General features: G+C 40.3%; 98 protein-coding genes, 8 tRNA genes and 1 pseudogene (1 of these 107 only partly in view). 37 read left to right on the forward strand and 70 right to left on the reverse strand.

Annotated elements, in window-relative coordinates; translation table 11 throughout:
* Positions 1–182 precede the first annotated feature (182 nt).
* Positions 183–1,580, forward strand: a complete 1,398-nt coding sequence (locus tag FTT99_RS02535) for an APC family permease (protein ID WP_111885298.1) — start codon at positions 183–185, stop codon at positions 1,578–1,580.
* Between the two features lie 119 nt (positions 1,581–1,699).
* Here the strand turns inward: FTT99_RS02535 and FTT99_RS02540 are convergent, their stop codons facing one another.
* The 3 genes from FTT99_RS02540 to FTT99_RS02550 all read right to left on the reverse strand — a co-directional run bounded on the left by FTT99_RS02540 (position 1,700) and on the right by FTT99_RS02550 (position 4,402).
* Positions 1,700–2,344 (reverse strand): hypothetical protein, encoded by a 645-nt coding sequence (locus FTT99_RS02540; protein WP_180129214.1) that lies wholly within the window; start codon positions 2,342–2,344, stop codon positions 1,700–1,702.
* Positions 2,331–3,134, reverse strand: a complete 804-nt coding sequence (locus FTT99_RS02545) for a DUF6502 family protein (RefSeq protein WP_180129213.1) — start codon at positions 3,132–3,134, stop codon at positions 2,331–2,333. Before FTT99_RS02545 ends, FTT99_RS02540 begins: the two co-directional genes overlap by 14 nt.
* A 71-nt stretch (positions 3,135–3,205) precedes the next feature.
* The gene (locus FTT99_RS02550) at positions 3,206–4,402 is read right to left on the reverse strand and encodes a cupin-like domain-containing protein (RefSeq protein WP_180129211.1); all 1,197 of its coding nucleotides are present in this window, start codon (positions 4,400–4,402) and stop codon (positions 3,206–3,208) included.
* Positions 4,403–4,554: 152 nt separating this feature from the next.
* Between FTT99_RS02550 and FTT99_RS02555 the strand changes: the two genes are divergently transcribed.
* Positions 4,555–4,950, forward strand: coding sequence for a hypothetical protein (locus tag FTT99_RS02555; protein ID WP_180129210.1), 396 nt, complete (start codon positions 4,555–4,557; stop codon positions 4,948–4,950).
* A gap of 70 nt (positions 4,951–5,020) precedes the next feature.
* Positions 5,021–6,634, forward strand: coding sequence for a PT dipeptide repeat lipoprotein (locus tag FTT99_RS02560; protein WP_180161208.1), 1,614 nt, complete (start codon positions 5,021–5,023; stop codon positions 6,632–6,634).
* A 112-nt stretch (positions 6,635–6,746) separates the two neighbouring features.
* Here FTT99_RS02560 and FTT99_RS02565 read toward each other — a convergent pair whose 3' ends face one another.
* The 11 genes from FTT99_RS02565 to rplU all read right to left on the reverse strand — a co-directional run bounded on the left by FTT99_RS02565 (position 6,747) and on the right by rplU (position 15,479).
* Entirely contained in the window at positions 6,747–7,247 is a 501-nt protein-coding gene (locus tag FTT99_RS02565) for a hypothetical protein (protein WP_218954481.1), read from the reverse strand.
* A 168-nt stretch (positions 7,248–7,415) separates the two neighbouring features.
* Positions 7,416–7,895, reverse strand: a complete 480-nt coding sequence (locus FTT99_RS02570; protein ID WP_180129206.1) for a tRNA (cytidine(34)-2'-O)-methyltransferase — start codon at positions 7,893–7,895, stop codon at positions 7,416–7,418.
* A 38-nt stretch (positions 7,896–7,933) separates the two neighbouring features.
* Positions 7,934–8,638, reverse strand: coding sequence for a hypothetical protein (locus FTT99_RS02575; RefSeq protein WP_180023216.1), 705 nt, complete (start codon positions 8,636–8,638; stop codon positions 7,934–7,936).
* A 3-nt stretch (positions 8,639–8,641) separates the two neighbouring features.
* Positions 8,642–10,036 (reverse strand): siroheme synthase CysG, encoded by a 1,395-nt coding sequence (cysG, locus tag FTT99_RS02580; RefSeq protein WP_180161210.1) that lies wholly within the window; start codon positions 10,034–10,036, stop codon positions 8,642–8,644.
* Positions 10,037–10,109: 73 nt separating this feature from the next.
* The gene (gene serS / locus FTT99_RS02585; RefSeq protein WP_180007573.1) at positions 10,110–11,381 is read right to left on the reverse strand and encodes a serine--tRNA ligase; all 1,272 of its coding nucleotides are present in this window, start codon (positions 11,379–11,381) and stop codon (positions 10,110–10,112) included.
* Between the two features lie 117 nt (positions 11,382–11,498).
* Positions 11,499–12,290: an RsiV family protein gene (locus tag FTT99_RS02590; protein ID WP_180083732.1), complete on the reverse strand. Its 792-nt coding sequence runs from the start codon at positions 12,288–12,290 to the stop codon at positions 11,499–11,501.
* 160 nt (positions 12,291–12,450) lie between these two features.
* Positions 12,451–13,146, reverse strand: a complete 696-nt coding sequence (gene lolA / locus FTT99_RS02595) for an outer membrane lipoprotein chaperone LolA (protein ID WP_111885313.1) — start codon at positions 13,144–13,146, stop codon at positions 12,451–12,453.
* A gap of 232 nt (positions 13,147–13,378) precedes the next feature.
* Entirely contained in the window at positions 13,379–13,921 is a 543-nt protein-coding gene (locus FTT99_RS02600) for a YadA-like family protein (RefSeq protein WP_180129203.1), read from the reverse strand.
* 10 nt (positions 13,922–13,931) lie between these two features.
* Positions 13,932–14,711 carry a hypothetical protein gene (locus FTT99_RS02605; RefSeq protein WP_218954483.1) on the reverse strand — a complete coding sequence of 260 codons (780 nt, stop codon included), beginning with the start codon at positions 14,709–14,711 and terminating at the stop codon, positions 13,932–13,934.
* Between the two features lie 182 nt (positions 14,712–14,893).
* Positions 14,894–15,148 (reverse strand): 50S ribosomal protein L27, encoded by a 255-nt coding sequence (gene rpmA / locus FTT99_RS02610; protein ID WP_067764378.1) that lies wholly within the window; start codon positions 15,146–15,148, stop codon positions 14,894–14,896.
* 19 nt (positions 15,149–15,167) lie between these two features.
* Positions 15,168–15,479 carry a 50S ribosomal protein L21 gene (gene rplU / locus FTT99_RS02615; protein WP_078191390.1) on the reverse strand — a complete coding sequence of 104 codons (312 nt, stop codon included), beginning with the start codon at positions 15,477–15,479 and terminating at the stop codon, positions 15,168–15,170.
* 459 nt (positions 15,480–15,938) lie between these two features.
* Here rplU and sdsA point away from each other — a divergent pair, with 459 nt between their 5' ends.
* The 8 genes from sdsA (at position 15,939) to FTT99_RS02655 (ending at position 26,656) form a co-directional block, all read left to right on the forward strand.
* Positions 15,939–16,916: an All-trans-nonaprenyl-diphosphate synthase gene (sdsA, locus tag FTT99_RS02620; protein ID WP_180129200.1), complete on the forward strand. Its 978-nt coding sequence runs from the start codon at positions 15,939–15,941 to the stop codon at positions 16,914–16,916.
* 31 nt (positions 16,917–16,947) lie between these two features.
* On the forward strand, positions 16,948–18,999 hold the full coding sequence (locus tag FTT99_RS02625; RefSeq protein ID WP_180129199.1) for a site-specific recombinase: 2,052 nt from the start codon (positions 16,948–16,950) through the stop codon (positions 18,997–18,999).
* A 152-nt stretch (positions 19,000–19,151) separates the two neighbouring features.
* Positions 19,152–19,748, forward strand: coding sequence for a phosphatase PAP2 family protein (locus FTT99_RS02630; protein WP_180129197.1), 597 nt, complete (start codon positions 19,152–19,154; stop codon positions 19,746–19,748).
* 42 nt (positions 19,749–19,790) lie between these two features.
* Positions 19,791–21,056, forward strand: coding sequence for an efflux RND transporter periplasmic adaptor subunit (locus tag FTT99_RS02635; RefSeq protein ID WP_180129196.1), 1,266 nt, complete (start codon positions 19,791–19,793; stop codon positions 21,054–21,056).
* A gap of 12 nt (positions 21,057–21,068) precedes the next feature.
* Entirely contained in the window at positions 21,069–24,248 is a 3,180-nt protein-coding gene (locus FTT99_RS02640; RefSeq protein WP_111885287.1) for an efflux RND transporter permease subunit, read from the forward strand.
* Positions 24,248–25,702 (forward strand): multidrug efflux RND transporter AdeIJK outer membrane channel subunit AdeK, encoded by a 1,455-nt coding sequence (gene adeK / locus FTT99_RS02645; protein ID WP_180129241.1) that lies wholly within the window; start codon positions 24,248–24,250, stop codon positions 25,700–25,702. The genes FTT99_RS02640 and adeK overlap by 1 nt, the downstream gene beginning before the upstream one ends.
* A gap of 150 nt (positions 25,703–25,852) precedes the next feature.
* A complete protein-coding gene (locus FTT99_RS02650) occupies positions 25,853–26,209 on the forward strand; it encodes a YbjQ family protein (protein WP_180129194.1) in 357 nt (118 codons plus the stop codon).
* Between the two features lie 3 nt (positions 26,210–26,212).
* Positions 26,213–26,656, forward strand: a complete 444-nt coding sequence (locus tag FTT99_RS02655) for a YbjQ family protein (protein WP_180129192.1) — start codon at positions 26,213–26,215, stop codon at positions 26,654–26,656.
* A gap of 33 nt (positions 26,657–26,689) precedes the next feature.
* Here the strand turns inward: FTT99_RS02655 and FTT99_RS02660 are convergent, their stop codons facing one another.
* The 3 genes from FTT99_RS02660 to FTT99_RS02670 all read right to left on the reverse strand — a co-directional run bounded on the left by FTT99_RS02660 (position 26,690) and on the right by FTT99_RS02670 (position 29,303).
* The gene (locus FTT99_RS02660) at positions 26,690–27,706 is read right to left on the reverse strand and encodes a hypothetical protein (protein ID WP_180129190.1); all 1,017 of its coding nucleotides are present in this window, start codon (positions 27,704–27,706) and stop codon (positions 26,690–26,692) included.
* Between the two features lie 74 nt (positions 27,707–27,780).
* Positions 27,781–28,587 (reverse strand): SDR family oxidoreductase, encoded by an 807-nt coding sequence (locus FTT99_RS02665; RefSeq protein WP_078191399.1) that lies wholly within the window; start codon positions 28,585–28,587, stop codon positions 27,781–27,783.
* Between the two features lie 44 nt (positions 28,588–28,631).
* Entirely contained in the window at positions 28,632–29,303 is a 672-nt protein-coding gene (locus tag FTT99_RS02670) for a hypothetical protein (protein ID WP_180114793.1), read from the reverse strand.
* A 184-nt stretch (positions 29,304–29,487) separates the two neighbouring features.
* On the opposite strand from FTT99_RS02670, the gene FTT99_RS02675 reads away from it, so the two are divergent.
* The gene (locus FTT99_RS02675) at positions 29,488–32,382 is read left to right on the forward strand and encodes a valine--tRNA ligase (RefSeq protein ID WP_180129188.1); all 2,895 of its coding nucleotides are present in this window, start codon (positions 29,488–29,490) and stop codon (positions 32,380–32,382) included.
* 46 nt (positions 32,383–32,428) lie between these two features.
* Here the strand turns inward: FTT99_RS02675 and FTT99_RS02680 are convergent, their stop codons facing one another.
* From FTT99_RS02680 to def, 6 genes are all read right to left on the reverse strand, one after another.
* Positions 32,429–35,263 carry an ATP-binding protein gene (locus FTT99_RS02680; protein ID WP_180161212.1) on the reverse strand — a complete coding sequence of 945 codons (2,835 nt, stop codon included), beginning with the start codon at positions 35,261–35,263 and terminating at the stop codon, positions 32,429–32,431.
* 72 nt (positions 35,264–35,335) lie between these two features.
* Positions 35,336–36,373, reverse strand: a complete 1,038-nt coding sequence (locus FTT99_RS02685) for a molecular chaperone DnaJ (protein WP_180126273.1) — start codon at positions 36,371–36,373, stop codon at positions 35,336–35,338.
* 117 nt (positions 36,374–36,490) lie between these two features.
* The gene (locus tag FTT99_RS02690) at positions 36,491–37,765 is read right to left on the reverse strand and encodes a glutaminase (protein ID WP_180161214.1); all 1,275 of its coding nucleotides are present in this window, start codon (positions 37,763–37,765) and stop codon (positions 36,491–36,493) included.
* Between the two features lie 64 nt (positions 37,766–37,829).
* Positions 37,830–38,282, reverse strand: a complete 453-nt coding sequence (locus FTT99_RS02695; protein WP_180130129.1) for a hypothetical protein — start codon at positions 38,280–38,282, stop codon at positions 37,830–37,832.
* Positions 38,283–38,300: 18 nt separating this feature from the next.
* Complete coding sequence (locus FTT99_RS02700; RefSeq protein WP_180130127.1) at positions 38,301–39,512, reverse strand: GGDEF domain-containing protein; 1,212 nt, start codon at positions 39,510–39,512, stop codon at positions 38,301–38,303.
* 192 nt (positions 39,513–39,704) lie between these two features.
* Entirely contained in the window at positions 39,705–40,187 is a 483-nt protein-coding gene (gene def / locus FTT99_RS02705; protein WP_180130125.1) for a peptide deformylase, read from the reverse strand.
* 378 nt (positions 40,188–40,565) lie between these two features.
* Here def and FTT99_RS02710 point away from each other — a divergent pair, with 378 nt between their 5' ends.
* On the forward strand, positions 40,566–41,846 hold the full coding sequence (locus FTT99_RS02710) for an MFS transporter (protein ID WP_180130122.1): 1,281 nt from the start codon (positions 40,566–40,568) through the stop codon (positions 41,844–41,846).
* 51 nt (positions 41,847–41,897) lie between these two features.
* Here the strand turns inward: FTT99_RS02710 and FTT99_RS02715 are convergent, their stop codons facing one another.
* The 4 genes from FTT99_RS02715 to pnuC form a co-directional block, all read right to left on the reverse strand.
* Positions 41,898–42,395 carry a DUF2505 family protein gene (locus FTT99_RS02715; RefSeq protein ID WP_078192225.1) on the reverse strand — a complete coding sequence of 166 codons (498 nt, stop codon included), beginning with the start codon at positions 42,393–42,395 and terminating at the stop codon, positions 41,898–41,900.
* A gap of 166 nt (positions 42,396–42,561) precedes the next feature.
* The gene (locus tag FTT99_RS02720; protein WP_180093821.1) at positions 42,562–42,855 is read right to left on the reverse strand and encodes a hypothetical protein; all 294 of its coding nucleotides are present in this window, start codon (positions 42,853–42,855) and stop codon (positions 42,562–42,564) included.
* Between the two features lie 109 nt (positions 42,856–42,964).
* Complete coding sequence (locus FTT99_RS02725; protein WP_180130119.1) at positions 42,965–43,264, reverse strand: hypothetical protein; 300 nt, start codon at positions 43,262–43,264, stop codon at positions 42,965–42,967.
* 263 nt (positions 43,265–43,527) lie between these two features.
* Positions 43,528–44,118: a nicotinamide riboside transporter PnuC gene (gene pnuC, locus FTT99_RS02730; protein WP_180130117.1), complete on the reverse strand. Its 591-nt coding sequence runs from the start codon at positions 44,116–44,118 to the stop codon at positions 43,528–43,530.
* A gap of 222 nt (positions 44,119–44,340) precedes the next feature.
* On the opposite strand from pnuC, the gene FTT99_RS02735 reads away from it, so the two are divergent.
* The 3 genes from FTT99_RS02735 to FTT99_RS02745 are packed head-to-tail and all read left to right on the forward strand — an operon-like array spanning position 44,341 to position 46,686.
* The gene (locus FTT99_RS02735) at positions 44,341–45,126 is read left to right on the forward strand and encodes a crotonase/enoyl-CoA hydratase family protein (RefSeq protein ID WP_180034485.1); all 786 of its coding nucleotides are present in this window, start codon (positions 44,341–44,343) and stop codon (positions 45,124–45,126) included.
* Positions 45,127–45,181: 55 nt separating this feature from the next.
* Complete coding sequence (locus FTT99_RS02740; RefSeq protein WP_180130114.1) at positions 45,182–46,072, forward strand: alpha/beta fold hydrolase; 891 nt, start codon at positions 45,182–45,184, stop codon at positions 46,070–46,072.
* Positions 46,073–46,122: 50 nt separating this feature from the next.
* A complete protein-coding gene (locus FTT99_RS02745; RefSeq protein ID WP_180130112.1) occupies positions 46,123–46,686 on the forward strand; it encodes a TetR/AcrR family transcriptional regulator in 564 nt (187 codons plus the stop codon).
* Here the strand turns inward: FTT99_RS02745 and FTT99_RS02750 are convergent.
* Positions 46,668–47,156 (reverse strand): hypothetical protein, encoded by a 489-nt coding sequence (locus FTT99_RS02750; protein ID WP_180021233.1) that lies wholly within the window; start codon positions 47,154–47,156, stop codon positions 46,668–46,670. The genes FTT99_RS02745 and FTT99_RS02750 overlap by 19 nt on opposite strands.
* Before the next feature lie 435 nt (positions 47,157–47,591).
* Between FTT99_RS02750 and FTT99_RS02755 the strand changes: the two genes are divergently transcribed.
* Positions 47,592–48,038 (forward strand): GNAT family N-acetyltransferase, encoded by a 447-nt coding sequence (locus FTT99_RS02755; protein ID WP_180130109.1) that lies wholly within the window; start codon positions 47,592–47,594, stop codon positions 48,036–48,038.
* Between the two features lie 143 nt (positions 48,039–48,181).
* Here FTT99_RS02755 and FTT99_RS02760 read toward each other — a convergent pair whose 3' ends face one another.
* The 5 genes from FTT99_RS02760 to FTT99_RS02780 form a co-directional block, all read right to left on the reverse strand.
* Complete coding sequence (locus FTT99_RS02760) at positions 48,182–50,038, reverse strand: diguanylate cyclase domain-containing protein (RefSeq protein WP_373684795.1); 1,857 nt, start codon at positions 50,036–50,038, stop codon at positions 48,182–48,184.
* A 127-nt stretch (positions 50,039–50,165) separates the two neighbouring features.
* Positions 50,166–50,504: an FKBP-type peptidyl-prolyl cis-trans isomerase gene (locus FTT99_RS02765; protein ID WP_180005310.1), complete on the reverse strand. Its 339-nt coding sequence runs from the start codon at positions 50,502–50,504 to the stop codon at positions 50,166–50,168.
* An 80-nt stretch (positions 50,505–50,584) separates the two neighbouring features.
* On the reverse strand, positions 50,585–51,208 hold the full coding sequence (locus tag FTT99_RS02770; protein WP_180005309.1) for an MgtC/SapB family protein: 624 nt from the start codon (positions 51,206–51,208) through the stop codon (positions 50,585–50,587).
* Between the two features lie 114 nt (positions 51,209–51,322).
* Complete coding sequence (locus FTT99_RS02775; RefSeq protein ID WP_180055506.1) at positions 51,323–51,853, reverse strand: YaeQ family protein; 531 nt, start codon at positions 51,851–51,853, stop codon at positions 51,323–51,325.
* Between the two features lie 65 nt (positions 51,854–51,918).
* A complete protein-coding gene (locus FTT99_RS02780) occupies positions 51,919–52,932 on the reverse strand; it encodes a GTP-binding protein (protein ID WP_180055507.1) in 1,014 nt (337 codons plus the stop codon).
* A gap of 567 nt (positions 52,933–53,499) precedes the next feature.
* Between FTT99_RS02780 and FTT99_RS02785 the strand changes: the two genes are divergently transcribed.
* The 3 genes from FTT99_RS02785 to FTT99_RS02795 all read left to right on the forward strand — a co-directional run bounded on the left by FTT99_RS02785 (position 53,500) and on the right by FTT99_RS02795 (position 56,469).
* Positions 53,500–53,718, forward strand: a complete 219-nt coding sequence (locus FTT99_RS02785; RefSeq protein ID WP_180130103.1) for a hypothetical protein — start codon at positions 53,500–53,502, stop codon at positions 53,716–53,718.
* Positions 53,719–54,061: 343 nt separating this feature from the next.
* Entirely contained in the window at positions 54,062–55,666 is a 1,605-nt protein-coding gene (locus tag FTT99_RS02790; protein WP_180130101.1) for a bifunctional 3-(3-hydroxy-phenyl)propionate/3-hydroxycinnamic acid hydroxylase, read from the forward strand.
* Positions 55,667–55,965: 299 nt separating this feature from the next.
* Positions 55,966–56,469 carry a hypothetical protein gene (locus FTT99_RS02795; RefSeq protein ID WP_180130098.1) on the forward strand — a complete coding sequence of 168 codons (504 nt, stop codon included), beginning with the start codon at positions 55,966–55,968 and terminating at the stop codon, positions 56,467–56,469.
* Between the two features lie 175 nt (positions 56,470–56,644).
* Here FTT99_RS02795 and FTT99_RS02800 read toward each other — a convergent pair.
* A pseudogene (locus FTT99_RS02800) lies at positions 56,645–57,273 on the reverse strand (glutathione S-transferase family protein).
* 215 nt (positions 57,274–57,488) lie between these two features.
* On the opposite strand from FTT99_RS02800, the gene FTT99_RS02805 reads away from it, so the two are divergent.
* The gene (locus FTT99_RS02805) at positions 57,489–58,397 is read left to right on the forward strand and encodes a DUF4349 domain-containing protein (protein WP_180130095.1); all 909 of its coding nucleotides are present in this window, start codon (positions 57,489–57,491) and stop codon (positions 58,395–58,397) included.
* A 120-nt stretch (positions 58,398–58,517) separates the two neighbouring features.
* Here FTT99_RS02805 and FTT99_RS02810 read toward each other — a convergent pair whose 3' ends face one another.
* The 10 genes from FTT99_RS02810 to FTT99_RS02855 all read right to left on the reverse strand — a co-directional run bounded on the left by FTT99_RS02810 (position 58,518) and on the right by FTT99_RS02855 (position 70,523).
* Complete coding sequence (locus tag FTT99_RS02810) at positions 58,518–59,411, reverse strand: LysR substrate-binding domain-containing protein (RefSeq protein WP_078191428.1); 894 nt, start codon at positions 59,409–59,411, stop codon at positions 58,518–58,520.
* On the reverse strand, positions 59,411–60,616 hold the full coding sequence (locus FTT99_RS02815; RefSeq protein WP_180130092.1) for an MFS transporter: 1,206 nt from the start codon (positions 60,614–60,616) through the stop codon (positions 59,411–59,413). The genes FTT99_RS02810 and FTT99_RS02815 overlap by 1 nt, the downstream gene beginning before the upstream one ends.
* Positions 60,613–61,209 (reverse strand): TetR/AcrR family transcriptional regulator, encoded by a 597-nt coding sequence (locus FTT99_RS02820; RefSeq protein WP_180130089.1) that lies wholly within the window; start codon positions 61,207–61,209, stop codon positions 60,613–60,615. The genes FTT99_RS02815 and FTT99_RS02820 overlap by 4 nt, the downstream gene beginning before the upstream one ends.
* A 195-nt stretch (positions 61,210–61,404) precedes the next feature.
* Entirely contained in the window at positions 61,405–61,926 is a 522-nt protein-coding gene (locus tag FTT99_RS02825) for an acyl-CoA thioesterase (protein WP_078192241.1), read from the reverse strand.
* A 282-nt stretch (positions 61,927–62,208) separates the two neighbouring features.
* Positions 62,209–62,385, reverse strand: a complete 177-nt coding sequence (locus FTT99_RS02830) for a hypothetical protein (RefSeq protein ID WP_171263721.1) — start codon at positions 62,383–62,385, stop codon at positions 62,209–62,211.
* A 386-nt stretch (positions 62,386–62,771) separates the two neighbouring features.
* Positions 62,772–63,764: a patatin-like phospholipase family protein gene (locus FTT99_RS02835; RefSeq protein ID WP_180130087.1), complete on the reverse strand. Its 993-nt coding sequence runs from the start codon at positions 63,762–63,764 to the stop codon at positions 62,772–62,774.
* Positions 63,765–64,005: 241 nt separating this feature from the next.
* Entirely contained in the window at positions 64,006–65,481 is a 1,476-nt protein-coding gene (locus tag FTT99_RS02840; RefSeq protein WP_180130085.1) for a sodium:alanine symporter family protein, read from the reverse strand.
* Between the two features lie 63 nt (positions 65,482–65,544).
* On the reverse strand, positions 65,545–66,786 hold the full coding sequence (gene gltS, locus FTT99_RS02845; protein WP_180034498.1) for a sodium/glutamate symporter: 1,242 nt from the start codon (positions 66,784–66,786) through the stop codon (positions 65,545–65,547).
* Positions 66,787–67,412: 626 nt separating this feature from the next.
* Entirely contained in the window at positions 67,413–68,684 is a 1,272-nt protein-coding gene (locus FTT99_RS02850; RefSeq protein WP_180130082.1) for a DcaP family trimeric outer membrane transporter, read from the reverse strand.
* A gap of 636 nt (positions 68,685–69,320) precedes the next feature.
* On the reverse strand, positions 69,321–70,523 hold the full coding sequence (locus tag FTT99_RS02855) for a multidrug effflux MFS transporter (protein WP_180130080.1): 1,203 nt from the start codon (positions 70,521–70,523) through the stop codon (positions 69,321–69,323).
* A gap of 135 nt (positions 70,524–70,658) precedes the next feature.
* On the opposite strand from FTT99_RS02855, the gene yccS reads away from it, so the two are divergent.
* The 4 genes from yccS (at position 70,659) to FTT99_RS02875 (ending at position 77,239) form a co-directional block, all read left to right on the forward strand.
* Entirely contained in the window at positions 70,659–72,827 is a 2,169-nt protein-coding gene (yccS, locus tag FTT99_RS02860; RefSeq protein ID WP_180130078.1) for a YccS family putative transporter, read from the forward strand.
* Positions 72,828–72,912: 85 nt separating this feature from the next.
* Positions 72,913–73,473 (forward strand): YcxB family protein, encoded by a 561-nt coding sequence (locus tag FTT99_RS02865; protein ID WP_180004995.1) that lies wholly within the window; start codon positions 72,913–72,915, stop codon positions 73,471–73,473.
* Between the two features lie 188 nt (positions 73,474–73,661).
* Positions 73,662–76,364, forward strand: a complete 2,703-nt coding sequence (locus FTT99_RS02870) for a sulfite reductase flavoprotein subunit alpha (protein WP_180130075.1) — start codon at positions 73,662–73,664, stop codon at positions 76,362–76,364.
* Between the two features lie 104 nt (positions 76,365–76,468).
* The gene (locus FTT99_RS02875; protein ID WP_180130073.1) at positions 76,469–77,239 is read left to right on the forward strand and encodes a YdcF family protein; all 771 of its coding nucleotides are present in this window, start codon (positions 76,469–76,471) and stop codon (positions 77,237–77,239) included.
* Between the two features lie 54 nt (positions 77,240–77,293).
* On the opposite strand, the gene FTT99_RS02880 is transcribed toward FTT99_RS02875, so the two are convergent.
* The 11 genes from FTT99_RS02880 to FTT99_RS02930 all read right to left on the reverse strand — a co-directional run bounded on the left by FTT99_RS02880 (position 77,294) and on the right by FTT99_RS02930 (position 80,117).
* Positions 77,294–77,755, reverse strand: coding sequence for a DUF2750 domain-containing protein (locus FTT99_RS02880; RefSeq protein ID WP_180055520.1), 462 nt, complete (start codon positions 77,753–77,755; stop codon positions 77,294–77,296).
* Between the two features lie 97 nt (positions 77,756–77,852).
* A tRNA-Val gene (locus FTT99_RS02885) sits at positions 77,853–77,928 on the reverse strand.
* 98 nt (positions 77,929–78,026) lie between these two features.
* Positions 78,027–78,103 (reverse strand) — tRNA-Asp (locus FTT99_RS02890).
* A 44-nt stretch (positions 78,104–78,147) separates the two neighbouring features.
* Positions 78,148–78,223: transfer RNA gene (locus FTT99_RS02895), tRNA-Val, on the reverse strand.
* Positions 78,224–78,254: 31 nt separating this feature from the next.
* Positions 78,255–78,331, reverse strand: a tRNA-Asp gene (locus tag FTT99_RS02900).
* 13 nt (positions 78,332–78,344) lie between these two features.
* A tRNA-Val gene (locus tag FTT99_RS02905) sits at positions 78,345–78,420 on the reverse strand.
* Between the two features lie 21 nt (positions 78,421–78,441).
* Positions 78,442–78,518: transfer RNA gene (locus FTT99_RS02910), tRNA-Asp, on the reverse strand.
* 47 nt (positions 78,519–78,565) lie between these two features.
* A tRNA-Asp gene (locus FTT99_RS02915) sits at positions 78,566–78,642 on the reverse strand.
* Between the two features lie 29 nt (positions 78,643–78,671).
* Positions 78,672–78,747: transfer RNA gene (locus FTT99_RS02920), tRNA-Val, on the reverse strand.
* A 448-nt stretch (positions 78,748–79,195) separates the two neighbouring features.
* Positions 79,196–79,690, reverse strand: a complete 495-nt coding sequence (gene elsL / locus FTT99_RS02925; RefSeq protein WP_180130070.1) for a cell wall-recycling L,D-carboxypeptidase ElsL — start codon at positions 79,688–79,690, stop codon at positions 79,196–79,198.
* Positions 79,683–80,117 (reverse strand): YbaN family protein, encoded by a 435-nt coding sequence (locus FTT99_RS02930; protein ID WP_180130067.1) that lies wholly within the window; start codon positions 80,115–80,117, stop codon positions 79,683–79,685. The genes elsL and FTT99_RS02930 overlap by 8 nt, the downstream gene beginning before the upstream one ends.
* An 88-nt stretch (positions 80,118–80,205) precedes the next feature.
* On the opposite strand from FTT99_RS02930, the gene FTT99_RS02935 reads away from it, so the two are divergent.
* From FTT99_RS02935 to dapE, 3 genes are all read left to right on the forward strand, one after another.
* A complete protein-coding gene (locus tag FTT99_RS02935) occupies positions 80,206–81,069 on the forward strand; it encodes a DUF1853 family protein (protein ID WP_180130066.1) in 864 nt (287 codons plus the stop codon).
* 154 nt (positions 81,070–81,223) lie between these two features.
* Positions 81,224–81,373: an entericidin A/B family lipoprotein gene (locus FTT99_RS02940; RefSeq protein ID WP_078191053.1), complete on the forward strand. Its 150-nt coding sequence runs from the start codon at positions 81,224–81,226 to the stop codon at positions 81,371–81,373.
* A 121-nt stretch (positions 81,374–81,494) separates the two neighbouring features.
* The gene (gene dapE, locus FTT99_RS02945; protein WP_180025835.1) at positions 81,495–82,628 is read left to right on the forward strand and encodes a succinyl-diaminopimelate desuccinylase; all 1,134 of its coding nucleotides are present in this window, start codon (positions 81,495–81,497) and stop codon (positions 82,626–82,628) included.
* 69 nt (positions 82,629–82,697) lie between these two features.
* Here the strand turns inward: dapE and FTT99_RS02950 are convergent, their stop codons facing one another.
* The 6 genes from FTT99_RS02950 to pilG form a co-directional block, all read right to left on the reverse strand.
* Positions 82,698–83,165 carry a hypothetical protein gene (locus FTT99_RS02950; protein WP_180130064.1) on the reverse strand — a complete coding sequence of 156 codons (468 nt, stop codon included), beginning with the start codon at positions 83,163–83,165 and terminating at the stop codon, positions 82,698–82,700.
* A gap of 3 nt (positions 83,166–83,168) precedes the next feature.
* Positions 83,169–87,683, reverse strand: coding sequence for an Hpt domain-containing protein (locus FTT99_RS02955; RefSeq protein ID WP_180130061.1), 4,515 nt, complete (start codon positions 87,681–87,683; stop codon positions 83,169–83,171).
* 162 nt (positions 87,684–87,845) lie between these two features.
* Positions 87,846–89,921: a methyl-accepting chemotaxis protein gene (locus FTT99_RS02960; protein ID WP_180004985.1), complete on the reverse strand. Its 2,076-nt coding sequence runs from the start codon at positions 89,919–89,921 to the stop codon at positions 87,846–87,848.
* A 44-nt stretch (positions 89,922–89,965) separates the two neighbouring features.
* Complete coding sequence (locus FTT99_RS02965) at positions 89,966–90,502, reverse strand: chemotaxis protein CheW (protein WP_078191058.1); 537 nt, start codon at positions 90,500–90,502, stop codon at positions 89,966–89,968.
* A gap of 6 nt (positions 90,503–90,508) precedes the next feature.
* A complete protein-coding gene (locus FTT99_RS02970; protein ID WP_078191059.1) occupies positions 90,509–90,877 on the reverse strand; it encodes a response regulator in 369 nt (122 codons plus the stop codon).
* Positions 90,878–90,906: 29 nt separating this feature from the next.
* Entirely contained in the window at positions 90,907–91,290 is a 384-nt protein-coding gene (gene pilG / locus FTT99_RS02975; protein WP_078191060.1) for a twitching motility response regulator PilG, read from the reverse strand.
* 343 nt (positions 91,291–91,633) lie between these two features.
* Between pilG and FTT99_RS02980 the strand changes: the two genes are divergently transcribed.
* From FTT99_RS02980 to FTT99_RS02995, 4 genes are all read left to right on the forward strand, one after another.
* Positions 91,634–92,227: a hypothetical protein gene (locus FTT99_RS02980; RefSeq protein ID WP_373684563.1), complete on the forward strand. Its 594-nt coding sequence runs from the start codon at positions 91,634–91,636 to the stop codon at positions 92,225–92,227.
* 46 nt (positions 92,228–92,273) lie between these two features.
* Positions 92,274–93,377 (forward strand): efflux RND transporter periplasmic adaptor subunit, encoded by a 1,104-nt coding sequence (locus FTT99_RS02985; protein ID WP_180130056.1) that lies wholly within the window; start codon positions 92,274–92,276, stop codon positions 93,375–93,377.
* A 23-nt stretch (positions 93,378–93,400) separates the two neighbouring features.
* Positions 93,401–96,505, forward strand: a complete 3,105-nt coding sequence (locus FTT99_RS02990) for an efflux RND transporter permease subunit (RefSeq protein ID WP_180130053.1) — start codon at positions 93,401–93,403, stop codon at positions 96,503–96,505.
* Between the two features lie 96 nt (positions 96,506–96,601).
* Complete coding sequence (locus FTT99_RS02995) at positions 96,602–98,317, forward strand: proline--tRNA ligase (RefSeq protein ID WP_180130050.1); 1,716 nt, start codon at positions 96,602–96,604, stop codon at positions 98,315–98,317.
* A 62-nt stretch (positions 98,318–98,379) separates the two neighbouring features.
* Here the strand turns inward: FTT99_RS02995 and FTT99_RS03000 are convergent, their stop codons facing one another.
* The 6 genes from FTT99_RS03000 to FTT99_RS03025 all read right to left on the reverse strand — a co-directional run bounded on the left by FTT99_RS03000 (position 98,380) and on the right by FTT99_RS03025 (position 106,224).
* Positions 98,380–99,681, reverse strand: a complete 1,302-nt coding sequence (locus FTT99_RS03000) for a hypothetical protein (RefSeq protein ID WP_180130048.1) — start codon at positions 99,679–99,681, stop codon at positions 98,380–98,382.
* Between the two features lie 50 nt (positions 99,682–99,731).
* Positions 99,732–101,912, reverse strand: a complete 2,181-nt coding sequence (locus tag FTT99_RS03005) for a DUF6160 family protein (protein WP_180130045.1) — start codon at positions 101,910–101,912, stop codon at positions 99,732–99,734.
* Positions 101,913–101,942: 30 nt separating this feature from the next.
* Entirely contained in the window at positions 101,943–102,632 is a 690-nt protein-coding gene (locus tag FTT99_RS03010; RefSeq protein ID WP_111884916.1) for a hypothetical protein, read from the reverse strand.
* A gap of 10 nt (positions 102,633–102,642) precedes the next feature.
* A complete protein-coding gene (locus FTT99_RS03015; protein ID WP_180130042.1) occupies positions 102,643–104,703 on the reverse strand; it encodes a hypothetical protein in 2,061 nt (686 codons plus the stop codon).
* A gap of 245 nt (positions 104,704–104,948) precedes the next feature.
* On the reverse strand, positions 104,949–105,518 hold the full coding sequence (dcd, locus tag FTT99_RS03020) for a dCTP deaminase (protein WP_005008040.1): 570 nt from the start codon (positions 105,516–105,518) through the stop codon (positions 104,949–104,951).
* Positions 105,519–105,630: 112 nt separating this feature from the next.
* Positions 105,631–106,224, reverse strand: coding sequence for a LysE family translocator (locus tag FTT99_RS03025; RefSeq protein WP_078192265.1), 594 nt, complete (start codon positions 106,222–106,224; stop codon positions 105,631–105,633).
* 436 nt (positions 106,225–106,660) lie between these two features.
* Here FTT99_RS03025 and FTT99_RS03030 point away from each other — a divergent pair, with 436 nt between their 5' ends.
* From FTT99_RS03030 to FTT99_RS03040, 3 genes are read left to right on the forward strand one after another with little or no spacing between them, the layout of a single operon-like run.
* On the forward strand, positions 106,661–107,668 hold the full coding sequence (locus FTT99_RS03030) for a TAXI family TRAP transporter solute-binding subunit (RefSeq protein WP_180130038.1): 1,008 nt from the start codon (positions 106,661–106,663) through the stop codon (positions 107,666–107,668).
* A complete protein-coding gene (locus FTT99_RS03035) occupies positions 107,646–108,140 on the forward strand; it encodes a DUF1850 domain-containing protein (protein ID WP_257229265.1) in 495 nt (164 codons plus the stop codon). The genes FTT99_RS03030 and FTT99_RS03035 overlap by 23 nt, the downstream gene beginning before the upstream one ends.
* Positions 108,137–110,149 carry a TRAP transporter permease gene (locus FTT99_RS03040; RefSeq protein WP_067764590.1) on the forward strand — a complete coding sequence of 671 codons (2,013 nt, stop codon included), beginning with the start codon at positions 108,137–108,139 and terminating at the stop codon, positions 110,147–110,149. Before FTT99_RS03035 ends, FTT99_RS03040 begins: the two co-directional genes overlap by 4 nt.
* Before the next feature lie 501 nt (positions 110,150–110,650).
* On the opposite strand, the gene apbC is transcribed toward FTT99_RS03040, so the two are convergent.
* Positions 110,651–111,919 (reverse strand): iron-sulfur cluster carrier protein ApbC, encoded by a 1,269-nt coding sequence (gene apbC / locus FTT99_RS03045; RefSeq protein WP_180101819.1) that lies wholly within the window; start codon positions 111,917–111,919, stop codon positions 110,651–110,653.
* Positions 111,920–112,266: 347 nt separating this feature from the next.
* Here apbC and FTT99_RS03050 point away from each other — a divergent pair, with 347 nt between their 5' ends.
* Positions 112,267–112,605, forward strand: coding sequence for a hypothetical protein (locus FTT99_RS03050; protein WP_180025844.1), 339 nt, complete (start codon positions 112,267–112,269; stop codon positions 112,603–112,605).
* 50 nt (positions 112,606–112,655) lie between these two features.
* Here FTT99_RS03050 and FTT99_RS03055 read toward each other — a convergent pair whose 3' ends face one another.
* Both FTT99_RS03055 and FTT99_RS03060 read right to left on the reverse strand, forming a co-directional pair.
* Positions 112,656–113,054: a hypothetical protein gene (locus tag FTT99_RS03055; RefSeq protein WP_180130035.1), complete on the reverse strand. Its 399-nt coding sequence runs from the start codon at positions 113,052–113,054 to the stop codon at positions 112,656–112,658.
* Positions 113,055–113,332: 278 nt separating this feature from the next.
* Entirely contained in the window at positions 113,333–114,130 is a 798-nt protein-coding gene (locus FTT99_RS03060; protein WP_180130032.1) for a hypothetical protein, read from the reverse strand.
* A gap of 172 nt (positions 114,131–114,302) precedes the next feature.
* On the opposite strand from FTT99_RS03060, the gene metG reads away from it, so the two are divergent.
* Positions 114,303–115,343 carry the 5' portion of a methionine--tRNA ligase gene (metG, locus tag FTT99_RS03065; protein ID WP_180130029.1) on the forward strand. It continues 1,017 nt past the right edge of the window, so 1,041 of the gene's 2,058 nt are visible here — the first part of the coding sequence; the start codon lies at positions 114,303–114,305; its stop codon lies off the right edge, out of view.

A 115,343-nucleotide genomic window follows, 5' to 3' on the forward strand; every position in this document is an offset into this window, starting at 1 on the left:
TCAGTTATTTTTTAATCAAACTGGCATAATTTCTGCTAAAAATAATTTCAAAGTTACTGACAAAATGTACCAATTTGGAGTAGATTGGCGCACTTTTGTTTTAAAACGTAGGGGGGATCGTTCGTCTCAAACGATCCTTAGAATATGACTGATCCTTGATCAACGATAAGAGGATAACGCCGTTGACAAATATCTCTGGGACTCAATCGGCAGCTAAACTGCAAAAAACGCTTGGACTCTGGCACATTATTATTATTGGTTTGGCTTACATCCAACCAATGACTCTATTTGATACTTTTGGTTTAGTATCTGAAGAAAGTCATAGACACGTGCCGACTTCTTACATTATTGCCCTGATTGCAATTCTGTTTACCTCGATTAGTTATGGTCATATGATCCGTCGCTACCCTTCTTCGGGTTCTGCGTATACCTATGCCCAAAAATCTATTCACCCGAACGTAGGTTTCATGGTGGGTTGGTCTTCTTGGTTAGACTACCTATTATCTCCAATGGTGAATATTATTCTTGCAGTGATTTACCTTGAAGCACTATTTCCAACAGTAAACCACTGGGTATGGGTCATTGTGCTAACGGCATTCATGACTGGAATTAACTTACGCGGCGCGCGTTTTGTTGCTAACTTCAACAGCCTGATTGTACTTGTGCAGTTATTAGTAATTGGTATTTTCACGTGGATGGTCTACAGCAAGCTTCAAATGGGCTTCAATGCTGATGGCCCGATTTCTGCGGCAGAACGCTACCAATTATGGAGCCTTGAGCCATTTTGGAATGAGCTGACGTCTGTGGGTGCGCTGATTACAGGTGCAACATTACTGTGCTTCTCGTTCACTGGTTTTGACTCATTAAGTTCATTGGCAGAAGAAACCAAAGATACTGAGAAAACACTGCCGAAAGCGATTTTCTTAACTGCTTTAATCGCAGGGATTATCTTCATTATTAGTACCTACTTCATGCAGCTGTTCTTCCCTGCTGAGCCGGGTAACTATTTCAAGAATATTGCTGAAACACAGCCAGAGATACTCTTGCTCGTCGGCGGCTCACTGTTCCAATCCTATGTGTTAACTTTTGCGATTGTGACAGTAATGGCATCAGGTATTTCTGCACATGCTGGCGTATCACGTCTGATGTATGTAATGGGTCGTGATGGCGTCATTAACAAAAAGATTTTTGGTCATATTAGTCCGAAAAACTTCACACCATCGTACAACATCATGATCGTAGGTGCGGTTGCATTAACTGCGGGCTTTATGAATCTTGATATTGTCATTTCGATGATTAGTTTTGGTGCATTGACAGCCTTTACTTTCGTGAACTTATCTGTGATTTCACGTTATGCACTTCGTGATGGCCGCACAAAAACAGCCAAAGATATTTTTAGCTTCGTGGTTATCCCAATGCTTGGCTTTATCAGTATCTTTGCGATGTGGTTAGAAATTGAAGAAACTGCATTGAAATATGGTTTGTGGTGGGCAATGTTCGGTATTTTATACCTTGGTTATAAAACTAAAGGTTTTAAACACCCTGCACCGCAACATAACGAATTTGATGATAAATTCTAATCAAGTTTATCTCTAAACAAAAAAGGCGCTTAAAGCGCCTTTTTTTATGTTGTATTTTATTGATTCAGATGCAGCGGTTCAGCAGGCTGCACATACTTCCCTGCATGATTTGCACCTGATCATTTCAATGTCAGGCTTATCGGCAGCAGCAGCAGTTCACACTGTTCTGCTGGCTGTCCCGGCACACTCATTTTCAGCTTGCTGTGCACACTCCAATTGCCTTGCATAGCTGTATCCAGACTGTAATTCAGCCTAAAACTGCGTATTTCATCCGAAGCCAGCAGCTCTGTTTTCATTGCGCTGCATTCGCGCGCCGGAAAATACTGCACATCCGCAGCGGCATTCTGCAGCATTAGCGGCACATCGCAATGCGGATATTCAATTTCCACAGCGGACGCATTGGCGTTTTCCAAAGTCAGCTGCACTGTGACCGGCACAATGCCGTCTTTATCAAAGTTCACAGGGATCACTGAATTTTGAAATACCGCGGTATCGGATGCGGTATTGATGAACTGCAATTCACGAATCACTAAATTGCAGGAATCTACCGCTGATGCTCCCAATGACAGATTCAGCTTATAATCTGAATCCGCTACTTTATCTGTTTTATCCTCACCGGCATTTCCCATGCCCGGCACGGTCGGCTTGCCGTTGCCTGTCCCTTCTAAGCTGACGCCTCCTGCGCCAAATAAATCCCCGCATCCTGACATTGCTGCGAAAAGCATGCAAATACTGAACAGCTTGAGCGGTTTACTCACGGTCATGCTGATAAACTCCAAATCTGAAGGCTTGTGTCGCATCAGGCTTTCCTTCATCTATAGCGCATCTTTCCGATGCTATTTTTAATAAGCGCAATGAATATTCTTGCCATAATTTCAGGCTTTCATTATGTAAAATTTTAATTGATTCTTCAGTTAATTCATCTGCGCAAATTGCCTGTTCCAGATAAGTATCACCTGTATTTTGAAACAAATTATGTAAGCCTGAAGCCAAATGCGCGCTCAAATTAGCTGTCAAAATTTTCCGGGCTTCCTGCAATGAGGGGTCAGGAATAAACTGGCCTTTTTGCAGCGATACATTCTCTGCTTGCTCAGTGACGACCCCTAAACGGATCAGTTCATTCAAGACAGAACGCGGGTGGCGTTCTGTAGATACCCGTTTCACCAGATGTTCAAAACTGTTTTCGGTTTCGCTGTAAAACGGCAAAGTCTCTTTCCAGCCTTCAGCCAGCCATAGGCCAACAACTCTGGACGGCACGCTGATCGGTTCTGAGACCGGCGCTTCAGTCAGCGCCTTACCCGCCTGTACAGTCTGCTTATAAGCGGTGACATCTTTACGGTGCAGGCCAGACAGCAAACTGATCGCTGAAATTGTCGGTTTATGCTCAATGCGCGCCAGTTCCAGCTCTGCCTGTTCATAAAATATCGGCTTCAATGCAGCAGTAAACTCCGTATAGCCCACACCTGAACGAATGAGCCATTCACTTAAATAGCCCATTAAAAGCAGCACTTGCTGTAAATTGAATTGGGCATCGTCCAGCGGCAGTTTAGTCATGCAATTAGCCAACAAATAAAGAAATACTCTGTAGGTGAAATTTTCGCATTATTTGATCTTCTTCACAATTTTCATCTGATGAGATCTTGAGGATATTCAGTAAAAAAATGATTATTTACATTAAAATGCGTAAATGAAACACTGATCGATATATCTAAACTTTCAACACTATGCCACCAGCCAATTGGGATAAATAAGGTTTCTCCAGGTTGCAAAATGCACTCAAATGGCGTCACTTTTTCTAACAATGGATAGTCTGCTAGATCAGCCTTTGCGACGTCTGAAACCTGACTGAATACCCAATGATCGTTATACATATACGGCATTTGCCATGCAGGAATCAAAGTCACTTTTTTACGTCCATAGATTTGTGCCAACATATTATTGGTTAAGTCATAATGCAGTGGTGTAAATGTGCCTGCAGGGCCAAACCATAAAAAATGTCGATTTTTGATCTCTTTTTGACAATAAGCTTTGGCGAAGTCACCTAGATCTTCACTAATCTTTTGCATGAATTGCTTATTTTGAGCGGCGTTATTCGCAGTTAAATAAATGTCATTGCTGTGCTTAGTGGCTTTAATTTGTGCGACAAAATCTTGCATCAAAATAATACGTTTCAATTGTACCGATTTTTTTTCAAAATCTTGATGCTGCTCACGATGCATCTGGACTTCAACCAACTCATTTTCAAAATGCTGTGCAAAATAATCAGGACTCCATTTATGCAGTGCAGGCCAATGTTGTATCCCACCTTTTAAAATGACCGGTCGCATCTGGCTATAATACCGCTCTATAAATGTTTCAAAATCAGGTGTTTCTATGCAATCGATTGTGGATGGAATGTGGTCGTTCAATTGATTCAATTGACCCATCACCTGTAATAGCCAACGCTGTTTATTCTGCTGTTGCTGTACTTGCTTCAGTTTTTTAAAAATTACGTTATTGTTTACACGCTTTAGAAACTGAATGATCAAATGATTTGAAATATTTTTTTGCTTAATTTTTTCTAAAATTTCATCTGTCTCTAAGCCCTCAAGACTGTATTCCAAAAGTTCATTTTGCAGCTGTTCTGAAAGTTGGTCTGCATCAGAAAATAAGTATTGATCCACCCGTGGACTTAATCCATGCAATTGTAAAATCTCACTTATTTTCTGTACATCGCAACCATTTTCAATATTTTCATTCAACCAATTTTGCCATTCTGTCGGTAAGGACTTATACCAATTTTTACTTTGCTTTAGATGTTCACTCTGGCTTTCTACATTCATTTTCACCACTCCACCCTCTTTACAAGTGAAGTATAAATGATCTATTTTAAAAATGCTAAATTTTCGCATTTTATAATTATTTAAACACCGCGAATGTTATGAATCCGTCAGATATAAAGCGGAATGACATAACAAAGTAAAGGAGAAAGTTCATGAAAATTCGTCATTTAGTCATCGTTAGCAGTCTGTCTTTAGCTTCAATATCAGTATATGCAGGTTTTGCCGATACCATGCGTGATTTAAGAAATACACTGAATCAATTTAATGAAACATCCAAAGAAGTATCGAATACCGCAAAAGAATGGACAGGTAGTCGGGCCACGACGAACTCAAATTATGCTGCAAATGGTTTCAGCATGGGACAGCAACTCAGACCTAAAATTAACAATCTACCGCTTTATCAAACTGCCGATAAATCGAGCCAAGTCATTAATAAACTGTCAAAAAATGCAGATATTATTTTTGCGGGAAACATGACTAAAACAGGTTTGATCGAAGTCACTACAGAACATGGCAATGGCTGGATTGAATCACACCTTGTTCAATAAATCTTGATTTTAAATGTTTATACAACCGCATCAGCCGTACATAACAACTTTACTCTATTGAGCACTAGTCATGAATAATAATCACAAAATCAGCATTATCGCTGCTGTATTTACGACATTGGTGGGCTGTGGTGGATCAAGCTCCAATGATGGTGGCGCGACACCTACACCTACACCTACACCTACACCTACACCTACACCTACACCTACACCAACGCCAACGCCAACGCCAACGCCAACGCCAACGCCAACGCCAACGCCAACGCCAACGCCAACGCCAACGCCAACAACTGTAGCGGATAAATTCACAGGAGAATGGATTCAAGGGAATTCTGCCCTCGGTAACAATAATTGCGATTTACCACAAATTTCAATTCATAAAACCAGTGAAAACTCAGTCAGTGCAGTGAACGAAGAACTAAAATATGCGGTACACAATAGTTCAAGTAAAACTTGCAGCGGTGAATTTGTTTCCAAACGCTATCAATTACTTCATGACATGGTCATGAGTGAAATACAGCCGGCTGCAACACTAAATAACTTTGAATATCATTCGATTAAGTTTCAACCAGTCAGAGGTGACGCGACGAGCAACCGTGTCTTAACTTTTTTAAATAATAATTCTTTCTGCGTGATTAACGCGACGATTTCAAATCCAAGCTATATCATCATGCAACGAGGTCTAATTACCGACCCACTCAAGGACAGCCGCTGCTATACAAAAAATTCCAATGAATTCTTCACCAATTTAAAACCGAAAACCAAAATCACAACTGCAGATTTTAAGTCTGAGAGCTTTATTAATACGACCGACACAGTAAACTTCTTGGCTCAGCTCAATACAATGGGACAAAGCGGTTATAAGTTAATTGGCTATGATACTAAAACCCTGGACAATGGTAATGTTAATAGCTACATGAAACTTGCCAATGAAAATACGCGTTTCAATCATATTGTTGCAGACCGTACAGCACCCTCTATCGCTGACATATATTTTACATGGCGTAATCAGTTAAATGAAAAAGGTAAATCAGGCTATCAATACCTGCATAGCGTCAGACCAACCAATGCCCTGAATTTCAAAGATTATTTCATTAAAAAAGAAAACGATACCGCGACATATACTTACGACAGCGGCTATGTTTCCCCGCTCGTAGACCCAGTGCAACTGGAAACTATGCTCAATACACTGGGTGCCCAAGGCTGCCGTATTATTCAATTCAAAAGCTATTACACAGGTTTTCGTCCTGAAGTTCTGAACGGCAAACAAAATAGTCCTAAAGTTGCAACCTGTATAAATAGCAGCGCACACCATGGCACTTACAGCTATCGCTTTAAAACTTACCCAACCGGCAGCAATAGTGTAGAGCGCAGCTTAAAATTACAGGAGATGATCGATGAGCAAGCAAAAGACGGTTACCGCTTAGTCAGCCGTGCTTTAGATATGAGTTCAACCACCAAAAACGGCATGCTGTTTATGAAAGATAGTGAAAACACTAATGTCGGTGAGTTTAAAGTCTTTAGTGAAACTGTCTTTGCAACGTCGACATTTAACGACGTCTTACTGAAACGTCTTCAGCAGCAAGGTCAATTGGGTTGGTTATACACCAGTGGTCAACTGCTATTTGCAAATAATCCAAAACATCTACAAACAGAACTGAGTGACTTTAATTTAATTGATTAATTTACGAGGTAATTTGAGCTTTTAAAAGTCCTTGAACTTTTCCATATCCTTGATGTCTCGGCATCAAGGACATTAATTATTGAGATGAATCAAAAGGGTTTCAGCAAACCACTTATTTTAATCGGCAATTAAAACCCATCTTGGTGTCAACGATATTATTTTCATAACCTAAGCTTTGAATAAATTGGTTGCGGTCTGATATTTGTTTTTGATCCGCTTGACTCAATCTTGCTTTATTTTTTTGTGCCAACCCATAGGTTTCATTCACTAAACCCTGATAGATCCCGCAAACTTCCTGACGCTTGGACTTTTTCAATTGACGACCACCATACCATGAACGTTCAAAATCGTCGGCTTTTAGTGTTTTTCCCCATTCCTCAATACGCTGATTTTGTCTTTGCTGCATTTCCAGCATGCCCTGCTGGATTTCAGCCTTAGTAAAAGGCTTGATCACATCAACCTTCGGTACAACTGGAACATTTTCTGTAGTTGCAGTGACGGTCACTGATGTCTGTTCTGTTGTGTTCGATACGGTTGGATTAGCCCAACTCATTGATGAAATGAATCCGGTCGCAATCATGACACCAAAAGCTTTTAAATTTATAGATTTCAAGTTTTAAGTACCCGTTTTATTTCTTCACAGTGTTCTTATACACATTTTTATATTGATGCTGAAGTTTTTAAGCCCTTATTTTACAAAACTTCATTGCTGTAAACGGTTCACTGTGTTCACTCCCAATAAAAAACCGCTCGATAGAGCGGCTTTTTGAACAGATCACACTTAGACCAATTCTTTAAAGTCTTGCTGACGCCAAGCTTCATATAAAATCACAGCAGTAGCATTGGACAAGTTTAAACTGCGTGAATTTGGTGCCATCGGCAGGCGAATCCAATGTTCTTTCGGGAACATCATACGGACATCTTCCGGCAAACCACGTGTTTCTGGCCCCATCAACAGCGCCACAGGACGATTTAAATTAGAGGTATGCGGTGTTTCAAAACCTTTAGTAGTTAATGGATAAATGGCATCCATCTCAATACCTTGCACTTTTAAGCCCGCAAGGCATTCTTCAAAGTTTTCCCATACTTTCATGTGTGCCCATTCATGATAATCCAAACCGGCACGGCGGAGTTTTTTATCATCTAGTTCAAAGCCTAATGGCTTGACCAAATGCAACTGCGCTCCAGTATTGGCACATAAACGAATGATATTCCCTGTATTTGCAGGAATTTCTGGCTCGTATAAAACAACATGTATCACGTATTTTCTCTATATTAAATTGTTTGATAAATACATATTTACCAAGATTTGACCAACTTCACTTTTGCAATCCCCCATGGGACTGCTTCAAGTCCTGACGATTCATCATTTAGAAAATCTTCAATCTCAGACTGTCTTGAAGAATCATCAAATAAATTATTGTAATTAAGTTCTAAATTGAATTTCTCACAAAGCCTATCTGCAAGATGCTGACAATGAAAACTGTGAAAATCTCCACAAGGTTCTATGCCAATATAGTCATAGCCTAAAAGTAATTCATTTGTATCTTCAGGTTCAACAATTACCTTCTTCAAACATGCATAAAGGCCGACCTCTCCTATATTAGGAAAAGTAGGTTTATAAATTTCTAGAATATCCTGTCTATATTCTTCATCAATATACATTGATAATAAGTGAACATTTTGACAATGCTCAAAGAATTTATGCTTATATTCTAAAGCAGTTTCAATATCGTAAAAGAGGCTGATCCAACCAACCTGATCTTGCAAACTATGTTGATCAGCCCACTTCCGCAAGTTACTCAATTGCAAATTAGACAAATTAAACTGGCTTTGTACATCTTCTATTTTAAAATGAGCATTTTTAACGCATGAATAAGACCAATCGCTAATCAAATGATCATTAATGCAAGAACTGCAAGTACGAATAAATTGATTAGCCCTGTTCAATAATGCATGCTGTTTAAGCTGCAACAAATAATAGCCAGCAAAATAATAGGCCATCCATCAATCCAACCATTGAAGTTGTTCACGCAGACTCACCACATCACCAATAATCGTCAATGTAGGCGCCTGAATTTGGTATTCACTGACTTTAGATGCAATATCTGCCAATGTCCCAACCACGACTTTTTGCTCTGGGGTTGTGCCTTTCGATACCAATGCAACTGGCATATCCGGACGCTGCCCATGCGCGATGAGTTTCTCACAAATTTTTTCTAGACCGACCAAGCCCATATACAGCACGAGCGTTTGATTTTGATAAACCAACTCATTCCAAGGTAGCTCCGGTGAACCTTCTTTGAGATGTCCTGTCAAGAAGCGTACACTTTGCGCATAATCACGATGCGTTAAAGGAATCCCTGCATAAGCCGAACATCCAGAGGCAGCAGTAATTCCCGGAACGACTTGGAAGGCAACGCCTGCCGCAAAGAGTTCCTGAATTTCTTCACCGCCGCGGCCAAAGATGAACGGATCTCCGCCTTTTAAGCGGCAAACGCGTTTTCCTTCACTTGCATATTTTACCAGTAAGGCATTAATGCCTTCTTGCGGAACAGCATGATTGGATCGTGCCTTACCTACGTAGATTTTCTCTGCATCACGGCGGCAGAGGTCCATAATCGGCTGAGAGACCAAACGGTCATAGATCACCACATCCGCTTGCTGCATTAAACGCAGGGCTTTTAAGGTCAGCAGTTCAGGATCACCCGGCCCCGCCCCAACCAAATACACCTCACCTTTCGGCTGTTTCCATTCCAATAATGCCTGTTCAATCAAACGATTGGCTTCAGTCAAATTGTCATTGAATACCTGCTCTTTGAGCGGGCTTGCATACAAGTCTTCCCAAAAAATACGGCGTTCATCTGGATTGACGATTTTGGCTTTAACGGCTGCGCGCCATTGGCCTGAGAACTCAGCCAGTTTGCCCATGCCATGCGGAATCGAGCTTTCTAACTGGGTGCGTATTTGGCGCGAGAGTACTGGCGATGTGCCATTAGATGCAACGGAGATGACCAGTGGAGAACGGTCAATGATCGCAGGAACCATAAAACGGCAATGCGGCGGATCATCGACACTATTAACCAAGACATTTTCAGCTTCGCAGGTTTCAAAAACCGCCTGATTGACCGCTTTGTCATTGGTTGCTGCAATCACTAAACGAAACTGACGCAGCGCAATGGCATTTTCTCGATAAACCGATTCGTGATAAATCGAGTTGAGATATTGACCTTGGGTTTGATTAACCAAGGTCAATAAATCATCTTCAATTTCGGGTGAGCAAACTGTCAGCTGAGCGCCCGCTTTTGCAAGCAGCACAGCCTTTCGATATGCAATTCGACCACCACCAACAATCAGACAAGGTTGCTGCTGCAACTTCAAAGAGATTGGAAAGATATCCACACACGACCTCAATAGTTTAAATCTGATTGTCTTAAGCAATTTTTGTGCACAAATGTATGCACTTTATCGACTATTAATCGATAAATTCAGCACCGCCCATATATGGACGAAGTACTGCTGGAATTTCAATTGAACCGTCTGCACGTTGATAGTTTTCCATCACGGCAAGTAAAGTACGACCAACTGCCAAACCTGAACCATTCAGCGTGTGTACAAACTCAGTTTTCTTTTGGTCAGCACGGTAACGCGCTTTCATACGGCGTGCTTGGAAGTCACCCATGCATGAGCAAGATGAAATTTCACGGTAGGTATTTTGACTTGGCACCCAAACTTCTAAATCATAAGTTTTGATTGCACCAAAGCCCATGTCTCCGCCACACAGAACGACTTTACGGTATGGTAAGCCTAATGCTTGAAGAATACCTTCGGCATGACCCGTTAATTCTTCCAACGCATCCATCGAAGTTTCAGGTTTTACAATCTGAACCATTTCTACTTTGTCAAATTGGTGTTGACGGATCAAACCACGTGTATCACGGCCATACGAACCCGCTTCACTACGGAAACATGGCGTATGCGCTGCATATTTTAATGGCAAACGTTCTGGGTCAATGATTTCATCACGCACGAAGTTAGTTACAGGAACTTCTGCAGTCGGGATCAGGTAGTATTCTTTTTCGCCTTGAAGTTTGAATAAATCCTCTTCAAATTTAGGCAATTGGCCTGTACCACGTAAAGAATCTGCATTAACTAAATAAGGTACATACGCTTCTGTATAGCCATTTTCCAAGGTATGTGTATTTAACATAAATTGGGTAATTGCACGCTGTAAACGCGCCAATGGGCCTTTGAGTACGCTAAAACGAGTACCTGTCAATTTGGTTGCGGTTTCAAATTCTAAACCGCCCATCATTTCACCCAAGTCAGTATGGTCTTTGATCTCAAAATCAAACTGACGTGGTGTACCCCATTTTAAAACTTCAACATTGTCGTTTTCGTCTTTACCTTCTGGCACAGACTCATGAGGTAAATTCGGAATCGATAAAGATTTGGCTTCAAGTTCAGCCTGAAGCTCAGAAAGTGCAACTTCTGCGGCTTTAATTTCATCACCAATAGCAGACATACGTGCCATGATTTCAGATGCATCACCGCCAGCTTTTTTAATTTGACCAACTTGTTTTGCACCAGCATTACGTTCAGCTTGTAACGACTCAGTTTTAGACTGAATTTCCTTACGGCGCGCTTCAAGGTCTGCCCACTCTGCTACGTTAAGTTGAACACCACGTTTTGCTAAGGCTAAGTTTACAGCCTCAATATTATTTCTGAGTAATTTCGGGTCGATCATAGCCAATCTTAAGTAAAGAAAAAAACTGGCTATAGTGTAAGCTCTTAACACTCAAAAATACAGTGACCGAGCTTACAGCTGCCCCTTATTAGACCAATAATCTTGCTTCAAATTGTCTTATTTGGTGTCGTAATTTGGCAAACTTGGTAAATATTCAGGTTTAAATAGTCCTTTAGCCGTAAAATATGGAAGTTTTAGCTCAGGCATGCCCTCTGCATAACTCGCCAATTCATACAGTGGATAAGCAAATACAATCCCGTTCGCACCATAATAAAAATTATCGCTTAACTGAAGTTTTGAACGTTCAATATCATGACTATCTAACCACATATAGTTGGCATCAAAAAGTGCGCTAATCACTTTCGTATCTGCACCTTTGACCAATACATCTTGTAAAGCCAAACGTTTTTTGGCTTTTAAATCAAAATTGACATATTCAACATGGGACATACCATGAGCCGCATGCGCTGCGTAGGTATAGCTTTCGATTGCAAAAGTTGCGATATGTCCCCACTGACTAATATATCGAACAGAAGTGGTACTTTGACTTAGGCCTGCATCCGTCTTGTCTGATAAATCGATTTTTTGATTCGGCTCAGTTGAAAATGCAATCGGGTCTGCTTTTTTAATCCGATCAGTAAAATATTGATTAATCCAATCAACATTGGTTTCAACCGTTTGAATCGTATATTGGGTGCAGCCTTCCGCATCGCAAGCCTGTGCTTTTGGTAATTGCATCGCAACTGATTTAGATTGAATAAGTGGAATCGCATCAGCGACGACTGCTGGCTTCTGTTCCGTCGTTGCACCTTCAACAGGTTCATTTCGAGGATGGCAGGCCGTTAATGACCCGACTAAAACCACAGCTGAAACAGCCCAAGCTATATTATTCATATGATTTTTTTTCATCCCAAAATTCCCTATAGCAACAGTCAAAACCACAAGTCACTTCATTTAAGCAACCTGCGAATATCAGCATACTACTAAATTTCACTTAAATTCAGCTTGCTTACTTTACATTTCTCCATAAAAAAAGCAGACGGATGTCTGCTTTTTTCGATTATGAGAATTATTGATCAATAATGTCCGTACCTTTTGGAGGTACAAAATTAAAGGTTGATGCTGGAATAGACGCATTCACCTTCACATTATTGAAACGTACATGCGTTGTTTGACCTAATGAGTCTTGGAGAATCATTAAAGTCGGCGCATTTTTCGCACCAAAACTAATAGTTAAGCTTTGAAACACACCATCATCACTTTTTGGATATAAAGTGTAGTAAGTTTTGGTCTTATTCGGCTGTGTAATACGATAAGACTTCATGATTTGAGCCGTATTACCTGACAATAATAATGCAGGCGTATTCGCAACTTGGTCATCTAAGCTTTGGCGTACTGCTTGTTGTAGATCTGGGTCATAGATCCAAACTGTTTTACCTGTGGTCGCAATAGTTTGCTTAGATGGGCTGGTTGTTTCCCAATAGAATTTACCCGGACGCTGAACTTTCATAACCCCAGTAAAAGTTTGGTTCATATGCTGCGCACTTAAACCTTTCTTTTGAGTTGCTTTCGGGTTAGTCACTTTTGTAGTTTGCTGAAAGTTAGCAGTAAAACTTTTAATACCCGATAATTGTTTCACCAAATTGGCAGTTGCCTGCTGCTCCGACGCTGCAACTGGTGCCGCGAATACTGTCGTACTCATAACCGGTGCCAGTGTCGCTGCACCTAATGCCATAGCACAGATGGTTTTACGAAGCATTTTCATAGATTCACCTTTTATATTTGCATCAACGCAATTTGTTAGATGGCTCCATCTTAAACCACTTTCATTGACTAAATTTAGAGAAAATAAGAAGTTTTGTATGGTTATTAATGCAAATTGCTGTTTTTTATTCATCATGATGGAGAAATATAAAATAAAAAGGCACTTGATTTGATTCAAATGCCTTTCAAATAGTTAAACAACGATTTAGCAATTTTAATAATCCAATATTGAGTTATTTCCATTGCCAACCGAGCGATGCACCAGCGCCAAAGTCACCTTCAGAGTTCCCTGTTGCAGCCAATTTATACACATATTTATTGCTCTCAGTTACTCCACTAAAACCTACTGCATAGCCTTGTGAACCTTCCCAAGTCCCCATACCTACACTGAACATATTATATCCAGCATCTGTGGGTTGAGGTAAGGAGGCGATTGCAATACTTGAAGCAACAGCGCCGTAAACATTATCTTTAAATTTATTGAAATTATGGTTCAATTCATTCATACGTTGGTAGGTATAACTATTGGCTTGATTGAGTACATTTGCCCCATGCTGATCTGTATATGCTTTTGAACTATTTAACACTTCTAGATCTGCTTGACGCATTTGTTTCACGTTTACCGCATCGGTGTCTGCCGTACCAGCTGCCACATGGATAATTTGCCGCTCTGCACCAGCCGAGCCAACGGAAACCGTATTATTGCAGTCAGAGCTTGAACCATTGCCAAGTACAACAGCATTATTTGCAGAGGTGTTGATATTGTTACCAACCATATAGGTATTATTACCTGTGACTGTTTGAACCTACAGCACCAGATCCATCACCACTGACTGTATTGTTTACACCGAGGGCAATAGACTGATTACTATCAGCTTTATTACCTGCACCGACTGCAATCGCATCTTGTCCATTCGCAGTTGGTTTAGGTGCTGTATTGGCAACGTTTGATTGGATTTTAATGTACGGATCTATTCCTTTTAAGCTTAACAACCATTCAACTTCAGTACAGACAAATCCATTTTTTATCGCAAGTTCATATGCAATGAAACCATTTTCACCAGTTAGTCCTTGTGCGCCAACTGCACCACGTAGACTTTCTAACCATTGGTCTTCATTGCCTTCATAACCATTGCTCACCGCAACTTGATAAGCACTTGCACCATCTAGACCATTGCTGCCATTCAGACCGTTCAACCCATCCTTACCATCGATGCCGTCTCGGCCATTGAGTCCATCTTTACCAGTAGCACCTGTTGCTCCGGTATCACCTTTTTCACCAGCAGGACCTTGAGGACCCATTGGCCCTGCTGGACCAGGAATACCACTATTGCAACGATTACAAGTATGCCCATGATGTGATGAACCACTCCCACCGGCCCATGCAATTGAACCTAGAGAAAGTAAAATACTCACAGCAAGTAATTTTGGTACAGCTTTAATAGCGATTGAAGTTATTTCACCAAGTCCTAGTGTCTTTTCAAATGCAATTTGTTGGCTTTTATCAGGACAATTCCTTTTCTGATAGTCAGCATTGATAAAAACTGTATTCAATATTTTATTCATGTCCCTATCCTTTTTTTGTATTTGTACTCCTCTATTACGCTCTTTAATTTTTGTGATTTAAATCACTATTTATAGTGAATTTATTGATATATACAACGTTTGTAACAATCTAAAAAAATACATCACATTTTCTTCAGACGAAAAAAAACCCGCAAAAAATGCGGGTTTTTTTCTATTCAAGCTTACGCTTCAACAGATACGTAGCGACGACCGAATTGGCCTTTCACTTCGAATTTTACAACGCCGTCAGCAGTTGCAAATAAAGTATGGTCACGGCCCATACCTACATTTACACCAGCGTGGAATTCAGTACCACGTTGACGAACGATGATGTTACCAGCAGTCACAGATTGACCGCCGTAGATTTTAACACCCAACATTTTTGGGTTCGAGTCACGACCGTTTTTAGTCGAACCACCGGCTTTTTTAGTTGCCATGTCTACTTACTCCTCGTAATTAGCCTGAAATAGCTGTAATTTTCAACTCAGTGAACCATTGACGGTGACCTTGTTGTTTACGATAGTGTTTACGACGACGCATTTTGATGATGCGGATTTTGTCGTGACGACCATGGCTAACTACTTCAGCAGTTACTTTAGCGCCAGCTACTACTGGTGCACCAATTTGAATGCTGTCACCGTTAACAAGCATCAACACGTCATCAAAAGTAACAGTTGAGCCAGTTTCAGCTTTCAATAATTCTACTTTAAGGGTTTCACCCTCAACTACACGGTGTTGTTTACCACCGCTTTGGATTACTGCGTACATTTAAGTACTCCAAACATGCCCGTGTTGTCGTGCCGGTAAAGGGATATACCGATCTTAAAACGATCGTCACTGGGGTTTCGCAAAGGCAAAGATTTTAAGGGATAACCCGAAAAACAACAAGTCATTTCCGTAAAATATTAGATGAGTATGCGTTTATTATATAAACAGTGTCATTAAAAGTATTAAAATGAGTGATCTATTTCACTTATCATGCTTTTGGCAAGGTTTGACATAGATTTTTAGCAACAATTCGCTAATATACACTGGACTGACATCAACAACATGCTGTTCAAACAACATGCTAAAGATAAAAGTCTGTTAAAAAATAAGTACAATACTTCCGCTTGATGAAAAAAATCACTTAAGATTAAGTCAATTGAGTAAGTTCTTATCTGTTATTCATATAACAAATTGCTACACTACGTCTGTAATTCAAAAATTATTGAGGTTTCTCTTCATATGACCATCGACTTTAAGCAAGATATTCTCGCGCCTGTTGCTACTGACTTTGCTGCGATGGACAAATTTATTAATGAAGGGATCACGTCTAAAGTTGCCTTGGTCATGGCTGTCAGTAAACATGTGGTTGAAGCAGGCGGTAAACGCATGCGTCCCATTATGTGCTTACTTGCAGCAAAGGCATGTGGCGCAGAAGATTTAGAAAAACACCGTAAACTTGCAGCAATTATTGAAATGCTACATACCGCAACCTTGGTTCATGACGACGTAGTCGATGAATCGGGATTACGCCGTGGTCGCCCAACCGCAAATGCGACATGGAATAATCAAACTGCCGTACTAGTGGGTGATTTTTTGATTTCTCGCGCTTTTGATTTATTGGTGGATCTAGACAGCAAAGTATTACTCAAAGACTTTTCAACGGGTACCTGTGAAATTGCTGAAGGTGAAGTTTTACAACTTCAATCACAGCACCAACCTGAAACTACTGAACAAACCTATTTAGATATTATTCACGGTAAAACTTCGCGTTTATTTGAGCTCGCTACCGAAGGTGCAGCGATTCTGACTGGTACACCAGAGTACCGTGAACCGCTTAGAAAATTTGCCGGACACTTTGGAAATGCCTTTCAAATTATTGACGATATTTTAGATTACACCTCAGATTCTGAAACATTAGGTAAAAATATTGGCGATGATTTGATGGAAGGTAAACCAACTTTACCTTTAATCTCTGCCTTAAAGAATACCACTGGCGAAGAACATGACATTATTCGCCGCAGTATTGCCACAGGTGGTACGGCAGATTTAGAGCGTGTTATTCAGATTGTACAAAGCTCTGGGGCACTTGATTATTGTAGCCAACGAGCGACTGAAGAAACTGAGGCAGCACTAGCCGCTTTAGCAGCGCTACCAGATACTGAATATCGTCAAGCTTTAATCAACCTCGCAAACTTGGCATTACACCGAATTCAATAATTAACAATATTCCTCGTAATTCCCATTGCCTATGCATATAAAACTGAATGATATCTTTTTGACCATGCAGCAACAGCTCGATACCCCTCGGGCTGTGCTGGATGAAAACTTGCTGATCGAATTGGTCAACCGAATTCGACCAGAAGATACAAAAAATACTGACGAAATTAAGAAAAAATTTCAGGCTTTCATCCAAGCTTTACTCATCACGCCAGATGCAGCCTCTACCTTGCAAAGTTTTGTCCTAAAACTCATTAGCCGATATAAACAAACCAGTTTATATGCGGACACAGGTATTTTGTCTCTCGATGGTTTTTGGGGACAACTGTTCCAACGGCTTGGCGCACATTTTCTTCCTCTGATCAATGACGAAACTCAATTACAAGATTTAGTCCGTCGAGTTTTTTATCGTCATAGCGACAAATATTGGCTGGACAATATTGATGATCAGCAATGGATGCAGCTCTTTCGATTGTTTAACCAAGGCCATAGCAATCAGGAAGAAAAAAAGAAAATTCGCCGTGAGTTAATTAAAGCCATTACCGTTTTGTCCTATCGGGTAAGTGGTATTGGCTTATATCCTGAATTTATTAATGCACAGCCTGAACTGACCGAATATGAATCACCTTTTTTGGTGCAAAACCGTGAAATAAATGATTTTATTCAGCAGTATAAAAAGCTCCATCAAAGTGCTGAAGAAATGAGTGCTGTGCTACCGCCAGATGCTTCTCAAGCGTTGGTAATGCTGGAACAATGTCGTGATGTGGTGCTGAAGATTCGGCGTGCGACCAAACGAATTGGTGTAAGTGTCAGCCTGACTTACTTATTGTCGCTTTTAGAACAGTGTTTAGATCGCTTAGAAATCTTACTCAACCTGATTGTTGAAGAAGATGATGTCCGCTATGTGTCTATGGGTAGTTTACTCAGTGATGTGACGTCAGCGATTTATAGCGAGCGCAGTGTGCGCGATTTGCTCGCCACTAATAGTGAATTGGTTGCCCTACAAGTCACCGAAAACGCAAGTAAAACCGGCGAACACTATGTAAGTACGGACAAACAAGGCTTTATGAGCATGTACCGATCTGCGGCAGGTGCCGGTATGATCATTGCATGTATGGCAACTTTAAAAGTGCTGATGGCCCGTGTCAGCATGGCACCGCTCATGCAAGCCATTTCATATAGTCTGAACTACTCTTTCGGCTTTATGCTGATTCATGTCTTACATTTTACTGTTGCCACTAAACAGCCTGCGATGACAGCTGCCGCCCTTGCCTCGACGGTTCAGCATCGTAAAGGCTCGAAAATGGCGCAGATTGCCGAACTTGCCGCGCTAATTATTAACATCATTCGAACCCAGTTTATTGCAATCTTAGGCAACATCAGTATTGCGATTCCGGTCGCGGCATTGATCGCCTTAAGTTGGGACATGGCTTTACATGAGCCATTAATGAATCATGCAAAAGCAGCTAAAACCTTACACGACCTCAATCCATTTACCTCACTGGCTGTGCCACATGCTGCGATTGCTGGGGTATGTTTGTTTTTATCAGGTTTGCTTGCTGGATACTTTGACAACATGGCGATCTATCGCAAAGTTGGACCACGGATTCAAGCACATCCAAAGTTAAAACGCATCATGGGTCAAGAGAGACTGGATAAGCTTGCCGCTTACATTGAGCGAAACTTAGGTGCTTTGGCAGGTAACTTCTTATTCGGGATCATGCTCGGCAGTATGGGAACGATTGGATTTATTTTTGGTTTACCTTTAGATATTCGCCATATCGCCTTCGCCTCGGCCAACTTCATTCAAGGCCTCATCAATATTAATGGTTCACCAGACATTGGCTTAATCATTGTGTCATTCTTAGGGGTTATTCTGATCGGTCTGACTAACTTATTCGTCAGTTTCACGTTAACCATTATTGTGGCACTACGGGCACGTCGCGTAAGATTTGAACAATGGAAACCACTGGCTAAACTGGTGATGACTCATTTTCTAACGCGACCAAGTGATTTTTTCTGGCCACCGAAAACCCCACTTGAAGTTGAAGATGGCACACAAGCCAGCAAGAACAATCATTAGCAGATTTGTGTTTTATTTTAGTAAGATGTAAATGAACACAAAAAATAAAATCAGTATGATTTACACAGACTTGAAATAAAGTGTACTGATGAGTACACTTTAGTCCATTAATTAACCGAGCTCAAACCGGTTAAAATGACAAGGAATAAAATATGCCACGAACGCTACTGTTTGTTGGTTTTTTTGCATTAATTATCAGTGTGTTGTCGCTTTATTCTAGCTATTTAAATCTATTAGATTTAAATATCGTGGAATGGATGAGTCAGCACCGTATTGCTGTTTTTAATCAAATTGCCATCGGACTTTCGGCGCTAGGCGGCATGCCTTTTGTATTATTTTTCACCACGCTATGGTGTTTACACTTTGCGTGGTATAAAAAATATACAGAGATTGTTTTTATCAGTATAGGGATCTTTGGAAGTATCGGCCTTGCATGGTTGCTTAAATTTACGTTTACCAGACCGCGTCCCCCAGAAATGTACCATCTTGTAGCGTCTTACGGGAGTTCATTCCCAAGCGCACACAGTTGTTATGCTGCATCGCTTGCGTGTCTGATGATCTTGATTTACCGACAACATGCTCAACATCGCTTGATCACCATTTTGGCATTGTTATGGATGCTGTGTATGGGTGTTTCGCGAGTATATGTTGGGGTTCATTTTCCGACAGATGTCTTATCCGGTTGGAGCATAAGTTTTATTTGGATCGCGCTACTTTATTTGAGTTACATCAAAATCAGTAAAGCGTAAACAAATGAATAATTTAGATAAATATCTAATTGAGGTGGAACAATGATGTCTGCAAAGCTTTGGGCTCCTGCCCTGACTGCTTGCGCATTGGCAACAAGTATTGCACTTGTTGGTTGTAGCAAAGATCCTAAAGATGCACAGCAAGCTGCTGCTGCACAGCAAATGCCACCAACTGAAGTCGGTGTCATTGTTGCCCAACCGCAAAGCGTTGAACAATCTGTTGAACTTTCCGGCCGTACATCTGCCTATGAAATTTCAGAAGTACGTCCACAAACCAGTGGTGTAGTACTGAAACGTCTATTTGCAGAAGGCAGTTATGTTCGCGAAGGACAAGCCTTGTACGAGATAGACTCGCGTACAAACCGTGCTTCAGCTGACAGTGCTCGTGCTGCTTTAAGACGTCAACAAGCAAATTTAGGCGTGTTACGTGTTAAAGAAGGTCGCTACCGTCAGCTTGTTGGCTCAAATGCGATTTCAAAACAAGAATACGACGATATTGTTGCTCAAGTTAAACTGGCTGAAGCAGACGTTGCTGCATCTCAGGCAGAACTTAAAAATGCTGAAATTAACTTAGGTTATTCAACTGTACGTGCACCAATTTCAGGTCAAACAAACCGTTCAACTGTGACTGCTGGTGCATTAGTTACTGCATCTCAAGCTGATCCATTGGTAACAATTCAACGTCTTGATCCAATGTACGTTGACATTAACCAATCAAGTGCTGAACTTCTTCGTCTACGCCAACAGTTAAGCAAAGGCAACTTAGACAGCAGTAATAACACCAAAGTGAAATTACGTCTTGAAGATGGTAGCGAATACCCAATTGAAGGTCGTCTTGCATTTTCTGATGCAAGTGTGAACCCTGATACAGGTACGGTTACGCTTCGCGCTGTGTTCTCTAACCCGAACCATTTATTGCTTCCGGGTATGTTTGCCAATGCTCGCATTGTTCAAGGTGTGATTCCAAACGCTTACCTGATTCCACAAGCTGCTATTACACGTACTCCTACAGGTCAAGCAATGGCAATGATTGTGAATGCAAAAGGTGCTGTTGAATCTCGTCCTGTAACAACAGTCGGTACTCAAGGTGCAAACTGGATCGTGACTCAAGGCTTAAACACTGGCGATAAAGTGATTGTTGACGGTATTGCGAAAGTTAAGCCAGAGCAACAAGTTGTAGCCAAACCGTATCAACCTCAGGCTGCTGCACCTCAAGGTGCGCAACAACCTGCTGCAGCAAAGCCAAACGCTAAAGCCGCAGAACAAGCAGCGCCTAAAACTGAACAAAAAGCTACTTCAAACGCATAGGGAGTAGACTGAATGGCTCAATTCTTTATTCATCGCCCCATTTTTGCATGGGTGATTGCATTGGTGATTATGTTGGCGGGTGTACTCACGCTATCAAATATGCCAATTGCACAGTATCCGACCATTGCGCCGCCAACGGTTTCAATCTCTGCGACTTACCCTGGTGCATCTGCAGAAACAGTTGAAAACACCGTAACCCAAATCATTGAACAACAAATGAATGGTTTGGATGGCTTACGTTATATTTCGTCAAACAGTGCGGGTAACGGTCAGGCATCTATTACATTGAACTTTGAACAAGGGATCGATCCAGATATCGCCCAAGTTCAAGTCCAAAACAAACTCCAGTCTGCGACAGCGCTATTACCTGAAGATGTACAGCGTCAAGGTGTAAAAGTCACCAAATCTGGCGCAAGCTTCCTACAAGTTGTAGCATTCCACTCACCGTCGGGTAAGTTGACTGCGGACGACATTAAGGACTATGTAAACTCGAATATTTCTGAACCTCTCAGCCGTGTGGCAGGTGTAGGTGAAGTCCAAGTATTCGGTGGTTCTTATGCGATGCGTATTTGGCTAGATCCAGCCAAAATGGCAAACCTGAAAGTTACACCGAGTGATGTGGCTGCGGCTATCCGTACACAGAATGCTCAGGTTGCTGTTGGTCAGTTAGGTGGTGCGCCTGCAACTGAAGGTCAAGTACTGAACGCGACAGTTACAGCACAAAGTTTGTTGCAAACACCAGAGCAGTTTAAAAACATTTTCCTGCGTAACAGTAGTGATGGTGCTCAGGTACGTTTAGGTGATGTTGCACGTGTTGAATTAGGTGCTGACAACTATCAGTTCGACTCTAAGTTCAACAACAAACCTGCTGGTGGTGTAGCGATCAAACTAGCAACTGGTGCAAACGCATTAGATACAGCCGAAGCTGTTGAAGCACGTTTAAAAGAACTACGTCCAAACTACCCTGAAGGTTTAGAAGACACGCTTGCATTTGATACGACTCCATTCATTAAGTTATCGATTGAAAGTGTTGTACATACCCTTGTAGAAGCCGTGATTCTCGTATTCTTTGTGATGTTCTTGTTCTTACAGAACTGGCGCGCAACGATTATTCCGACATTGGCTGTACCTGTAGTGGTATTGGGTACTTTTGCTGTCATTAACATGTTTGGTTTCTCGATCAACACACTCACCATGTTCGCGATGGTACTGGCGATTGGTCTCCTCGTGGATGATGCTATTGTTGTCGTAGAGAACGTTGAACGTGTCATGGTTGAAGATCATCTTGACCCAGTGACTGCAACTGAAATCTCAATGAAACAGATCTCGGGTGCCTTAATCGGTATTACCTCTGTGTTAACCGCTGTATTCGTGCCGATGGCATTCTTCGGTGGTACGACAGGTGTAATTTATCGTCAGTTCTCAATCACGCTGGTAACAGCAATGATTCTGTCATTGATTGTAGCATTGACCTTTACCCCTGCCCTATGTGCGACCATGTTGAAACAACATGATCCAAACAAACCAGAAAGCAACAATATCTTTGCCCGTTTCTTCCGTTGGTTTAACAGCTCTTTTGATAAAGTTGCGCATAAATACCAAGGCGGCGTGAACTTCATGACACACCACAAGATTTTCTCTGGTGTGATTTATGCAGTTGTAATCGGCTTATTAGTGCTTTTATTCCAAAAATTACCATCATCATTCTTACCTGAAGAAGACCAAGGTGTTGTAATGACACTGGTACAGTTACCACCGAATGCCTCACTTGAGCGTACGGATAAAACTGTCACTGCAATGACCGATTACTTCCTGAAAAACGAAGAAAAATATGTCGATTCTGTATTCAGTGTTGCCGGTTTCTCGTTCACAGGTGTAGGTCAAAACGCAGGTCTTGCATTCATCAAGTTAAAAGATTGGGAAGACCGTACATCACCTGAATCTCAAGTGGGTGCGATTATTCAACGTGGTATGGCATTGAACATGATCGTGAAGGATGCTTCATACATCATGCCAATCCAATTACCAGCAATGCCTGAATTGGGTGTAACTGCCGGCTTCAACTTGCAGTTAAAAGCTTCTGCAGGTCAAACTCATCAACAACTTATCGATGCCCGTAATATGGTGCTCGGTATGGCTGCTCAAGATAAACGCCTCATGGGTGTTCGTCCTAATGGTCAAGAAGATACACCACAGTACAAAATCACGATTGACCAAGCTCAAGCTGGTGCAATGGGTGTGAGTATTTCTGAGATTAACACCACAATGGGTATGGCATGGGGTGGTTCTTACATCAATGACTTCGTTGACCGTGGTCGTGTGAAGAAAGTCTATGTACAAGGTGAAGCTGCGGCACGTATGATGCCTGAAGACCTGAGCCAGTGGTATGTCCGTAACAACCAAGGCACAATGGTTCCATTCTCGACCTTCGCTACTGGCGAATGGACTTATGGTTCACCACGTCTTGAACGTTATAACGGTATCGCATCTGTGAACATTCAAGGTTCACCGGGTGTGGGTGTAAGTTCGGGCGACGCGATGAAAGCGATGGAAGAAATTGTACAAAAACTTCCTTCGATGGGCGTTCAAGGCTTTGACTATGAATGGACTGGTTTATCTCTAGAAGAACGTGAGTCTGGCGCACAAGCACCATTCCTATACGCACTTTCATTGTTAATCGTCTTTCTATGTCTTGCTGCCTTGTATGAAAGCTGGTCTATTCCGTTCTCAGTATTACTGGTTGTACCATTGGGTGTATTGGGTGCGTTATTACTGACTTTCCTTGGAATGGTGTTCTTCAAAAATCCAAACTTGGCGAATAACATTTACTTCCAGGTGGCTATTATTGCCGTCATTGGTTTGTCTGCGAAGAATGCGATCTTGATCGTAGAATTCGCCAAAGAACTTCAAGAAAAAGGTGAAGATCTGTTTGACGCAACATTGCATGCCGCTAAAATGCGTCTACGTCCAATTATCATGACCACTTTAGCCTTTGGTTTTGGTGTACTTCCGCTTGCCCTTTCTTCGGGTGCAGGTGCAGGTAGTCAGCACTCCGTAGGTTATGGTGTATTGGGTGGCGTAATCAGTTCTACCCTACTTGGTATCTTCTTTATTCCTGTGTTCTATGTATGGATCCGAAGTATCTTTAAGTACAAACCAAAACAACAAAATAATCAGGAGCATTTATCGTGATGCAAAATGTATGGTCTATTGCAGGTCGTAGCATTGCGGTTTCTTCACTTGCGCTTGCTTTGGCTGCCTGCCAAAGCATGCGTGGTCCAGAGCCGGTTGTTCAGACCAATATCCCCGAAAGCTACACAGCAAGTGCTTCTGGTACTTCTGTTGCTGAACAAGGATATAAAGATTTCTTTGCTGACCAACGTCTGGTACAAGTTCTTGACTTAGCTTTAGCCAATAACCGTGACCTACGTACGGCTGCTTTAAATATTGAACGTGCACAGCAACAGTATCAAATCACTGCCAATGGTCAATTACCAACCATTGGTGCAAGTGGTAGTGTACTTCGTCAAGACACGTTGAATACACAAAAGCCTATCACCTCTTATAATGTCGGTTTAGGTGTCACTGCCTATGAACTTGATTTTTGGGGTCGTGTACGTAGCTTAAAAGACAATGCTTTGGACAGTTACCTTGCAACTGCAAGTGCCCGTGATGCAACACAAATTGCGTTGATCGGTCAAGTGGCTCAAGCATGGTTAAACTACGCGTATGCCAATTCGAACTTGAAGCTTGCGGATCAAACCTTAAAAGCTCAGCTTGAATCTTACAACCTCAACAAAAAGCGTTTTGATGTCGGTATTGACAGTGAAGTTCCTGTTCGTCAGGCTCAAATTTCTGTAGAAACTGCACGTAATGATGTTGCAAACTACAAGACTCAAATTGCTCAAGCGCAAAACTTATTGAACCTATTAGTGGGTCAACAAGTACCTGCGAACTTGCTGCCGAACCAACGTGTCAATCGAATTACTTCGACCAATACCATTGGTTCAGGTATTCCAAGTGACTTGTTGAACAACCGTCCAGATGTCCGTGCAGCTGAATATAAACTGTCTGCTGCCGGTGCGAACATTGGTGCAGCTAAAGCACGTCTGTTCCCTACGATTAGCCTGACAGGTTCTGCGGGTTATGCTTCAACGGACTTAGGTGATCTATTTAAATCAGGCAACTTTGTATGGTCTGCTGGCCCTAGCCTAGATATTCCAATCTTCGACTGGGGTACACGTCAGGCAAATATTAAAGTTTCTGAAACTGACCAGAAAATTGCATTGTCTGATTATGAAAAATCAGTTCAGTCAGCTTTCCGTGAAGTGAATGATGCGCTTGCAGTTCGCCAAAACATTGGTGACCGTATTGCAGCACAGCGCCGTTTAGTTGATGCAACCAATACAACGTACAAACTATCAAATGCCCGCTTCCGTGCTGGTATTGATAGCTACTTAACTGTACTTGATGCGCAGCGTGCATCTTATGCAGCTGAGCAAGGTTTGTTGTTGCTTGAACAAGCAAATCTCAACAACCAAGTTGAATTGTATAAAACACTTGGTGGTGGTATCAAAGCCAACTCTTCTGATGCTGTACAATACCAGCCTTCTACTGCTGAACGTAAAGCGGCATCAAAACAATAATTTGATTTAGCCTAGCCCGTAATATTTGAAAAGCTCACTTCGGTGGGCTTTTTCATTTTTAGATCGAAGCCTCAAAATAAAAATGAACATATTGCTTTTTGTTGAAGAGTTTCCTATCTTCAATTCATCTTTTTATATTGATAACTAAAAATGCTTTTAAGTAATCTTGAATCTGTTCCGGGTCATACCATTACACAACAACTTGATGTCGTTTATGGCAGTACTGTCCGCAGTAAACATGTTGGTCGTGACTTTATGGCTGGCCTAAAAAATATCGTGGGTGGTGAACTCAAAGGTTATACAGAACTACTCGAAGAATCCCGTCAAGAAGCCATGAGCCGTATGATTGATAAAGCACGTGCCTTAGGCGCGAATGCAGTCGTCGGCATCCGTTTTTCAACCTCAAATATTGCTCAAGGCGCCTCTGAATTATTTGTGTATGGCACGGCTGTTCGCGTAGAAGCCAACTCAGCAAAACTACTAGACCCATTTCCAACTCAGGACTAAGTCATGGATGCCTTTATTTTTAAAGTCCTGATCTTTGTGGTGCTCTTTTGTATTGGTTGGGGCTTCGGTCGCCATATCGAACAAAAGCATCTCAAAGAACTCGAAGCTCAAGAAAAGCGATTGGCGCATATTCAAATAGACAACAACCGCTTTAAAACTACTGAACATTTCGGACAACTGATTTCAAGTAATGTAGTGATTTCACATGATTATTTTAAATATGTGATTGCCAATATTCAGAACTTCTTTGGCGGACGTTTAACCAGTTATGAAAGCATCGTCGATCGGGCACGTCGTGAAGCCGTGGTGCGTTTAAAGCAAGAAGCTGAAAAGATGGGCGCAACGCAAATTATGGGCCTGCGTTTAAGCACCACTGAGTTGGGTATGCAAGGCGGCATGGTCGAAGTCTTTGCGTATGGAACAGCAATTCAAAAGAGAGAGATCTGATCTCTCTACTTCTCCCCAATTCATTTTTACTATTTAATTTACTTTACACAATGTGTTTTCAAACTCTTCATAACTCACATTTTCATTGCGACAAACTTTAAAACAAACTTCATTAAATTTCTTTTCATCAATATTTGGATCATGATAACTAAATGCAACATCTCCAGCATAAGCACGTGCCAGATCTTGCACCACAATGTCAGCTTTACATCCATATAAAGTTGGACATGCCTCTAATGTTCCTTCGTAATACTCTTTACACTGAGTCGGTTCGACATCCACCTTATTGGGTTTTTGCATCGACACATTTAAACCATTTTCATTCATTAGAAGAAAATATTGAAGTTTTCTAAATGGTTTTAAGTCAATCTCGAGTCCCGAATGATTGATACGAGCCAATTGATCTTTGTAAGAATTATGATCATCTGAGATTAACTCTGCATTACCAGCTTTGTCGATTTTGATAAAGCTATAGTTGACAGGCATATATGCGCCACTCCCCTTATGTGCAATCACTTCGATCAAATGATCTTTCGCAATAAATGCTCCCGTAAATACAGTCGATTCAACACTGGTCAGCAACTTACCTTTCACTAAAACACAATATCCAAAACATTGATCTTTGAATCTAGCCTGATCGCCTTTAAAATCATCAACAGGATGAAATTCAGCTCGCCATTTAAAATCACCAATTTTATTCGAACTATAAGGTAATTTATCAACATCTGAATCTTGAGGATTTTGACTGTAATACTCAGACTTCAATAATCCTTTTTCATCAAACAGTGCTTCGATCGGTAACCACCCCTCATTTGGTCCTCGCATAACAACTTCTGCACTCGCCGCTTCAACTTTAGGTTCAATCTCAACAGATTCAATAACGGGTTCTGATACAGTTCCTATTTCTTTTTCAGGCTTTTCGAGCGTTGACTTCTGCTCAATTTTTTGAGTTTTCTGTTTAAAATAAAAATATGCCATTGTACCGATTGCACCAATGATTGCGCACAAACTGATGGCTATTCCCCATTTGTTAAAATTATTCTTTTTCATTTCTTATAATCTCGTTACTCATTAAAAAAGTCACTGTTAAGAGTGACTTTTAAACTATTTAAACTTGATAAAATTTACTTCACTTTGGTTTTACGAATCATTTTATATAACGTTGTCGGTGATAATCGAGATACCCAAACACCGAGCTTTTCTTTAGAACCACCCACCACGATGTATTCTTCCCCACGTTGCAAAGATTGCACCACCGTTTCGGCAAACTCATTGGCTTCTAGACCATTTTCAATGGCTTCATCCTGATGCCCTTGTGGCTTGCCGGCACCATTGAGTGCATTAAATGAAACATTGGTTTTGACAAATCCGGGGAATATCACCGATACGCCCACCCCTTGATCCGCAACTTCCGCACGTAGACTGTTCGCCCACATATGAATGGCAGCTTTTGCAGCAGAATAGGTCGCGCGGTATTGTGTCCCTAATAAGCCTGCAACACTTGAAACAAAAGCAATTCGACCAGACTTTTGTGCTAAAAATGTCGGTAAAACGGTTTTGGTTAAATAGACTTGCGAAAAATAATCTACTTCCATGATGGCACGTTCAGTTTGCATAGTCGTATCCGTAATCAATGCACGCTGACTCAATCCCGCATTATTGATTAGCCAATCAATTCGGCCTTTATGCGCAAGGACTTGTTCATAAGCATGGCGAACTTGTTCTTCATTGGTAATATCTGCACACACTGAAAGATGCTGATCTGGATGTAATAATGAAACACGGACTTTTTCCAACTCTTCAAAACGACGTGCGGTCAAAATGACCTGCGCCCCTTGCAAAGCACATTCTTTTGCTAAAGCTTCACCCAAACCTGACGATGCCCCAGTAATCCACACCACTTTTCCGTTCAAATCATCACGTTTTGCCATTTTGACATCCTTTTAAATAACTAATTTATTCATTTATATGTATTTTATGCTTTACGTAGTACAGGCTCATTGTTCAAAAACACCATAAAATGATCAAAGTACTGACTCATCGATTGTGCATCATAAATTTTGCCGAGTTTATCGAAGCGTTTATATCCGAGTTGCGTGGTGAGATTGATGACACCGGTTAAAGTTTTATCCACCACCATATTAAATTTCAGCATTTTTTTTGGTTCTCGCACCAAATGCGTCACCCCGGCATCGACCACTTGTGTAAATGCCTTCAATGCGAGTGGGACATATTGATTCTGCCCTTCTTTCATTTGACTGACATAGGCAAGCAAGTCGGTGGCTAAAGAGGCATCGATCGGATAATGCATATAATGCTGACCATCTTCGCTGTAAAAACGTCCATATAAATAATTTACCATCGGTACAAGGCGGTCATTGCCAAAAAAAGACACCGACCACGGCATATATTTACGGGTCGTTTCACGTATTTGCTGAATAATTTTTTCGGATTCATTGTCTCCAGACTTATTCATGCGCGCCATTTGGCCAAAAACTTGATCTAAAATTTCACATGCAATATCCGCTAAATTATCCCCTAAGGCTTTGGACTGACTTTCTGTTTCACCTGCATTGAGTTTTTGATGAATCATCTCAAAACGTTGATATGTCGTAGGTTGAATCTTTAAAGAAATAGAATAAGTCATTTGATATTGCTCCTTTTATCTTAGTTTTGGGATCAATGGATACTTCTTATCTTAGGTCCTATCATACGGACTCTTTTATTTACTGCCAAATCCTAAAAGTTAACATTCGCCCAACATCCCTAATTCACCATTTTTTTTGCTACAATAGATCTAATTTTTTATCCACTTTTGATCTGTTTAGACTATGACTGATTCAGCGCAAAATATTGCTACGACCTACGATCCGACCGAGATCGAAAAAAAATGGTACAAGACTTGGGAAGAGAGAGGCTACTTCAAGCCATCTCAAAAAGGTGATTCATTCTGTATTATGATTCCGCCACCAAACGTCACTGGTAGCTTGCACATGGGTCATGGTTTCAACAATGCCATTATGGATGCGTTGACTCGTTATAACCGCATGTCTGGCAAAAATACCCTTTGGCAGCCGGGTACCGACCATGCAGGTATCGCAACGCAAATGGTTGTTGAACGTCAATTGGGTGCTGAAGGCATCAGCCGTCACGACCTAGGCCGTGAAAAGTTCATTGAAAAAGTGTGGGAATGGAAAGAACAATCTGGCGGGAACATTACCCGTCAAATTCGTCGTCTAGGCTCATCTGTAGACTGGTCACGTGAACGCTTCACCATGGACGAAGGTCTTTCTAACGCGGTTAAAGAAGTATTTGTTAAGCTACATGAAGAAGGCTTAATTTACCGTGGTAAACGCCTAGTCAACTGGGACCCTAAACTACAAACTGCCCTTTCTGACTTAGAAGTTGAGTCTGATAAAGAAGAAGCAGGTTCACTGTGGCACTTCAAATATTTCTTTGAAGACAAATCAATCCGCACCCATGACGGCAAAGATCACATTGTTGTGGCGACAACACGTCCTGAAACATTGCTTGGCGATACAGCTGTTGCGGTTGCGCTTGATGATGAACGCTATGCAGCGCTTGTTGGTAAAAACATTATCTTGCCAATTACAGGCCGTGCTGTTCCAATCGTTAAAGACGAATATGTAGACAAAGAATTTGGTACAGGCTGTGTAAAAATCACCCCTGCGCACGACTTCAATGACTATGAAGTGGGCAAACGCTGTGAACTTCCAATCATCAACATCTTCAACAAAAATGCTGAAGTTCTTGCTGAGTTTGAATACATCGCAAAAGCGGGCGAGCAAATTTCTAAAACCATTCCTGCACCTGCGGACTACATTGGTTTAGAACGTTTTGAAGCACGTAAAAAATTGGTTGCTCAAGCGGAAGCTGAAGGCTGGTTAGACCAAATTCAACCATATACCTTGAAGCCACCTCGTGGTGACCGTTCAGGCGTGATCGTAGAGCCGTTATTAACAGACCAATGGTATGTGAAAATTGCTCCACTTGCTGAGCCTGCAATTAAAGCGGTTAAAGATGGCGAAATTAAATTCGTTCCTGAGCAATACAGCAACATGTACATGGCTTGGATGAATAACATTCAAGACTGGTGTATTTCACGTCAATTGTGGTGGGGTCACCGTATCCCAGCTTGGTACGATGCTGAAGGTAACGTATTTGTAGGTCGTGATGAAGCTGAAGTTCGTGCGAAAAACGGCATTGCACCTGAAGTTGAATTGAAACAAGACGAAGACGTGCTTGATACATGGTTCTCTTCTGGTCTTTGGACATTCTCAACTTTAGGTTGGACTGGCGACGCTGCGAAAGATAAAGAAAACTATTTCTTAAATACTTTCCACCCGACTGATGTACTGGTAACAGGTTTCGACATTATCTTCTTCTGGGTTGCCCGCATGATCATGATGACCATGCACTTCATGAAAAATGAAGATGGCACACCGCAAGTTCCGTTCAAAACAGTGTACGTTCACGGTTTGGTACGTGATGGCGAAGGTCAGAAGATGTCTAAATCTAAGGGTAACGTACTTGACCCATTAGATTTGATTGACGGTGTTGACCTTGAAACTTTAGTACAGAAACGTACGACTGGTTTGATGAACCCGAAACAAGCATCGAAGATTGAGAAATCTACCCGTAAAGAATTCCCAGAAGGCATTCAATCTTACGGTACAGACGCGGTTCGTTTCACGTTCTGTGCGCTTGCCAACACAGGCCGTGACATTAAGTTCGACATGAAACGTGTTGAAGGTTACCGTAACTTTGCCAACAAGATCTGGAACGCTACCCGTTTCGTGATGATGAACTGCGAAGAGCAAGTGATTGGTATCGATGCTCGTCAAGACCTTTGGGAATTGCCTGAACAGTGGATCGTGAGCCGTCTACAAAAAGCGGAACAAGCGGTGCAAACAGCATTCGCGACTTACCGTTTAGACTTGGCTGCACAAGCAATTTACGAGTTCATTTGGAATGAATACTGTGACTGGTATGTTGAATTAACTAAGCCTGTTCTCAATGACGAAAACGTATCGGTTGAGCGTAAAGCTGAAGTACGTCGTGTGCTTCTTTCTGTAATGGAAGCGTCTTTACGTTTGGCTCACCCATTGATGCCTTACCTAACAGAAGAAATCTGGCAAACACTTGCGCCGAAACTTAACATTTCTGGCGAAACTATTATGCTCGCGCAGTACCCTGTTGCTGAGCAAGCACTTATTAACGACCAAGCTGAAGCTGATATGCAATGGCTGCAAGGTTTGATTGGTGCGGTACGTAACATCCGTGGTGAAATGGGTCTAGGTAATGCTCGCTTGTTGCCTGTTCTACTTCAGAACACCACTGAAGCTGAAAAAGCACAGATCACGCGTATTGAAGCTTTATTCACTGCGTTGGCAAAAGTTGAAAGCATTACCTTCCTAGCGGATGCTGAACAACCGCCATTGTCTTCTTCATCTGTAGTGGGTCACGTGTCTGTATTCGTTCCAATGAAGGGTTTAATTGACCCTAAAGCGGAATTGGGTCGTCTACAAAAAGACTTAGACAAGGTTCAAAAACAGCATGACCAAATTGCGACTAAACTTTCTAACGAAGGTTTTGTTGCGAAAGCACCTGCTGCTGTAGTTGAAGGTGAGAAAGTGAAACTTGCTGAATTTGCTGACCAGTTAGCGAAGATTAAAGCGAATATGGAGCAGATTGCGGCACTTTAATACTGTAGTTTGATTCAAAAAAATCCCCTCGAATGAGGGGATTTTTTTATGCATCCAAAATACTTTTTAAATGTGTGATCAATTTAGAATTAAGCTCTCGAATCTCTTCAATAGTTACTTTTTCATCTTTTCTATTTTCAAAAATCCATTGTATAAATTCTTCACTATGATCAAACCTATCATTTATCTCTATATCTTCATCAAATATATATGGTAAAACTAAAACATCATTACGACTATCTTGATAATGAAATCTATCAGGCCATTGAATTGTTGCACTAAAACCTAATTTTCTATATTCTCCCCACGCAGGAAATATTTTTCTACAACCGATCTCATAAAATCCTGACTTTATATCCAAATTTAATATTTTCTTTAAATAGCAATTTGAAACTGGTTGCATATCCTCTTTACTAAACAAATATTTTTTAACTGAGTTTTCTCTATAATCAACTTGATAATAAATATTACCTCTAGTCAAAATAAAAAGTATGATTTCTAAAAGCTCTTTATTTGCAGTATTTTTAAACAAATTATCAATAGAACCATTAGAACTATGACTATCAGATATTAATAACTCATTAATTTCATTACTCTTAACTTTTTCAATAAAATCAACTAGTTGAATTATATTATCTCCTATTAATAATTTTAATTTTTTTAAATCACTCAGCATTAAATCTGAAATTTTTTCATATTCACATAAGCCTACATAACAGGCAACTGCATATGGCTTTTCATCATCAGGAATAAACTCATATCTACTTCTAATATAGTTTTTTATTGCATCTTTTACTTTTTTTCCAATTTTACGCTTTACTTCTGCCAAAATTTTTTCACGATTAAATGTTAAAAATTCATCAGCACGCTCTCCATAAAAATCCAAATTTCCACTAAAAAAACTTAAGTAGTTATCAACATCAAAATCTTTAAAAAATTGCCCTCTAAAGTAGGTACTACTACGACTATAATGATAATCACCAAAATTAATTTGAGAAATCATTATTCCTGTTTCTTCATCATAAATATATTTACCATTATCAACCTTTTTGGTTAAAAAATTACTACCTATGGGGCTCTCAAAGAAAAATTTAGTTATACTATTTTTTATATTAATTATTTCATAATCTTTTAAATTAGAACCTGATTTAGTGAAATCATATTTTTTTAATTTATTAGATATTTCTTTTTCTCCAAATGGCAATGATATTCTTTCCGGAAAATCTTGAATTTTCAAATCAATAATAAATTTTGTACCGTAATCCATGGCAACTGACTTGTTAATTTTTTTTATTACTACATTTCCTTTATTTTTATTAAAACTGATTTTTAAAGTTTCATTGCTAATTATAGACTTAGAAACTATTGTAAATTTATTAGATAACAAATATGCACTTTGAATTCCGATTCCAAACATACCAGATGGTCTAAACCATTTTGGCATATCATTAATAGTTTTTATTTTTTTCTTATTTTTTCTTGAACCACCAACTTCAAGCATGAATTTCAAAGTGTCTCGATCGATACCAAGACCATGATCAGTAATCTCTAAAGTCCATATATCATCTTTTTTGTGTTCAAAATTTATTTCAATAGGATACTTAGCATATAAACTTTGAATTGATGAATCTAATGGGCTTTTTGCCTCATTAATAATTTTTGAATCTTCTAACCAAATTCTTTGCAATGTGGCATCAACAGCATTTTGTAAAATTTCTCGAATACTATCTACTTTTGATGTATATAATCCTGTACTACGTAATATTCCCAATACAGCATCTTGATTAATTTTAAAGTTGGGTTTTTTCCCCTTTTCTAAAATTAAGTATGGCTCTTCAATATCTACTTTTGGTGTTGTTAGAGTCGGTAATCTACCTAATTCTTTATTCGGTACAATTTCATTCCATCTTTGTGTTTGATTATGATATTCCTGCTGTAACCATGAAAACCAATCATGTGTCACCTCATAAGCATCAGGATTAGGACATACTGAATCTACTTCAATTCTTTCTGAATCTAAGCGTAAATGTCTAATTGAAAGATGTTTTTCATTATGAATATGACTTAAATGTGGCATATGACTCCCACACATATTCATCATTACAGGACAAAATCTATTATCATCTACATCTAATAAATCACCCATTCTAATCAAACAAGCTACATATCTAGGATGACAATCTTCCGAAGCCATTCCTGCTTCTGCATGAGGTAATTTCATTACATCATCAAAACTGTCGCCATGTGCACGACAAATATCTGCTACAACACGAAATAATCTATTAGGAAGTAACTCATTACGTGGCGAATCTAGACCTATTTCATGTAATGGATTTTGAACGATTTTAGCGGAGTTTTCAGGATGCTTTCTACGATACCATTCTGCAAGTAATTGAATATAATTATGAAAAAAAGAATGTGCTTTAGCTTGTTTAGGTAATACTGCTTTTTCTTTTAACCATCTTTTCGCAAAAGAATGTAATTCATGATCTTTATCATCTTTTAAACTTTTTACAAAATCATCAAACTCTTGAGAATTCATATCCTCAATTTGCTTTTGCGTGATCACCATTCCAATATCATGATTATAAGCTGACTCTAGGATTAACCATGTATCTGTCGCACTTAAATACTTAATCTTATCTCCTAACATTCGTTCAATATTCACAATAATTTGTTTCGAATGAGACGCATCATGACGGCTATAATGTGGAAAAATAGTATTTATATTTTGTAGTGCTTTGCTAATTAACTCTTGGTCAAATCTCCATTGAGATTCTAAAAGTTTTAAATGGGGATGCCGATTACAAGCCACTTCAAAATGTTTTTCTAAACTATAAAATTGATCATTTTCAATTGTTATATTTGAATATGTCCCCATTTCACCCTCTTAAATAAATTTAATATTTTTATCAACTTTATCATAATTTTAAAGAAATGAATCTAAAGGAAGCTATAGTACCCCATGCCCCAACAACATCTCCAACCCACTCTCTTTCCCCATAAAATTAAGTCTCTGCTTTTCCGCTTTAAGCTGTTGCTTCACCGCAGACACATCCGCATCAATCTGTTTATACAAATCCGTAATATTCAATTGCCCTTTTGATTTACTCACCGCAATTTTGGCTTTATTCGACCACACAAGTGAATCAATCAATTCCTGAATTTGTTTTTTTAAGGACTGACTTTGCGCTTCTAAAGCCTGTTGGTAAAACTTCACTTGCTCCGCAGTTAACCCTTTATTTGAACCGTTTTTACTTTGCTCAACTTCAAGTTGAAGTTTCAGTAAAAAGAACAAATCTTCCTGTTTATAAGCTTCATTGGCACGTTGTAAAAGCTCGGTCTTTTCAGCTTTTTTCGATTCATCAGGCTCACGGTCAGGGTGAATAATCGAGGCAATTTTTAAATACACTGTTTTCAGCGATTGATTCACCATCTTTTCAGCTTGTGCTTGTTTGTCTTGCTGACGTTTGAGTTTGGCTTGTTCACGTGCTTGTTGGTATTGGTCGCTATTCCAATCCTCATCAAAACTTTCTTCTTCAGCCTGAGTCTCGATATTTTCAGGCTCATCAAAGAATTCTACATTTTTCTTCTTGGATTTTTTCTTATCGTACTCGTTCGCCTGTACATAATAAGCATACATCTTCTCAACTTCATCCACCTGCTGTTGGTTCAGCATTCGAGAACCTCGCAGTAAACTCGCGAGCGCTTGGATTTTATCTTCAACAGTCGCTGTATCAGTTTTGCTTAAACGGTATAGATTCAAGCTATTCCACAAGGTCTGCATTTGTTCATACAGCGTGCTGTAAAGTTCACGATAAGCAGGCATGAGTGCCTTTTGGCTATAAGCTCGAATCTCGTCTTTGGCATTTTGCCATGCAACCAGCAATGCTTTTTGTTGTTCAATTTCATCAATTAAACGATTCAGCTTTTTATGCTGTGGCGAGACTTCAAGCACCGTCTGGTGCGTCGGTTTAAGTTCAAAAGACATACATAAAAACGTACAGCGAAAATATCATTATAGCTGAAAACACAATCTCCAAAGCAGTGCTACATAATGCGTGTCGTGTCGTTCATGCAGCATCGATTGGATAATTAAAAAAAACATTTAAGCAAAACGTTGTAAGTATTGTTCTAATTCCTCATGGCGTACAACATCATACCCTGCATGACTTCGACTTTGTTCCAAGAGATGTTCTGAGTCGATCACTACCACGCGATGACCATCCGCAATTAAACGATCTACACCTTCAAAGAGCATTCGGACACCAACATCGTGTATCAAAGAAATATTGGTCAGGTCTAAAACGATATGGTTAGTCGCAACAGGTTCATCCTCTAAGATCCGCAGCAACATTTCCGACTCAGTAAATTGCAATACGCCGCGCAGTTCATACACCACCACCAAATGATCACGGCCGCAGGTAAAGCGACTTTGGACGATCGTTTGCGCTGAAGGTGTTCCCTCCATGACATGCAGTCCCATGTCCTTAGACAGTCGTTCAAATATTTCGACGCCTCGAACACTATTACCATGTGTATCCAGTTTCGGACTAAAGACCGCCAGCCCAACCTGCCCTGGCAAAGCCCCCATGATGCCACCGGTCACACCACTTTTTGCAGGAATACCAACCGTTGTCAGCCAATCACCCGCAGCATCATACATGCCGCAAGTCATCATCACACTCAACACTTGGCGCACCACCGAACGTGACAGCAACCGTTTCCCTGTGGCAGCTTGCACACCACCATTGGCAAGCACACTGGCCATTTTTGCCAAATCTTTAACCGTCACTAATATTGCACACTGACGAATATAGCCGTTCACCACATCTTCAGGGTCTTCTTCAAGTACACCGACTGTGCGCAGCATGTAACCAATCGACAAATTTCGAAAAGCCGTCTTCACTTCAGACTGGTAAACCGCTTCATCAAAACTCAGCTCACGCCCTGCCAGTTCACTTAAAAATTCACGGAGTTTTTCAGCTCGGGTGCTGTGCTCGTCATGCGGTAATAGTGAATGTGTGGTGATTGCTCCCGAATTGATCATCGGGTTTTTCGGGGTATTGCTTTGTGGATCGAGTGCAATTTGATTAAACGCCTCTCCCGATGGCTCGACACCGACTTTTTGTAAAACGCTGTCTAAACCAAGATGACGAATCGCTAAGGCATAAGCAAAAGGTTTAGACATCGACTGAATGGTGAACTCGACTTCGTCATCACCCGTGGAATAAATCGTGCCATCTACGGTAGACAGTGCCAAAGCCAGTCTATTCGGATTGGCGTTAGCTAACTCAGGAATATAATCTGCCAAAGCTCCGTGTTGATTGGCATCGCAGGCATTGAGGACATGCTGTAAATAATCTGGAACAGGCGTTTTCATAAGGGCTATTTTTTGTTGTGTGCTTTTTTATTTATAACAAATTGAGCTGCCTCTGTATAAGTCCTTATGGTGAAGCCGTGTTCTGAGCTAAAACCTGTATGTGCTGTATATTCAAATGGTGCATCATTTCTCGAATAAAAACGAAATAACTGAGTTGAATGATTGCCTGTTCACCAAAGAGATTTTGATAATATTCAGTGTGTTCAATCATTTCATTAAAGCCATGTTCTAAGCTTTGTCGTTCAATGCGGGTCGCATGTTCAAAAAAGGTCTGCGCCAATATATGCAGCATCGCATCATTCGACTGAGCATAGCGCTGCGTCTGATAATCGAGCTGTAATCGTTCTAAAATTTCTTCAATTTCATAGATCAAATATTCAATTGCCAAAGCATCGAAGCGCTGATGTCGAACACATTTTTGCACCAAAGCGACTAAGCCATGATCAAAATGAATATTCTGTTGCTCGGTCTGAAAGTCGAGCTGCGCTAATCCGAGCTGAAATTGTAATTGCTGCATAACTATCGTTTAAATTATTTAATCTTCTGCAAAGTTTAACTCACGAAAGCTACGCACTTGGTTACGACCTTGTTGCTTTGCCATATACAGCGCTTGATCGGCCATACGCGTGACCACAGCAGACGGTGTCCCCTCAATCGCAGTTGCTACACCGAAACTTGCACTAATCTTCAACATTTGATGGTTGGCTATCATAGTTTCAGCTTCAGAAATGGCCAATCGACAGCGTTCAGCGACCTCTATCGCCTGCTCTAAACTCTGATTTTTTAAAATTAAAATAAATTCTTCACCGCCATAACGTCCAACCACATCTTGTACACGAGTATTGTCATTTAAAATTTGAGCAACACGTTGTAAAACGGCATCTCCTGCATCATGTCCATATTGGTCATTGATCAGTTTAAAATGGTCGAGATCAAGTAAAACCACTGCAAATTCAGGCTGTGTCTGTTTGCTGAGTGTATCAAGTTCATGACTAACATAACGTCGGTTAAACACATTGGTCAGCCCATCGACACGGCTGAGGACTTCCATCTTTTGTTCACGGTGTCGCCACTGTAAAAGCAAAATCTGAAAAAATACTGCACTGACGATCAATATAGGTAAATACAACTCCGCCATACTCATCAGCCAAAAGGCATTGTCGTAAAACTCACTCTGTTTTAAAGCTGGGCTGAAAATCGGTGCATATTCTAGATGGTCAATCGAAGTTTGATAGCAAATGTAGCCAATAAACAGTGTGATCGGAAATGTAATACTGAGCATAATTGCAGGACGATAAAAAACCAAACCGACCATCAGCAGATTGACCGTCCCCGCCATAGTGGCAGGACTATAGATCCCGATCATATAGCCACCATAGATCATGCCGATCCCAAATAGGACGGGCGCAAAATAGCTAAAAAACAGTCTAAAATTTAAATATTTTTTGAAATAAAGACTGAGTACTGCCAATACGCCATAACTGAGTAGGACTATACAAGCGACGATAATCCTGAACTTGAGTTCACTCGGATTAAACCAAATCCGATTGGTCGAATAATAAAAATTCATGATGCACCACTTCAACACGCTAACTTGACTCAGCATGCCAAAGATGAGAAGTAAACGCCCTTTATCGTAGTCAGACCAATTGATGATGAGATAGTCTGACTCAAACAAAAGATGCTTCAATTTACGCCATTGTACGCCCCATTTCGTACAGACAGCATTGCCCCAATTTTTCCCCATTAATCTTCTTTTTTATTTTATTATTTCGCTAGTTATACAAGGTTTTAACTTCAAAAAGAAAGCCTATTTTCACAGTTAAAAGTGCAACCTTTGAAGCCTTTAAACTTCACTTACACCACTATTCAAATTACTTTTCCGCTATTTTTTTTAGCTCAATTGGTCACTTTTATCTTTTTGAAATAGTACAGTTTATTATTCTAAACGCTCGGTGAATAAGATCCCGTTCAGATGATCGACCTCATGTTGTACGATCCGTGCAGGAAAGCCATTCAGGGTTTTCTCTTTGACTTCACCTTGAAGGGTCAAATATCGCACGTGAATTTGCTCGGCTCTCGGGACTTGTCCTCGTGCATTCGGCACACTTAAGCAGCCTTCTTCACCCAAAACCGTGGTCGTAGATCGAGATGTAATCACTGGATTGACCATCACGATCGCCTCCATTTCAGGCGCATCGGGATAGCGTAAATTTGCACGTGAAGCCACGATAATCACCCGCTTTGAAACATAAATTTGCGGCGCGGCAATGCCTACGCCTTGACGCTCAAGCATAGTGGCATACAGTGTTTCACTTAGTGCAATTAACCATGCAGAACCTATTTCAGATGCTTGCACCTCTGCGGCAGTGTGCGTCAAAATTGCCTCACCACGCTGTGCAACAGCAGCAACATTACTCATGTTTTTATCCTTTTTAAGTCTAGCGGGCTGAAATCACTTTAAAAAAACAACCATGCAATATGCATTATTATCGGTTCTGAGTATAAAACAACAGCGTGCTATGGCTTTGAATCTTTTGTGGTTTATATAGAGCACAAAGTAAAATAGTAGATCATACTACCCTATGCCATTGATATTTATCATTTATACATCAAGGTACGCCATTATCTATTACCAATCATTCTTTAAGTTAATGCGACTTTATCTATATTATTTTGTTCTTAATTAATAATATTTTCATAACTATAAGTTTTTAATGAGACAACAAAGTTTGATTATTCAATAAAAAATTGAATCACTAAAATCGTCAAATGCTATTTGCTGCTGGAAAATATTTGCATGGAAGCTCAGCCACGCCTGACTCGTCAAGATAAACGCACCCTCGGACTGTCATCCCTCGGTGGCGCACTTGAGTTTTATGACTTTGTCATTTATGTGTTCTACGCCAAAATTATTTCGGAACTGTTTTTCCCCACTGGACTCAGTCCATTTTGGGCGATGCTGAATACCTACGGTATTTTTGCAGCCGGATATTTTTTCCGCCCATTGGGTGGTGTCGTAATGGCGCATTTTGGCGATTTGATTGGTCGTAAGCGTTTATTTAGTTTGTCTATTTTACTCATGGCTTTGCCTACGCTGATGATCGGTGTAATGCCAACTTTTGAAAGTATTGGCTATGCAGCACCACTTTTGCTCCTACTGATGCGTGTGATTCAAGGCATCGCGATTGGTGGTGAAATCCCTGCTGCATGGACTTTTGTTTCAGAGCATGTGCCTGAGCAAAAAATTGGTATCGCCAATGGTCTACTCACTGCCGGCTTATCTTTGGGTATCCTATTGGGCGCACTGATGTCATTGTTTATTTCATTACAATTTACAGAGTCAGAAATCCATGATTGGGCATGGCGGATTCCATTCATTCTAGGCGGAATCTTTGGCTTTGTTGCGCTCTATCTCCGCAGTTATTTAAAAGAAACGCCTGTATTTAAAGCCATGCAAGAAAAGAAACAATTGGCTAAAGAGCTTCCTGTGAAACAAGTGCTGCAACAGCACAAAACAGGCGTTGTGATTGGTATGCTGTTTACATGGTTCTTAACTGGCTGCGTTGTTGTGCTGATTTTAGCGATGCCAAATTTACTCACGGGCGCCTTTGGTTTTGAACGTGCCGATGCCTTTAAAATGCAAAGTGCCGCTATTGTGATGCAAATGGTCGGTTGTATCTTGGCAGGTCTTTTGGCAGATCGCTTCGGTGCGGGTAAAGTGATGCTATTCGGTTCCCTCCTTGTTGCGATAATTGCGGGAGTGTTCTATAACAGCTTGGGCCATGTGGCAGCATCGACCGTGTTTGCGCTCTATATGCTGCTCGGTTTGGCATCAGGCACGGTTGGTATGGTGTCTTATAGTATGGTGAAAATGTTCCCTGCACAGATTCGTTTCTCGGGCATTTCATTTTCATACAATTTGGCTTATGCCATCGCGGGTGGTATCACTTTGCCATTGGTTCAATGGTTGACTTTATACAGCAACATTGGCGCCATGTATTATATTTGGACTGTCTGTTTGGTGACCTTCTTTACTGCGATGCTCTATCGTCAACGTTTTGAAAAAACTTCGCACTAAAAATAAAAAAGCGGTCAATGACCGCTTTTTTTAACTTGCTTTCAAATCAATTCAGGCTTTTAAATTTTTACGCAATTCATCTTCTACAATTTCAATCTCAAGCTGACTAAAACGACGAATTTCACCTTCTGCATGTTTTTCAAGTAATCCACCAATCAGTGGAACTTTGACTTTCACCGTCCAGTCCAAATTGAAACTCACTTGTGTTGCATCACCACTGACACTTCGTTTACAACTGGCTTCGAGCGGTAGGTTCGGATCTAGTTTGACGTCAGAGGTTAATGCCGCCAAATTACTAATATCCGTACGTTTCAGACGAAACGCATCTTTTAAAAACTTCTTGGCAATATCTGGAATATTTACATCCAAGTTATAGGCACGTTTTAAGGTATACATATCACCTGTTTTTTTTGATTCTAAAATTTCTAGATTTTCACCCGGTATGCGTTTGCACACCGCTTCATGCAAGCTGATATCTGCGGCTAGTCGTTTAAAATCTTCAAGTGAAACGCCATGAATTGTGGCATTGACGGTAAATTGATGTGCCATTCTCGTAATCCTTCAGGTCAATATTGGTTTTATTGTTTTATTTCGCCCAGTCTACAGTTGCTAAAACTGTGCTTTGGATTAAATCGGAAAGCGCTGTCGCTGTCATTGACCTGAAACCAAGCTAGAAAAACAGAATTGCCATACTGCAACTCAGAGGGACTCTGCCTTAAAGGCTTTTTTGAAATATTTGCCCATGCTGATTTTTCAACTCGAGCTGAAATTCCCAGCCCGCATCAATTTTTAAATACATCCCTGCATAGGACAACTTTGCGTACCAATGACCAAAGTCGAGGCTAAAAATATCAAAGCTGGCTTGTTCAGGAAGCTGTTGCATTGGTTTTGCATGTATTAAAGCGCTAGGTTCAAAAGACTTGCAGTGCGAGCCATAATGATGAAACAGTTCAAAACATAGCTGATTAAAAATTTCAAATGTTGAATCTTTGGGATCAAGTTGCGTCATTGCTTTAATAGCTTCCCATATCTTTTCATTTCTTCTTGCGCTTATTTTTATATTTCTATAACAAATCTTTGTGGTACTGCTTTTATAAATCTCAGTTTAATTTAAGTTGTTAATTTAACAGCATGCTATGCACTACACCATCCCGATCACGGTGTACCAATTTGATCGGTTGTGAATAATCGATCAAGATGCTTTGGTGTTTATAACTGATCTGGATGCCGTATTCATCTGCACCATCATCCAAACCGCTGATGCTACATTGCGTCCCTTGTGGAAATGCCTTGAGCCATTCAGCGTTATACACATCTGCTATTTGCTCAAACTGAAAAAAGCTCGCCTTTTGCTGCAGTAGAACCGTAGCTTGTCGGTCAAAACGCAGTTGCTGCCCAAGTTGAAAATCGATAATCATGACTCTGCACGCTCTTTACATATTCATCGGGATCGGATCATCGGCTATTAAAATCAAGCTTCGCAGACACCCAATTTTGCTTATAAATTCACAGAGGATTTTATGACATGTCTTAGACTCAAATGAACACAGCCACATTTCTTAAGGCATAAAAAAGGCACTTCTCATCGGGGTGAAGCCCGATTATGAAATGCCCTTTATGGTTACAAAGTAAATATATTTTTATAAATTGTCAAATTGGGAATGAAAAAAACATCTGTGGGCTAAGTGGATAAAGCTTTCATCGCCTGTTGCTGCTGTTTATTTTTGACTTGTGTCCATTGCCACCAACCAAATGCCGCCAAGCCCACAAAACCAGCATACAACGCCGCAGTGAGATACAGGTCTTTGTATATAAACATACCCACATAGATTATATCGACAAATACCCAAAGCACCCAAGTAGCAATATGTTTCCGGCTGGTCCAATACGTTGCGAGTAAGCTAAACGCGGCCAATTGTGCATCCAAAATTGGCACGGCTGCATCGGTAAAATAGTGCAAACTTAAACCAAAAATCAAACCGCCCACCGCTGCTAAGAGCATTTGAAAGATCACGAGTTTGGTCGCAATCGGTTCAATACGAATGTCGTGGTCTTGTTGTTTGCCCTTCAACCAATGATAAAAACCGTAGAAGTTCACCACCACAAAGAAAAACTGCAAAATGGTTTCGCCATAAAGTTTGTAGGTATAAAACAGGTAGGCATACAGCAAAAAAGCGGCAAAGTTAAACCACCAACACCACATATTTCGCTTAATGGTTAAAGTCACCCCTATTAAGCTAATAATGACTGCAAAAATTTCTAAGTTTGACATGGTTGATTGGGCCTTAAAAAAGCTGCAGCTATTATGGAAAAAATCAGCCCAAAGGCAAGCTATATCCTGCACTATTTCATATCAACTCTGTAATTTTTAAATAAAACCACTCATCCAACTTACTTTGATTTTGATGTTTTGAACGCATCAGTTTTGACAGTTTTCTAACAATCGTTTAAAAACTTAGATATGCCTAAAGAATAATCAGAAGGAATCATCCAAATGTCAGAACAACAAGGTCGTGTAAGTCGAGAAATTCGTGGTCATCTTTATTTAATCGGTTTGGACCGTGCAGATAAACGAAATGCGTTTGACAGTCATTTAATTCATGACCTTTCACTGGCGCTCACTGAATATGAAGATGATCCAAATTTACGCTGTGCGGTAATTTTTGCTCATGGCGATCATTTTACTGCGGGTCTAGATCTGGTCGAACTACAACCCAAACTTGGCAGCGGGCTGTTTAATTTTCCTGATCAGCAAATTAATCCGTGGGGAACCAACTCACGACAACGAAAAAAACCAGTTGTGGTCGCGGTACAAGGGTTCTGTTTTACAGCGGGTATTGAACTCATGCTGAATGCCGATATCGTGATCGCACAGCGTCACACGGAGTTTGCTCAAATGGAAGTGCAACGTGGCATTCTTCCCTTTGGTGGCGCAACAGTTCGCTTTGTGCAAGCAGCGGGTTGGAATAAAGCCATGCGCTATTTACTCACAGGTGAACGTTTCAATGCGCAAACGGCATATGACATGAACTTGGTGACTGAAATCACTGACCAAGCACCCTTATCTCGTGCCATTGAACTTGCGGAACAAATTGCGCAGGCCGCACCACTAGCGGTTCAGGCAACACTCGCTGCAGCACAGCAAGGTGTGCATTTGGGAGCCGATGCTGCATTTGCTCAATTAGATCAGCTTTTACAACTATTACTAAAAACACAAGATGTACAAGAAGGTGTGATGGCCATGCTACAACGTCGTGCAGCCAATTTTCAGGGCAAATAAGCCTATGGATAAATCGAATAAACCTTTAACGCCCTGCAACATCAAGAGAAAAATTATGCCAACGGATTTAGAACAAACAACGCAAGAAATACACAGTACACCCGTGAGTTTCCCAGCAACCGATGGTTATACACTTTCAGGTGTTGAATATCGGCCTAATTCTGCCGTTAAAGCCAATATTATTATTTCAAGTGCGACAGGTGTACCTCAACAATTTTACCGTCGTTTTGCCGAATACGCCGCTGGACTCGGTTATCAAGTATTAACTTTTGATTATCGTGGTATTGGACGTTCTGCTCCTCCAAAACTCAAAGGCTTTAAAATGTCCTACCTCGACTGGGGACGTTATGACCTTTCTGGTGCCATAGCTTATATGCAACAACACTGCTTGCAAACTTTTCTAGTGGGACACTCTTATGGCGGTCAAGCACTAGGCCTTACCTCAAATCATGATCAGATACGTGCCATGTATTGTTTTGGCACTGGCGCAGGTTGGCATGGCTATATGCCCTTTAAAGAAAAAATGAAGGTTCATGTGATGTGGAATATCGTTTTTCCACCGATGGTTGCTGTCAAAGGGTATTTGCCTTGGAGCAAACTCAATATGGGCGCTGACCTTCCTGTCGATGTCTATAAACAATGGCGTCGTTGGTGTAAAAACCCAACCTATTTCTTTGCCGACCCTGAGCTGAGTGAGCTGTCTCAACAATATGCTGCAGTTCAAACGCCGATCTATGCGGTCGCTGCACTTGATGATGATTGGGCATTACCCAATTCACGACATGCTTTTATGCAACATTATGCGCAAGCATCAATGCACTATATCAATATTGAAGCGCAAGATTATGGTCTAAAACAGATTGGTCATATGGGTTATTTCCGCAAAGGTGCTGAACTCTTATGGCAGGAAGTGATTGGACGGTTTAACGAGCTATTAGTCGCCTAGACCAATTTACTTCATACATAGCACATTGAATTATTCGGATAGAGAGATACATGCGTCCACGGAAAAACACCTCTGAACATCTATTGTTACAGTCAGCACACGCCTTTAAACGCTATGGCTATATGGGCTGCAGCATGGGGAAATTGGCTGAAGCCTGTGGACTCTCAAAAGCTGCGTTTTATTATGACTATCCGAATAAAGACGCTTTACTGATGGAAATTTTAAACCTGACACACGTGAAGTTAAAGCACAGTATTTTTCAGCAATTACAGCAATCCACTGCATCACCTCAACAAACTTACCCGCACATCCATCAACTGGCCATCCAGTTTTTTAGCCAAGGTGGATTAGGTTGTTTAGTCGGGATATTAAGTATGGAGCGGCAACATTTGCCAACTGAGATTTTTGCAAAATTACAATCCATCTTTCACGAGTGGCAACTCGCCTTTGAAGTGTTTTTTAAGCGATGCATGACCATCGAACACGCCACGCAACTTGCCAAAGTCAGCTTGGCGGATTATGAAGGCGCAATTTTAATGGCTCGAATGAGCGATGATTTGAGTTATCTCGATTTAGTCCGAGACCGCATTTTGCTTCAACTTGCAGAGTCTTGATAGCGATATTCAATTTTATGTTCTTCGCCAAAACGGTCGACATGTGTATAAAACTCGCCGTATCGGCCTAAATAATACTCGAGCGATTGATTGTAAAAACTCCAATAAATCGACCATTCATTCAAATCTAATTGGCGTATTTGAGTTTTACAATTGACTGGCATGCGACGTAAAAAAACTTCTTGTAACTGTTCGGCTGCCTGTAGCGAATCTAATTTGTATTGTTGTTGAAAGAAAATTTCCGCAATATCATCAAAAAGTTGCTGTTCATATTCATCAACTTCAATGACTTGATCGACTTGGCGTATAGCATCATCATTTGATGCTAGAGAGATACTGTTCGATTTTTTTGGTGCTTGGTAACGCATATATTTTTGACGATATTTTTCTGTTTTTATCATTTTTTTGACCACGATTCCTGCTGCAGACAACGCAATCAGAATACATATCACAATGAGAAAATTAACCATAATAACAACCTACTGCCGATGACGCGCATGCACATCTTGAATCATCGAATATTTTTATGGACTAATATAACGCACAATAACGTTTAAAATTCATACAAAATTATTTTAAAGCTGAAATCTTGCCTATTTTCTTTGCTAATTTATTTCAAACTATTACACCTGCTGAAATTATTAAGTGTGTATACATTTCTAAAATATCTATTATTACTTTAAAAACAGTATAGTTAGATGCATTTATGTGGTTATTTATCCGTATTTAACGATTAATTTATAAATATACATTTGTAAATTTTGCAACAATTTTGAAATAAAAACCCAACCCAACGGCGCAATGGCTGCAAAAAAACATAAAACGCAACAAGAAGCCTCTTTAAGCACAGGGCGATATCTTCTGAAATGGCAGGCTGTTGGAGTTTTTTATAAAAAGAAAAAATTATGATACGCGAAGCACAAATTCAGGATATACCCGAAATTATTCACGTGATTCACAACAGCATTCGTTCATGTATCCAGGACCATCAACGTAATGAAAGTGTGATTCAAACTTGGCTTGAGGAGGCAAATCAATCAAATATCTTAATGTGGATGCTTTACAACGATAGTTGGGTCTACGTCAGTGACAATCGAGTGGTCGGCTTTATTTTAGTCAGTGATCAGGGACAAATTCTACTGAACTATATCTGCCCTGAACGTCAGTACCAAGGCATTGGTAAGGCATTATTGTTAAACATGATGCACTGCGTCCGAAAAAAGAATATTACCGAGATCAGTCTAGAAAGTACTCATACAGCACTCGCCTTTTACCAAAAATATGGCTTTGTCGCACATCAGGATTTTGAGCCTGCCGATGTTCCGCTCAAATTGGTCAAACAGCTCTATTAGTAGAGAGGCAAACCTCATAAAAAGATAGATTTTCAAATAGGATGATTATGATAGGTGAGTTTAAAAAGAGATCAATCTAAATAAGTATTGGCAAAGGATACTAGCGATAGCACCGCAAAGTTTTCGCCGTTTACAACGGAGTATCAAGGCTTAAGTTGATCGCGTCCTGCCTGTTTAGCCATATATAAATAATGGTCTGCATGCTTCATTAAGGCTTCGATACTGTCGAAGTCATTTTGCTTATCCATCCATGCCATGCCCAAACTCAGTGTGACGTAATTTTTGTCATCCCCCCGATTAACATGTTCAAGTTGTTCATTACGCATGGCTTCGAGTACCAATTGCAATTGTTCTTGGGCAATCGCATACGGAACATCATGCATCAATATGGCAAACTCTTCTCCCCCATAGCGAGCCACATAGGCTGAACTTGGCAGGGTATTTTGCATGGTTTTCACGATCTGCTGTAACACCTCATCGCCTTTGAGATGTCCATAGTGGTCATTATAATTTTTAAAATAATCGACATCTAACATGGCAAAGACCAATGTTCGATGACTATGAAAACGGACTTCTGAATATAAACGTTGAATTTCTGCATTCAAAGCACGACGATTGAATGCCCCCGTTAAGGCATCAATACGAATTTGTAGCTCTAATTTTTTATTCAGCTCATGGAGCTGTAAGGTGCGCTCTTTGACTTTCTGATCGAGTGAACTGTTTAGCTCAAGCAGACTATTATTTAACTGCTCGGTATGCATCGACTGCTGTGCATAATGGTGCGATTGCTGAAACATGATCAACAAGGCATACAAACTGGTTGAAATGAACGATAAATTGACGGAATCAATCAAATTCATCATCAGCAAAAAGTCGTTTAAAAAAGTAATGCACAGGAAAATAACCGCGATTAAATTTAATTTTGAATACGGCTCTTTCTTTTTCAGTGTTAGGTAAAAACCATAAGCAAAATTACTTAGAACAACGATCACATAGGCAAAACTGTAAGTTGCCAAAGGTTGAAAAATTTCAGGCGTCGAAACAAAAGTCACTGAAATATTCAACGACAACAGCAACATCGCGATCTGATAATTTAAGGTAAATAAATAGCGACGACTGAGCAAGTGGATATAACTTAAAAAGAAAATCGATGCCAAATAGGTAAATAAGTATTCTAATCGCGTGCCCCACAACCAATTAATATCGGTAAAAGTTGTATAGGCATAAGGTGCTGAAAATAAATTATGGAGTGCTAAAAAGACAATAAATAAGCCAAACACCAAATTACTTCGGCTATTGCGACCGCGTAAACCTCGGAAAACAGAAAATAGGATCGTAAATAGTCCCACACCCAAAACGGCGCCCGACACCATTCCAATACTCATCATTTGTCGTTGGAACTGGCGGTTTACCGTCTTGGCAATACCAATGCGCATTGGGTTTTCAAAACCGCCATGCATACTGTTAAAACTCGAAGCTTGAATGGTTAAGGTGAAATATTCATCTTGAGCGACGAAATAGGCAATTCGCGGCGCATTTTCCGTTTTTTGTTCTGCTTCAGTTTGTCCCACTTCACCCAAACGGACGATCACATCACCATTTAAAAATACCCGATACGCACCGTACTGATTTGGAATCAATATTGCGATACGACGGCCAATAAATTGTTTGGGGATTTGGAAATGTCCAGTAAATGTCCCAAAACCCTTACTGTCCCCTGTGATGTCTTTAAATGAAGCAGGCAGATAGACCGTTTGACCGACCAGAACTGAACTTGGAGACGTTAAAAATTGATTTGGATAAAACAACCATTTGCCTTGCAATAGGCTACTGGTATCTTCTGTGAAGTAGATTTGGTTAACTTCGTTTTGATGCTTTAAATAAAATGATTTAGGCGCAGTTTCATACTGTGCTTGAACAGTCGATACAGTAAATGCCAGTGTAAAAATAATAAAGGTAAAAACCCAGAACAATCTGGTACAAGGCAACTGTAAATACAATGGCTTTGATTCCTGCGTTTATACTCGAGTAATTATTCTAATCTACGGTAAAAGACAAAAATAACAACATCTATTTTATCCAATTGATCAATAACGTCCATGTCATTGATCTAAAACTATTGATCTATTAATCGCGAGTTTTTACGTCATACAATTCAATCTCAAAAATAAGATTTGAATTGGCAGGAATTACATTACCCATTTTACGCTCACCATAAGCCAAATGTGATGGTACGATTAACTTACGTTTACCACCGACTTTCATCCCCATGATGCCCTGATCCCAACCTTTAATTACACGGCCTGTACCAATCACCGTTTCAAAATAATTACCACGATCCAATGATGAATCAAATTTAGTACCATCTTCTAACCAACCAGTATAGTGAGTTGTAATCAAAGCACCTTTAACCGCCTCTTTACCTTCGCCTACCACTAAGTCAATAATTTCTAATTCTTTGCTCATGCTCTCAACCTCAAATGCCGCAATCAAAATAAAACCCTATTATAAACAGGATTACTTTGGATGCCGTAGTAAATACGCTGTTAAAAATTGAGCTCCAGAATATCCTGATCATTCATTAGATCTTGAGTTAATTTTCTATGGTTTGTCGCAGAGCCAATTAAGATCCAACGCCCACTGATTTTATGTTCAGTTTTATGTCGCACACTACGAACCACTTGCATTTGATAGGTTTTAAACAGCTCTTCATAGTCATCCAGCGTTTGTTGTCGAAAGTGACAAACGATACGATAACTCCGTGCTTGGTTTTTCGCTTCAATCCACGCTTGAATATAAATCAAAACAATTAAAACGATCAGCACAATCACCGTACCAATCAAGCTCAGCATGACATAGCCCGCTCCCGCAGCCATGCCTAAGGCAGCGGTCATCCAAATGGTAGTTGCTGTGGTAATGCCTGAAATTCGATTTTCATCTTTAAAAATTACCCCCGCACCCAAAAAGCCGAGGCCAGTCAAAATATTGGCCGCAATTCGATCATGACTATCAACGCCGATACGTAACGATAAGATAGTAAATAAACATGAACTTAAACTGACCATAATCATGGTGCGCAGACCTGCCGACTTACTTCGGTACTCACGTTCCGCACCAATGACAGCGCCAATCATAAGCGCCACAAATAACAAATAAAAATCAGGGTACATCGGCTGCTCCCCATCTTTAAAATTTTCTCATTGTTTGTAGATATACCGAATTTTATAGTCAGGATGCAAGCCTGAACTCACATCCATCGTGATGAGTTAAATCACATCAAATGCTTATTGCAATTGTGTCCATTCAATCACCGCTTGAGCTTTATCACCAATCAAAGTCCATTCGCCATCCATCACATTTAATTGTAAAGACATGGTTCGTTCGCATAACTCTTGAATGGCAGCTGTACTCGCTTCAGATAATTGCCAAATTTCAACATTCTTCAGGGTTTTCAGTTTGCTGTTGCGTTTGTACCATTCGTCTACTGAAGAACCATAGCTAATCACAGCAACGTGTGGGCAACGTGCACTGGCTTTTTTGACTTTGTCTTCGTCAGGGCAACCGACTTCAATCCATTTCACCAATTGACCTGTTAAATCTTTTTCCCACAGCGCTGGTTCGTCTGTTTCGAAAAGATCTTTGGTAAATTCTAATGCTTCATCTGCATAGCGTGCATATGCCAAGACACGTACCATCAAACGTTCAATCGTTTCAGAAGGATGCAAAGCCATCGTCAATTGATAATCACCATATTGGTGTACATCCATATTGGCAATGTTCAAATCTGCTTTATAAATTGTAGCTTTTAGCGCCATGGTAAAGTCCTCAAATTTGGCGCCTAGCATATAAGATTTAGCAAGCTTTTGCTGCGCTGATTTACTTATTTCTCAGCTTTCTCGGCATCGATACGACACTGCATTAAGCGATCTTCAAATTCGAGCCATTCACGTTCAGTTTGGTAAATAATTTCGACACGATTATCGATACTTTCCTCGCTCGACTGATAATTAAACTGATCGGGATTAAAGTTAAAGGTTTTCCAACCTTGGTCTGTCTGAAAAATACCTTTGATCCGTAGCCAATCTTGCTGCTCACAGAGTAAATCTAACAACTCAAAAAAGTCGAAGGTCCATCGTTTTGGGAGTTTCCAACCTGCGACACTATAGCCCTGAGCGGATTCAACATAATGATAAGGCAACTGTTTAATTTCTGTGGGCACATCGACCAGCATTTGCTTTTGTATCGCCAATAAAGGCTGAATTTTACGTGGACTTCCCACATAGGCGAGATCAATATTTGCCAGTTTTAAATCACCTTTTACAACATTGATCCATTGCTGCTGATACGGTAAATATGCTTGTTTGAGTCGTTCCAAACCAGCTTGATCGGCATCACTCATACAATCGACATGAGACACCACAACGATTTGTGCCACTTTGAGTTGATCGGCATACAGGTTTTGTGACGTCCAATCTTGATCATGTAAGCGTGAGCCATCGACCACGGTCACCAATGCTCGCATGGCTAAATGCGGATGCCAATGTGGCTCGGTCAATTGCTCCAAAAGTTGTCCCGGATGCCCTAAACCTGTCGGCTCAATAAACAGTCGGTCGGGTTTCACCTCTGACAATAATCGTGACAACGCAATTTGCATCGGCAGTTGACTGCTACAACATAGACAACCACCCAATAATTCCTTGACCGCAAAGCCCTGATCTTGCGGCAACATCTGTTGATCGACCCCGATTTGTCCAAACTCGTTCATCAGTACGGCCCAAGTTTCGCCCGCTGGCTTTTGCTTCAATAACTGCTGTAAAACTGTGGTTTTACCCGCACCTAAAAAGCCAGAAATAATATGAACAGGAATCGCACCGTGGGTAGAAACTAATTTCAAAAGTGAGTCACTCAAATAAATAGCCAATGATTAATGGCCTTTACCATAATGATTTCAAAAAAATGCTGCAAGCTTAGTGTTCATTTCTCTGTCTTCATTTTTCTAAAGCATAGATCAGCCTAGTATCCGAGGCATTGAATGATGATCTGGCTGTTAAACAGCCTGTTATTCCATTTGCATGAATGCATGACATATCTGGTCACACTTTATTGGCAAAGTTAACCCTTATATTAAAAAAAATGGTCATATCGAAAAGAATCCTTACATTTGGATTTTATCGAAATTTCTGGATTCTGCTTATTTACGACATCGATGTAATCATCATGTAAACAATGAATGAATCATGAAGTCGATTTGGTCATTTTTTCTTGCAAAGTTAAATGAAGATTCCGATATTTTTTTACATTTAAAACACAGGATGGAAGGTTATGTATTCATCCAGTTAACCAGTCTGTTTCACTTTGTTGCTCGCATTGATCACTCGGTTTTCTCGATTTAGCATGAGTTCTCTCCTGATGGACGTGATGATCTTTTCAGGACTTACTAAAATATATAAGGATGCTCAAAATGAAATTAACTCAAATTTTACTTGCTTCTACTCTAGCTGCTGCAGCTGCAACAAGTTTTGCTGCAAGCAAAGATAAACAAGAAGCGCCTGAACAAGAAAAAGTAGTGGTTAGCACTCAAGAACAGCCAGCGACTGAAACAACTGCTGCTGAAGGTACTGCTGCTCAACCTGCTTCAGAAGCAAATGCTGAAGGTACTGCTGCTCAACCTGCTCAGTAATAGACGAATAGCGTACTCCACACGCTAAATTCATTTAGTCTGCTGCTCAACATTTATCCCTCACTAATAAAATGTTGTGCTAAATGAATTAAAGTCGCCGGATCATTGAAAAATGGTTCGGCTTTTTTATACTCAAAGCCACTGATTGATAGATTTTAATGATCGATAAATCATTCAAAATGATTGATGATTTTCATATAAATAAATATATATCATCCACTTAAAATAAAACCCTGCAAAAAACACGACAATTCGATTCATCGTTTCGACTTATGCCTAGCTTGTTGAAAGTCTCTGTTTAGAACTTAATAGTGGCATATGTGAAGTGATTGGATGTTTACGCATGAGCAATAAAGCAAATTACACAACGGAAGTTGCCATTCTGGGCGCAGGTCCTGTCGGCTTAACCATTGCAAACTACTTAAGTAAGCAAGGCGTCAATGTCACTGTGATTGAACAACTGGACAGCCTGATTGACTACCCACGTGCGATTGGTATTGATGATGAATCATTACGTACCATCCAATCATTAGGTTTAGTGGACCAAGTGTTACCGCATACGACACCGAACCACGCGATGCGTTTCTTAACCCCTAAAGGTCGTTGTTTCGCAGACATTCAACCGCTCACTCGTGAATTTGGTTTCTCACGTCGTAATGCCTTTATTCAACCGCAAGTCGATAATGTACTACTACAAGGTTTAAAACAGTACGAAACCACAAATGTTTTATTCTCTCGTCAATTGTCTGATTTTAGCCAAGATGCCAATGGTGTAACGCTCAATATTCAAAATAAAGACGGTGAAGCTGAAAAAATTCAAGCGCAGTATTTGATTGCTTGTGATGGTGGTAACTCAGTAGTACGTCGTACCCTCAACATTGGCTTCGATGGTAAAACTGCACCGAACCAATGGATCGTGATCGACATCAATAATGACCCACTTGCAACGCCACACATTTACCTATGCTGTGACCCTGTGCGTCCTTATGTATCTGCTGCACTTCCACACGGTATTCGTCGTTTCGAATTTATGGTGATGCCTGGTGAAACTCAAGAAGAATTAAGCAAACCTGAAAACATTGCCAAATTATTGTCGAAAGTACTTCCAACGACCGATGGTATTGAAGTGATTCGTCAGCGTGTTTATACCCACAATGCCCGTATTGCAGATAAATTCCGTGTAGACCGTATTTTACTTGCAGGCGATGCTGCGCACATCATGCCAGTATGGCAAGGTCAAGGGTATAACAGTGGTATGCGTGATGCATTCAACCTTGCGTGGAAAGTTGCTATGGTTGTACAAGGCAAAGCTGGCCCTGCGCTTTTAGATACATACCAAGTTGAACGTAAAGATCATGCCAAAGCGATGATTGATCTTTCTGTAATGGCGGGTCATGTCCTTGCGCCACCAAAAAAATGGCAAGGTTTTGTGCGTGATGGTATTGCCTATGCGCTCAATTACATCAAACCGATCAAACAATATCTATTGGAAATGCGCTTCAAGCCAATGCCGAAGTACAACGACGGTGCATTGATCAATAACGGTGTTAAAGATTCACCTGTGGGTAAAATGTTCATTCAACCACATGTTCAACTTGAATCTGGTGAGAAAGTCCTACTCGATGAAGTCATCGGTAACGACTTTGCAATCATTGCTTGGGGCGTCGATCCGAAATGGGGTCTGTCAGATGCGACCATAAAAAAATGGCAAAAATTGGGCGTTAAATTTATCCAAGTATTGCCTGCTGTTCAGCTTAGCAATGAAAATCGCACCAAGTACGACAATGTGATTACGATTGGTGATATTGGTACTGATATTCGTAGTTGGTTTGGTAAAACCACTGAATCTGTTACGATTCTTCGCCCAGACCGCTTTGTTGCAGCGATTGCAATTCCACAAAATTTAGATAGCGTGAGCCAACAATTGTTTGCAAAATTGCATGCTTAATAATCCAAATAGATCTGCAAGAATTAAAAATCACCATGCATAAAGCATGGTGATTTTTTTCTACAATCACTATAAACATCAGATGCTATAATCGTTCAATACATAATTATAAGCTTCGCAAAATGCAAAAAAGATTTCAGAAATTATTCATTTATAGTTTGTTAGGTTTTATTTTTATCTGTTCACTCATTTTCGTAGAGATACATCATTTTCATGCCAATAGTTGGTTACCTATTTTCGTTTTTTGCCTCTGTTTTCTTATTTCTTTGAATTGCTATTTATTACGCTTAGAAAAAGATGTGAACAAAAACGAAGAATCTAATTTTTTGTCCTTCTATTTATACATTTCATTTTTTTATTCAGTCATTGCCAGCTTTTTTCTCACCACAGTGATTCTTGCTTTATTTGCATTACAAACTCAATATTTTGGTCAAGATAAAAATATCATTCTAAAAGGCCAAGTCTATTCACCCACATTTACACTAGAAAAGAAGCCCTGCCGAGCTCGCCTTAAATTTCCCGAAAGTGGTTGGTCTACCTTCGCGTATCTCTGTCTAGATACCAAGAAACATAAATTTTCTGGTTATTACAAACTCCATTTGAAAACCAGTTTCGCAGGGGCTGCGGTTCAGCATTATGATTGGATTAATGATCAATTAACATATCAGCAGCATCGTGCCTTAGATATGGATCCACAACAAAAAAGACTACTCGAAATATATGCCAAACTTGAAAGAGATTTAGGCCCACCTCTATCTGATGATGAAGCCCATGATTTTTTAAATAGAACCAACAACGATTGAGTCTATTTAATTTAGCGCAATATATGCCATACATTATCTAGGCAATAATTAAAATCGCTTTAGCATCTTCGTGATTGATATTTAAAACTCTTTCTTTTTAGTTCTCAAAGAAAGAGTTATATGAATAGACATATAGCAATACCACGTTCAGTCATTAATCAAATAAGTATCCAAGTTAAACCGACTGAAACCAATGCACATCTTTTACCGATTCACGTTGCTGAATCTGCTGAATAAAAGGTTTAAATTCATCTAAATATAGCAATATTTTGAATGAAATTGCATACACCATCCAATAAGCCAAATATAAATCTGCTGCGCTAATTTTACCCCCCAACAGATATGGCTGGGCCTGCGCAAGCCCTGTTTTAATAAAATCTAAAAGTATTTTTTCATTACCAAAACTCAAACTGCCACGTTTCTCATCCATCAACTCAGTTCTAATGCCGACATTTTTCATGTCCATGTATTCAGTCAGCGGACCATGACAGAAAAACATCCATTTCAAATATTCACCACGTTTGGGATCATCCAAGGCGGGTGCCAAACCTTTGTCACTGAATTTATCGGCTAAATAACTAAAGATGGCTGCGGTCTCACTAATCACGACAATACCATCGACCAAGCAGGGAACTTTGCCCATGGGATTAATCTTGAGATATGCCGCTTGATACATCTCTTCATATGGCACTTCAATAATCTCAACTTCTGACTCGATATTTAATTCTTTCAATAGATATTTAATTCTTTCAATAAAGGCAGAATGGTATTACTGCGTGAGCGTGGATTGCTGTAGAGTTTCATTGTTGGGTTCATTGTAGATATCCTTATTTTCTTCCTTGTTGTTCTATCTATGACTATACGCGGCTCTATGTAGAATTATGTTGCGTTCATCCCTGCTTTAAACACTTTCCGATACAATACGCCCGACTAATAATTACGCTAAATTTGAATCTATATTTAAAGCAAAAAGTATTTACTCCGACTTTCTGATAATCAAACAATTGAGCTCTACATCTATGAAAAATAAATATTTAATTGCCATGTTAACGGTGATTTTAATTTCAGGCTGTTCAAAGAAAACCGAAGAAATGGCAACTGAAGCCAGCGCAGATGCACAACCTGCTCAAGTCAGTACACAGCAAGATCAAGCAGCGGAAAGCACTTCCAATGAGCCGTCTACCACGCCTGCAACAACACAAAAACCTGAAACTATTTTAAATGAGCAGGTCAACCCAGCCGAAGCCTCTCGTAAAATGGTTCGAGAAGCCAATGTCAGTTTTGAGTCGAAAGATGTCGTTAAAACGGCCTTAGAAATTGAAAAACTCACGCTAAGTTTAGGTGGCTTTATTGAACAGAAAAATATCGACTTTATGGTGCAAGAGAGTCAATCCTACCCGATTACTGACGGCAAAATTAAAATCTTTGAAAAAGTAAATCCGAACGCGGAAATGATCATTCGTGTGCCAAGTGAAAAAGCTGCACATTTCGTCAATCAACTGTTACCACTAATGCATTTTTTGAACCGTCAGCAATATTCGGCAAAACGCTATGAGCTAAAACTACTCGAAGAAAAAATGTCGCAAACAACGGTCGTGCCAGACCATGTAGCAGCAGCGCAAGTCAATGAAATCTCACGCCTGACCCGCTTAGAAGTTCAAGATCGTGTCCGCTATAGCACGATTGTGATTGGCTTTACTCAACCTGCCACTGTCCGTGAACATATCGATATTAACCTTGATGCTATTGCTCAATTAAATGGCGATAGTTTTTGGCAAAGAGCGTGGTACGGTATTCAAAAAGGTTGGCAATTTGTGTTGAGCCTGCTGGTTATTCTCATTACGATTTGGCCACTCTATCTGATTATTATTATCTGTTTGATTGCCTACCGTGTGATGAAACCCTATTTACAAAAATGGTTTAAATGAATGAGCTGAACAAGCTCCATTCTTCATTTAATCTATGATTAAAAATACGATAAATAAAAAATCCCGAAGCGCTTAATTCGGGATTTTTTTCATTTAAATCTTAGGGCAATATTTAAAGGCTTAGAAAAAGCCCATATAGAACTGCTCTTTTAATACTTTTAAAATCAACTCGATCGCATCATTTTTACGATCTTTTCGATAGCTCGCATACAAACCAATGGTCGGCAAAGGTTCAACGGTACTTTTAACCAATATTTTATCACCGAGCAATGGAATGACATAAGACGGCACCAAACTCCACCCCACGCCCATACCGACCAAATTGACATTTAACAAAATATTGGTCGAATGCTGTACCAAGTTCACATTCAGTTTATTTTGCTTAAAGAAATCTTGAATAATTCGGTATAGCTCAGGTGATGAGTGTTCATCACTAATAATAAAATCCTGATTATTCATGTTTTTAATGCTGATATGCCGCTGTTCTGCTACAGGCGAATTTTTCGGTACAATCAGCGCCAAAGGCTCAGTAAAAATCTGGACAGATTCTATATCAGGGCTCTCTTCGACATAACGGGTAAAGGCAATATCAATCTCCCCTTTACGCACTGCACTGATCTGATCGACATCCATTAAACTATGAAAATGAATTTTTAACTCAGGAAACTGAGCACGGATATTCGGCATGATATAAGGAAAGACCTTCATTTCAGCCACAGGAACAAAGCCGATATTCAGTTGTTCTTTACTGAGCTGCGCAATTTGACGCGCATCTATCATGGCTTTTTCAGCATGCTCTAAACTCAAACGCGCTTCTTTTAAAAAGGCCTGACCTTCTGCAGTCAGCTCAACTTTTCGGTTGGTTCGCATCAATAATTGCACCCCAACTTCCTGTTCTAGGTCTTTAATTTGCTGACTTAAAGAAGGTTGCACAGTACACATTCGCTGCGCAGCCTTGGTAAAATTTAGCTCTTCGGCAACCGCAACAAAATATCGTAGATGTCGTAATTCCATTATTCAGCTCCTAAAGCACTGCGTTTGAATTGGTTTGCCACGAATAGACGATACATCCACGTAGTGAACAGCACCATCACCGCACAAAATAAATAGGTTGCCTGAAATCCAAAGTATGCAATCAGCACACCCATAATGACCGAACCGACAGCAAGGCCAATATCAAACAAGGCAAAAAAGGTGGATATCGCATGTCCCATTCGGGCTTTTTCTACCGTTTGAATCGCGACCGTTTGCAGGCATGGGAACACTGAACCGTAGCCGATGCCCATAAAAACTGCCGATATCCAAAGCACCCATTGATTCGTGAGAAAACTCACAACCACCAAACCAATGGCAAAGCAAATAAAGGATGGATAGATGACTGCACTCGGGCCTTTACGATCATAGACTTTGCCAACCCAAGGACGGACGAGCAACATCGACACAGCAAAGACAATAAAAAAGATACTGGTATAAGCGAGTAAATGCTTCAACTCTGCATAAGCGGTGATAAAGCTCATCACACTCGAATATGCAAATGCAGTCAGCAATGCCACAAAACTGATGGCAAGTACCCGTGTTTCGATCACATCACACCATTGGATGGCTGCGGATTGGCTCGCTTGATCACTTGATTTATGCTGTACGTATTCTTGTATTTGAACTAACCACGTAAAAATATAGCCCACTGCAACCAATAAGGCTAATACTGCAAATAAGGTACTAAAACTGCTGAATTGAATCATACTCAGCGCTAAAAATGGCCCGATCACCACGCCTAAGTTGGTCGACATGACAAAGTAGCCCATGCCTTCGCCCTTTCGATGATCTGGGATGTAATCATTTACGATGGGAACATTGACCGTGGTTAATATACTGAACCAAAAACCATGTAAAAAACGAATGACCAACAACGACCACATGCTGTCAATCCACAAATAACTCAGCGCAAAAACGACAAAGATAAAGCCTGAAATACGCACAGAATTGGCTTTACCAAAACGCTCAATGATCATGCCGGAAAAGGGACGAATCGCAATGGATGACACCAAAAACAGCGTTAAAGCCATACCCGCTTGCTGAATCGAACCACCCAATTCTTTCATAATATAAATGGGCAATATTGTCAGCAGCGCAAAGTAATAGCTAAATAAAAACAAGTTATTACACAGACAAAAAACGAAAGACTTGTTCCATAGCGATGCCTGATGTTGAGTAGTCATGAGGTCATTGTCTCGCTGCTACGCGTGGCTTGGGACTGCGTAAAAATCGGGTTTAGCGCCAACTGCACCAGTCGCTTGATATAGTCTTCATCTGGCTGGGTATTAAAGAAAATGATCTGATAATGAATCGGGCCATACAACATATCCAACATGAGTTCGAAAGGATAATCTGCGCGAATTTCTCCTCGTTGAATGGCCAATTGGATCAGCTCACGTGTCGCTTCTCGTCGAGGTAATAAATACTGTTTAAAAAACTCACCCGCTGCTTCACGATGCTCCGCAAATACAACCAGCAATGCTCGACCCACGTGCTGATTTAAAGCCCGTGATAGTTTGAGCAATTGTTGATTTAGATTGAACTCTAAACTTTTTGATAAATCGAGTTCAAACACCGACGCGGTGTGCGCTTTAAAAGCATCGAAAACCAGATCGGACTTATGCTTCCACCAACGGTAAATCGTCGATTTTCCCACGCCTGCACGAGCCGCAATATCTTCAATGGTCATGCTTCGATAATCACTTTCCGCTAAAGCATCTGTGACTGCCTGTAAGATACATTGCTTACGCCGAGAAGTTTTTTCAGTTTCACTCATAATTTAAAAACGAAACGCTACGTATCGTTTTATATTAAACAGTATTGGACTGAATGACCATCTTTAACTGAGCTTCGAAGAATAAACTTTAGTCGCACACTCGGAACTCAAATCCCAACTGCACTCTCCAGACGAATTTCAGCATAAAAAAAGATCGCCTAAGCGATCTTTTCAAAAATTCAGCCACCAAAGCGATTAGCTTTGTGTCGACTTTTTATAAATACTGCAAGAAGGATGATGATTTTCCTGTAAACGTGCCACTTTACGCTGTTCCGCAGCTTCGAAACGACAACGTTTCCAGTCATTATCTAGATTCAATGCTGGAATTTGTTTCGGCTTACCTTGATCATCAACAGCGACCATTGTGAAATAGCAACTATTGGTATGACGTACTGTACGTTTTTGAATGTTCTGCGCTTCAACACGAATACCAATTTCCATAGAAGTACGACCAACATGGTTCACACTTGCAAGGAAAGTCACTAATTCACCCACGTGAATTGGTTCTTTAAAATTCACTTTATCAACTGATAGTGTCACCACGTAGCTACCAGAATAGCGACTTGCACAAGCATACGCGACTTGGTCTAACAATTTTAGAATCGTTCCACCATGCACATTACCCGAAAAATTCGCCATGTCAGGAGTCATTAAAACTGACATCGATAATTCTGACTGGTCGTCTAGTGCATTCGCAATTTGATCTAATGGGGACATCTTGTTTCTCTAGACTCGTGATATAACAATGATTAATGTGATTATTATATAGATTTTAATCAAAATTAAATGTTCAAATCGGCAAAAAAACCATCATTATTATTTATGGTGATCACACCATCATTCAGTAAAATATATATCGATAACGATATACACCCGATAAACAAGTAGTTATCGCGCTATCTATCAGTTTTTTTAATCCACGCTATGCTGTGTTTTATATTTAAAACATATTCATTAAAACGCGTTGTTCCATCGATTCAAAATAGCACGGCATTAAACTTAATCTTCTAAGACTTTTAACATCTCGAAAGATACGTTGTCATAGCTGGTTTTTTGTCCACCATCATTGGTACTTTCTAGCGTGTAAGAATTATCTACATGTACATGAGTGACAATAAATACGTTATCTTCCATCATCGCAAGCTTTACTTTTTGTCCTACATCAAGCGTTTTCATCTACAGCCACCTTTAAAATATTTATTGGTTTTAAGTATTAATAACCTGATGATATTCTAAATACTTCAACAGTATTGGTAAACGTAAGCACATGAATAAAAATGCTAATATAGGTATATACTCTTAAAATCTACGTAAAACCAATTAATATGATTTTCTTAATTAATTTCAAATAATTAACTGTATATTTTCTTATTATTACGATTTTTATATTTGGCAAATCTTTTGATTAAGACCTAAAACCAATCAACATCCAATATATTAATGATTACTAGATACTATTGAGCATGGGAAAAGCTGAGAGCAAAAATTAAAATGCTTTGCTGAAATAAAAATGCACCCTGCTAGGTGAACAGGATGCGTTTAAATTTGCGAATCGTATCAGCCTAGTCTTTGGCTGCTAAATAAGGAATATGATGTCCCTTGCTATATTGATGTTCAGCATAAACCCGAGAAATCTCTCCAAGTTTTTCCAAGGTTGCCTCTTCACCTGCAAGCATCGTCGCTTCACGCCCTTTCACATCAAATATATGTGCTTTTTCACGTAAATCGGGTTGAATCACAATGTCTGCTCGCTTGAGCTCTTCTTGAGCTAAACGATTTTGCATAATATTGATATTTTGGTTAAACAAGCCCCATACATTCGACGTTTCGGTATGAATCGGTCGTGCCAAAATATCCACCGCAATAATAATATCTGCCCCTAAATCGCGTGCAACGTCCACAGGAACAGGACTGACCAAGCCACCATCGACATATTCTGTATCTTCAATAATCGTTGGAATAAACATACTCGGAATCGACACCGAAGCACGAACGGCCTGCCCCGTATTGCCATAGTTGAACACGACTTTTTTGCCATCTTTTAACTCGGTTGCCACCACATACATTGGGGTTTTTAGCAACTCTAAAGGCACGTCATCAACTTGCTCATTAATATAATCTTCAACTTTTTTACCGTCAAAAAAGCCTTTTTTGTCCAAGCGTATTTCTCGAACATCATTGGCTTTCATATTTAAGGCAATATCTCTTAACTCATTGGCACTTTTACCTGAAGCATAGATTGAACCTACAATGCTACCCGCACTGGTTCCGACAATGAAATCAGGGTGTATTCCCTGCTGTTCAAGTATCTGAATGGCGCCAATGTGTGCATAACCACGTGCCCCACCACTTCCTAAAACCAAAGCAACAATCGGACGCTTTTCCTGCTTTTTCACTTTTTTAAAGTCAATGCGGTTATTCGCCACTTGAGCAGGTGCTGCTGTATAAGTTCGAATGTGTGATGTTGTTTCAGCGCTAACCGTTTTTGAGCCTACACTTTGACACCCCACAAGGCTGATTGCGAATGCAGTGATCAAAACAGTGATGCTTTTCATTGAGAGATATTCCAAATGCAAGTCGAGATTTAAAGAGAAAAGTAGTCTAATCAGTCCGCATTCACGTCACTGTTATTATTCGTTAATGCCGATGACCAATGCACATTATATTGAAATACAGACTAGGAAGTCATTGGCTTTCAAAGTTTCAATATCGAGCAGAATTTCCACATCAAGATCCAAAACATTGTCTAGCAAAAAAAGCCCCGATAACGGAGCTTTTTAAAGTTAATTTTTGACTTTACCAAATATCGGAATTAACGCGATCCTTATATTTTGGATGTTCATCCATTTTAAATACTGGCTCTTTTACACCCCGTTTTAACTGTGAGGTGTAGTCTTTCATCAGCATCAATAAGAATGGCGTCAGCAATAAAATCGCAAAGAGGTTAATACTCGCCATCACGCCCATGAAGAGATCCGCTAAGTTCCAAATCAGTGGCACACTCATGATTGAGCCAAAGTACACCATCATGAGGACGACTACGCGGAATATAAACATGACCTTAGGATTGTTATTGATAAACTGCACATTACCTTCAGCATAAGCATAGTTACCGATTACTGAAGAATAAGCGAATAAGAACAAGATTATGGCAAGGAAGTCATCTCCCCATGCGCCAATCTGGCTTTCAAGCGCCATTTGCGTCAAAGCAACACCCTCAAAGCCTGCATTTTCATACAAGCCAGATGCCAAAATAATGATCGCCGTACAGGTACACACCACAAATGTATCGACAAAGACACCGAGCATCTGAACTAGGCCTTGATTGACCGGGTGTTTAACATCTGATGCTGCCGCAGCATTCGGAGCAGAACCCATACCCGCTTCGTTTGAGAATAATCCACGCTTAATGCCTTGCATCATCGCCATAGAAACCATAGCACCGAAGAAACCACCAGCCGCAGCATCAAACTCAAATGCTTTGCTGAATATTAACTGGAAGATATCAGGCAAGATTGCAAAGTTAGCAAAAGCGATATAGAGCGCGACTGCCAAATAAAGTAATGCCATAAATGGAACAAAACGTTCTGCCACTTTTGCAATACGCTTAATACCACCAAAAATAATCAGCGCTGTTATAAAGACAAGGAATAACCCTACCCATGAAATTTCAAAACTAAAATTGCCCAAACTCAATACTAGATTGGCTTTATCCCAGCCCCACGCATGTGAGGTCGCACCTGTAATCGCATTAGCTTGAACCGCATTAAAGACAAAACCGTAGGTTGAAATCAGCGCAATAGCAAAAACCACACCCAACCACTTTTGCTTTAAGCCTTGCGTGATGTAATACGCTGGACCACCACGGAATTGCTGATTTTGCGTATCACGCACTTTAAAGAGCTGTGCAAGTGAAGACTCCACAAATGCAGAACTCATGCCTAAAAATGCGGTAAACCACATCCAGAACACTGCACCCGGCCCACCAATTGCAATCGCAATTGCAACACCTGCGACATTACCCACACCGACACGACTTGCCAGTCCAGTCACAAAGGCTTGGAATGGTGTAATCCCATGCTCATCATCGCCTTCTTTACGGCTAGATTTCATCACTTTAATACTATGAAAAAATAGACGAATCTGAACTGCACCAGTGATTAAGGTATAAAAAATACCAACCGCCACTAAAAATACGACTAAGAAATCCCAAAGCGGATCATTAAAAACTTTGACCCAGCTCATCAGGGTTTCGTTTAATTGTTCATTCATATTCAACCCTAGTTTTAAATGGTCAAAAGTATAAAAGGCTCTTTTTTGAAGAGCCTTTCTAAATTAAGCAAAGAATTTAAGAATTAATTGAATAACTGTTGCGTTAATCAAATCAACAAAAAATGCGCCACATAAAGGAACGATTAAGAAAGCCTTATGAGATGGACCATACATATTGGTAATGGCTTGCATATTTGCAACTGCGGTAGGTGTTGCCCCCATACCAAAACCACAATGACCCGCCGCTAAAACCGCAGCATCATAATTTTTGCCCATTACACGGAAAGTGATAAACGCAGCATATAGTGCCATTGTTAATGTTTGGGCTCCCAAAATCACAACTAATGGTCCTGCAAGATCTGATAGCTGCCATAGTTTCAACGATAATAGTGCCATTGCTAAGTACAGTGATAATGAAGCATTACCAAATACATCAATTGCACGATCAAATATTTGTACGCGGAAAATACCTTCTAATACATTACGTAAAATGACACCACCAGCTAAAGCCCATACAAATGTCGGTAATTCAAACATCGTACCTTTACTGAAAGCCGTCATAAAATCAGCAAATGCTAAACAGCCAGCAAATAAGCCCAAAGTCGTAATTGCATTATCTGCGGTAATTAAACGAACACGATGTGGATATTCAAAAGGTACATATTCTGTTGAATTAATATCAGCTAGTGGTGTGTTATCACTACGCTCAATTTGCTCATTCGTGCGCGGAGTTGCTAGGCGATAACGATTAATTAGCAACTTAGCTAATGGGCCACCAATAATACCACCAATGATTAAACCAAAAGTTGCACTTGCCATACCTAAAGCTAATGCACCTTGTATACCGTGTTCAACTTCAAGAATTTCACCCCATGCACCAGCTGTACCATGACCACCTGTCAACGTAATTGAACCTGCAATCAAACCAATCAGTGGATCAATACCCAATAAAGTGGCAAGACTGATACCAACGACATCCTGCACAACAATGAAAGAAGCAACGGCTACCAGAAAAATAACAAGACCAATTCCGCCTTCTTTCAATTTGGCAAAGTTTGCGCTTAAACCAATGGATGCGAAGAAAATCAGCATAAAACTGGTTTGTAATTCACTACTCGTAGTAATGCTATAACCCCAAATGCTATGTACAACCAATGAAATTATTGCAGCAACCAAACCGCCAGCTACGGGCTCAGGAATATTGTAACGCCTCAAAAAACTGATTTTATTTACCAGAAAACGTCCTAATAAAAGAACGATCACCGCCGCAATTAAGGTATAAAATGCGTTAAAGCTAAATTCCATAATAATTTGTCCAAAATGGTTAGAATATTTATTAGTCCAATTAATAGAAATTAGTAGCGTTTATTAATTAAAATACAATTCCAATTTGTAAATTTAACCAATAAATCAGGCTACCAGCTATTCATTGCCAATCATAAATATTCATCATCTGATTCAAATATGTATGCCTGAGTTAAAAAAGTGAAAACTCAATTCGACAAAACAAATCCATAAAAGCAGTTCATTCTAACTAAACCGATACTTACAACAGCATTCCCATCATAGATAAAATAAATAAATCGAATGCTGATTAGAAAAGTCGCACATTATGCGTGGAGTAAAATAAAATTTCAGCAATTTTTATTACAAAAAGTTAATTTTCCTATAATTTAAAGTTATATCTAATTGTTTTTATTTAAATGCATTCGCATTTTTTATCTATATAAAATATTAAAGATTTGAACATAATGCATTATAGGACGTGGTTCAACGCCTGCCTTAACCAGTACGACATCATGACTCAGGCGATTTAGTGAATCCATCTACTTAGTACTGTGAGTTCATTTGCGTTGATATATCCCCTTTTTAAACAAAAAAAGCCTGAACTGAGTCAGGCTTTTTTGATCGATTCTTTTCGATGATTGAGCTTAGAAGCTATATTTAGCCATTAAGCCAACGCGGTCATCGTTATAAGATTCACCCGCAAAGTTTTTGCGTTTACCGTTCACATATTCTAAGCCAAGTTCAACTGGTTTTACAGGTGCGTAAATAAAGTTAATCCAAGCTTGCTGTGCTTCTTCATTCGCATTTGAGTTAGATGCATCTTTCGCATACGCGCTGCCATCATCCGCAAATAGCGCGCCGTAAGCTAAAGTCGAACGTAGTTTTTCATTAAACTTATAAGTTGCACCCACTTGTACAGCAGTGAATTTGTTTTGCTCGATGTTGCCATCTACCACAGAGTAAGCCGAGTTAGAACCATATAAATAGTTGCTGTTGCCTTCTGTATACGAAACATCACCATTCAATTTCAATTGATCAGTCACTGCATAAGATGCACCCGCTGCTACACCCCAAGCTGTTTCTGTATCATCCGCAACTTTAGATTTGTAGTTTTCAACCAATGCACGAGCTGAAGCGGTACCTTTCCCTGCAGCAAAACCTTGAGTCACTTTGGCAGTTAAGTTTGGAAGGCGATACGTCGGATCTGCAGCAACAGTCCCTTTACTATCCCCTTCTTCCGCAGAAACAAATAATTGAGTATCTGGAGCTAACTTATAGTTATAACGAACTTGAGGAATACGTGTAGTACCACCACCCAAGTTTGTATTGAAATCAATCATTTCTGGTGCATGGTTAGACAAGAAGTTAGATGTCGTTTGACCAAATAACCAGTTGTTAAAGGTTAAATAACCATGACGTAGACGAATAGTTTCGCCACTTCCATTGAAATCGACCTCGATTTTACCGCCCACTTTATCATCACCACCGACGGGTGCTGTAAAATCTAAACCAAAACGTGTGGTTTTTGCAGTTGCGCGAAGTTTATCTCGTGCTTCTTCTTTAGACGTATGTACGTTGTTAAAGTCGTTATCCGCACCTTCAATAATGTAGTTCGCATCACCACGAACAAAACCGTAAAGACTTACATCTGCACCTGTTTTAGATTTTAAGCTTGCAGCTGGAGTAGCTGGTTGCGGTGGTGGTGCAACAGGACGCGCTTTAACTTGCTGAATCTCTGTTTGTTGCTGTTGTTGAACTTGCTGCTGCGCTTTAATCAAACTTTTCAGTTCTGCAACTTCTGCACGTAATTGTTCAATTTCAGAAGTATTGCTGCCTGCATGAGCCATTGAGACCGTTGCCAAACTCATGGCAACAACAAAGGTTTTCATTGGGTGGAATACAGTTTGAGTTTTCATCCTAAGCTCTCTATTGTCCTGTCATTGTTGTATGCCCTAACTCTGGGCGCTTTGTTATTCGCCTATTTGAGCGGACAAATTTAAAGCTGCATATCCGTGCTTTAGTCGCATTAAAGCCCCAACTTGTAGCCCCCAAAAACGAAATACTTGAAAGCAAAAAGCAAAAACGCTGAATCCATCACTGAAAATAGACTGAAATATTTAGTTAAAATTCGGACTTAGCCGATTCAGATGGCAAAAAATCTCAATATTCATACCTTAAAGGTAAAAACCCATACCCTGTAGGTATGCAATAAAAACTATAAAATCCGACATATTACCGATAGAGACATTCACAATGTATTCATCCAGCATAACGTAATGTATTTAATGCAAATAATACTTATTTAACAATTATTCTATTTCCTTAGATTAAGACAACAATGATGCACAGTTTCATTAATTATTTTCAAGTGGATGATTGCTTAGATATAAGTTCCTAGAAAATAGAAACTGACCTCACAATGGGAAAATAGCACAATCATTCATAGTTATGGATTATGAACATTTATAATGAATGACGCGTATGCTTAATACACGTACATTGATGACTGACGTTTAAACAAAAGCAGCTAAACGTCATCACCTGCATTCAGCTCAACCCATGGCTGAAGCTTTTAAACTGCGCATAGTAATCATAGCAACAACCACAAATAGCAGCATAATCAGGGCCATATTGATCAGCGCTGACCATACTAAAAAGTTCAAAAACACTCCAGCCAATAGACCACAGGCAAATTGCATACTTCCCATGATTGCACTGGCTGTGCCAGCTCGTGAGCCTTGTTCAGACATCGCCAAAGCCATCGCATTTGGACCAGTGAAGCCGATTGAAGCAACACATAAGAACATGCCCAACATTACAACAACGATAGATGAAAGATAAAATAGCCCCGCCGCCAATAAGATCAGCACACCACACAATTGAAGTGCATTACCCAATTGCAAACGATGGCGAACATCCAGTCGATTTGCAAGTTTCTTGTTGAGGGTCGAAAACACCATAATCCCTAAAGCATTCGCACCAAATACATAAGCAAATTGCTGTTGGCTCAGACCATAACCATCCATTAAAATGGCAGATGAGCCACTGATGTAACAAAATAAAATTGCGCCAGAAAAACAGCCTGTGAGCATCGGTTTACGGAAGGTTTCGTCTTGCAAAATCGCACCATATAAACCTAAGACTTGTTTTAAACTTAAGTTTAAGCGCCGCTCGACAGGCAGGGTTTCTTGAAAGAAAAAATGTACGCAGAAAAGACAAAAAATACCGACAAGTACCAATACCGCAAATATGTATTGCCATTCAAACACCTGCAAAACCCATGCGCCTAAAGTAGGTGCAATGATTGGTGCAATTGTTGTCACGATCATCATGCTGGCAAAGGCTTGAGCAGAAGCTTGCATACTTAAGCGATCACGAATTGCAGCACGGGCAATCACCACACCGACACAGCCACCCAACGCTTGCAAAACACGAGCAGCGATCAAGCTCCATTCACTATTGGCAAAGACACACAGAAAACTGGCACAAATATATGAAACCAAACCGAAATACAGCGGTGTTTTACGCCCAATACGGTCGCTGACTGGCCCATAAATTAACTGCCCAATCGCCAAACCCAAGAAATACGCTGGCAGACTATTGGCCACTTGTTGTGTCGTGACACCAAAATCGTCAGCCATTTGAGGCAAAGCAGGCAAATACATATCGATTGAAAGTGGCCCCAAAGCAGTCAGCAACGCCAACAAGACGATCCAGCGTTGAGAAAATTCCTTTTGTGATTCGACGCTTTTCATAAGAATAATTCATTTATCGCAAGCAAGTTTTGCAGACAAGTTTACACTGCACATAGTATTATTTCTTGGCTTCAATGTGAAAATTCACACGATACACATTGCTTACTGCCCCATCGCTTTAGCAAAGGAAAAATTTTGAACGCCTGGCTCGCACGACTGAAACAAGCAACCTATAACACGACCTTTATGTATAACTTGCGCATGGTCATTGCCTTCGCAGGAACTGCCTTTGTCCCTTATTTTTTAGATCAGCAATTGATGACCATTCCCCTCACCTTGGGTGTGGTTGCCGCCGGTCTAAGTGATATCGATGACCGCTTTTCAGTCCGCGTGCTCAATCAAATTTATACCTATATCGGATTCTTTATTACTGCGGTATCCATTTATTTGTTGTTCCCGCATCCGATTTTATTTGCTTTGGGGCTGATTGTGTCTTGTATCGGTTGGATTCTTTTGGGTTCATTGGGTCGTCGCTATGCCACCATTTCTTATGGCTGTCTGGTGATCTCCGTGTATTCCATGCTCGGGGTCGAACTTTTTGAAAATTGGTATACACAAGCAGGTTTATTGGTCATCGGTGCGATGTGGTATGGACTGCTTTCGACTTTGAGCTTTCTACTGTTTCCTGTACGTCAAGTTCAGGACAAATTGGCCCAAAGCTATTCGTGTCTTGGCGACTTCTTATTTGCAAAATCTAACTTGTTTGATGTCGATATGACACCGGAAAGTTACCAGCAAAGTTTGATTGAGCTGTCGCTCGAAAATGGCAAATTAATTGGCATTTTCAACGATATGAAAACGGCCTTATTAACGCGTTTAAAAGGCGACCGTGGACAAAAAGATACACGTCGTAGCCTACAATATTATTTTGTCGCGCAAGACATACATGAACGTGCCGATTCCGCGCATATTGATTATCAAAAATTGACCCGTATTTTTGAACATAGTGATATTTTATTTCGCTTTCAACGCGTGCTTTCAATTCAAGGAAAAGCCTGTAAAGATTTAAGTATCAGCATCTTACAGCGAAAACCCTATCATCATAATCAACGTTTTAAGCATGCATTTCATAATCTAAAACTGTCACTCGAAAAGCTGCGTGAAGAGCAAAAATACGATGAAGTCTGGATCAACTCTTTATTTGCTTTATACCAAAACCTAAAAGGCATTGATGCGCAATTACGCAACGTCGAAACCGAGCGTTATATTGACCGACAAGCCCTGATTGAAAATCGTTTAAAAGATGATGATTTAAAAGGTTGGGACGACATCGTCATTCGATTCAAACAACATTTGAGCCCTGAATCGGTGCTGTTCCGTCATGCTGTGCGTTTATCGACCGTGTTATTTATTGGTTATATTTTTGTCCAAGTGACCAATATCAGTTATGGCTATTGGATTTTATTGACTGCCCTGTTTGTCAGCCAGCCGAACTTTAACGCCACCAAGCGCCGCCTCTATTTACGTATCATTGGCACCTTGGTCGGAATTATTTTAGGTTATGCAATTTTATATTTTGTCCCTTCTGTCGAAGGTCAGTTATTGCTACTCATTTTAAGTGGCGTATTGTTTTTTGAACTACGTAGTAAGCAATATGCACAAGCCACTGCGTTTATTACCATTTTGGCGCTGATTAACTTTAACTTAGATGGCATGGGTTTTGCCGCAGCAATGCCGCGTATGATTGATACACTGATTGGCTGTGCCTTGGCATGGTTTGGTGTGAGTTTCATTTTCCCAGATTGGAAATTCCGTCGCCTGCCTCGAACCATCAGCCGTTCGATTCAAGCGCAGTGTGATTATTTAGCTGAAGTGGTTGAACAATACAAATCTGGTCGTAATAACGGGTTGAATTATCGTGTTGTCCGTCGTGCAGCCCATAATACCGATGCAGAAGTAGCTTCACTGATTTCCACCTTAGCTACCGAACCCGATACCGATCCAACTCAAAAAGCTTTAGCCTTTGAGTTTTTGTGTCTCAATCACACCTTTATTAGTTATATCGCGGCCTTAGGTGCGCATCGTGAAAAAATTCAAGACCAACAGGTCTTAACCTTATTGGATAAAGCCACGGATGACATTCAAGGTGCATTACTACGTGACGAAGTGCCGGACTTAACGGCGCAAAATATGTTGCAAGAAATCCGTCAGCGTTTGTCACAAAACAGTGAGGAAGATCAAAAATCCTTGATTGTGCTACAACAGCTTTCGTTGATGTTTAACGTGTTGAACCAATTTAGCCAATTGAAACAAAATCTCAGTCATGAGCATGATCAAGCATCGACTGAACTGGCTTCGCTATAATTTGGATGATTTTGGAACAATATACTCACTGAATTGGTATAAATAATGCTAAACTTTTTACAGTTTTAAATCTGTTACTTTCACTATGACCGCAAAAAATTTATACGCCTACACGCTAGAGCCAGTGGCTTATGAAATTTCTGAAGAAGAACAACGTTATGCTCAACTTGTTCTGTCTCGCAGTAACTTCAAAATTGGCAAAAAAGCATGGCTAATTATGGGTGCAATTCTTGCACTGGCACTTTTGGGCCTCATCTTTATTAAGAACTATTCAACAGTATTTTGCTGGGTAGCTATTGTCTGTGTTGTGATTTACTTCCTTGTGCGTAAATTCGGTATCGAATGGTATGCGAAACGCAAACTGAACGAAGTCCCTGTACAAGAAATTAAAGGCATCCGTATGGGTGTTCAGCCGCATGGGATCTCTATGCAGCAACGTATGGGCGCAAACATGGGGACGATGACTGTCGGTTGGAAAGACATTCATGAATGGTATGACACTAAAGACTTCATCCTTTTAAACTTTAAAGTGAAGGGTCAAGACGGCGCATACATCTTGCCTAAACGCATGGATAGCAAGAAGTTTCCATTTTCGACCATTCGTAAACATTTAAATGAAACTGTAGGCCCTGCTAAACCAATTTAAGCCTAACAGACATTTGTTTATAAAAAGCCTCCTCTCTTTGGAGGTTTTTTTATGTGTTTAATTTTTGAATAATTATTGATAATTACAATAATGAGAATGAATATTACTTACTTTTTCCACATTCTCTACTACATCATCGTTTATAATTTGTCGCAATTCAGCAACCTTTTATCAATATTAAATCCATCATGTTTAAGAAAACCCTTTTCCAGATTCACTGGTTCTTGGGGATTAGTGCCGGCTTAATACTCTCGCTCATGGGGGTTACAGGTGCCATTTATTCCTATGAACAGCAAATACTTAAAGCAATCAATCAGGACAGTTATGTGGTTCAGGCTCAACAGCAGCCTAAACTAACCCCTGCTGAGCTTTATCAGCACTTTAGTCAGTCTGATCCTGACATGAAAATTAATAGCATCTCTATTGCCTCAGATGCTACCGCCTCAAGTACCGTGAATATTGTCAAAGAAGGTGCTCGTCGTGGCTATAACATGATGGTTAACCCCTATACAGCCGAAGTTTTACCTGAAATCAAAGGTCAAAAATTCTTTCAGTTTGTACAGCAGCTACACCGTAATTTAACTGTTGGCCCTGTTGGTAAACAAATTACCGGCGCATGTACACTGATGCTGATTTATTTTGTATTGAGTGGTTTATATCTGCGTTGGCCAAAGAGACATTCTGTTAAACAATGGCTTGCAGTTAAACCAAAGCTCAAAGGACGTAATTTCCTATGGGATTTACATGCAGTCGTCGGCACATGGGTGATTATTTTCTATCTCATTTTGGCATGTACAGGTCTGTACTGGTCTTATGATTGGTGGCGTAATGGCATGTTTAAAGTCATGGGCGTTGAACGTCCACAGCCCCAATTGCAAGAAGGTCCAAAAACGAATGGACAACCTGCTGAACAGGCGGGTGCAAAGCAAGGTGGTGAAAAACAAGCCACTGAGGCAAAACAAACTCATGGCGAACACCAAGCACGTTCTGAAAGAAACCCTGCAACGTCGAGTCCCTCTGAACACGGCGCTCAAGAAAACAAACATGGTGCTGAAGGTCGCGGAGAAAAACGTGGTCTAAAACCAGAACAAGTGAATATTGCCCTTACCCAAAGTTGGAATGGCTTTAATCAAAATATTGGTCGTGAATACTCAAGTGTCACTTTTAATATTCCGAAAAAAGCCAATGGTGAATTAGAAATTAACTTTGTGGATGCCGTCCCTCAACATGAACGTGCTCGCAACAAAGCGACTTATAACTACAAAACGGATGCTCTTACCGATATCGAGTTATACGAAGATAAAAAGCTAAATGAAAAAATCATGACCAGCATGTTGCCTGTACATCGCGGTAGTTTCTTCGGACCGATTTATCAGTTCTTTGTGGTTATTGCATCCCTCATGATGCCGCTGTTCTTTGTCACAGGATGGATGCTCTATCTCAAACGTCGTAAACAGAAAAAACTGACACAGCAAGCCCGTCAAAGCTTAGCACCAGTTACCATCGACCCAAATGCACAGCCTTGGTTAATTTGCTATGCATCACAAACAGGTCAGTCTGAACAATTGGCATGGCGTACAGCAACAAGCTTACAAGAGGCTCGTCAGCCTGTCACAGTGAAAGCTGTTCAGCAACTTTCAGCAGATGACTTAACGCAAGCCGCTCAGGTTTTATTTGTTGCAAGTACCTATGGCACTGGGGAAGCACCTGACCTTGCTTCAAGCTTTGAACGTAAACTGATGGCACAAGGCCTCGATTTGAGTCATGTTCAGTTTGCCGTATTAGCTTTAGGTTCTAAAGAATATCCTGATACTTTCTGTAGCTTTGGTCATGCGATTCATCGTTGGATGCAGAGTAATGCTGCGAAGCCCCTGTTTAACACGATTGAAGTCAATAATGGCGACACCCAAGCCATTCAAGCATGGAATAGTGCTTTAGCCAAAGCGACTAAACTTGAACTTCAGCACATGCAAATTGAAAAAACTTTTGATGCATGGACATTGACCAAACGTGATCTACTCAACCCGAACAGTTTAGGTGCACCTGCATTTAATATTGAGTTAAAACCGCAACATGAAGCCAACTGGCAAGCGGGTGATATTGCAGAGATTCAGCCGGGTAATAGTGCTGAACGTATTGCAAACTTCATGCAAAAGTACCAGATTCAGAGTCAGCAAGTGGTTGATTCTACTCAGCAACGCATTGAAGATGCATTATGGGATCGTAACCTAAATACGGATGTCGAACCATTTGCCAACCTTGATCATTTGCTTGAACAGCTTCCACCGCTTCCAACTCGTGAATACTCGATTGCCAGTATTCCAAGTCAGCAAGTATTACGCTTAGTGGTGCGTCAGCAATCCAATGCAGAGGGTGAACTTGGCTTAGGCTCAGGGTGGTTAACACAACATGCAGCGATTAATAGCACACTACAACTGCGTATTCGCACTAATGAATCATTCCATTTGATTGCAGATAATCGTCCTGTGATTTGTATTGGTAACGGTACAGGTATTGCAGGTTTACTCAGTCTTTTACATGCACGCGTTCGTCAAGGCTATACGCAAAACTGGCTGATTTTTGGTGAGCGTCAACGCGCACATGATTTCTTCTATCAAGACATCATTGAAGCATGGCAAAACACAGGCTTAGTTCAACGCATAGACCTCACCTTCTCTCGTGATCAAGCGGAGAAACGCTATGTGCATCATGAGCTACGTGACCATGCGACCTTATTAAAATCATGGGTAGAACAAGGTGCCGTGATCTACGTTTGCGGTAGTATCAACGGTATGGCAACGGACGTTGACCACGCACTGATTGATATATTAGGTGAAGACGTTGTTGCTGAACTGCGTCAAGCTGGGCGCTACCGCCGTGATGTTTATTAATAAGATGTTTACTCATAAATAGTCCCAACTAAAAACCAGACCTCGTGTCTGGTTTTTTTCACGCTATACTTAGGCCAAATACGAATACTGCTTTAATTTTTTGCATGAAAAGAATACTACTGCTTTGTGTAGGCTTGCTGCTCTGCGTAGATGCCATTTGGCTGCTTACATTAGATAAAATTCATTTAGGAATCCTTTTACCCTTAGTCATTGGGTGTATTTTTCTTTTATCGGGACTATTTTCAACCCAAATCCACAATATTTTAGATCAATACCCTAAACTCAAAAGGCTCTGGCGTGCTACATGGTGGTTGTTTTGGCTTTGGCTATTGAGCCTTTTACTGTTTTTTGCGTATTTACACTTCAATAGCCAGCAATCCAAGCCATTTACTTCCGTCCAAGCCATCATCGTTTTGGGTAGTGGTATTGAAAATGGTCAACCCTCTCCGACCTTAAAGGCGCGTCTCGATGCCGCAGCACCGTATGCCTTGCAACAACCCAATACTATTGTGATCATGACCGGTGGTTTAGGCTTTAATGAAAAAATGACCGAATCTTCCGTCATGAAACGCTATTTACTTCAACACTATGACATTTCAGCGGCAGGCATATATGAAGAAAGTAAAAGTACCAGTACAGAACTCAACCTGATCAACAGTAAAATGATTTTAAAACAACATCAGATTTCTCTTGATGCCCCCATTGCAATTGCCAGTAGTGACTTTCATCTCCCACGTGCAAAAGCAATTGCACGAAAGTTAGGTTATACACAGGTGTATACCATTGCAGCACCTACACCGCTGTACATCCGCTACAACTCTTGGCTACGTGAATATTTTGCTTTTTTGAGTGGTTTTGTACTCAATGAATATTAAAAAAGCCCTTGTTCGACCAATGAACAAGGGCTTTTTTATGCTGTAAATAAACAATTAATTTAAACGAATGCTACGTGGCAAAGGAATTTTAAGGTTTTCAAAGATTTCTGGGCGCTGTTGATAAACTTGATATAAATAATTTTTAATATCTAACAGCATCTTTTCAGGTGCAACCAAAATATTTTGTCCTTCTGGGGTTAAATCTAAAGATACTGTAGTGCTCTCGCTGCGTAAAAACGGAATGACTTTTTCGATAAAGTCTTTTAATGAAATTTCCTGAATTTCATAATTGGACCAATTGTCTTTAATTAATAAACGTGCCAAACCACGGTTTTGCCAAATGGCGAATGAACGTTGACCTGTAGGTGTCGCGCAAAGTGCCCAACCATCTTGATATAACGCAATCACGCCACCTTGAGCGACCATATTTTCAATAAATTGTTTATAGGTTTGTTGAGGATTGTAATTTGTAGTTTGAGTTTTAGACGCTGCCTTGCGCTGATATGGATTTCTCATAGATCACATACAATATTAAAATTATTATAGAGCGGATTCTATGTAAATCAGAAAATTTAGGCAAGCTTTTGGATAAAGAAGTTTCTATAGAAGAATATGGTGGGCGCTGACGGGATCGAACCGCCGACATTCTGCTTGTAAGGCAGACGCTCTACCAACTGAGCTAAGCGCCCTGAGCGAAGAGTAACAAAGCGAAGCCTTGTCTGAGCGCAAGAGAAAAATCAAAGATTTTTCTAAAGGCATTCTCTTGAACAGAGATTTTTAAGATAAATGGCGCAGCGGACGGGACTCGAACCCGCGACCCCCGGCGTGACAGGCCGGTATTCTAACCAACTGAACTACCGCTGCATCACGTAGTTTCTTTCGAAACACAACCTATATCTTAAAAGATATGGTGGGCGCTGACGGGATCGAACCGCCGACATTCTGCTTGTAAGGCAGACGCTCTACCAACTGAGCTAAGCGCCCTTAAAGGGTACAACAATTATATTCTTTGAAATGGCGCAGCGGACGGGACTCGAACCCGCGACCCCCGGCGTGACAGGCCGGTATTCTAACCAACTGAACTACCGCTGCATCGCAAAAAATATGGTGGGCGCTGACGGGATCGAACCGCCGACATTCTGCTTGTAAGGCAGACGCTCTACCAACTGAGCTAAGCGCCCTCAAAAGGTCTATCATGTAAATGGCGCAGCGGACGGGACTCGAACCCGCGACCCCCGGCGTGACAGGCCGGTATTCTAACCAACTGAACTACCGCTGCACTTACATAATGTCGCTATTGTGGTTCAAACGAATTAAGATTTAAAGTGGCGCAGCGGACGGGACTCGAACCCGCGACCCCCGGCGTGACAGGCCGGTATTCTAACCAACTGAACTACCGCTGCACTCTAAATACCTTAACACTGAAAAGGTTTGGTGGGCGCTGACGGGATCGAACCGCCGACATTCTGCTTGTAAGGCAGACGCTCTACCAACTGAGCTAAGCGCCCTTTTCAAAACATGTTCATCGTTTGATGAGGTGCATTATAGAGAATCCTCACGGTCTGTCAAACGCTTTTCTAACTCTTTTCCACTTTTTCTGTTTGAGTGATTAAAAAATAAGTTATATTGCGGAAAAATCAGTATTTTTGAACATTTTTTAGCTATAAACCTGTAAATTTATTACTAAAAATATGACTTATATTCTGCATCATTCACATAAAAAACAGTTTTTCGCGTGGACTCATAACTAATCATTCAGCGAACCGACGATTAATTCATCACATACACTACATTCTAAAGCACCACAGTGTACAAGATACATTCAAACACGATTTTCTGTTAGTTTGCGTGTATTACTTCTGACAAAAAACGCCTTTCAAACTCACTTTAATTCTTCAAACCATGGTTTGATGTCATGAACTTCGGCTTTCATGGCTTGTGCTTTTAACGACGTGTTCAATGTTCAGTGATGTAAACCAGCGCATTTAATGGAATCAATTGATAAAGTTCTACAACATCGCTGTTTCGCATGCGAATACAACCATGTGACATCGGTATACCCATAGGCTCGCGATCTGGTGTGCCATGAATATAAATATAACGTTTATAAGTATCACAGCCCTCACCTGCATTAAAGCCGGGTTCTAAACCACTGAGCCATAATATTCGAGATAAAATCCAATCCCGATCAGGGTGTGATGCAGCAAGTTGCTCGTCGTAAACCTCTCCGGTCCACTGACGTGCTTTAAAAACTGCATTTTGAGGTTGTTGTCCACCAAACTTTTCAGCCACTTGATGCCAGCCTCGTGGCGTCTTGCCACTATTTTCCTGCTCACCAATGCCATTTTTACCCGATGAAATGAGGTAAAACTTATTCAGTTTCGGCAAAGTTAAAGTTTGATCTTTCAAGTTAATCAGGATATCTGCTTGATCTTGGGTATATTTAGACATGCTTTTGCTCTTTCTGCTTATCTTTATCTTCTTGTTTAGTCTGCGGCGATTGTTCAATAGTCCGCATCTGATTTGGCTCAGGTCGTGTCCATAACCAAATGCCAACAATCAACATGGTTAAGTCAGTGAAAATTTTGACGGCAATCGGTGCAGAAGTAAAAAGCATAATCAGACCACTCACAAACATCATGATCGATGCAAACCATTTTGCTTTGCGGGGGACGGTGCCATTTTCGCGCCAAGCGCGTAAGGTTGGCCCATATTTAGGGTGATTCAACAACCAAGCATCCATTTGTGGCCAGCCTTTTGAAGCTGCCCATGCCGCTAATATTAAGAAGACTGTCGTGGGCATTCCCGGCAATAAAGCCCCTATAAAGCCTAAAATGACAAAGACAACCACTAAGCTTCGCCAAAACAACGTCTTCATACCGCTACCCTGAACTTTCAATTCAGGTAGTATAAGATGTTTTTAACAATTATCCGTTGTTATTCTGCATTATTCGAAAGGTTTCAATATGGCTGTAGCCCCGACAACGTCGTCTTATTTTGAGCCATGGTTGCAATTTAAACAGCCCTTAGTTCGCCAATTGGCTTTCTGTATTGCTAGCCCAAATATTCTGCAGCAAATTCCCAATGAACTCGAAATCCGCTATCCCTTTCATTTTCATCCAAGCGAGCTTTGGCATAAACATTTTGAAGCCTACCTTCCTCGTTTAAAACAACTCGAACATCACCCAAGTGAATTAGTAGAGTTTTTACAAAAATTAAAAAGTACTCGCCTTGGTTTACGTTTCGAAATGTTTATATGGTTTTGGCTTCTCGATCACCCATACCATCCCTACCAGTTACTCGGACATAGCATTCAAAAAATTGACGGCCCTCGTACAGTAGGTGAACTGGATTTTGTTTTAAAAAATACTGAAAGTGGTGAAATTGAACATTGGGAAGTGGCTTTAAAATATTATCTAGCCGAGCGTGATTTTCAATTACCCTACTGGTATGGCTTAAATCGTAGTGATACTTTGGCTCGAAAGCTCAATCATTTTACCCAAAAACAATTCCAATTTGATGAAGCACTTGGGCAGCAAATTCAACAGCGCTATTGCGTTTTAAAGGGCCAATTATATTTACCTATTCAGCGTACCAGCACATTACCAAACTGGGTCAATCCAGCACGCAGAATAGGTCAATGGGGACATGTCATTCCGTCCACAAGTCAAGGTTATTATCGCCTACAACGACATGAATGGATCTGCGTACAGCAGCAACCGACAAGTGCAACCGCACATTGGTGGACAGATGGTTTATATAAAAAAGACAGTGAGGAAAGCTATTATATGTATAGACAGCCACGCTTGGTTTTGCCGCAAACGATTTAGGACTCAATGCACCATTTAGTAGAAATTTACATTTATTTACTCAACCACCGTAAAAACCACCTACTGTTTGATACGGCTATTTTTTAATCTAAATCTCACATCAGAATAATTTATTCCTCTAAAAATTATTCTTTCATAATGGAGAATACAGTCAATGAAAAAAATTTTAGCTGCATCACTTATGGTTGCTTTTGTACTGACAGGTTGTAATACAGTAAAAGGTGTTGGTAAAGACGTATCTAAAGCTGGAGATGCGGTAACCAATACTGCTGAGAAAACTTCGGAAGAAATTCGCCGCAATTAATTTCTTTCCCAAGAATTTATAAAAGAGCCCTATTTTTTAATAGGGTTTTTTTAGCTCTAAATTTCCCTTCGCTTGTTGATTCGCCTATTATATTGCGACATTTTTGACTTCTGTATTTAGCATGACCTCAACAGCAACTCTTGATCTCAGCCTAGAACTACTTCGCCAACCGTCGGTGACACCGATTGACCATACCTGCCAGAACATTATGGCGGATCGTTTAGCCAAGATTGGCTTTAACATTGAAAATATGCGTTTTGATGATGTAGATAATCTTTGGGCACGTAAAGGGACTGAAGCACCAGTATTTTGCTTTGCAGGTCATACTGATGTGGTACCTACGGGTAACTTGGATGCATGGGGTTCTGACCCATTTCTTCCTGAAATTCGCGACGGAAAACTATATGGTCGTGGCAGCGCTGATATGAAAACCGCGTTGGCGGCTATGGTTGTCGCTTCAGAACGTTTTGTTGCGAAACATCCAAATCATAAAGGTTCTATTGCATTTCTCATTACCTCTGACGAAGAAGGCCCTTCGATCAACGGGACAGTCAAAGTTGTTGAAACTTTAGAAGCGCGTAATGAAAAAATGACTTGGTGTTTGGTAGGTGAACCATCTAGCACCAACACACTTGGCGATATTGTTAAAAATGGTCGTCGTGGTTCACTAAATGCCAATTTAACCGTTAAAGGTAAACAAGGGCACGTTGCTTACCCACATCTAGCAATCAATCCAATCCATACTGCTTCAAAAGCACTGGCTGAACTTTGCGATACCGTGTGGGACAATGGTAATGAATACTTCCCTGCAACGTCGTTCCAGATTTCCAATATCAATGCGGGTACAGGTGCAACCAACGTTGTTCCGGGCACGATGAATTTACTCTTTAACTTCCGTTATTCAACTGAAGTAACGGCAGATGAACTCAAAGCACGTACCTTGGAAATTCTAGATCGTCATGGCGTTGAATATGACATCTCTTGGACGTTATCTGGTTTGCCATTCCTAACCCCAGTCGGTGAGTTAGTAAATGCCGCACGTGATGCCATTCGAGATGTTACTGGGACAGAAACAGAACTTTCGACCAGTGGTGGTACTTCTGATGGTCGATTCATTGCGCCTACAGGTGCACAGGTGCTTGAATTGGGTGTTTTAAATGCTACGATTCACCAAATCAATGAACACGTCAATGTGGCAGAGTTGGAGCCACTTTCTGAAATTTACGAAAAGATTTTAGAAAACCTGTTGGCTTAAATATTCCCCACATAGTCAAAAAAAAGGAACTCCATTGAGTTCCTTTTTTATATCTCGCTTTTACAAATACTAAGCCACTTGAAGCCCAATGCTGTTTTGAATATTGGCTAAATTTGGAATATGAAATACCTGATCGGCCAGGCGTACATATTGGAAAATATTGGCGTCTTTCACGGTTTTTTCTTCATCAACCACTTCAGAAATACGCAGACGAATGGTTTTCGGCATTTCATTACACATCAGTGCAAAACGCTGTCCAACATCATCGCCTTCAATCACCAAAGCCACGCCCTGATTTTTTGCAGGATCATTGACCGAGAAAACAGGCAATTTCAATTCATGCCATTCAACAAAAGGAACCTTGGTTGCACTATCGAGCGCTGAAAGCACAATATTTTGTGGCAACAACATTGGCTCTTTACCATGACAATCAATGATATACGCATCGATAAAACCAGTAGAAACCGTAATAAGATGTTGCAGTTCCTGTTGATCAATTTTATCGCTGACAATCTGAGAAACAGTATTTTGGATCATAGATTACCCCTGCTTTTCTGCAATTAAAGCTTCAATATTGGCAAGCAATTCAGCTTCTTGGAATGGTTTACCCATATAGTGAGTCACACCTAAGCTAAATGCACGCTCACGATGTTTTTCACCTGTACGTGATGTAATCATAATGATTGGCAGGTCACGGTGAATGTCATGGTGACGAACTAAGTTTGTCACTTCGAAACCATCCATACGTGGCATCTCAATATCAAGTAGCATCAAGTCTGGACGGACATTTTCAAGCTGCTCAATTGCATCTACACCATCTTTCGCTGTCACAATGTCATAACCTTGACGTTCAAGTAAGCGTGAAGTCACTTTACGTACAGTTACCGAGTCATCGACAATCATCACTAAACGACGCGCATTGGCTTGACGGCCCAAATCACGCTGTTCAGCTGAATGTTTAACACGCTGCGTAGTTTGAATTTGACGTGCAATATTTTGCCCATCCAAAATCAAACATACATGACCATCACCTAGAATCGTGGCACCTGCAATCGCGGCCACACTGGTAAATTGTTGACCAATTGGTTTCACCACAATTTGAGAACGTGAACCCACCAGCTGATCGACCAATAAAGCAATGGTTTGACCACTGTTGCCTTTAATTAGAAGTACAGGCAATGAATGACCGACATTATTTAAACGTGGAATTGGCTGATTACCCACAAACTCTGATAAATACCGTAGTTTGTAATTGGTGTTGTCAATTTTAAACACGTCATCCTTACTATTGAAGTAAGTTTCGAGTGCCGTAGGTGCAATACGGACAATACGTTCAATTTGCGCTAATGAAATCGCATATTGCTGATCGCCCGCTTTCACCATCAAGGCATCGCTGACCGCTACTGTGGTTGGTACACGAATGGTAAAGGTCGTCCCTTTACCTAACTCAGACTCAACGGAAACATGACCACCCAAGGCTTTAATTTCACTTTGCACCACATCCAGACCAACACCACGACCCGAAATTTGCGTTACCGATTGTGCCGTTGAGAAACCTGGATGGAAGATCAATTGCAAGATTTCTTGTTTATCGAGGAACTGATCCGCTTTGATTAAACCAAGTTTTAAGGCTTTGTCTTTAATTTTGGTTTCATCAATCCCTTTACCATCATCACTGAAAGACACCAGTACATCAGTACCCTGACGACTAATGTTCAAGACGATGCTACCTACTTCTGGCTTTTTTAAAGCCAAACGGTCAGCAGTATCTTCTAAACCATGGTCGACCGCATTACGCAGCATATGTTCAAATGGTGTCACCAAACGCTCTAAGATCGTACGGTCCAATTCACCTTCTGTATTTTGAACAATCAATTCTGCAGGACGGTTCAAGGTCGAAGAGGTTTGACGCACAATACGTTGTAAACGTGGTAACAAACGATCAAATGGCACCAAACGGGTACGCATCAGACTTTCTTGAATTTCTGACTGAATACGTGATTGTTGTAATAACAAACCTTCTGCATCACGGATTTTTTCTGCCAAAGTACTCTTGAAGTCAACCAAATCCGACGCAGATTCGGCTAGAGATTTTGACAATTGGTTAATCGATGAATATTGGTCCATCTCCAATGGGTCGAAATCCGCATAGCGTGAATTTTCAGAACCATGTTTGGCAATAATTTGTGACTCAAGCTCACCATCCATTCGACGTAACTGGTCAGCAAGTCGCTTAATCGCCAACTCCATTTCATTCAAGGTATTGCCTAGCTGACCTAAGTCCATTTCAATACGTGAACGGTTAATCGAGTTTTCGCCTGATAAGTCAATCATCTTCTCGACGAGATCAGCCGAGATCCGAATCATCTCATTACTGTTATCAGAAGAATTGGCTTCAGACCATTCACCCAACATCGATGGCGGTTCAACACCATCACCTTGAATAAATTCAAAGCCTTTGCTAACAATACCTTGTTCTAATTCTGCAACACGGTTTGGCAGTTGAACCGTAACATCCACATATTGAATGGACTCTAAGCTCAATTTAATGCTGTCAAAATTACTATAGTCGTGGTTGAAGATTGCTTCTTTTAACCATGCTAACGTCGTTTTGAGCAAGCCGTCATATGCATTTGAGTTGAAATGATGAACCGCGAAATGCTCAAACGTCGTCTCAAGTTGATACGCAATTGCGGCAACAGGTTCATTTTCAACCATACGCGCACCACCCTTAATACTGTGGGCAGCACGTTGTAATTGAAGCAATACGTTACGGTCACTACGTTGTTCAGTCCATTGATTTAATAATTGAACGGCTTGTTCAAGAATTTCCTCGGACTCTTCAAGGAAGGTTTCTTCCATGACAGAACGTAGATCGTCATCTGGATACTCAACATGTTTAGCAACCGCATGTTCAAGATGTTCAACAGCAGACTCAGTGTGAGCATTCGTTTGAGCTTCAACCACTGCTTCTGCTGTGTCTTCAGCAACATCCATCGGCTCTGACACCGATACATCTGGTTCTACTGCTGTTTGTTCAGTTTCAGCAGAAATAGGGGCCGAAGCCAATGCAACAGGTTCTGAACGCTCTCCTGCCACAATTGACTGAATATTCTTGAGAATATCGAGCACATTATTCGCTGGGTAGTCGATCCCTTGGTCACGAATGGTTTGAATACGATCTGAAATATCATCCTGTACCAAGCGAATAATTTGAATTAACGCAGGCGTAATCGAAATTTGCTGACGAATAATACGCTCATAAATCGATTCCAATTCATGCGAAATTAAACCCACATGAGACGCGGCAATCATATTTGCGCCACCTTTTAGGGTATGCAAATAGCGCATTAAATTATTCAAAGCTGAAGTATTGGTCTGATCACGTGTCCAAGTACTGAGGTCTTGATCAATCCCCACCAATAATTCTTCTGCCTCTTCAATAAAGATCCCTAAAAGATCTTCATCAAAGTCATTATTCGCATTCGCCGCTTGCATCTGTTGATGATCAAGTTGAATACGCTGACTTAATTGTGCAAAGTCTACTGCTGTTGTATTTGCAACAGCGGCTTTATCTTCTACTGTGGCAACAGGTTCAGCAACTACATGGGCTTCTGGTGTTGTCGTCGCTGCAACTGCTTCAATGTCTTGTTGAACAAATGCAGTCAGCTCATTTAAGAAACGCTGAACCTCTTCACTTAACACTACACGCTGACCTGCAGCTAAAGTGTCAAATAAGTGAATAAACTCTTGATGTGCTTGCGCAAATAACTCATAACCATAATCAGCATGGAGTAATTCAGGCTTTTCAACTAAAGACTGATATGCTGCACGCAGTTGAGTTGTGAAATCATGGATTCCAACAGACGCACGATTATCCGTATGTTTGATCAATTCTAAAGCTTGTTGACTGAGTTGTTGAATATAGTCTGGGAATTCAGCACGGGCACGTTTATCAAACTCAAATTCAGCATCCAATAACTGATCAATATTTAATTCGATTAGTTTAGAAACCAAACCTTGTGGATTATCTTCAGGCGCCAATTGATCTTGGCTAGCAAAACCATAATCATCCCAAGCAGCTTTGAAGGTTTCATAAATAGATGCAAGATTTGCCTTATCTCCTGAACGCAGCACGTGTAAATAATCACGAACAAATTCAGCATATTGAATCAATAAAGCAGTTTCTTTCGAGCTCGATACGATTTCGTCTTGCAATAAGGTTTTGAATAAGTTTTCAACTTTTGAACTGGCTTCAAAAATCTCTTCGATTCGCGCCATCGACGAACTACCACGCAAGGTGTGTAGCGCGCGAATCAAACCATTATAATCTTGTGATTTACTGTCATCAGATTGGAGGAACTGATCAATCGTTTGTAGATGTTCTTCAGCTTCTTCAATAAAAATGCTCACTGTCTCTTCGACCAGTGATGCATCTGCATCCACTTGTTCAGGAGCAGGTTCTGATTCAACAACCGCATCAATCGTGTTTTCAAGCACTTCTACAGGTGCTGTAGCTTCAACATCAGTCAGTTCTAAACCAGTGACACCATCTTCAGATTTTAATTGATCTGCCAGTTTTAATAATTCTTCGAGTGCAGGCTCAAGGCTGATATTTTGTTGTAATTGTTGCCCCATTAAAACCAATGGACGTAAGTCTACATCCAATTCGGCAACATTTTTAAACCGTGGATAGAGCTTATATTGATAAACATTTAAAACTGTTTGTGCAAACTTTTGAACTGTCGGCGTTAACTGTACTGAACCCGCAATGACACGATTCAGTGTATCTTCAACTGCCCATGCAGTTTCACCCGCCGATTTTGCCCCGACCATACGACCTGAACCTTTCAGGGTATGGAAATGACGACGAATCGTCGTTAAAGTGTCTTTATCTTGTGGATTTTCCAACCAAGTTGTAAATAAACCCGCCAGTTCTTCAAAGATTTCTTCTATTTCTTCAACAAAAATCTCTAAAATTTCTGCATCTTGATCAAGATAACTATCTTCAGGAAGCGTAGTTGTTTCAACTAAATTTTTTAATATTTCTTTCATAGCTAAGGCTTCTTATGTTTTGCCACCAAGAAGGTTGCTCAAACTTAATTGTAACCATCACCTAAGACTTAACTGTGACGTTAAGTTCACCTTATCGATGTGTTATCTGTAATCGGTGCAGTACCCTAACCGTAGCTAAGGTACTGCAGGTTTGCGCCTGACTTACTCTGGGAGTTTAAAGTCAGATACAGATTCACGTAATGATTCAGCCATGTTCGCCAATTCAGATACCGAACGTGCAGTATCAAATGTTGCACTGGTGGTTTGCGAGGTAATTTCTTGTACAACGTTCATCGTTGTCGCAATATGACCTGCTGAAGCAGACTGAAGTTTTGCAGCATCCGAAATGTTTGCAATCAGTTTCGCCAAGTTACCCGATACAGACTGAATTTCATCCAGTGCTACGCCGGCATCCTTAGACAAGTTCGCACCACGTACAACTTCCGAAGTCGTTTGTTCCATTGAAATTACGGCTTCGTTAGTATCCGTTTGAATGGTTTTTACCAAGCCTTCAATCTGTTTGGTTGCAGACGCTGAACGTTCCGCAAGACGTTGTACCTCATCCGCTACCACGGCGAAACCACGACCTGCTTCACCCGCCATCGACGCCTGAATTGCTGCGTTTAATGCCAAGATGTTCGTTTGGTCGGCAATATCGTTAATCAGTGCGACAATGTTACCAATCTCTTGAGAAGACTCACCCAAACGTTTAATACGTTTTGAAGTTTCTTGAATCTGCTCACGAATCGTGTCCATACCTTCAATTGAACGGTTTACAACATCTGCACCGTTTGCAGCAATTTGTACTGAACGTTCTGCTACGACAGCTGATTCTTCAGCGTTCGAAGATACTTGGTCAATCGACATTGCCATTTCGTTAATCGCGGCAGATGCACCAGCAATCTCTTGCGCCTGATGCTCAGATGCTTCTGCAAGCTGGTTGGTAATACCCTGCGTATTCGCCGTATATTGTGCAACTTCTTGAGAAGTTTCTGTAATACGCGATACAAGGTCACGTAATTGGTCGATTGCGAAGTTAATCGAGTCGGCAATCGCACCGGTAAAGTCTTCAGATACCGTCGCATACGAACGCAAGTCACCGTCTGCAAGATCGGCAATTTCATCGAGTAAACGTAAAATCGCGTTCTGGTTACGGTCATATTCTTCTTGAAGACGGGTTACACGGAATTTATCCGATTGACCACGTAAAGAAAGAAGTTTGAATACACAGATCAAGAAGGCTGTTAATGCAAGAATCAACAGTACCGCAGGTAAAATGGTTTTCAGACCAGTGTTAGAAGACAATTGATTTAAATTACCCAACAAATTGTCTGACTCAGCAAAAATTTGTGAAGATGCTTTACGTACGTTCACAATTTGCGTTGAGTTTTTCAAAATCGTCGCTGAAGCTGATTTTAATACGTCATCATATTCAGCTTTAATACCTTCAAGTGATTCACGTAATTCAGGGCTTTCAATACGCTGTACACCGAGCTCTGCACTACCGTCCAATTGAGCATTTAAGTACAAACCGAAGGTTTCCGTATCGGCACTGAAGTCATCTGCAGACTCACGTGAGCTATCAGAACCTGAAAGCACCGAACTGATCGAACGTAAAATACGTTCTGCAATGAATACCTGGTTTTTCGCAATCACCACCTGGTTCGAAGGCATGTCTTGACGTGCCATTTGGTCGACCATCAAGTTATATTCCGCCTGAATCCCTGGAATGGTTTCACCAATCGCGATGTTCGTGTCATATAACTTGTTAATGATTTTTTGTTGCGAAGTAATCAAGTCAATACTTTTTGAAACTTCAGCCCACTGCGTATCTACAGATTTCAGCGCATCGGTATTTGCATGAATATCTTTTACAGTTTCTAAGTTTTCTTTGAACGAATCTTGAGAAGCAATTAATTTTTTCATTGCATCTTCAGTACCTGAAGCAGTTGCCTCAGTTGCTTGACGCGAAATTGTTTGCGAAAGAAGACGGAGTTCACCCAAACTTTGCGTTAATTGGTTACCGCGAGGAACGCTATAGAATAGGTATAATAAAATGATCGTTGCCAGTACTAATGAACCAATCGCACCATAAATAAATGGTTTGGATTTTTCACTATCACCAAAAACTCGAGATAATTGATCTGTCTGTGATTGCAGTTTTGCCAGAAAAGCATTACCGCCTTTACGACCACTGGTGCTTTCACCCGTATTTTTCTTTTTAAGTTTAAAGCCCATTCAGCTTCTCCCCGATTACGCCTTCTTTCGTTCGTGCGCGACAATTAATTTATAAATTTTATAGATGCGTTCATGTATTTTGGATTTTGCAGTAAACGACTGAAGAGAAATACATTCCACTGCTGGTTATGCTGGTGGAAATACCCCTGACAATATTCCTGTAAATTTCGATCCAACTCATTATGTTTAGAAAAATAACTTTTCTTATTAAAGTGTTGAATACCCAAAACTTGATCGACTACCAAACCGACATAATGGTCATTATGACTAATACATAAAACTTTTTGAGTGGGTGAAAAACTACTTCGATGACCGGTTATATATTGTGCTAGGTCAGACAAAGAAAGTAAGCGTCCCCGAATATTGGCTAGTCCCATCACCCAAGGTTGGGTGTTGGGAACTGGCGTATATTTTGGTGGGTAGATCACTTCAGCTACTTCACCTAAAGGAGCAACGTAATATTGCCCCATCATCTCAAAAGCAATGCCTGACCATCGGTTTACTTCATTTTCAGTGGAAACGTAGTTTTTGTTTCCTCGTTTTGCGATTCGAAGTAATTCGATAAATCCATTTGCTGCCATAGAGCTTTATCCTGCATTGAGGTGTTGCTTAATCACATCAATTAATTGTTTTTCGTCTACAGGTTTAGTCAGATAATCAGAAGCACCTTGGCGTTTACCCCAAACACGGTCAGTTGCCTGATCTTTGGTACTTACAATGACAATTGGGATATGTTTGGTGGTCGCACCACGTGCAATTTGACGTGTTGCTTGGAATCCATTCACACCCGGCATTACCACATCCATTAAGACCAAGTCTGGTAACTCAGCTTGAGCCATTGTCACCCCATCTGCCCCATTTGAAGCTTCAATCACTTCAAAACCGTGTTTACCTAAAATTTCTTTAAAACGGAATGTTTCTGTTGGTGAATCATCAACGATTAGGATACGTGCCATGCTTTTTCCCCAAAAAATAAAAAATCTAATTAAGCTGTAACGTGATTACGGATTGCATTCAGCAATTCATCTTTACTGAATGGCTTCGTTAAGTATTCATCAGAACCTACAACACGACCCTTCGCCTGATCAAATAAACCATCTTTACTTGAAAGCATAATCACAGGAATATTTTGATAATTTTGAGAGTTTTTAATCAGGGCACAAGTTTGATAGCCATCTAGACGTGGCATCATAATATCGACAAATACGATATCTGGATTCGCATCTGCAATTTTTGAAAGTGCTTCAAAACCATCTACAGCAGTGACTACTTCACATCCTTCACGCTGAAGCAGCGTTTCGGCCGTACGACGAATGGTTTTTGAATCATCAATTACCATGACTTTTAGATTTTGGAATTTATCGTCCATTTATTGACCCTACCCATTGAGGATGTACAAACAATTAAGTTAGCAGCATTATTATTTACAAGTTGTGAACATTTTTAACATATCTTTACTTGCGTTTTCAATGAACATTTTCTGCGCAAACACACAAGATTTCTTGTTTTTATTAACTGCTTCACACTTTCCGATGACCAACGATTTTTTTTTAACTTGGAATAGTATTTAATTGTCTTAATTAAGCATATTATAGCAAGATTATTACTTTAAAATAAGTAATTTAGTCAACTTTAAACTGGGGAGTACAAGGTTGAGTCCGTTTACAAAAAAAATTCACTTGATTGGCCTTAAACATTTCTCAAAAAAAGTCATTCTGACGACTTGTTTAGTGGCTTATACCCCGCTTTTATTTGCTGCACCAACCAATACGCAGCAACCACAAAAGGCGACTTGGTATCGTTACTATGACAGTAAAGGCATAGCAAACATCAGTACCAATGTGACACCAAATCACATCCGCTATGGTTATGAAGCACTTGATCAAAATATGCAAGTGATTAAACGTAACCGCCCCTACAATGCTGAAGCGGACGTTAGACAAGCTCCTCAGCGTGCTGCCCAAGCACGTCAGCAAGCTTCAGATATCAAACTTAAAAAAGCCTATACCAATAGCCGAACTGCGGCCATTAAAAAGCGTGATGCACTGACTGGTATACGTAAACAGATCGTGTTTGAACAAGAACAATTAAAACAATTACAAAATGATCGTGTATTATTTGTTCGCCAAGAACGTGAACATTTTCGAAAAGGTGAAACCGTTCCGGCAAAATTAAAAACAATGTTGGATAATAATCAAAAAAATATGGTAGCGAAAAAAGAATACATTCAATCGTTACAAACTCGCTATCGAAATACAGAAGCTGAATACGACAGAATTATTACGCGTTTAAAAGCGATGGAATAAACTTGTTATTCAATTGCTTTTGTAGACCGCTGATATAAGGACCATTATGCAATCTGCACAGCAATCATCCCCTTTTTTAAAGCTTAGCCTGCTTTGCATAAGCCTGACTTTGGCTGCATGTCAAAAAGAAGATCCGCAGCAAAGTGTAAAACCAGAAAATAAGATTGAATTGATTCAACAAGATCTGGTGACGATCGAACAAGGCAACGCCATTTCAAAAACAGCCTTTACAGGCACCATTCGGGCAGTCAATCAGAGCAGTATTCAAGCCCAAGTCACTGCGACTGCAACCAATGTGAATGCAGAGGTCGGACAACGTGTCAGCAAAGGCCAAGTGTTGGTGCATTTAAATAATCAAGACAACGCAGCACGTCTTGCTCAATCACAAGCGAACCTCGCATCCACACAAGCTCAAGCCAATCAAGCCAAACTGATGATGGAGCGCAAACAGCGTTTACTAAATCAAGGCTTTATTTCCAAAGTAGAGTTTGAACAAAGTCGTGTCGATTACCAAGCTCAACTGGAAAATGTTCGTGCTCAACAAGCCAATGTCGATATTGCGCGAAAAGCCAATCAAGATGGCACCATTTATAGCCCTATCCAAGGCGTGATTACCAAACGTGATGTTGAACCGGGACAAACAGTTGCTGCCGGACAAACCCTTTTTGAAATCGTCAATCCAGACCAATTAGAAATTCAAGCTAAATTACCAAGTGATCAGCAAGCTGCACTGAAAATTGGACAAAAGATTGAATATAGCATCCAAGGTAATAGTAATTTACTCACAGCACAAATCAGCCGAATTTCACCGATTGCCGATCAGGCTAGTCGTCAAATTGAATTTTTTGCAGCCCCAAATGAAACTATTACTTCATTAAGTATTGGTGCTTTTGTCGAAGGTCACATCTTAGGTACAGATAATATTTCAGGCCAAAAAATTCCACTCGATACCATTCAAAGTCTAAAAGACCAACCTTATGTCTGGGTCATTCGTCAAAATAAAATTGCCAAAGTACCTGTACAAATTTTGAATCAGAGTTATAGCAATAACACCGCGATTGTTCAGGGCTTACAAAATAGCGATCTGATCAGCCGAATTAAATTTAATGATTCAGATATCAAACAAGATGTAAGTATCAGCCAAAATTAAAAGAATAAGGCAGGACAGTTGTTATGTGGTTAACCCGAATTAGTGTGAAATATCCTGTTTTCACCATCATGATGATGTTCTGTCTGATGGTGCTAGGACTCGCTTCTTGGCAACGTATGGGTGTTGAAGAGTTTCCTGATGTCGACTTCCCTTTTGTTGTTGTCTACACCAACTATCCGGGTGCTTCTCCTGAGTCTGTCGAATCTGAAATCACCAAGAAACTTGAAGATCAGATCAATACCATTTCAGGCCTTAAGCAAGTCATTTCACAGTCCAGTGAAGGTTTATCCACGGTCATTGTCGAATTTAATCTAGATGTCTCGTCCTCTGTAGCTGCACAAGATATTCGAGATAAAATTGCACCAGTAACTGCACAATTTCGTGATGAAATTGATGACCCGATTGTAGAGCGCTACGACCCTACTGCCAGTGCGATTATGTCGATTGTTTTTGAATCGAAGGACATGTCTTTACGTGATTTGAGTTCCTATCTGAATCAACGGATTGTGCCCCAGCTTAGAACGGTTCCCGGTGTCGGTACGGTCAATTTATTGGGTGATGCACAGCGTCAAATTCGTATTCAAGTAAATCCGCAAAAATTACAAAGTTTCGGGATTGGGATAGACCAAGTTATAAACACCCTAAAATCTGAAAATATTGAAGTTCCGGGGGGGACTTTAAAACAAAAGAACTCAGAATTGGTGGTCGAAATTAAATCTCGGGTTATTCACCCAAACTCATTCGGTGATTTAGTGGTTGCCAATAAAAATGGCGCGCCGATTTATCTCAAACAAATTGCCGAAATAGAAGATAGCCAAGCTGAAATGGAGTCGAGTGCTTATCTGAATGGTAAAACAGCCGTCGCTGTCGACATTCTTAGAAGTTCAGACTCTAATGTGATTGAGGTGGTTGATAATACCCGTAAAACCTTAAGTAAAATCCAAAAGCAATTGCCGCAAGGCACGACCGCAGAAATTGTGGTTGATTCTTCAAAAGGTATTCGTGGCAGCATTAAAGACGTGGCACGTACGATTATTGAAGGTGCAGTACTTGCGGTACTCATAGTATTGTTATTTCTCGGCTCATTTCGTTCGACAGCCATTACAGGTTTAACCCTACCGATTTCGCTACTAGGTACCCTCACCTTTGTTTGGATTTTTGGTTTTACCATCAATATGATGACCCTACTGGCTCTCTCACTGAGTATCGGTCTCCTGATTGATGATGCCATTGTGGTTCGTGAAAATATTGTCCGCCATACTGATATGGGCAAAGACCATGTCACCGCTGCACTCGACGGCACGAAAGAAATTGGTTTAGCCGTATTGGCCACAACATTGACCATTGTCGCTGTATTTTTACCTGTGGCATTTATGGGCGGTATTATTGGGCGTTTCTTCTATCAATTTGGTGTAACCGTCAGTACCGCTGTACTGATTTCAATGTTTGTGAGTTTCACCCTTGACCCCATGTTGTCTGCTCACTGGGCAGAGCGCCAAGATCCAAATAAAAAGCCGGGTAAAATCAAACGTTTTTTTAACTGGATTTCGGGCAAGCTCGACAACCTAAGCCATCATTATGAAAAATTACTCAAGCTTGCTTTAAAATTTAGGCTCATTACCCTTTTAATCGCCGTCGCGTCTTTATTTGGTGCATTAGGTTTATCCAAAATGATCGGAACTGAATTTGTACCCGTACCAGACAAAGGTGAAATTCGGATCAAATTTGAAACACCAGTTGATGCAACCCTTGAATATTCGCAGGCGAAGCTTAAGCAAGTAGATCGTATCATTCGCCAACATCCAGAAGTCAAAGCCACTTATGGTGCAATTAATAGTGCCACTGATCGGGGTAAAAACCATGCTAGCATTCGTGTCACTGTTTCACCACGTACGGAGCGTAGTCAAACCTTAACGGATCTCAATAATGAATTCCGTACCCGCTTAAAACATGTAGCAGGTATTACCATTACCTCGATTGCCTCAGCTGATGAAACAGTATCGGGCGGCCAAAAGCCGGTAATGATCTCGATTAAAGGACCAGACTTAGATGAGTTACAACGCATTTCTGACCGCTTCATGAAAGAAATTTCGAAAGTCGACGGTATTGTCGACTTAGAAAGCTCACTCAAAGAACCTAAACCGACCTTAGGTGTACATATCAATCGCGTTTTAGCTAGTGATTTAGGTTTATCCGTCAATCAAATCGCCAATGTATTACGCCCTCTTCTTGCGGGGGATAATGTAACAACGTGGAAGGATGATAAAGGCGAAACCTATGATGTAAATTTAAGACTCACTGAAGATCAGCGTCGTCTGCCAACTGACATTCAAAGCATGTACATCACATCACAAAAAACCGATGCCGCAGGCTTACCTATCTTGGTTCCATTGGCAAGTGTGGCTAGCTTTGAAGAAACTCTCGGTGCTTCACAAATTAACCGTCGTGATCTGGCACGTGAAGTGATGGTTGAAGCCAACACAGCAGGACGTCCTGCGGGTGATATTGGTGCCGAAATCAATGAGATAGAGAAAAACTTCGACTTGCCACCAGGTTATAGTTTTGTCACGCAAGGTGCCAATAAAGATATGGCTGAGTCTGCGGGTTATGCAATGACAGCGATTACCCTCTCTATTGTATTTATTTATATTGTTTTGGGTTCACAATTTAATAGCTTCATTCACCCTGCAGCTATTATGGCTTCATTACCCTTATCATTGATTGGGGTTTTCTTAGCCCTATTCTTATTTAATTCAACCATGAACCTCTTTTCCATTATCGGGATTATTATGCTCATGGGCTTGGTGACAAAGAACGCAATTCTACTCATCGACTTTATTAAAAAAGCCATGGACCATGGTGTAGATCGTTATGAAGCGATTATTGAAGCAGGTAAAACCCGTTTACGTCCTATTTTAATGACTACCAGTGCAATGGTGATGGGTATGGTTCCGCTTGCACTTGGTTTAGGTGAAGGCGGTGAACAAAGTGCACCAATGGCACATGCCGTGATTGGCGGGGTGATTACCTCTACCCTACTAACACTTGTGGTTGTGCCGGTGATTTTTACCTATTTGGATGATTTCCGAAACTTCCTTGCACGTCAGGCCAAAAAAATCATGTCATAATGACAAAATCTAAAATGAGGTGACTTTGGAAAATGTTCACCTCATTTTTTATTGTATACTCTCCACTTTAACGCTTAATTTTTTAGGACAGTTTCCATGCGCGCGAGTCGCTTTTTATTTGCAACGTTAAGAGAAACCCCAAACGATGCTGAAGTTATTTCACATCAGCTTATGCTTCGTGCCGGGATGATTCGTAAATTGGCTTCAGGTTTATACACTTGGCTGCCGATGGGCGTTCGCGTACTAAATAAAGTTGAAGCGATTATCCGCGAAGAGATGGATCGTGCTGGTTCACTTCAAGTCCTGATGCCTGTCACTCAACCCGCATCTTTATGGGAAGAATCAGGTCGTTTCGTACAATATGGTCCAGAACTTTTACGTTTTAAAGACCGTCATAACAATGACTTTGTACTTGGCCCTACACATGAAGAAGTGATTACAGATCTTGCTCGCAATGAATTGAAAAGCTATAAGCAATTGCCTGCAAACTTCTACCAAGTACAAACCAAATTCCGTGACGAAATCCGCCCTCGTTTCGGTGTGATGCGTTCACGTGAATTCATCATGAAAGATGCCTATTCTTTCCATGTTGACCAAGCTTCTTTACAAGAAACCTATGACAAGATGTATGCAGCTTATTGCAAAATTTTCACTCGTTTAGGTTTAAATTTCCGTCCAGTTCAAGCGGATACAGGTTCAATTGGTGGTTCGGGTTCACACGAATTCCACGTCCTTGCGTCTAGCGGCGAAGATGACATCGCATTCTCTACAGAGTCAGATTATGCTGCTAACGTAGAAATGGCGGAAGCAGTATTAGTAGGTGAACGTGCTGCTCCGACTAAAGCACTTGAGATTGTTGATACACCAAATCAGAAAACCATTGCTGAGGTTTCTGAATTCCTTAAATCAGACCCTACTCAATCTGTCAAAGCATTATTGGTTCAAGGTGTTGCTGAAGAAGGTAAAGCTGCACCAGTGGTTGCCTTATTCCTACGTGGCGACCATGAACTGAATGAAATTAAAGCAGAAAAACACCCATTAATTGCTGCTCCATTAACTTTTGCAACTGAAGCACAATTAGCTGACTTAGGCTTAACTGCTGGTTTCTGTGGCCCTCAAGGCTTAACCGAAAAAGGCATTACCGTTATTGTTGACCGTGCAGCGTCTGTACTTTCAGACTTTGTTGCTGGTGCAAACCAAGTCGATAAACATGCTGTAGGTGTAAACTGGGAACGTGATGCACAATACACCGAAGTTTATGACCTTCGTAATGTTGTTGAAGGTGACCCTTCTCCAGACGGTCAAGGTACAATCTTGATTAAACGTGGTATCGAAGTTGGTCATATCTTCCAGTTGGGTCAAAAATACTCTGAAGCACTTGGCTGTAAAGTCTTAGGTGAAGACGGCAAACCTCTCGTTGTGACTATGGGTTGCTACGGTATTGGTGTAACTCGTGTTGTTGCTTCTGCGATTGAACAAAACTTCGATGACAAAGGTATTATTTGGCCGTCTGCAATTGCTCCTTTCGAAGTTGCTATTGTGCCTATGAATGCACATAAGTCACCACGTACAATGGAAGCAGCTGAAGCACTGTATGCAGAATTAACTGCTGCTGGTTATGATGTTCTTCTAGATGATCGTAATGAGCGTCCTGGTGTTAAATTCTCTGATATCGAGTTAACAGGTATTCCACACCGTATTGTCATTGGCGAGAAAGGTTTGGATGCTGGTACATTTGAATACAAAGGTCGCCGTGATGAAGAATCATGCAACCTCAGTAAAGAAGACCTTTTAGCGAAAATTGCAAAATAATTTGCGCTAAACATAAAAAATCCCGCTAAGTGCGGGATTTTTTATATGAAATATTTTAAGCCTTAACAGAATTTCAGACCGCCGAAGCAGTTAGAACGAAACTCCTGTCCAGACAGTTTTAAATTGGTTAATGGGAAATCAATTAATGACGGGTTTTTAATCTCTTTAACATCCAAAGAAGAACCTGCAACACAACCAAAGAGTAAATCTCCACAGTTACGAACATTGGTACTTAGGTCATGGTTAATTCCGGCGATCGTTTGTTTCAATACTTCATCCGTAATCGCCACTTTATCTGATGGTGTAATACTGCCCAAATCGACTTCATCTTCCATCGCCAACCACCACCCTCTTTCTGCTGCGACTGCAGCACCAGGCCAAAGTATTTTTTGAGCTTGTAATGATAGCGAAGCAGGGTTATTTAAATAGAGTGCGTGAATCAAACCTAAACTTTGATTTACCGTAATATCGGTTTTTAGCCCAGTAAGATACCCCGTCACATCTTTATTCAAATTAATGTTTAAACCGAGTAGAGAGATTTGAGCTTCTAATGGACCACTAAAATCTAGACGATCAACAGTTCCTGTACCCTTTAACTGTACATCTGTCATTCTATTCCCACTCACGACAGTAGCTGGTATGGTAAAAGGTGCTGTGGTTGATTTTAAATTAAAGGAATAATTATCTGATTTGTAGTGAAGCGGTAGATCAACTTCTGCACCAAATAATGTCCCCTTAACTGCTCCTTCAATATATTGCTGCGTAGAAGCATAGTCCATCACACGCTCTGCAGTTGTTGCAACACCCGCAGATGCTTTAGTTTTCATATAACCACTAAAGGTATTGATACCATTGGGTGTATTGCTATTTTCTGTACCTAATGTCATTAATCCAGAAATTTTTTCAGCGCTCAAACGAAAGCCCATCACTTCACGTGTTGCCGCTGATTTCGGATCTTTAATTGCAATTTCGATAAAAGGATTGGTCAGCAAAGCTGAAGTTGCCGCACGTTCATCCGACGTATAATTGCTATTTGCAGGCAAGCCACTCAGTGAAATATGATCAATATCAATATCACAAGCACCTGAGCCATTTGCACCACCACAACCCAATTGGAGCTTTTTAATATTGGCATTGAGCTCCATTTCAGCTTCCAAACCAAGTTTATAAAAGCCGACATTGGATTGATCAACGGCTTGTCCACTCTCATCCACAGAATTATACCCCTGCGTATATTCCATGGAGAGTAAAGCTTGACCATCAACTTTTGATAAGCTTTCATCATCTAAAGCCATCATTGCATGAGATAAGCTACTCATCGCAAATGTCGAGAATATCAAACCTCTGATTAACTTCTTTTTCATAACAAATTCCCTGTTCGTTATTTTATTTATTTGTTATTGATTTAATTTTACTAGCGTGGAGTAATCCCCATCGTACTTCGCATTGTTCCACCGGTTAGGGCAATATCCGCCATCTTTTGCATATTGCCATTTGTTAACATCGAAACTTCTGCACGAAACGCTTTAGACATATTATTGGTTGGATTGAATTTTACCTGATTATCAAACTCTACCGAATCTTGTTTCATTTTAATTCGAGCATCAAAGCCTAGATCGCCCTGCATTTTATTAATATTGATACTTGAAGCTGAAACGACACCGCTGGCATTTACATCTTCATTCATCAAACTTAAATAGCTTCCCATAACTTTTTGATCTTTCTTTTCAGCATCAGTTAATGCTTTAAATTCAAAGCTTCCACGGAAAGACAAATAGTTATTTTCTGCACTGTCATTTAGACCCGGCACTATAAATAGCTCACCCTTACCATCGAGTTTAAACGCAATATTCGTCAACACATCATCACGTTTAGAGAAATTATCTAAAGGTACTGTGGTCCCACATTTGGCAGAAGCTGTAGTCGCACAGTTATAGGTTGAACCCGGAAGTTGACCAATCGCTAACTCGGCATTAGCTGCAATCAATAAATTATCTGCACGTACATAGATGCCATCATTTTCATAACCAATCACACCATCAGATTGAATAAGGGAATTAATGTTTCGTAAGCCTGCATAATAATTGACTTCTTGACCATTAATACCTTTTTTACCATCAATCAAAATAATGGAAGTTGTACTTGGTGTTCCTGTTTTTTTATCAACACCATAACCATCTGTGCTCATTACAAGGTTATAGCCAATACCTGATTTTTCAGCCGCATTTTTATAACTGTATTTTTTCTCTGATAATGCAACATTGGCATTCATATTATAAATCGGGATACCAATCCCCCAACTGTTGTCATTACTTGCAATTGCGGCAATTGAGTTATCAGAAATAAATCGTGCTGTACGCGCGATGGACTGAAAATCCATACCACGAATCGCCACTAGTGCAAAATTTCCGCCCGCCGTTTGATTTGAAAGATTCTGGGTTAAAACATTATTGGTTAAACCTAATGTTGCTTTTAATTTATCATTTACCAGAAAATCAAGGCTTTTTGCTTGGATGGTATTGATATAAATATCGCCAAAATCAATATATGCATTTTTATCAGCAACTAAAGACGTTAAATTAGAAAATTCAATGGCATAACTACCAATACCCGTATGGCCAATTTCTAAGGTTGTCGGTGCTTGACCTGCAACAAGGCTAGGATCATCCTTTGAAGTGAAATCCGCGCGCACACCTAAATGTAAACCACCTGAACCAACGGACTCATATCCTGAAGCTTTCGTTGCTAGACCAAAATCTTTAATTCCTTCTTGATTGGCATTTAAGGCAACTCGTGCATTAGTGACAGCACCCGATGCTCCCATACGAATTAAATTGCGCTGTGCACCACCATCGGTACCGTATCGTAAATCGATATTAACGCCGGGGTTTGTGGCATCGCTACGTGAGCTATGTACATCTGAAGTATCCTTTACCCGCCCCAAATTGACCGCATGGTCTTTGCTCCCTGTGGATTTTGTGGTGAGAACAATGCCTTCATCAGCTGCGACATACATATAACCTGAACCAGCAAAGTTAAAGTTAAAGTCCTTTAAGGTTACGCTATGTCCATTCATACCATGACTAATACTGGCATTTTGCAATTGAAATTCCATATATGCCGTATCATTACGGTTAAATAGACCATTACTGGTTTCAAGTAATACTTTTAAAGGTGAAGATGTTGCAATCGTAAGTGAACCTAAATTTTGCGTAGGCGTTTGGCACGTTGTGCCTTGACACAGCAGCATAATATTTTGCGCAACAGCCGTAAATGGACTGACACTTGCAGCTATACGCATGCCTACACCAGCATCCGTAGTCCCAACATCAAAATCTAATTTTGATGTAATGGTGCTTTGCCCAACGCCATCTATTTGTACATTGTGCAAACCCATTTTCATCTTATTTTGGTCAGTTGGGTCAACCCAATTTAACTGATCAACTTTGACTCTAGAAACTTCATGGGTAATCGAAATACCATCTTGGCCAGTAACTGCACCCAAGCTTTCATCGGTCATCGCTTCAAAAGCATAGGCATGTTGAGCAAGTAAAATACTGGTTGCGAGTGCCGTTAAAGTTCTTATTTTTCTCATCACAATATCCTTATATTCAGTCACAGCTGATTAACAGCGACCTGCACCATTTCCAGTGCAGTTAAAACTGAAGATGTTTAACTTTCCACTCATGTGCATGTTGCCATGCACATTAACACCCATAAATCCTTGTTCTGAACCACGATCAAAATCAGGCACTGCTAAAGTTGAAGTTGTTCCATCAGCTTTCTTTTCGGTATAGGTCGTATAAGTACTGGTATTTTCATAACCTTCCTTACCTGTCGTCCCTGTTTCCACCGCCAACGTAGCAAAACCTAAATTTCTAATTTTTAATGGCTTATCATCATAAAATGTCAACTGCATAGCCGTTTGTGGATTGCCTTCACGATTGATAATCGTCACACCATCTAGTGAAAATTGATCGATCTGTAACGTTCCTTGAAACTGTTTAAACACCAACCATTTCTTATTACCATTTGCATCCACATGATTATTGGGCGCAAGTGCTAAGCGACAAAACTCATTGGATGAACATTGATATCCATAAAAAGCTTGAGTCGTTTTACCATTCGCATCCATGATTGATATGTTGTTTTTTGACATATCATTGGCGTATTGATGGTTTAAGGAAAGTGTCCAACTGAGATCTGCACCGCCTTGGCCCGTTGCAGCGGTAAGTTCGCTATTATCCATAGACACTAAACCTGCATGAGTTTGTGTCAGTGCCGCACACACAACAGCGCATAAAATTTTATACATGTAATTTCTCCTACAGCCCTGTTGTTCTTATTTTTAAGTGCTGAATCAAGACGCCATCTATGGCAACAGATCCTAAGTTCGTGCTTTGTCCATTAACACCTTTAAACACTACACCTGTCGCAGCATCCGTACTTTTTGCATTCAGCAGATTACCAGGCAAGCGTTCTACTGTACCGATTGCAATACTACTATGTGTTGCATTACGCCCCTGATATAGTGCTGTCGCATCTGAAGAGTTTGCTTTTAACTCCGTACCACAACTATAGACGTTACAGGTTGAACCTTTAAAGTCAGCAGCGGTTAAGCCTGATGTACCTGTGGTATTTCCAGCGATATCCGTATAGTAGGTATAAATTTTACTGTAAATAGAAGGTACATTTGGAATACGAGTTACTTCCAGTATAATATTTCGACCTTCCGATCCCACAATAAAGGGTTGATACATATTGCCTAAAACTAAATTGATGTTTGGGCTATATAAATATAGACCTTCAGTTTCATGAAAGATTGGAGCTGCAGATCGATCCATCGCTGGTGTCGCTGCAGTACCATCATCCAGCTCAGAACGTGCAGCTGTACTAATACGTATACCACGAGCATCTAAATCACCATCATTAATACTGAGTGATTCAGCACGATCGTTGGTATTAATACGAATTAGGCTGGCTAAACCTAAGGTTTGGTTGTAATTTGTATTTGTTGATTTTAGGGTTTGAAAAATTCGAACTTGTGAACCATTAAAACTCAAACCATTCGCAACAATTTGAGTACGTAAACGATAGTCTTTATCTAAGCCACTGGTCGGCGCACCGGTAATCGGATCGACGACATTACTTGAATTTAAAGACCGTGAAAATACATCCATCCACAAACCAAGCTTGATGTTGTTAGATGCATCATCTGCCGCAATTTTCTTTAATGGTGCCTCAATCGCTAAGTAACCAACATTCCCCTTATTATCTTTCGCAAATTGTTCAACATCTTGATTCCCCGCATGGAAAAGCCATGGGTTTTCTGCTGTACCCCAATTAAATCCTTGGTCTGTATAGCGCGTTGCTAATGAACTTTTGCCATTTTTATCTTTGCTATTGGACAGGGCTAAGCCATATATAAATACATCTGCTTTCGATCTGAGACTCGATACGGTCGCAGTCGAAGCAATTTGTTTTGCTGTAATCTCAGCATTTTTCTTCACGGTTGCTAATGCTGCATCGCTTGCCTTTTGAGCTTCAAGCTTGGCATAGTCCGTTGCCAACTGATTGAGGGTTTCTGCAGCTTTGGCATTTAACTGAGCATCTTTTGTTGTATCAATAATATTTGAACGTGTAATTTTTCCTGAGACATAATTTTTATAAAATGTCGAAGTGGTCGGTAAATTACCCGTACTATTGTTACCGTATAGTAACTCAATCATTTCATAGGTATTTTTTAAAGCAGCAGCTTGAGACTTTTCTTTTAAGAACGGTGTAATTGATTCTTTCGTTGTGCCATCGTTTTCAAAAGATAAGCCAGCCGATGAACCATCATAATAATCTGCATAACGCTGATCGTAATATGCCTTCATCGTTGGTGATTCAAGATAAGACTGTACTAATCGGCCACGATATTCTGTTGAATATGTTGCTATGGTTTCATTGGTAATACGTGTAGCATTATTGGTCTCATAGGTGCTTTTTGAACTTGTAAAAGTTGAGTCATAAACACCGTTATAGCCCGTAACTCGCCCTTGCTGATAAGCATCAACATAAGCTGCTTTGTAGATTTTATCGTAAGCACGCTGCCCTAATTGTTCATAGTTTTCACCAGTAGGAATAATCCGAATAAAACCTGTATCGCTTTTCCCTGGATCAACCATACCAGACGCATAACTAGAAGCCGTAGAACGGTCATTTGGCCCTTGAAAGACCATTTTGAAATTTTCTACAGTGAGTGCAACACCTTCACCCGTTGTGGCTGAAAGTGCTTCATCTGATAAATCTTGAAGCGCATAAACAGATGGTGCAGCAAACATGCTGACTGCGGCTGCTAAGCAACTCTGGCGGAATAACTTAGCCTGGGTGAATTGAGTCATCTCGACCTTCCTTTTATCAGATGCTCTGCATCTCTCTTATATTTATTCCTGAGAACTGGCTTTGATGTTATTGTCCATTTATTCCTTAAATGGAGACTTGTGATAGACCAGTCACTTAACTTTTTATTATGCTGAATAATTACTCAATTGCAAAAACTTCCCCACCGAATGGTCTATTTTCCGATGAATGACCCAACAAAAAAGCGGGCTAATTCGCCCGCTTTTTTTAAACTCAATCCAAAGGATTAAGCTTTCGGTAATGTCACACCGGTTTGACCTTGGTATTTACCACCACGGTCTTTATAAGAGGTTTCGCACACTTCGTCTGATTCGAAGAACAACATTTGTGCGACACCTTCACCCGCGTATATACGTGCAGGTAAGTTGGTTGTATTCGAAAATTCTAAAGTCACGTGACCTTCCCACTCTGGTTCAAGAGGCGTCACATTGACAATAATACCGCAGCGCGCATAGGTTGATTTACCCAAACAAACGGTTAACACATTACGGGGAATACGGAAATATTCGACTGTCCGTGCCAGTGCAAACGAGTTCGGCGGAATGATACAAACGTCTGATTCGATATCAATAAAGCTTTTATCGTCAAAGTTTTTAGGGTCAACAATTGCTGAATGAACATTGGTAAAGACTTTAAATTCACGAGCACAGCGCACGTCATAACCATAGCTCGACACGCCATACGAAATAAGCTTTTCGCCATTTTCATCATAACGGACTTGGTTTTCTGCATACGGTTCAATCATGCCGTGTTTTTCGCTCATTTCGCGAATCCAACGATCAGACTTAATAGCCATTTATCTCTATCCAAAAACTTAAATCAATTATTGCGTGGTACTTTAACTGAAATCCGACTTAATGAAAATAAGCTTTGCCGAACTAAGCGGATTTAGTCATTTTCAAATCAATTTAGAGTTTTAAAATCGCAGAATAACTCAGTGGAATCGAAAAACTAACCAAGACTAGCGATGCTGTTCGTTGTAAATTGGCTTGATTGAGCCAACTAATTTTATTCGATGCCAAAACGGAACCAAGGAAGGTCCAAAAAAATGCAATAGGAACGATCAACAACAAAAAGATCAGCATGTGAGCTACATAATACTGCGCATTTTGCCAAGCCAATGCAGGAAAAATCGCAGATGCAAATAATAGTGCTTTAGGATTTAATAACGTCGCAACAAAGAGTTCGCGTGCACGAATGCCCTTTTGATTAAAATTTTCAGCAACAGTTGCTGTACGCCATAATCGCATAGCCAAAAATAGAATATAGCCAGCACTAAACAGTTTTAAAATGGTCGGCAGTAAAGGCAGATGTACGGAAATTTTACCAATGAGAAAACCCCATAGGCTAATCGAAATAAGATAACCAAAGGCTTCCGCTGGAATGAGTCGGAATGATTTACGTAGCCCAACTTGAATACCCGAAGATGCGAGTAAGGTATTGGTTGGTCCTGGCGTTAACAAAATACTGATAACTAGACCAATAAAAAACCATGAAATCATACTTTGACCTCAAACTTAATCCGCGAAGATTAATTCAGTTGTTTCGTATTAGCAAAATAAAAAATAGAAATGCTTATAAAAAACTCCTTATTTAATTATAAATTCAGTAACTTAAATAGAAAAACAAAACCTTAGCTGAACAGTCATTCAGAGCACCTTACAATTCAAAGAAATATCTTGAACTTATATTTATAAAAGAAATTTCACATGATTCCATGTATACCCTACAGTTTTTACACGTAACAAAATATTATTAAAATAAACGATATAGCTCCATGCCATTCTTACGCATAACCATTATTTATTGGAGACTAAAAAATCAAAAAAAAATACTTTTCAAAAATAATTGATTAAGTTATGTTCAATTGAGTAGTGGAAATTAAAATTAAAACTCATCAAATCAATATTCAAAATTTATGTGTAAAAGGACGTTTCTATGAACCAATGGACAAAACTCACGTTACTCTCGGTTACTTTGGCGTGTATTACTGCTTGCTCAAATGATCAATCTACTTCAAAAAATACCACGGAAGGAAAAAGCGCAGAAACTGCTACATCTGACAAACTTCAAACCAAGTTCGTAACCATTGCAACTGGCGGAGCATCAGGACCTTACAATGTGATTGGGACGAGTCTTGCAGAAATTTATAACAAAACTTTTGGTGTAAATTCTAAGACTCAGACTACAGGTGCATCAGTCGAAAACTTAAACCTTCTCAAACAGAATAAAGTTGAAATGGCATTTGTTATGAGTGACAGCTTAACAGAAGCACTGAACGGAGCAGGAAGTTTCGCAAATGGTAAAGTTGAGAATGTCAGCCAAGTCGCAGCGCTTTATCCAAACTACGTACAAATCGTAACCTCTAAAAAATCAGGGATCAAAAATATCGAAGATTTGAAAGGTAAACGTATCGCTGTGGGTGCACAAAATTCAGGTGTAGAAGTAAATGCACGCACACTGTTGAATGGTTTTGGAATCACCTATAAAGATATTAAAGTTGATTATTTAGGCTATGCTGAAGCCGCTGATGCTTTAAAAGGTGGCAAGCTTGATGCAGCATTCCTGACTAGTGGCATTCCAAATTCATCACTCATGGAACTTCAACAAAGCTTTGATCTACAGTTAGTTTCAATCAATGCAGATAAAGTCAAAGAAATAGCTAAAGATCAAAGTTATTTCTTACCGATGATTATTCCAAAAGGCACATATGGCAATACTGCGGACATTCAAACTGCCGCAATTAAAAATGCATTAGTTGTTCGCACAGATATATCGGATGATGATGTCTACAAACTAACAAAAACTTTCTTTGACAGTTTGCCTCAATTGGCAACTTCACACCAAGCAGCAACAGAAATCAGGCTTGAAGGTGCTCTACAAGGCCTTGTAGCGCCTCTACATCCAGGCGCGAAACGCTACTATGATGAAGTGGCTAAAAAATAATAAGCTTCAAATAAATGCAGTTTATACTGCATTTTTTATATTGTTCTTCTTAATCTATGCTAGCTATCCAACACTGTATACGCAGGTTAGAGTTGAAACTGATATATGCAAAATTTCAACTGATCAATTTGATTTACAGTGGAAGCATTCAGTAGAAAAGACGGCTTGGTCTGAACAATATCAGCGTCAAAAGAATAAGTTTTTACTGCGCCACACCGATTTGATTTCATTTGGTGCAGGTACACCCTCAAATTATCCCATTGAGTTTCAAAAAAATGGTGTGATTAGAATGCGGGTCAATCAAAATATAGATGAAATCAACTGGGTGATTTCTAGAAATATGCAAGGCACGATCCTCGCTGACCAAAAAATTTGGTCTATTTTTCAAAGTTACCCAGACTATAGTTTGGTCAACATCTCGGTTCAATATCAACCCAAATGGAAGTCTTGGTGGATTGGAGAATGCCTATGAATTCCAAAGAAGATAAAGTTGTATTAGAACAACTCGATGAGAAACAACAACAAGCCATATTAGAAAAATTTGATCGGGAATCTGTTACTCGAATCAATATGAGCAAATCTGTTACCTACTTTGTTGCATTTGTAGCGATCTTTTATTCATTATTTCATTTATTTATTACGTTTAATCCTTTACCTGAGTTAATACAGCGTGCAGCCCATGTCGCTATTGGCCTAGCACTCATTTTCTTACTCTATCCAGCTCGTCAAGCAAGCTCCCGGCAGCATATTTCACTTCTCGATTGGTTCTTGGCTTTGCTTTCCATCTTCAGTTTTTTATATTTATGGAAAGAATATCAATCTATTATGACCACTCGAGGTGGTATTCCAAATACCTTAGATATCGCGTTTGCAATTATGAGTGTGGTATTAGTCATAGAAGCAACTCGCCGGGTCATGGGGTGGATGCTGCCCATTTTAAGTTTAATTTTCCTGACCTATACATTTATCAGTCACTTTGATTGGTTGCCAGATCGATTAATTACTCGCCCTTATACCATCAGCGACATTTTCGGACATATGTATTTAAAAACCGAAGGCTTATATTCTTCGGCAATTGGTGCATCCGTCACTTTTATTTTCTTATTTATCCTTTTTGGTGCTTTTCTTGCAAAATCAGGTATGGGGAAATTGTTCAATGATCTTGCCATGGCATTGGCGGGTCATAAACAAGGTGGTCCTGCCAAAGTTGCTGTAATTTCAAGTGGATTTATGGGCAGTATTAATGGAACTGCTGTTGCCAATGTTGTTGGCACAGGCTCATTTACCATTCCATTGATGAAAAAAATTGGTTATCACAAGAATTTTGCTGGTGCCGTTGAAGCCAGTGCATCCGTCGGTGGACAAATTTTGCCGCCAGTCATGGGTGCGAGTGCATTCATTATGGCCGAAACAACTGGCGTGAGTTATGGCACGATTGCACTAGCCGCATTATTACCTGCCTTATTGTATTACCTTGGCGTCATGGCTCAAGTTCATTTCCGTGCGGGTAAAGATGATCTGAAAGGCGTACCTAAAGCTGATTTACCTAAAGTAAAAGAAGTTCTAAAAGAGCGTGGACATTTACTTATTCCAATTTTGGCACTGGTCTTTTTCTTATTTCAAAATATTCCTGTGAGCTATGCTGCTGTCTACACCATCGTCCTGACCATCTTTGTAGCAGCTTTAAGAAAATCAACACGAATGGGTGTAAAAGATATTTTAGATGCGCTCGTTGATGGAGCCAAACAATCATTATCTGTGATGGCTGCTTGTGCTGTCGTTGGTATTATTATCGGCGTAGTAAGTCTGACAAGTTTTGGTTCAGTAATGACTTCTTCAATTATGAGTTTAGGTGCAGGTAGTCTCTTTCTCACTTTATTTTTAACCATGATTGCATCGATGATTTTAGGCATGGGGCTTCCATCTATTCCGGCCTATATCATTACTGCCACCATGGCAGCACCAGCACTCGCAAACTTTGATATCCCTGTATTAGTCGCGCATATGTTTGTGTTCTATTTTGGTTTATTTGCAAACATCACCCCACCAGTTGCCCTTGCCGCCTTTGCGGGCGCAGGAATTGCAGGCGGTGATCCAATGCGCACTGGGTTTCAGGCCTTAAAACTATCTCTTGCTGGTTTTATTGTTCCATTTTTATTCGTTTATAACCCTGCCATGCTGATGATTGATACCACCAATGTTGCAGTCAATGCTCGAGAATTTGCCTTTCCTGCATGGACAACTATAGTGAGTATTACTGTCACTTCAGTGATAGGAATTCTCGCTTTAGGCTCCGCAGTTGAAGGTTATTTCAAGACTTATCTCAACTGGTTCTGGCGTATTTTTTTAGGTGTGGGTGCGCTGTGTATGATTATTCCAGAAACCATTACAGATATTGTAGGCATTATCATGGTCATCATCGCAATTACGGTGAATATTATCACTGCTAAACGTAAAGCAAACCCGTCTCTTTCCTCCTAAAAAACCAATTAAAAAGCCCGGTAATTACCGGGCTTTTTAATTTCTTAGACTAAGGCGTACCCTCATTTGATGGGTGGGTTTTAATGACTTCAAATAATATTTAAAATTATTTGTTCCTCTATATTTTTTCAATGCTAAGCCCCTTGTAACAGAGGACATTTGGCAAAAAATCTAAGACACAATGCGTTTGTACAGTTACTGCCGTTCAAAGAATTGATCCTAGCCAAAATAATAGAAATATCGTGAAAGCTATTTTGTAAAAACTAAGTACAAACGCGACATCCTTTGATATGCCTCAAGAATTTTATCCTTGGCATACGGCTTATAATCGCAGGAAAAATAAGAAATTGTGCAAATCGTTTTTTAGATGTGTAATTCATAGACATCGTTGAATGTCTAAAGTTCAGTACTCATAATTTTCAAACACTCCCAATACCACGTTATAAAAAATCTGGCACGAGGCCAGATTTTAATACGATCAACTTAAATTTCAGTTCACCCTTAGAAAATACGGTTTTTATCTTTTTCAGCCTGAGGTAATGCATCTGCAACTTTTTGTGCAATCGCCATGTAGCTTTCAGCAGCATCATCACCTGCTATCACAGATGGTTTCCCTGCATCGGCATTTTCACGAATTTGTACATTCAGCGGTAAACGACCTAAGAGCGGAATGTCGTATTGGGCTGAAAGTTGGTCGCCACCACCTGTACCAAAGATTTGCTCTTCATGCCCACAGTTCGAACAAATATGGGTCGACATATTTTCAACCACACCCATCACTGGGATGTGTACACGGTTAAACAACTCAATGCCTTTGGTCGCATCCATTAATGCAACGTTCTGTGGTGTCGTCACAATCACAGCACCTGTCACTGGTATACGCTGTGCAAGCGTCAACTGAATATCACCTGTGCCTGGCGGCATATCAATGACCAATACATCCAGATCAGGCCACAACGTTTGGTTAAAGAGCTGCATTAACGCCCCTGTCGCTTTCGGCCCACGCCAAGCCACTGGCGTATTGTTATCTCCAGTTAAGTGACCAATTGAAAGTACAGCCATACCATATGCTTCGATAGGAACAAATTGCTCAGCTTCAATCATCGGCGTACGGCCAGCGTTACCGAGCATCGTTGGAATACTTGGACCATAGATATCCGCATCTAAAACGCCAACTTTTAGCCCCAATTTCTGTAATGCCAAAGCTAAGTTAACTGTCGTGGTTGACTTACCCACACCACCTTTACCAGATGACACCAAAATGACATTTTGAATGCGTGGGTGTTTCGGTACATCACGCTGTTGTGGAGCGGCTTTTTGAATCGGTGGGTTATTCGGATCAACTTCGGCAGGTGCTTCGGGTGTTTTCGCAGACGCATCCACAACTGGAGGTAACTGGCTTTTTGCTGCTGAACTTTCAGCTTTTTCTTGGCTAGAACAGCTTTCGCCTTCTGCATGGTGATGACCGCAACCACCCGATGTATGTCCAGTCTTTTGCTGAATCACGTGCATATTTAATTCTGTGATGCCACATTTTTCCAATGCATCGGCCAAATCATCATGGATTTTTTGTAAGTCATCGGCTTCTGAAGGAAAGGTATTAATCGTGATCTGCAAGATCTGACCTTGCACATTTACCTGTGTAATACGGTCTTTTAAAGCATTATTTGAATTGGGAAGTACATAGTTTTGTAAAACCTGTTGGATTTCCTCTTCTTTCACCTCTTGGGAGGGTGAAAACACAGATTTTAGAGAAGAAAGCCACGACATTATGTTGTCTCCAAACAGGAAAATCAAAAGATAATAGCGATAGTTTACCTGTTCATCTGCCCCAGAGTAAGAGGGAGATGAATGACTTATCCCTATAAACTTATAAAGTTGAGTAATTTAGTCAGCTTTCAAACAATTTTTCTAACGTGTGACGCTTAAAAATGCACCTGCAACTGATTTTTGCGGCTAAACCAAAGCCTTTAAATTTGTATTGATTACATATCAACCATACATTTTCAGCGTAATTTCAGTTTATATTTCAGTCGTTTCAACAGAATAATCATAGCGATGGATGTGCAATCTAAAGGCACATTTTGTGCTTTTTAGTTTTTAAAATGGGGATGACGATGTATCCGAAGACTATCTATAAGAAGAATATTTATAAAACGACTTTATGTGCCTTGATGCTCCTGACTTCAGCAGCCTATGCAGAAATTGCGACTGAAGCCATTCAAACACCTGACCGACAAACTGTAGCGATTGGTGATAGCATCGATCTCATGCGCTCGCGTATGCAAGCTTCTCCGATGAAAATGGTGTCTTATCCGCTGCAAGAGAAAAATCTGCCTGCGAAACTAGCAGTAGATTACACCTATGAAATTGCCAATATGCGCTATGTGATTACCATAGTCGATGATCAAGTCAAAAATATTAAGACTGAAAATTTAGATGGATTAAAACAATGAATCCTAAAAAAGCCGCTCAAGATAGAGCGGCTTTTTTCATCAGACCTAATTTAAGCTTGGTCATCTTTTTTAAACTTATTCAGTGTGTCAGTGGCTTTCTTTTTTAACTCGTCAAATTTCTCTGTCGCCTGCACTTTTAGTTCATCAAATTTTTCGACAGCCTCATGTTTAAGTTCGGAAGCTTTGACTTTGGCTTCATCTAATTTGTGACTGGCTTCAGCCTTGAGATGCTCAAATTTATCTTTGGCTTCATTACTCTGCTCGGTATGTTCATGCTTGGCATCATTTAAGGCTTTTTCGCCTTCGAGTTTTAACTCTTCAGCTTTATGCTTTGCACCATCGAGGGCTTTTTCACCTTCAAGCTGAGCTTCTTTGGCTTTGAGCTTTAGATCATCACCCAATTCTGACGCTTTATCTTTCAATTGATCAATTTTATTTTCAGTTGTCATCGTTCTCGCCTCTTCTCTGTTATTGTCTAACAATAGTTATAACGTGCTTTGACGGGATGACCTTAAAAATATGCATTTAGAAACAATTGAGCTACATGACGTTGCATTTATGCTTTTTGGCATAAGGTTAGGAGTTAAAATTGATCCGAGTTTAAATGTATTAAATCATTGAAAAATATAAAGGCTATTTTTATTGTATTGATATTCATCAATCTAAATTAAGCAAAAGGAATAACGGTAAAGCCCCTAATGACGCACTTTACCGCTACATAAAAAGATTATTTGCTGACCGTGCTCATAAAGCTTACTGCGGAAAACAGCCAAATAAATAGGATGAAACTCCGTCCCTGATTAAAATGCGCGACGTCGGTCCCATGCAAAATATTATGGCGGGTCATGGCTACAGTAGAGCTGCTATCCATTTGATAGGCTGCCAATTCGGCAAAATAATGATTCAGTTCATTGGCAATTTTTGCTTTATGCCAAAGACTCTTAATTTCACTGCCTTTTAGACCGGGTACAATTTTATATACATCGACAAACTTGGTACCGCTCTGCTTTAAAAAGCCCGTTTGAATCAGTACATCCGTTAAAATGCCTTCTAACTGTGCATACAAGACAGGGATACAACCGGCATGGAAATTCAGCTTATACAGTTTAAAAGCTTCAAGTAGAACCAAACGACGTTGCGCTTTATTTTCACCAATCTCTAAGGCATCAAAGGCTTTCAACATTTCTGTCTGAAAGAACTCGGTGTTAATCGCATCGAGTAAATGAAACTGTTTTTGATCTTCATGTTGATGCAGCAATTGCCAAAAGTACAACAAGTTTAAGGCGTCATTTGCCACTTTCATTTCTACAGGTTGATCAAGCTCATCGGCCAATACATCGAAGTAAGGTTCAGTTGTAGCCAAATCACGTAAAGTCTGAATCAGTAATGCATGTTCATCTGCCGAAATCTGCTCAAGGTATTGTTGTGCTTCTTTGACAATGTGCTGACCGAGTTGTTTATTACGCTGTTGATTTTGCGGAATACGGGTCACAGGCTGGTCGTCATCATAATCGTCGTCGTACATGGGCTTGTCACTCTAAAGGCATCACAGATATGCCCTATTATCACTGTAATTGTGTCAGCAATATAGATTTTTTTACTTTTGCAAAGATTTCACCTATTCCCTTGTGCAAGTACTGGCTATCTCATGTAAAATTACAGCCCATTGCATAAATACGAATGAGAGAGTCATATCCGTGCGTAATATTTTAGTTACTAACGCCCTTCCATACGCGAATGGCCCAATTCATATGGGTCATTTACTCGGTTATATCCAAGCTGATATTTGGGTTCGTGCCATGCGTGCAATGGGTCATAACGTGACTTATGTATGTGCGGATGATGCTCACGGCACAGCGATTATGCTACGTGCGGAAGCCAATGGTATTTCGCCTGAACAGCAAATTGCCAATGTGCAAAAAGAACATGAACGTGACTTTGCTGGCTTTAGAGTTGACTTTGACCATTACGACTCAACTAATAGCCCTGAAAACCAAGCACGTGCTTCTGAGATTTATATCAAAAACCGTGAAGCGGGCAACATTGCAGTACGCCCTGTGACGCAATTGTTTGACCCTGAAAAAACAATGTTCTTGTCTGACCGTTTCATTAAAGGTACATGCCCGAAATGTAAAGCGGAAGACCAATACGGCGACTCATGTGAAGTGTGCGGTACAACCTACAACGCAACTGAGTTACTCAATCCAAAATCGACTTTGAGCGGTGCGACACCTGTAGAAAAATCTTCAGATCACTACTTCTTTAAACTGCCAAACTTTGGTGAATACCTGCAAAAATGGACAAGAGACGAAGGCCGTCTGCCTGTGTCAATTGCCAATAAACTTGATGAATGGTTTGAAGCAGGTTTATCGGATTGGGATATTTCTCGTGATGCACCTTACTTTGGTTTTGAAATTCCAGATGCGCCAAACAAATATTTCTACGTTTGGGTAGATGCGCCAATCGGCTATATGTCGAGCTTTGAAAACTACATCAAGACTAAACGTCCAGATTTAAGCTTTGACGATTACTGGAAAAAAGATTCGAAAAATGAAGTCTATCACTTCATTGGTAAAGACATCGTTTACTTCCACGCGTTGTTCTGGCCTGCAATGCTTGAAGGTGCAAACTACCGCACCCCAACAAGCTTATTCGTCAACGGTTTCTTGACTGTAAACGGTCAGAAGATGTCTAAATCTCGCGGTACCTTCATTAAAGCGGAAACGTATCTTGAGCAT

This window comes from Acinetobacter sp. YH12040 (assembly GCF_013420005.1).
GTDB classification, from domain to species: Bacteria; Pseudomonadota; Gammaproteobacteria; order Pseudomonadales; family Moraxellaceae; genus Acinetobacter; species Acinetobacter amyesii.

Excerpts from the sequence above, each read along its gene's own strand:
- FTT99_RS02605 (WP_218954483.1), bottom strand. The coding sequence starts at position 14,711 with ATGAATAAAATATTGAATACAGTTTTTATCAATGCTGACTATCAGAAA.
- FTT99_RS03055 (WP_180130035.1), bottom strand. The coding sequence starts at position 113,054 with ATGACAACTGAAAATAAAATTGATCAATTGAAAGATAAAGCGTCAGAA.
- elsL (WP_180130070.1), bottom strand. The coding sequence starts at position 79,690 with ATGTCTAAATATACCCAAGATCAAGCAGATATCCTGATTAACTTGAAA.
- FTT99_RS03000 (WP_180130048.1), bottom strand. The coding sequence starts at position 99,681 with ATGAAAAAGAAGTTAATCAGAGGTTTGATATTCTCGACATTTGCGATG.
- FTT99_RS02840 (WP_180130085.1), bottom strand. The coding sequence starts at position 65,481 with ATGAATGAACAATTAAACGAAACCCTGATGAGCTGGGTCAAAGTTTTT.
- FTT99_RS02680 (WP_180161212.1), bottom strand. The coding sequence starts at position 35,263 with ATGGGGACATATTCAAATATAACAATTGAAAATGATCAATTTTATAGT.
- FTT99_RS02550 (WP_180129211.1), bottom strand. The coding sequence starts at position 4,402 with ATGAATGTAGAAAGCCAGAGTGAACATCTAAAGCAAAGTAAAAATTGG.
- FTT99_RS02830 (WP_171263721.1), bottom strand. The coding sequence starts at position 62,385 with ATGAAAACGCTTGATGTAGGACAAAAAGTAAAGCTTGCGATGATGGAA.
- FTT99_RS02835 (WP_180130087.1), bottom strand. The coding sequence starts at position 63,764 with ATGAAAAGCATCACTGTTTTGATCACTGCATTCGCAATCAGCCTTGTG.
- FTT99_RS02785 (WP_180130103.1), top strand. The coding sequence starts at position 53,500 with ATGAAATTAACTCAAATTTTACTTGCTTCTACTCTAGCTGCTGCAGCT.
- FTT99_RS03005 (WP_180130045.1), bottom strand. The coding sequence starts at position 101,912 with ATGAGAAAAATAAGAACTTTAACGGCACTCGCAACCAGTATTTTACTT.
- FTT99_RS02805 (WP_180130095.1), top strand. The coding sequence starts at position 57,489 with ATGAAAAATAAATATTTAATTGCCATGTTAACGGTGATTTTAATTTCA.
- FTT99_RS03050 (WP_180025844.1), top strand. The coding sequence starts at position 112,267 with ATGTATCCGAAGACTATCTATAAGAAGAATATTTATAAAACGACTTTA.
- pnuC (WP_180130117.1), bottom strand. The coding sequence starts at position 44,118 with ATGTCAAACTTAGAAATTTTTGCAGTCATTATTAGCTTAATAGGGGTG.
- FTT99_RS02880 (WP_180055520.1), bottom strand. The coding sequence starts at position 77,755 with ATGAGAAATCCATATCAGCGCAAGGCAGCGTCTAAAACTCAAACTACA.
- FTT99_RS02600 (WP_180129203.1), bottom strand. The coding sequence starts at position 13,921 with ATGGTTGGTAACAATATCAACACCTCTGCAAATAATGCTGTTGTACTT.
- FTT99_RS02555 (WP_180129210.1), top strand. The coding sequence starts at position 4,555 with ATGAAAATTCGTCATTTAGTCATCGTTAGCAGTCTGTCTTTAGCTTCA.
- adeK (WP_180129241.1), top strand. The coding sequence starts at position 24,248 with ATGCAAAATGTATGGTCTATTGCAGGTCGTAGCATTGCGGTTTCTTCA.
- FTT99_RS03010 (WP_111884916.1), bottom strand. The coding sequence starts at position 102,632 with ATGTATAAAATTTTATGCGCTGTTGTGTGTGCGGCACTGACACAAACT.
- FTT99_RS03035 (WP_257229265.1), top strand. The coding sequence starts at position 107,646 with ATGATGAAGTGGCTAAAAAATAATAAGCTTCAAATAAATGCAGTTTAT.
- FTT99_RS02775 (WP_180055506.1), bottom strand. The coding sequence starts at position 51,853 with ATGGCGCTAAAAGCTACAATTTATAAAGCAGATTTGAACATTGCCAAT.
- FTT99_RS02995 (WP_180130050.1), top strand. The coding sequence starts at position 96,602 with ATGCGCGCGAGTCGCTTTTTATTTGCAACGTTAAGAGAAACCCCAAAC.
- FTT99_RS02625 (WP_180129199.1), top strand. The coding sequence starts at position 16,948 with ATGCATATAAAACTGAATGATATCTTTTTGACCATGCAGCAACAGCTC.
- FTT99_RS02670 (WP_180114793.1), bottom strand. The coding sequence starts at position 29,303 with ATGACTTATTCTATTTCTTTAAAGATTCAACCTACGACATATCAACGT.
- FTT99_RS02965 (WP_078191058.1), bottom strand. The coding sequence starts at position 90,502 with ATGGCAGCAAATGGATTTATCGAATTACTTCGAATCGCAAAACGAGGA.
- FTT99_RS03040 (WP_067764590.1), top strand. The coding sequence starts at position 108,137 with ATGAATTCCAAAGAAGATAAAGTTGTATTAGAACAACTCGATGAGAAA.
- FTT99_RS02950 (WP_180130064.1), bottom strand. The coding sequence starts at position 83,165 with ATGATCCAAAATACTGTTTCTCAGATTGTCAGCGATAAAATTGATCAA.
- FTT99_RS02735 (WP_180034485.1), top strand. The coding sequence starts at position 44,341 with ATGTCAGAACAACAAGGTCGTGTAAGTCGAGAAATTCGTGGTCATCTT.
- FTT99_RS02790 (WP_180130101.1), top strand. The coding sequence starts at position 54,062 with ATGAGCAATAAAGCAAATTACACAACGGAAGTTGCCATTCTGGGCGCA.
- FTT99_RS02940 (WP_078191053.1), top strand. The coding sequence starts at position 81,224 with ATGAAAAAAATTTTAGCTGCATCACTTATGGTTGCTTTTGTACTGACA.
- FTT99_RS02810 (WP_078191428.1), bottom strand. The coding sequence starts at position 59,411 with ATGGAATTACGACATCTACGATATTTTGTTGCGGTTGCCGAAGAGCTA.
- FTT99_RS02870 (WP_180130075.1), top strand. The coding sequence starts at position 73,662 with ATGTTTAAGAAAACCCTTTTCCAGATTCACTGGTTCTTGGGGATTAGT.
- FTT99_RS02985 (WP_180130056.1), top strand. The coding sequence starts at position 92,274 with ATGCAATCTGCACAGCAATCATCCCCTTTTTTAAAGCTTAGCCTGCTT.
- FTT99_RS02930 (WP_180130067.1), bottom strand. The coding sequence starts at position 80,117 with ATGAAGACGTTGTTTTGGCGAAGCTTAGTGGTTGTCTTTGTCATTTTA.
- FTT99_RS02630 (WP_180129197.1), top strand. The coding sequence starts at position 19,152 with ATGCCACGAACGCTACTGTTTGTTGGTTTTTTTGCATTAATTATCAGT.
- FTT99_RS03030 (WP_180130038.1), top strand. The coding sequence starts at position 106,661 with ATGAACCAATGGACAAAACTCACGTTACTCTCGGTTACTTTGGCGTGT.
- FTT99_RS02660 (WP_180129190.1), bottom strand. The coding sequence starts at position 27,706 with ATGAAAAAGAATAATTTTAACAAATGGGGAATAGCCATCAGTTTGTGC.
- FTT99_RS02935 (WP_180130066.1), top strand. The coding sequence starts at position 80,206 with ATGGCTGTAGCCCCGACAACGTCGTCTTATTTTGAGCCATGGTTGCAA.
- FTT99_RS02690 (WP_180161214.1), bottom strand. The coding sequence starts at position 37,765 with ATGAAAACGCCTGTTCCAGATTATTTACAGCATGTCCTCAATGCCTGC.
- FTT99_RS02650 (WP_180129194.1), top strand. The coding sequence starts at position 25,853 with ATGCTTTTAAGTAATCTTGAATCTGTTCCGGGTCATACCATTACACAA.
- sdsA (WP_180129200.1), top strand. The coding sequence starts at position 15,939 with ATGACCATCGACTTTAAGCAAGATATTCTCGCGCCTGTTGCTACTGAC.
- FTT99_RS02770 (WP_180005309.1), bottom strand. The coding sequence starts at position 51,208 with ATGTACCCTGATTTTTATTTGTTATTTGTGGCGCTTATGATTGGCGCT.
- FTT99_RS02875 (WP_180130073.1), top strand. The coding sequence starts at position 76,469 with ATGAAAAGAATACTACTGCTTTGTGTAGGCTTGCTGCTCTGCGTAGAT.
- FTT99_RS02750 (WP_180021233.1), bottom strand. The coding sequence starts at position 47,156 with ATGGTTAATTTTCTCATTGTGATATGTATTCTGATTGCGTTGTCTGCA.
- def (WP_180130125.1), bottom strand. The coding sequence starts at position 40,187 with ATGAGTAATGTTGCTGCTGTTGCACAGCGTGGTGAGGCAATTTTGACG.
- FTT99_RS02765 (WP_180005310.1), bottom strand. The coding sequence starts at position 50,504 with ATGAGCAAAGAATTAGAAATTATTGACTTAGTGGTAGGCGAAGGTAAA.
- FTT99_RS02960 (WP_180004985.1), bottom strand. The coding sequence starts at position 89,921 with ATGGGCTTTAAACTTAAAAAGAAAAATACGGGTGAAAGCACCAGTGGT.
- FTT99_RS02745 (WP_180130112.1), top strand. The coding sequence starts at position 46,123 with ATGCGTCCACGGAAAAACACCTCTGAACATCTATTGTTACAGTCAGCA.
- FTT99_RS02700 (WP_180130127.1), bottom strand. The coding sequence starts at position 39,512 with ATGGGGAAAAATTGGGGCAATGCTGTCTGTACGAAATGGGGCGTACAA.
- FTT99_RS02725 (WP_180130119.1), bottom strand. The coding sequence starts at position 43,264 with ATGATTATCGATTTTCAACTTGGGCAGCAACTGCGTTTTGACCGACAA.
- FTT99_RS02715 (WP_078192225.1), bottom strand. The coding sequence starts at position 42,395 with ATGGCACATCAATTTACCGTCAATGCCACAATTCATGGCGTTTCACTT.
- FTT99_RS02815 (WP_180130092.1), bottom strand. The coding sequence starts at position 60,616 with ATGACTACTCAACATCAGGCATCGCTATGGAACAAGTCTTTCGTTTTT.
- apbC (WP_180101819.1), bottom strand. The coding sequence starts at position 111,919 with ATGTCGTGGCTTTCTTCTCTAAAATCTGTGTTTTCACCCTCCCAAGAG.
- dcd (WP_005008040.1), bottom strand. The coding sequence starts at position 105,518 with ATGGCTATTAAGTCTGATCGTTGGATTCGCGAAATGAGCGAAAAACAC.
- FTT99_RS02635 (WP_180129196.1), top strand. The coding sequence starts at position 19,791 with ATGATGTCTGCAAAGCTTTGGGCTCCTGCCCTGACTGCTTGCGCATTG.
- FTT99_RS02990 (WP_180130053.1), top strand. The coding sequence starts at position 93,401 with ATGTGGTTAACCCGAATTAGTGTGAAATATCCTGTTTTCACCATCATG.
- FTT99_RS02640 (WP_111885287.1), top strand. The coding sequence starts at position 21,069 with ATGGCTCAATTCTTTATTCATCGCCCCATTTTTGCATGGGTGATTGCA.
- FTT99_RS02850 (WP_180130082.1), bottom strand. The coding sequence starts at position 68,684 with ATGAAAACTCAAACTGTATTCCACCCAATGAAAACCTTTGTTGTTGCC.
- FTT99_RS02825 (WP_078192241.1), bottom strand. The coding sequence starts at position 61,926 with ATGTCCCCATTAGATCAAATTGCGAATGCACTAGACGACCAGTCAGAA.
- rplU (WP_078191390.1), bottom strand. The coding sequence starts at position 15,479 with ATGTACGCAGTAATCCAAAGCGGTGGTAAACAACACCGTGTAGTTGAG.
- dapE (WP_180025835.1), top strand. The coding sequence starts at position 81,495 with ATGACCTCAACAGCAACTCTTGATCTCAGCCTAGAACTACTTCGCCAA.
- FTT99_RS02955 (WP_180130061.1), bottom strand. The coding sequence starts at position 87,683 with ATGAAAGAAATATTAAAAAATTTAGTTGAAACAACTACGCTTCCTGAA.
- FTT99_RS02590 (WP_180083732.1), bottom strand. The coding sequence starts at position 12,290 with ATGAAAAAAAATCATATGAATAATATAGCTTGGGCTGTTTCAGCTGTG.
- FTT99_RS03025 (WP_078192265.1), bottom strand. The coding sequence starts at position 106,224 with ATGATTTCATGGTTTTTTATTGGTCTAGTTATCAGTATTTTGTTAACG.
- FTT99_RS03060 (WP_180130032.1), bottom strand. The coding sequence starts at position 114,130 with ATGTACGACGACGATTATGATGACGACCAGCCTGTGACCCGTATTCCG.
- FTT99_RS02675 (WP_180129188.1), top strand. The coding sequence starts at position 29,488 with ATGACTGATTCAGCGCAAAATATTGCTACGACCTACGATCCGACCGAG.
- FTT99_RS02575 (WP_180023216.1), bottom strand. The coding sequence starts at position 8,638 with ATGGCCTATTATTTTGCTGGCTATTATTTGTTGCAGCTTAAACAGCAT.
- FTT99_RS02560 (WP_180161208.1), top strand. The coding sequence starts at position 5,021 with ATGAATAATAATCACAAAATCAGCATTATCGCTGCTGTATTTACGACA.
- FTT99_RS02720 (WP_180093821.1), bottom strand. The coding sequence starts at position 42,855 with ATGACGCAACTTGATCCCAAAGATTCAACATTTGAAATTTTTAATCAG.
- pilG (WP_078191060.1), bottom strand. The coding sequence starts at position 91,290 with ATGGACGATAAATTCCAAAATCTAAAAGTCATGGTAATTGATGATTCA.
- serS (WP_180007573.1), bottom strand. The coding sequence starts at position 11,381 with ATGATCGACCCGAAATTACTCAGAAATAATATTGAGGCTGTAAACTTA.
- FTT99_RS02755 (WP_180130109.1), top strand. The coding sequence starts at position 47,592 with ATGATACGCGAAGCACAAATTCAGGATATACCCGAAATTATTCACGTG.
- FTT99_RS02710 (WP_180130122.1), top strand. The coding sequence starts at position 40,566 with ATGGAAGCTCAGCCACGCCTGACTCGTCAAGATAAACGCACCCTCGGA.
- FTT99_RS02655 (WP_180129192.1), top strand. The coding sequence starts at position 26,213 with ATGGATGCCTTTATTTTTAAAGTCCTGATCTTTGTGGTGCTCTTTTGT.
- lolA (WP_111885313.1), bottom strand. The coding sequence starts at position 13,146 with ATGAAAATGCTTCGTAAAACCATCTGTGCTATGGCATTAGGTGCAGCG.
- FTT99_RS02855 (WP_180130080.1), bottom strand. The coding sequence starts at position 70,523 with ATGAAAAGCGTCGAATCACAAAAGGAATTTTCTCAACGCTGGATCGTC.
- FTT99_RS02820 (WP_180130089.1), bottom strand. The coding sequence starts at position 61,209 with ATGAGTGAAACTGAAAAAACTTCTCGGCGTAAGCAATGTATCTTACAG.
- gltS (WP_180034498.1), bottom strand. The coding sequence starts at position 66,786 with ATGGAATTTAGCTTTAACGCATTTTATACCTTAATTGCGGCGGTGATC.
- FTT99_RS03015 (WP_180130042.1), bottom strand. The coding sequence starts at position 104,703 with ATGACTCAATTCACCCAGGCTAAGTTATTCCGCCAGAGTTGCTTAGCA.
- FTT99_RS02545 (WP_180129213.1), bottom strand. The coding sequence starts at position 3,134 with ATGACTAAACTGCCGCTGGACGATGCCCAATTCAATTTACAGCAAGTG.
- FTT99_RS02540 (WP_180129214.1), bottom strand. The coding sequence starts at position 2,344 with ATGACCGTGAGTAAACCGCTCAAGCTGTTCAGTATTTGCATGCTTTTC.
- FTT99_RS02865 (WP_180004995.1), top strand. The coding sequence starts at position 72,913 with ATGACCGCAAAAAATTTATACGCCTACACGCTAGAGCCAGTGGCTTAT.
- FTT99_RS02695 (WP_180130129.1), bottom strand. The coding sequence starts at position 38,282 with ATGCAGCAATTACAATTTCAGCTCGGATTAGCGCAGCTCGACTTTCAG.
- FTT99_RS02970 (WP_078191059.1), bottom strand. The coding sequence starts at position 90,877 with ATGGCACGTATCCTAATCGTTGATGATTCACCAACAGAAACATTCCGT.
- rpmA (WP_067764378.1), bottom strand. The coding sequence starts at position 15,148 with ATGGCAACTAAAAAAGCCGGTGGTTCGACTAAAAACGGTCGTGACTCG.
- FTT99_RS02740 (WP_180130114.1), top strand. The coding sequence starts at position 45,182 with ATGCCAACGGATTTAGAACAAACAACGCAAGAAATACACAGTACACCC.
- FTT99_RS02665 (WP_078191399.1), bottom strand. The coding sequence starts at position 28,587 with ATGGCAAAACGTGATGATTTGAACGGAAAAGTGGTGTGGATTACTGGG.
- FTT99_RS02685 (WP_180126273.1), bottom strand. The coding sequence starts at position 36,373 with ATGTCTTTTGAACTTAAACCGACGCACCAGACGGTGCTTGAAGTCTCG.